This is a genomic window from Pelomonas lactea, assembly GCF_043555885.1.
In the GTDB taxonomy this organism is placed as follows: Bacteria; Pseudomonadota; Gammaproteobacteria; order Burkholderiales; family Burkholderiaceae_C; genus Pelomonas; species Pelomonas lactea.
The window spans coordinates 56797-172139 of sequence record NZ_JBIGHX010000004.1 but is presented as its reverse complement, the minus strand read 5'-3'; the positions used below and the strand labels follow the sequence as shown (position 1 = coordinate 172139).

The window sequence follows — 115343 nt, the reverse complement described above, 5'->3', positions numbered from 1 at the left end:
CCGGCGGCGAGGCCGACCTCATTGCCAAGGCCGCCGCGCTGACCGACACGCAGCGCCAGCAGGCGCCGATCTTCCTGCCCTACCTCAGCGGTGAGCGCACGCCGCACAACAACGCCAACGCACAGGGCGTGTTCTTCGGCCTCACGCATGAACACGGCGCCGCCGAGATGGGCTACGCCGTGCTGGAAGGCGTGGGCTTTGCACTGCTGGACGGCTGGCAGGCACTGCAAGCCGGCGGCGGCCATGCCGAGCAGCTGTGGCTGGTGGGCGGCGGTGCGCGCAGTGAATGGTGGGCCAGGCTGCTCGCGTCGCTGCTGAACGTGCGCCTGGTCAACGGCGTCGGCGCCGAGGCGGGTGGCGCGTTGGGCGCCGCTCGCCTGGCCTGGCTGGCAACAGGCGGCACGGTGGACGAGGTCTGCCGCACGCCCGACATCGCCCGTGTCGCCGAACCCGACCCCGCATTGGCCGCCGCGCTGCAGCCACGCCATGCCCGCTTCCAGCGCCTTTACACGGCGCTGCGCAGCGAGTTCAGCTAACCCCTTTGTTCCACCCACTGGCTTGTGCCGCCTGACCGCGGCAGGGCCGCGCTTTGCCCAAAAAATGAACAGCCTCGATCTCCTCCGCCAACACACCACCGTCGTCGCCGACACCGGCGACTTCGACCAGCTCGCACAGTTCCGCCCGCAGGACGCGACGACCAACCCCTCCCTCGTGCTGAAGGCCGTGCAGCAGCCGCGCTACCGCACGCTGCTGGAGCAGGCCGTGGCCGCCCACCCGGGCGCCGCTGCCGGCACGGTGGCCGAGCATCTGCTGGTGGCGTTCGGCGTCGAGATCCTCAAGGTCGTGCCCGGCCGCGTGTCCACCGAGATCGACCCGCGCCTGTCGCACGACACGGCGGCGTCCATCGCCACGGCCAAACGCATCATTGAGCTCTATGCCGCCGCCGGCGTGCCGCGCGAGCGCGTGCTCATCAAGCTGGCGTCCACCTGGGCCGGCATCCAGGCCGCCCGCGAGCTGGAGCAGCAGGGCATACGCACCAACCTGACGCTGCTGTTCTGCCTGGCCCAGGCCAGGGCCTGCGCCGATGCCGGCGTGCAGCTGATCTCGCCGTTCGTCGGCCGCATCTACGACTGGTTCAAGAAGACCGCGGGCGGCAGCTGGGACGAGGCCGCGATGGCCGGCCCCAACGACCCCGGCGTGCGCTCCGTCGTCGAGATCTACCGCCACTACAAGCGCCACGGCATCAAGACCGAGGTGATGGCCGCGAGCTTTCGCAACAGCGGCCAGATCCTGGCGCTGGCCGGCTGCGACCTGATGACCATCAGCCCCGCGCTGCTGGCCGAGCTGCAGCAGGCGAACACGCCCGTCGAGCGCCGCCTGACGCCGGCGGCCACGACCGAGCCCGCACCGGCCGCGATGACCGAGGCCGAGTTCAACGGCGCGCTCGCCGCCGATGCGATGGCCCGCGACAAGCTGACCGAAGGCATCGCGCAGTTCATCACCGACACCGAAACGCTGGAACAGCTGATCCGCTCCATCCAAGCCTGAACACCATGCAAGACCTCACCCTCGCCGCCAACGCGCTGCGCATGCTCGCCATCGACGCCGTGCAGCAGGCCAACTCCGGCCACCCCGGCATGCCCATGGGCATGGCCGACATCGCCGCCGTGCTGTGGAGCAAGCACCTGCGCCACAACCCGGCCGACCCGACCTGGCCCGGCCGCGACCGCTTCGTGCTGTCCAACGGCCACGGCTCCATGCTGCTGTACGGCTTGCTGCACCTGAGCGGCTACGACCTGCCCATGGATGAGCTGAAGGCCTTCCGCCAGATGCACAGCAAGACGCCCGGCCACCCCGAGGTGGGCCTGACGCCCGGCGTCGAGACGACCACCGGCCCGCTGGGCCAGGGCCTGGCCAACGCGGTGGGCATGGCGCTGGCCGAGCAGCTGCTGGCGGCGGAGTTCAACGCGCCGGGCCACACGCTCGTCGATCACCGCACCTTCGTCTTCGTCGGCGACGGCTGCCTGATGGAAGGCATCTCGCACGAGGCCTGCTCGCTGGCCGGCACCTGGGGTCTGGGCAAGCTGGTCGTCATCTACGACGACAACGGCATCTCCATCGACGGCGACGTGAAGGGCTGGTTCGGCGACGACACGCCGGCCCGCTTCGAGGCCTATGGCTGGCGCGTGCTGCGCAACGTCGACGGGCATGACTTCGGTTCAATAGACGCGGCGCTGGCCACGGCCACGCAGGACGATGGCCGCCCCACGCTGATCTGCGCAAAGACCACCATCGGCAAGGGCTCGCCCAACAAGGCCGGCGGCCACGACGTGCACGGCGCACCGCTGGGCGCCGCCGAAGTGGCGGCCGTGCGCGCGGCCTTGAACTGGCCGCACCCGCCCTTCGTCGTGCCCGACGAGGCCCGTGCGCCGCTGGACGCCCGCGACCGCGGCACCACCGCACAGCGCGAGTGGGAGGCGGTGCTCGCCGCCCATCCCCGCGCGGCCGAGTTCATGCGCCGCGTGAGGGGCGAGCTGCCCACCGGCTTCGACGAGCGGGCCGCCGCCCAGCTCGCCGCCGTCGTCGCCAAGGCAGAGACCATTGCATCGCGCAAGGCCTCGCAGAACAGCATCAACGCGCTGGCCCCCGGCCTGCCCGAACTGCTGGGCGGCTCGGCCGACCTGGCACCGTCCAACCTCACGCAGTGGAAGGGCTGCACGTCCATCGAGAAGGCCGCCGCCGGCGGCAACTACCTGCACTACGGCGTGCGCGAGTTCGCGATGGTGGCCATCCAGACCGGCATCGCGCTGCACGGCGGCTACCGCCCCTTCGGCGGCACCTTCCTGATGTTCTCGGAGTACGCCCGCAACGCCATCCGCATGGCCGCGCTGATGCGCACCAACCCCATCTACGTCTTCACGCACGACTCCATCGGCCTGGGCGAGGACGGCCCCACGCACCAGCCGGTCGAGCAGGTCGCCACGCTGCGCCTGGTGCCCAACCTGGACGTCTGGCGACCGGGCGATGCCGTGGAGACGCTGGTGGCCTGGCAGACCGCCGTGCGCCACCGCCACACGCCGACGGCGCTCATCCTGTCGCGCCAGAACCTGCCGCACCAGCACCGCGACGAGCCCACGCTGGCCGCCATCCAGCGCGGCGGCTACGTGCTGGTGCGCGAAGCGGCCGACACGCCGCTGCAGCTCGTGCTGATCGCCACCGGCTCCGAGCTGGACCTGGCCGTGCAGGCGCAAAAGCGGCTGGCCGAGCAAGGCGTGAACGCCCGCGTCGTGTCGCTGCCCTCCTGCTTCACGTTCGAGCAGCAGGACGCCGCCTGGCGCGCCAGCGTGCTGCCCGCCGGCGTGCCGCGCGTGGCCGTGGAGGCCGGCGTGACCGGGCCGTGGCGCCAGTACGTCGGGCTGGAGGGCGCCGTCGTCGGCATCGACACCTTCGGCGAATCGGCGCCGGCCGCGGCGCTGTACGCACACTTCGGCGTGACGGCACAGGCCGTCGTCGACGCGTCGCTGCGCTGCCTGGGCCGCTGAGCGTCAACCCGCGCGGGCGCGCGCTTCGGCGTTGCGCTTGCGCGTGGCAGCGGCCTTCTTCGCCGATGCCGAGCGCTGGGCCGCCGTGCGGCTGGCCGAGGCCGCGGCACCCCGTTGCCCGCCCTTGCGCGCCGGCGCGGTGCTGACCGGCCGGCCGCGCCCCGACCCCGACTTCTTGCCGCCACCGCTCATCTTGTTCACGGTGGCCCACGCGCGGACTTGCGCCTCCTGCTCCGGCACGCCGCGGGCCTCATAGCCCGCCTCGATGTGCGCGGCCTGGCGTATCTGCTTGTCCGTGTAAGACGACTTGTCACCGCGGGGCATGGCATTCGCTCCAGAGCTGCGAGGCCCTCACCTTGCGGCCGCTGGCCCCCGGCAGGTGTAGGACGGTGCGCCGATGACCCGTCGCCTGACGACCGGCGAGCCCATGCCGTGAGGGAGCACCCTCGATAATCGCGGCGCCCCCCGCATGTTCGAGACGCCCCTTCACGATGGACAAATTCCTGCTGCAGCAACAGGTGCTGGCACGCCTCGCCGACGACCTGCGGCAGACCGAGGAGGCCGCGCGCGTGGCGCATGAGACCGCGACGCACGAAGAGAACATCGCCGAGAACAAGTACGACACGCTGGGCCTCGAAGCCGCCTACCTGGCCACGGGCCAGGCGCGGCGTGCCGAAGCCATCCGCGAGGCGATCGCCCACTGGCGCCAGTTCCGCCCCCGCGACTACGACGAGAGCCTCGGCATCCAGGTCGGCGCGCTGGTCTGCCTGGTCGACGCCCACGACAGGCAGCAGCAGCTCTTCCTCGGCCCGGAGGGCGGCAGCATGAAGCTGGGCAGCGGCGCCGAGCTCGTGCAGGTCATCAGCAGCCAGGCGCCGTTGGGCCAGGCCCTGCTGGGCAAGCGCGAAGGTGACGAGGTGGCGCTGCACGTGGCGCCCGCCCGGCTGCAGTTCGAAGTGCTGCGCGTGCAGTGAGCCACGCCCCATCCGCCTGATCGCCCGCCCGCACCCGCCTGCCCGCATGGACGCATCGACGCCGGCCCCACACACGCCCGCCTCTCCCCCAAGCCCGCAGCTGCCGCGGCTCTACACGTTCCGCCGCTGCCCCTACGCGATGCGCGCACGCATGGCGCTGCTGCAGGCGGGGCGGGATTTCGAGGCGGTGGAGGTCGCCCTGCGCGACAAGCCGGCCAGCCTGCTGGCCCTGTCGCCCAAGGCGACGGTACCGGTGCTGCAGCTGCCCGATGGCCGCGTCATCGACGAGAGCTGGGACATCATGCGCTGGGCCTTGGCCGCGCCCGACGCCGACGACGCGCGGGGCTGGTGGGTGCGGGCGCAGTCGCCCGAGAACCTCGACCTGGTGCAGCGCAACGACGGCGACTTCAAGCACCACCTGGACCGCTGGAAGTACCCGCAGCGCTACGCGGGTGACCCGCTCACGCCGGAGGCCCACCGCGACGCCGCGGTGGCCGTGCTGCTGCAGCCGCTGGAGGCCCGGCTGCAGGCCGCACCCTTCCTGGGCGGCGCCACGCCCTGCGCCACCGACCTGGCCGTGATGCCCTTCGTGCGGCAGTTCGCCGCCGTGGACCCGGCATGGTTCGCAACGCTGGCGGTGCCGTCGGTGCGGTCATGGCTGGAGGGCTGGCTCGTCGACCCGCTGTTCGTCGCCTGCATGCACAAGCTGCCGGCGGACGGCGTGCATCGCTTTCCCGTGCCGTGACCCCGGCCGCTCAATACAGCCGTACCGCCGTGTCGACATGCCACGTCCGCCGGATCTCGACGACGTCGTAATCGCGCAGCAGCGCCGGCGGGAATGCGGGGTAGTTCTCCAGGCTGCGCACGATGCGCGTGATGGCTTCGTCGACGGCCGGCACGCCGCTGGAGCGCACCACGGTGACGGCTTCCACCGAGCCGTTGCTGCGCACGGCCACGGTGATGACGGCGTCGCCTGCGGGCTGGCGGGTCAGCTCGCGCAGCTGCTCGGGGCTGAGGTTGTTCTCGATCTTGCGCGCCCAGGCTTCGCCATAGGCGGCCAGCTCGGCATTGGCGTCGATGCGGCCGAACAGCCGGCCGCGGCGGGCCGGGGCCCAGTCGGGGCGCTGGCGTTCGGCATCGCGGCGGGCGGCCTCTTCGTCGAGCTGGCGGCCGATGGCGCGCTTGCGGGCTTCGCGCTGTTCTTCCTCGGCCCGGGCCAGCGCCTTCGCCGCGGCCAGCTGGTCGGCGGCCTGGCGTTCGGCGGCGAGGCGGGCCGCCTCGCGGCGCGCGGCGTCGGCGCGCAGGGCGTCCAGCCGGGCCGCCTCGGCGCGCGCGGCCTCCTGGCGGGCCGCTTCGGCGCGGTCGGCGGCCTGCTTCAGCGCGTCCAGCCGCGCGGCTTCCAGGCGCTGGGCGCCCTGCTGGGCCTGCTGGCGGGCGGTGTCCAGCTGGGCCAGCTCGCTGGCGCGCTCGCCATCGGCGCGGGGGCGCAGCCCATCGGCGGCGCGGCGCAGGCGTTCAAGGCCCGGCGCCGAGGCCGCGCCCAGCGTGGAAACGACGGCGGCCGGCAGCGCGGCAGCGTCGGGCCGGGCCGCGTCCAGCCACGCGCGCTCGCCGCTCAGTCGCAGCGCGTCGCCGCGGCGCAAGGTCTCCAGCGCGGGGGCGGAAGCCGCCGACAGCATGCCCACGGCGGCAACGGGGCGCGGCGGCTCCAGCGCGGCAAGCTCGGCCACCGGCTCGGTGCGCAGGCGCAGCGAGTCGCGGGCGCGCGCCAGCGTCTCGACGACCGGGCTGGATGCGGCGGCCAGCGACGCGACGGCGGCCGTCGGCACGGCGGACGCGGCGGGCACGGCGAAGGCGGCGTCGCGCCGCGGCACGGCCAGCAGCGCGCGGGCCACGGCGGCGGGCGGGTCGAGGTCGTCGGCCGACAGCAGGTGCACCTCGGCCGCGCCGGGCTCGGGCGACGTCTCGGCCGTTGCCGTGTCGGCCGGCACTGCGGCCGTGGCGTCGTCTCCGGCCGCATCGGGCGGTGCGGGCGCGACGGGCGGTGGTGCCGGTGGGGATGCCAGCTGCACGCGCAGTTCGGGCACTTCGACGCGGCGCGTCTGCCACGGCAGCTCCAGGCCCGGCAGGCCCACGCCGTCGCCGAAGCTGAGGCTGAGCAGCAGGCCGTGCACCAGCAGCGACGCCACCAGCGCCGGAGGCAGCCGCCAGCGGCGGCGCGGCCAGGCGGCAGCCATCACGCCCATGCCGCGCTGCCCTGACCCGAGTGGATGTCGCTGAACCTCATCGGCGCGATTGTCGGCGCGGGGCTGCGGTCGGGCGGGCGTGGCCGCCCCCTCAAAGCCGGGTCGGCGTCAGTCGTTGCGCGGGCCGTGGTCGTGGCCGTCCCAGCAGCCGTGGCCGTCCTCGGGCTGCCAGCCGACCCGGATCAGCGTCGCCGCGGCGCCGGCCGACGCAGCGGCGCGCGGGTCCAGCGCCTTGTCGATGACGTCCACCAACCCGCGCAGGTGGGCTTGGCGCGTGAAATCGCCCCGCGCGGCCGCAGCGGCGATGACGCCCTTGAGCGCGCGCATCTCGGCGCGCACGCCGGGCTCGCTGTCGTCCAGGCCCAGCGGGTTGCCGGCGGCCAGGCGGGCCGCCAGCGTCTCGACGTAGTGGCGCTGCAGGCCACGCCGCGGCGCGGCAATGGCGGCGGCGCCACCCAGCTCGGTGAAGACGCCGCGGCGCAGGTCGGCCAGCAGGTCGGCCAGCCGGTAGGCGCGCGCGCCGAGCTGGGCCTCCTGGGCCATCAGCCGCTGCGTGCGCTGCGGGGACAGCAGGTAGCGCAGCAGGCTGCGCTGGCTCATGCCCAGCGGCAGCGACGCCCCCGTGGCGCCCAGGCGTTGCACGATGGCCGGGTCCAGCATCCACGGCGGCGTGGCCAGCATCTGCTCGGCCAGGAACTGCATCGCCCGCACCTGGCGCTCGCGCGGCACGGGCTGGGCGATGGCGCCGGGCTGGTCGTTGTGCTTGTTCTGCACCTCGTAGCCGCCCACGACGGCCACCACGTGCGACAGCTCGCGGCCCCATTGCTGCCAGGTGGCGCGGTACAGCCGCTCCAGCAACTGGTCGTCGCGGCCGTCCTGCGGCACGGCGTCGGGCAGCATCTTGATGACGCGCTGCAGGTTGCGCAGGCCCAACCCGGTAGCGGCCACGGCGTCGGCATCGCCCACGGCCTCCAGGTTCTCGCCGACGTCGCCGCCCTCGCTGCGCGGTGCGTCGAAGCGCAGCCACGGCGTGGTGGCCTGCTCGCGGGCCCACAGGTTGAGCTGCTGGCGCTCATCGTCGGGCGTCTTGGCGCTCGGGATGGGCATGTAGCCCCAGCGGGTGGCGAAGACGTCGTAGGGGCCGATGCGCGGGATCAGCAGCGCGGGGTCGACGCCGTCCTGCGGCTGCACGACGTAGTTGAAGCGGCTGTAGTCCATGATGGACGGCGTGTGCCCCATGGTCTTGAGCCATTGCGGGTCGCGCAGCTTGTCCACGGGGTACAGCGAGCTGGCCTTCATGTTGTGCGGAAAGCCCAGCGAATGCCCCACCTCGTGCGTGACGACGAAGGCCACCAGCTCGCCCATCAGGTCGTCGGGCAGCGGCAGCTTGCGCGCGCGCGGGTCCAGCGGGCCCACCTGCGTGAGGTACCAGTCCTGCTGCAGCTGCAGGATGTTGTGGAACAGCACGACGTTGGCGTTCAGGATCTCGCCGCTGCGCGGGTCGGCCAGGTGCGGGCCGTAGGCGTTGGCGATGGGCGACGGCACCCAGCGGATGACGCTGTAGCGCACGTCCTCGGGGTCGAACTCGGGGTCTTCCTCGGCCGTGGGATAGGGGCGCGCCTGCACGGCGTTGCTGAAGCCGGCGGACTCGAAGGCGGCGTTCCAGGCCTCGACGCCCTTCTTCACGTAGGGCACCAGCGCGGTGGGCGTGGCCTTGTCGATGTACCAGACGATGGGCTTGACGGGGTCGCTGACGGCCGCCGCCGGGTCCTTCTTCTCCAGCCGCCAGCGCGTGATGAGGCGCTCGCGGCGGGCCTCCTGCAGGCCCTGGCCGAAGTCCATGCGGCTGACGCTGAGGAAGCCCACGCGGTCGTCGAACAGGCGCGGCATCATGGGCTGCTCGGGCAGCTGCACGATGTTGTAGGCCAGGTTCAACGACACGCTGCGCGCCGGCAGCATGGGCGGCGCCAGCATGGCCCCGGGCAGCGTGGGCGTGGGCAGCGGCGAGACGGTGTAGGTCTGCACGGCATCGACGCGGATGCTGCCAGGGAAGGCCTTGGTCTTCTCGACATAGCTGCGGCTGCTGTCCAGGTTGCCCCGCACCATCGCGCGGGCGCTGAAGTCGCCCACCTCGGCGCTGAACAGCCGCGACACCTCGATGACCGGCGCACCGCCCTTGCCGTAGGCCTCGACCGGGAACACGGCCAGGATGGCGTCGCGCTGCGACTGGCTGACGGCCTCGGCCAGCACGTTTCCCGGCGCGGTCACGGCGGCATGCGTGACGAGCTGCAGCAGCACGCGGTTCTGGTGCAGCACGAAGCGCAGCACGTCCTGGTTCAGCGTGCGGCCCACATGGTCCTGGCCCGCCGGCACGGCCGTGGCGTTGGCCACCATCAGCAGCGGCTGCTCCAGCAGCGCCTTGGGAATCTCGAAGTACAGCTTGTTCTTGACGCTGTGCACCGCAAACAGGCCTTGCTGCGTCTTGGCCTCGGCGGTGATGACCTTGTCGAACGGCTTGGGCTCGCTCGGGTCGGGCAGCGCCAGCGCGGGCCGGGCGGGCACCGTCGGCGCGGACGCCGCCGGTGCGGCGGGTGCAGGCGGCGTCTGCGCGAGGGCATGGCCGGTGGCCAGCGTGAGGGTCAGCAGCGCGAGCCGGGCCAGGCTGCAGGTGGTTCTTGTCATGTCATCCCTGAAGTTGCGCGCACCACGGTGCGCGGCGCCGATGTTAGGGATGCCTGCCGCCGCCAACGGCGCACGGCGATGAGATTTTTCCCCTCACCAGGCCTTGAACCGCCCCGTGGTGTGCAACAGGTTCATGAACTGCAGCAGGCCGTCGTAGTAGCGCCACTGGCCCCTGGGCGGGTCCAGTGCCCAGAGGGCGTTGACGAAGGGCGCGGCCTGCGCCGGCTCCACGAGCAGCGCGGCAACGGCATTGCACGAGATGAGCCCCTTGGATGGCTCGTCGTTCAGCGGCCTGCCGTCCACCGTGTAGAGATGGGTGTAGGGCTGCTTCTGCGCGGCGAAGAAGGTCAGCAGCCGCTGGCTCAGGCCCGCGGCGGCGGGGTTTCTGCCCCACCAGGCCTGATCCACGCTCCAGTTCACCGCGGTGCGGAAGGCGTCGTAGCGGAAGTCCTCATGGCCGTCCAGCACCTTGGGGCGGCCGTCGAAGTGCGCGTAGTCGGGCGTGAGGCCGGTGCGCGGATGGGCGGCCTTGGAGAAGTAGGCACGGCTGATGTCGGCGATCTCGCGCCAGCGCTGGCGGTCCTCGGCCTTGGCGGCGCGGCGGGCCCAGAGTTCGTAGAAGGCCGGCAGGTGGTAGGACGGGTCGCTGAACTCGGCCGCATCGCCCACCGGCACGAAGACGACCTGGCCGTGCTGGGGCGAGAAGATGGAGCGGGCCCCCTGCACGATGCCGCCGTTCATCGTCTCCTTGTGCAGCATGGCGGTCAGGAGTTCCTGGGCCTGGGCGTTGTAGTCGTAGATGCCGGAGCCGTTGCCGAAGCGCGAGGCCGCCATCAGCAGCGCAGTGGCGAAGTACTCCTCGCCGTCGGACGCCGGCACGGCGTCCTTGCCGAAACCGGCGCAGCCTTCGGGCTTGCACTGCCAGCGGAAGTAGCTCTGGCGCGGGCCCGAGCGGTAGCGCATGTGCGTCCACGTCCAGTTCCACAGCGCGTCGAACTCGGCCTTGCGGCCCATCTGCACGGCCACCATCATGCCGTAGGACATGCCCTCGCTGCGCACATCGTTGTTGCCGATGTCCATCACATAGGCCGCCGGGCCGTCGGGCGTGGCGGCGGCGGGGTAGAAGATGCGCTGGTCCTTGCCGCCCTCGAACAGCGATTGCCAGTAGCCGTCCAGCTTGGCGGTGATGTCGCCCTCGGTGATGTCCGGGCGCACCTCGCGCAGCAGGTTGCGGTACTGCCCGGTCAGCGCGGCGGCGGGGGGCGCGGGCGGCGCCACCGTCGTGGTGAGGATGACCGGGCCGAGCGCCACGCGCTGCAGCACGGCGTTGTCGTCCAGGCGCCAGATGCGGATGACGCGGCGCCCGGGGCTGACCCCGTTGAACCTGGCGGTCAGGCGGAATTCGTTGTCGATGACCGCGCGCGCCCAGTCCTTCTCGGCGCGGCTGTTCTCGGGGCCGGCGGTGGGCTGCAGGTTCAGCACCAGTTCCTGGGGCGGCAGGTCGTCAATGCCCACCGCGATGCGGATGCCGCCGCGCCGGTGCGTGTCCAGCGTCGGCACCATCGTCAGGCTGAGATCCATCGCACCGCCGCGCCGCACGTCCACGTCGTACTCGAGCCGGACGCCGTCGGCCACCGTCGTGGGCGCGCGCCCTTGCGGCAGCGCGGTGACGGCCCCCTGGTATTTGCCCAGGTTGGGGATGGCCGTCCACGCCAGGCCCTGGGCATTGACGGCGCGGCTGAACTGCGTCGCCTCCAGCGTGATGAAGTCCCGCAGGGCTTCGCCGGGCTTGAAGCGATCCAGCTGGGCCTGCACCGTGGTGTCGTCCGGCGCCACGCCGGGCAGACGCTTCACTTCGGGCATCACGTCCTGGGGCGGCTGCTGCCAGCTGGTGTAGCCGATGTGGGTCTGCAGCATCATGCCCGCCCACTTGCCGCCGGCCAGCGCGTGGTACTGGTCGGCGAGCGCCCGGTCACGCCGGAACGCGGCCTCGGCCCGGTCGGCAAAGACGTTGGCGCGGACATCGCCGGCCTTGGCCAGGCTGCGGTTCGTGGCCACGGCGCCGTAGAGGCGGTACAGGTTGGCCAGCGCCAGCACCGGGTGCTCGACGAGCTGGAAGAACGCGTCCCGCTGATCGGGCCGCAGCGCCTCGCGAACGCGGGCGACACGCGCCTCCAGCGCCGCCCATTCGGCGATGCGATCGCCGTAATCACCGCCATTGAGCGCATCGCCCACGGCACCGCCCACGGCAAACGTGCCAGCGTCCAGCAGCTCGGGCTTGCGGCGCGCGGCGTACTGGCTGTAGCGCGTGACGATGTCGCCGATCTCGGCCGCCTGCGCCGAGCCGAACGTGGCTGTTGCCCAGTCCTTCGGGTACGCCTTCAGCGCGTCCGGCGTCATGGCCTGGGGCGCCCAGGCCATGTCCAGGAAGAAGTGGATGGGGAACTCCATCGGCTTGATGTCGCCGACGTTGACGATCCACAGCGCGTCGGCGCCATGCTCGCGCGCCAGGTCCATCTGCTGCCAGGTCTTCTCGATCTGGTTGGTGTTGAGCCACTTGTAGTTGCGCGGCCCGCCGACGTAGTCGAAGTGGTAGTACACGCCGTAGCCGCCGGGGCGCTTCGCGTCGCGTGCGGGCAGGCGGCGGATCTGGCCCCAGTTGTCGTCGGCGAACAGCAGCAGCACGTCGTCGGGCACCTTCAGCCCCGCGTCGTAGTAGTCCTGCACTTCCTTGTAGAGCGCCCACATCTGCGGCGTCTTCTCGGCGGGCCGCTTCGTGACGTCGGCAATGATCTGGCGCTGGTCCTTGACGATGGTCTCCAGCAGCGCCGTCGCCGTGTGCTCGCTCATGGGTTCGTCGCCATCACCACGCATGCCCACGGTCACCAGCGTGTCGAACGCCGAGCCGTCGGGCCGCCCCATCATGCGCTGGATGCCGCCGCGCCAGAACTCGCGCAGCTGCGGCGCGTTCTTCGTGTAGTCCCACGCGCCGCCCTTGGCGCGCTGCCACTCGTCATGCGCCCGGCTCATCGGCTCGTGGTGGGAGGTGCCCATGACGATGCCCATCTCGTCGGCCAGCACCATGTTCCTCGGGTCGTCGGCGTTGAACGCGCGCGGCGGCCACATGGCCGGCCACAGGTAGTTGGCCTTCAGCCGCAGCAGCAGCTCGAACACGTGCGCATACATCTTCGCGTTGGCGCCGCCGAACTTCGCCTGCGCCCAGGTGCTGAGCGCGGGCGCCTCGTCGTTGATGAAGATGCCGCGGTACTTGACGCCCGGCTCGTCGCCGCGCTCGCCGGCAGTGACGAACAGCTGGGTCTGCGTGGCCACCGGCACGTCCGCCCACCACTGCCAGGGGCTGACGCCCATGCGGGCCGACACGTCGTAGGCGCCGAACACGGCGCCGCGGCGGTCCGAGCCGACGATGACCAGCGCACGCTCCACGCCCACGAAGGGCTTGTCGACGACCACCTGGCGGTAGGCCTCCCAGCGGCCCTGCAGGCCGTCGAGCCGCAGCTTGCCGCTCTTTTGCAGCGCGTCGATCAGCGGGCTGCGGCCCAGCTCGCCGATGACGACCACGTCGCGCGCCACGCGCGGCAGTTGCGCCAGCAACGGCGCGGGCCGGCCGGCCACGCGGCCCAGGTCGCCCGCGAAGCTGCGGCCCACGTGCTGCAGCGCCGGGTCGGCGCCGGCCTCGACGACGACGGCCGCCGGCTGGCCCGCGCGCACCAGCGCCAGGCTGCCCGCCGCGTCGCGGGCGCAGACGCTTGCCGGCGTGTCGCAGGCCCAGGCGCTGGTGCCGGCCAACGCCCACCCCAGCGCCAGCAATTTGAACCGGGGCCACCAGGCGCGGGCACCAGCGTGGAGAATGGAGATCATGGCTTCAAATGGTTGCGCAAACATTTGCAGTCTATAGAGATACAGTCCAGCACCATCCCCTGGGAAACCACTAAGTTTCGCCGTCGCACCAAACCATATGATAGCGATAACAATTTGAACATCTCTCCCCAGGCGCCGATATCGCCGCCACGCCCGCGCGCCGTGCAGGCGCTGGCCAAGGGCGTCGGCAGTGTCGCGCCGCGTTCCCGTTCCGCCTGCTGATGCCATGACGACTCCTCTCACCGACAGCTCCGCCGAGCAGGTCCGCGCCGCCTGCGCGGCGGCCGCCGCGGCCGCCCCCGCGTGGGGCCTCACCCCCATCCCGCAACGCGCCGCGCTGCTGCGCGCGCTGGCCGACGCCTTGCAGGCTGCCCGCGAGGCCCTCGTGCCACTGGCCGACGAGGAAACCCACCTGGGCCCCGTGCGCCTGAACGGCGAGCTGGACCGCACCGCCTTCCAGCTGCGCGGTTTTGCCGACCAGATCGAGGCCGGCCGCGCCCAGCCCGTGCAGGACGACGAGGCCGTGCCCGGCGCCCCGCCCGCAGGCCGCCCGCGCCTCACGCGCGTGGCCGTGCCGGTGGGCCCGGTCGCCAACTTCGCGGCCAGCAACTTCCCGTTCGCGTTCAGCGTGCTGGGCGGCGACACGGCCGCCGCGCTGGCCGCCGGCTGCCCGGTCGTCGTCAAGGCCCACCCGGGGCACCCGCGGCTGTCGCGCGCCGTGGCCGAGCTGGCCGCCGCCGTGCTGCCGGCCGGCGTGCTGCAGCTGGTGGAAGGCGCCGGCACCGCGGTGGGCGTGGCGCTGGTGCGCGACCCCGCCATCGCCGCCGCCGCGTTCACCGGCAGCGTGCGCGGCGGCGTGGCGCTGTGGAAGGAGGCCAACGCCCGCCCGCGGCCCATCCCGTTCTACGGCGAGCTCGGGTCCGTCAACCCGGTCGTCGCGCTGCCTTCGGCGCTGGCTGCCAACGGCGCCGCGCTGGCCACGCAGCTGGCCGGCAGCATCGTGCTGGGCTGCGGCCAGTTCTGCACCAGCCCCGGCCTCGTGCTGGTGCGCGATGACGAGCCGAGCCGCTCGTTCGTCAGGCAGCTGGCCGAGGCGCTGGCCGCCGCCAACCCGCATGCGATGCTGAACGCCGGCATCCGCGCCAACTTCAACGCGGGGGTGGCCCGCCTGCACGGCCGCACCGGCGTGAAGTCGCTGCTAGCGCTGCCCGCCCGCGAGGCGGCGCCGGGCGCGCACCTGTTCGCCACTGACGCCGCCACCTTCCTTGCCGACGAGGTGCTGCACGAGGAGGTCTTCGGCCCCAGTTGTGTCGTCGTCACCGTGCGCGACCTGGACGAGACGCTGCGCGTGCTGGCGGCCGTCGAAGGCACGCTGACGGTCACGCTGTGGGGCGCCGACGAAGACACGCCCGCCCACCGCCGCCTCGTGGCCGGCGCGCAGGCCATCGCCGGCCGCGTGCTGTTCGCCGGCGTGCCCACCGGCGTCGCCGTGACGGCCGCCCAGCAGCACGGCGGCCCGTGGCCGTCGTCGACGAACGGCTTCACCACCAGCGTGGGCTACGCGGCCATCGAGCGCTTCCTGCGCCCCGTCGCGCTGCAGGACGCGCCGGCCTGGCTGATCGCCGCGCGGGGCCAGGCATGAAGAACGTCGCAGACCTGCGCAGCGCCCGCTGGTTCGCCAAGGACGACTTCCGCTCCTTCGGCCACCGCAGCCGCGTGCTGCAGATGGGCTACGCCGCCGAGGACTTCATCGGCAAACCGGTCATCGCCATCATCAACACCTGGAGCGATGCCAACCAGTGCCACACCCATTTCAAGCAACGGGTGGAGGACGTCAAGCGCGGCATCCTGCAGGCCGGCGGCTGGCCGCTGGAGCTGCCGGCCATCTCGCTGAGCGAGAGCATGGTCAAGCCCACGTCCATGCTCTATCGCAACTTCCTCGCGATGGAGACCGAGGAGCTGCTGCGCAGCCACCCGGTGGACGGCGCCGTGCTGATGGGCGGCTGCGACAAGACCACGCCCGGCCTGCTGATGGGTGCCATCAGCATGGGCCTGCCGCTGATCTACCTGCCCGCCGGCCCAATGCTGCGCGGCAACTGGCGCGGCCAGGTACTGGGTTCCGGCAGCGACGCCTTCAAGTACTGGGACGAGCGCCGCGCCGGGCGGCTTTCTGACCAGGCCTGGGCCGAGATGGAAGCCGGCATCGCGCGCAGCCACGGCACCTGCATGACGATGGGCACCGCGGCCACGATGATGGGCATCGCCGAGGCACTGGGCGTCACGCTGCCTGGCGCCAGCAGCATCCCCGCGCCCGACGCCAACCACATCCGCATGTCCGCCGACTGCGGCCGCCGCATCGTGCAGATGGTGTGGGACGACCTCACGCCCGCGAAGCTGCTGTCCAAGGGCAGCTTTGCCAATGCCATCGCCGTGGCGATGGCCATGGGCTGCAGCACCAACGCCATCATCCACCTCGTTGCCATCAGCCGCCGCGCCGGGTTGCCCGTCACGCTGGACGACTTCGATGCGGCCAGCCGCCATGTCGGCGTCATCGCCAACATCCGGCCCAGCGGCGACCGCTACCTGATGGAAGACTTCTTCTACGCGGGCGGCCTGCCGGCGATGATGAACGTCATGCGAGACAAGCTGGACCTCACCGCGCTGACCGTCAACGGGAAAACGGTGGCCGACAACATTGCCGGCGCCGAGGTCTTCAACGACGACGTCATCCGCCCTCTTTCCAACCCCATCTACGCCGAAGGGGCCCTCGCCGTGCTGCGCGGCAACCTGGCGCCGGACGGTGTCGTCATCAAGCCCAGCGCCGTCGCCCCGCACCTGCTGCAGCACACCGGCCGCGCACTGGTGTTCGACGACTACCCCAGCCTGAAGGCAGCCGTCGACGACCCGGACCTGGACGTGACGGGCGACGACATCCTGGTTCTGCGCAACGCCGGCCCCAAGGGCGCCGGCATGCCCGAGTGGGGCATGCTGCCCATCCCCACCAAGCTGCTGAAACTTGGCGTGACCGACATGCTGCGCCTGTCCGACGCGCGCATGAGCGGCACCAGCTACGGCGGCTGCCTGCTGCACTGCTCACCCGAGGCCTTCGTCGGCGGCCCGCTGGCGCTGGTGAAGACGGGCGACCGCATCACCGTCGACGTGCCGGCGCGCACCATCCATCTCGAAGTCAGCGACGAGGAACTGGCCGCCCGCCGCGCGGCCTGGGCGCCGCCCCCCGCCCGCTACGAACGCGGCTACGGCTGGATGTTCGGCCGCCATATCCTGCAGGCCCACGAGGGCTGCGACTTCGACTTCCTCGAAACCCAGTTCGGCGCGCCGGTGCCCGAGCCGGTCATCTACTGAACACGACGACATGAATCCCGACACCCGCAAGAAGCTGATGGGCGTCAGCACCGCCACGCTGTGCACCGCGCTGTTCAAGCGCGGCCTGCACAAGCAGTTCATCCAGGACGTGCGGCCGCTGAACCCGGGCCTGCCCAACATGGTGGGCCCGGCCTACACACTGCGCTACATGCCGGCACGGGAGGACCTGAACGGCATCGCCGTGTTCAAGGACCGCGCGCACCCGCAGCGCGTCGCCGTCGAGGAATGCCCGCCGGGCGCCGTGCTCGTCATCGACAGCCGCAAGGACGCGCGCGCCGCCTCCGCGGGCGGCATCCTCGTCGCGCGGCTGATGGTGCGCGGCGTGGCCGGCATCGTCACCGACGGCGGCTTCCGCGACAGCCCCGACATCGCGAAGTACACGATGCCGGCCTACCACGCCCGCCCCAGCGCCCCCACCAACCTGACGCTGCACCAGGCCATCGCCCTCAACGAGCCCATCGGCTGCGGCGACGCGCCGGTCTTCCCGGGCGACGTCATCGTCGGCGATGCCGAGGGCGTCATCGTCATTCCGGCGCACCTGGCCGACGAGATCGCCGACGAGGCGGTCGAGATGACCGTGTTCGAGGACTTCGTGCAGCAGCAGGTGCTGGCCGGCCGCAGCGTGCTGGGCCTGTACCCGCCCACCGACCCGGACGTGGCCGAGCTGTTCGCCGCGTGGCGGGCGACGCAAGGCCGCTGATGCTGATGAAAGTCGAGAACGCCAGCGGCCAGGCCCTGCTCAAGCGCGGCAACCGCATGGCCATCGTGCGCCGGTTGCGCATGGAGCCGGGGCTGTCGCGCGTGGACCTCGCCAACGCGCTGGACCTGACCAAGTCCACCGTCAGCGCCCTCACCCGCGAGCTCATCGCCGAAGGCTGGCTGCTGGAGCGCGAGGTGCTCGTCACCGGCGACATCGGCCGCCGCCCGACGCCGCTGTTCGTCGACCCCGGCCGGCTGCTGCTGCTGGGCACGCAGGTGGGCATCGGCCATGTGCGCGTGGTGCTGACGTCGCTGACCGGCGAGGTGCTGGCCGCGAAGAGCGCCGCCTACGACACCACGCTGGACGTCGAGGCCTGCATCCTGGCGCTGACACGCACCATGCTGGCCGTGGCCGGCCGCTGCGGCGACGCCCAGCAGATCATCGGCATCGGCGTGGGCCTGCCCGGCGGCGTGGACCAGGCCCGGGACCAGCTCGTCTTCGCCCCGCACGTGCACTGGCACCAGGTGCCCTTCGGCGCGCTGCTGCGCGAGGCGCTGCAGGGCACGCCGCTGGCCGGCGCGCCGGTCTTCATGCAGAACGACGCCGACGTCGCCGCCCTGGGCGAGACCGAGTTCAACCCGTCGCCCCAGGCCGACCCGCTGCTGCTGGTGCTCGTCGGCGAAGGCGTGGGCGCCGGCATCGTCGTGGGCGGCCGGCTGCTGACCGGCGCGCGCGGCCTGGCCGGCGAGGTGGGCCACATGGTGCTGCAGATCGACGGCCCGCGCTGCTCCTGCGGCCGCCGCGGCTGCGCCGAGGCGCTGATCGCCAGCCGCGCGCTGCTGCGCCAGGACGCCCCGCCGCCGCCGGCCGACGTGGCGCAGGCCGGCCGCTACCTCGGCGTGCTGCTGCAGAACCTGGCCGCCGCCTACGACCCCGCCTGCATCGTGCTGGGCGGCCCGGCCATGGTGCTGGGCGATGCGCTGCTGGCGCCCGTGCAGGCCACGCTGGCGGAGTACGCCCAGGCCGCCGGCCTGCCCGAACCGGCGCTGCGCGTGGCCCGCTTCGGCGCGGATGCCATCGCCGTCGGCGCCGCCGCGCTGGCCGGCTACCGGCTCACGCAGCCGACGCTGGCGTAGCCGGCGTCGGCCCCCGGCTCAAAGCACCAGCTCTTCCGTCCAGACGCGAAAGCGCGCCGCATCCTGCGGCAGCGGCTCGGCCGCGGCGGTGTCCAGGCTCAGCAGCGCCGCCAACTGGCTGGGCAGCAGCGGTGCCGGGTCGGCCGCGAAGACCGGCGCCGCGTCGCGCCACGCGGCCACGGACAGCGCCGACATCGTCGGCACCGCCACGCTGGCCGCCAGCGTCGTGTCGCGCGACTCGGCCAGCGGCCGCAGCGCGTTCAGCCAGGCCCACGCATCCGCCGACGCGGCCGTGGGCTGCTGCGGCGAGGCCGCCTGGCTGGCCTGGCGCGACGGCGCGCCCAGCGCCACCAGCTGCTGGTAGAGCTGGCCGCCGTCGAGCAGGTTGAAGCCTGTGCGGCCGTCGCTGCCGCTGTCGCGCAGCACCACGCCGCTGGGCGCGTCCACGTCCAGCTTGCTGGCCTGCACGTCCAGCGCCGCCGGCACCTCCGACGCGCCGCCGGTCAGCGCCGGCCCGCGGCCGCGCAGCGTCAGCAGGTCGGCGAACACGTCGGCAGCGCCGTCGGCATTCGCCTCGCTGATCGTGCCGCCGGTGGACGCCAGCACCACGGCCGCCGTCGCACCGCCGGCCGTGGCGCGCGTGTCGATGCGGCCCACGCGCAGGTCGCCGCCGGCCTGCAGCAGCACGTCGCCGGCCTGCGTGGCCAGCTGGCCGGTGGCCGCCATCAGCAGCGCGCCACCCGCCGTCGCGTGAACGTCAGCGCCCGCGGTGGTCAGCGCCAGCGTGCCGGCCAGCGTCAGGTCTTGCCCGGCCGCCAGGTCCAGCAGCGTCACGGCCGCGTTGGGGCCCGTGCCGGCACCGTTCAGCGCCAGCGTGCCACCGGCCAGCGTCAGGTGCGGCGTCGCCAGCGTGGCCAGCGCATCCGCCGCGATGGCGGTCGTGCCCTGGTCAGTACGGCCCAGCTGCACGTGGCCGAAGCCCTGCACCGCCGCCAGCTGTGCGGCGCTCAGTGCCAGGCCCGTGCCGGTGACCGAGCCCACCGTCATGCCGCCGGACGCGCCGGCCAGCTCCACCTTGGCCGCGGCGCTGCCGCTGATGAGGCCCGACAGCGTCAGCGCGTCGACGCGGATGACCGCGTTGCCGCTGGCGATGACGACGTTGCCGATGACCAGCTCCGTCGCGCCGACGATGCTCAGCGAGCCGGCGCTCAGGTCCAGCCCGCCCTTGAACTCGACGCGGCCGGCCGCCTGCAGCGTCAGGTCGCCGGCCAGCTTCACGTCCTGGTTGAAGCTGACGTTGCGCGCGTCGTTGATGACCAGCCCGCCCAGCCGCTCGGTCGCGCCGATGGCGCCGCCGAAGACGACGTCGGCGCCGTCGCTGGTCACGACCAGCTTGTCGGCCGCGCCGCCCGCGGTGCCGTCGATGGCGCCGCTGACCGTGATGGGCCCGTCGCCCCGGCCGCCGCCCTGGCCGCCGGTGATGGCCACGGTGCCGTCGAACTTCAGGCCGCTGTCGATGACGACCGGCCCCTGCTGCTCGATGGTGCCGGCCGGTGCGTTGACGACCGACGTCGCGCCGCCGGCCTTCAGCGACACGGTGCCCGTGCCGTGCGCCGTCACGCTGCGGCCATCGGCCGGTGCCGTGCCGTCGGCGAACAGGATGTTGCCGTTGGTGGTGGCCAGCGCGATGCTGCCGTTGCCGCCGGTGGTGACGAGGTCGGACTGCGTCGCGTCGTCGACGGTGGCGGTGGTCGTCGCCAGCGTGCTGACGCGGCGCACGGAGACGGCCACGTCGGTGACGGTGATGGCGTCCGCTTCCTGCAGCCAGATGCCGCCGCCCGCCGCGCGCGCGCTGACGCGCTGCACGTTGGTGTCCAGCCGGTCGCCGCTGCTGCCCACGCCCACGGCTGCGTTCAGCCGCAGCGACGCCGCCGTGACCTCGGTACCTGCATGGCCCGCCGCGGCGGCGATGCTGCCGCCGGTGGAGATCAGCGACACCTGGCCCAGCCCGGCGGCGATGCCGCCCACCGTCAGGTCGCCGCCTGCCTGCACGCGGATGGCCGAGTCGACCACCGACAGGTTGGCCGTGGCGGCCATCGTCACCGCGCCGCCGGCCTGCAGGTCCAGCGTGCGGCCGGTGCGCGTGATGGCCACGTCGGCATTCAAGTTCATGCCGCCGGCGGCCAGCAGGCTGACCGCGCCGGACGTGCTGCGCAACGCCGCGGCCAGCGAAAGGTCGCCGCCCACGTCCAGCAGCACGTTGCCGGCGGACTGCAGCGCGACGCCGTCGGCATTGGCGCCGTCGGCCAGGCTCACGCTGCCACCGGCCGCCAGCACGACGTTGCCGCCCGACACCAGGTCGGCCAGCGCCGCGTCGGCCTGCGCGGCCTGTGAGCCGTCGGCCGCCACGCGCATGACGAACACGGCCACCGAGTCGACGGCCAGCGCATCCGCCTCGCGCGCAAAGAAGCCGCCCGCGCCGGTGCCGGCCACGCTGGCCGCCAGCGTGCCCACCTGCAGCTGCAGCGGCGCGGCGCCGGTGCCGAAGCCCTGCGTCGTGCCGGTGCCCGTGGTCACGACACGCAGCGCGCGCGCCGCCACGTCGTTCTCGGCACCGCCGGCGTCGGTGATGTTGCGGGCCAGCAGGCTGACGTCCCCGCCGGTCTGCAGCGCGCCGACGGCCAGGTTCAGCGCCGCCGCCAGCCGCATCGAGCCCGTACCGCTGGCGAACACGCTGCCGTCGGCCATGCTGATGGAGGCACCCGCCTCGGCATCCAGGCCGGCGGCGCCGGCCAGCGTCACGTCGCCGCTGCTGGTGAAGCTCAGGTCGCCGCCCGCGCGCAGGCTGGCATGGCCCGCGGCGGCAATGCCGGCCTTCGTGGCGATGCTGCCCGTCACCGCGCGCAGCAGCAGCGCGCCACCGGAGGTGACGGCCTGCTCGGTCGTCACGCTGCCGCCGTTGATCGTCAGGTCACCGCTGTTGACGGTCAGCAGCAGCGCGCCGCCGCTGGTGGTCAGGTCTTCCTGGGCGCCCAGGTCCACGCCGCCCGTGCTGCCGTCGCTGGCAACGCGCTGCAGGCTGGTGGCGACGCGGTCGACGACCAGCGCCTGGGTCTGCTGCGCCGACAGCGAACCCGCACTGACGCTCAGCGTGCCGACGGCCGTTTCCAGCGCATTGGCCGCGGTGCCCACCGCACCGCCGGCGCTCAGCCGCAGCGACGCAGCGGTGATGTCGGTCTCGGTGTCGCCTGCCGCATCACCGTCGACGATGGCGCCGCCGGCGATCAGCGCCGCACCGGCCGTGCCGGCGTTGAGGGTTTCGATCGTGATGTCGCGGCCGGCCTGCAGCGCGATGACGCCGTTGACCGTGGCGAGGCTGGCGCCCTGCGACTGCGTGATGTCGCGCACGGCGCGCAGGTCCAGGCTGCGGGTGCTGCCGGTGCTGGCCACGTTGGCGTTCAGCAGCAGGTCGCGCGTGGCGGCCAGCGACACGATCTGTCCCGCCAGCGCGCCGCCGACGACGAGGTCGCCCGAGCTGCTGATGAGCACGGCGCCGGTGGCCGACGTGGCGGCATTGAGGGCCACATCGGCCGCGCCCGTCAGCACCAGGCTGCCCGGGCTGCGCACGCCCGCCAAGGCTGCATCGGTGACGGCACCGGCGGCCAGCGTGCCGTCCAGCTGCACACAGGCCCCACTGAACGCGGCGAGGCTGCCGACCTGCAGCGCGCCGGACTGCTGCGCCAGGAACACGCCGCCCCCGGCCGCATCCACGGCCAGCTGCTGCACGGCGATGTCGATGAGATCGCTGCCGCTGCCAACGCCCGCGGTGGCCGCGGTACCGGTGGTGCGCAGCATCAGGCTGCCGGCGATGAGGTCGGCGGCCGTGTCGCTGTCGCCGGTCAGGTCCTTGACCTGGCTGGCCGTCACGCTCATCGCGCCGCTGCCGGCGTCCAGCTGCGCCAGCGCCAGCGCGCCGGTGGCGGCGACACGCAACGCGCCGCCGCCGCTGGACAGGCTGCTGCCCAGCGCCTGCGTCCAGGCGCCGCCGGTCTGCGCATCCAGCGCGCCGCCGCCGCTGCTCACGCTGCCGCCCGCCGCCTGCGTCACCGCGCCACCCGCCAGCAGGCTGATGGCGCCGCCATTGCTGGCCACGCTCGCGTTCAGCGCCAGCGCGCCACTGGCGTCCAGGCGGATCGTGCCGCCCTGCGTCTGCACGGCGGCATCCACCGTCAGCGCGCCACCCAGCAGGCGCAGCACCACCGGGGCGCTGCTGCCCACGTTCAGGCCCTGCACCTCGGTGGTCGTGACGGTGGCGACGCTGCCGTCGGCCGCGATGCGCTGCACCGGGCCAAAGTTGTTGCCCAGCGCGCCGGGAATGTTCAGCGCGTCGGTCTCGTCGATGAAGATGCCGGCGCCCGACGTCGCGCCCAGGTAGGCCGCCGAGGTCTCGAGGGCATTGCCCGCCTGGCCGATGCCGGCGTTGGCCAGCAGCACGAGCTTGCCGGCGTTGAGGTTGACGCTGCTGTCGCCCGCCGTGTCGGCGTCGGTCACGCTGCCGCCGGCGTTGATCGTCAGCGCCTTGGTGCTGCCGACATTGATGCTGGCCACACGGATGTCGCGCGTGGCCGCGAAGGCCGAGCTGGCCTGCGCCGTGGCACTGGTGCCGGGGTTCATCAGCAGGTCGCGGCCAGCTGAGAGATCCAGGCTGCCGGTGGCGCTCAGGTTGTCCTGGATGTGCAGGTCGCGCGTGGCGGACAGCGTGAGGACGCCGCCGCTGGTGAGCCCGCCGCTGAGCAGGCCCACGAACAGGTCGTTGCCCGCGGACAGGCGCATGCGCTGCGCGGTGATGGCGACGCCGGCGACGAGGTTGCCGCCTGCCGACAGCACCAGCCCAGCCGCGCTGCCGATGCCGCGCAGTTCCGCCTCGGGCGTCAACGCGGCCAGGCTGCCATCGGCCTGCACGCGGGTGAAGGTGGTGGCGGCGATGGCATCGACGATGACCGCGTCGGCCTCGCCAATGAACACCCCGCCGGCGCCGGCCGACTGGGCCGCCAGGCGCTGCACCTGCAGCGACAGCGCGTCGGCGCTGCTGCCGATGCCGTCCGATGCACCGGTGCCGGTGCTGATCAGGCGGGCGTCGGTGGCCACGAGGTCGATGCCGCTACCGGCCGCGCTGATGATGCTCGTGCCCTGCAGCCAGGCCTCGGCATTGCCGGCAGTCAGTTGGCCCAGCGTCAACGCGCCGGCGGCCTGCAGCCGCAGGCGGCCGCCCGCCGTGTTGACGGCCGTGCCGGCGGCCATCGTGATCGCGCCACCGGCCTGCTCGTCGATGACCTGGGCCGCCGTCGTGACACTGCCCGCGGCGGCGTGCGTGATCGCACCACCGGCCAGCAGCGAGACCAGGCCGCCGGTACTGGACACCGCGGCGTTGACGGCCAGCGTGGTGCCGGCGCTGACGCGCAGGTGCGAACCGGCGATGGCGGTCGCGTTGACCGCACTGTCGAGCGACACGGCGGCGCCGGTGTTCAGCACGATCTCGCCATTGCTGGTGAACAGCCCGGCCAGCGCGCCGGCGGGCGTCGTGGCGGTGGTCGTTCCCGTGCCGCCGACGCGGTTGACCGCGACTTCGGCGACGCTGCCCACGGCGACGCCGTCGAACTCGGCGAAGGCCAGGTTGCCGGCGCCGCTGGCGGCGAGGTTGGCGACCTTGGTCTGCAGCGGCGCAGCGCCCATGGCGATGCCGGCCCCGGCCTGCACGCGCAGGCTGGCGGCCGTGACCGTGGCGGTTTGCGAGACGGCCGTGACGGCCCCGCCCGCGATGACCGTGACGGTGCCGCTGCCGGCATCGACGCCGGCCAGCGCGATGGCCGTGCCGGCCTGCAGCCGCTGCGCCGCGTTGGCCGTGGCCAGCAGCGTCGTGCCGCCCTGTGTGAAGCTGGTGCCGGCGCGCAGGTCCAGCGTCTGGTTGACGCCCTGGGCGCGCACCGCGCTGCCAGTGGCGCTGAGCGCCGCGCCGGCCACCAGGCTGATGCTGCCGCCCTGGGCCAGCACGTCACTCTGCACGGCCAGGTTGCCGGTGATGGCTTCCAGCAGGATGTGGCCCGTGCCGTTGGCGCGCACGGCGCCGGTGGCCGTCAGGTCACCGCTCGCATTGCGCACGACGATGGCGCCGCTGCCCGCCGTCGTCAGGCCGCCGGAGGCGATGCTCAGCGCGGTGGACTCGCTGACGAAGATGCCGCCGCTGCTGCCATTCACCGTCGCCGTCAGGCTGCCGATGGTGGTCATCAGCGGCGCGGCGCCGGTGCCCACGCCGTTGGCGGCCGTCAGCGTCACGGCGGCGTTGTCGCCGACGAGGTTGGCGCCGTTGCCGGCCAGCGCGTCGAGGATGGCGCCACCGGTGGAGGTGAGCGCGATGCTGCTGGCGGCGCTGATGACACCCACCTTGAGGTCGCCCGCGGACGTCAGCGCGATGGCCCCGCCGGGGCCGGCGTCCAGCGTGACGCCGGTCAGGTCCAGCGCACCGCCGCTGCTCAGCGTCAGCGTGCCGCCCACCGTCGTCACGGCCGCGCCCAGCGTCAGCGCGCCGGCGCCCGACGTGATGCCGACGGCGGACGCACCGGTGGCGGTGATCGTGCCGGCGGCGCTGCTCGTGAACGCGTCGGCCGCGCTGAACGTGGCGGCGCCGCTGACCAGGCTGACCGGGGCCAGCAGGTTGATGTCGGAACCCGCACCCAGCGCCGTCAGCGACAGCGCGCCGGTGCCAGCCAGGCTGATGTGGTTGCCGCCGCCGGCCGCCAGCGTGATGCTGCCCGCCTGCGTCGTCAGTGCAATGCCATTGGCACCGCTGACGGCGGTCTGCTCCAGGCGCGTGACGGACAGGTCGCCGGTGATGTCGGTCAGGAAGGTGGTGTTGCTGCGCGCGGCGTTCTGGCCCAGCGTGACCTGACCCTGGCCCGAGTTGACGACGTCCAGCGTCTGCAGTTCGAGGTTGGGCAGCAGCACGCCGGTGGCGGCCTGCGCCGTCAGCGTGTAGCCGCGCAGCGCCTCGCCGATGCGGCCCGCGCCGTCGACGACGCTGTCCTGCTGGCGGATCTGGCCCGTGGCTGACGTGATGTTCAGCGTCTGCGCGTCGACCTCGTTGTAGATCGTCACGTGGCTGGTGGCGTCCAGCGTCAGCGCGCCGCCGGGGTCCAGCCGCAGCCAGGACAGCGAGTCGCTGAGGTCGTCCACCTGGATGGTGCTGCCGTAGACCTTGATGCTGTCCCACGGCAAGGCGTTGGCGTCGGTCGTGCCGCCCAGCCAGACGGCGCCGCTGTTGGCATCGGCATGGCCGCCGGTCTGGCGACCGAAACTGAAGCTCTGGAAGAACGCGCCGAACGTGCCCATCTCGGTGTTGTCCAGCGTCAGCGAGCTGGCATGCACGCCGGGCGCCGAGAACAGCGCCATGCCGTAGCCGGCGGTCGTGGGCATGATGGTGGCGTTGCCGGTGCCGCTGATGCGGCCGGACGGCGTCAGCAGCGTCAGTGTGTCGGCCTGCAGCAGCAGGTCGCCGGGCGTCACGCCGTTGGGGGTCGTCAGGTCCAGCCGCGACGTGGTGGCGAAATAGATCGCGCTGGCGCCGTAGATCTTCAGGCTGCCGCCCTCGGACAGCGTGACCGGCTTGTCGAAGGTGACCGTGCCGCTGGCATGGATCTCCACCGTGCCCTTGATGTTGACCGCTTCCTTGAAGCTGACGTTCTGCGCGGCCAGCACGGTGAGGCCGGACAGCAGGTCGGTGCTGCCACCGGCCGTGTTGACCTCGGCATTGATGGTGATGTTGCCGGTGGCGCTCAGCGTCAGCGTGTCGACGGTGGCGCTGCTGTTGCCGGACAGGAAGTCGTTGTGGCCCGCGGACCCGATCTTGATGTTGCCGGCGGTCGCCGTGATGCTGACGCTGCCGCTGACCTGCAACGAGTCGTTGTCCAGCGAGTAGGACGTATCGACGTATGGATTGGGGAAGGAGCCGCTGGGCGCCGTCACCGCCAGCGCGTGCATGGTGGGCCCGGCGGACTGCACCTGCGGGGCCGCCGAATAGGCATTCGCCAGCACATCGGCATCACCACCGTCCACCGGCATCAGCGCCAGATGCACGGCGCCCAGCACGGGGTCGGCCGACAGCAGCACGCGGGGCTCCAGCGCCTCCAGGCTCCAGGCGCGGGCGCTGGGCTTGATCGCCAGCGGAGTGGACGGCGCGGCTTCGCGCCAGCGTCGCGGCAGCAGGGAGCGGAGTTTCACGGGGGTGTTCCTATTTATGAGGCAGCCGCCCTCGTGACTCAGAGGGCCAGGCTTTCCTCCCAGACATCGAAGGCGGCGTCGGCGGCGGCGCGCAGGCCGCTGGCGGCCGGCTGCTCGGAGCCGCTGCCCAGCAGCCAGGCGCGCTCCAGGCTCTGCGCCAGGCCAAAGGCGGCGTCGGACAGCAGGTCCAACGCGGCGCCGTGGCCGGCAGCGGCGGGCAGGCCGTCGGGCGTGGTCGTCAGCGTGGCCAGGTAGACGCTGGCGGCGCTGTCGGCCGGCAGGTCGTCGCCCTCGGCGGCGGTCAGTGCCGACAGCGCATGACGCGTCGGGCCGTCCAGCGCCGAGCTCTGGCGCAGTTCGGCCAGCGGGCGCAGCGCCTGCAGCCAGGCGGCCATGTGGGCCGTCACGTCGGCGGCGCTGCCGCTGGCGCCCGGGGCGATGGGCGCGGTGGAGCCGCGCAGCGGGCTGCCGTCGGCCACGACCTGCTGGTACAGCACGCCGTTGTCCAGCAGGTTGAAGCGGGTGCGGCCGTCGGCGCCGGTGTCGCGCAGCATCAGGCCGCGCGTGTCGTCGGCGTCCAGGCGGTCCACGGCCACGTCGATGGCGGCGGCGGTGGTGGACGTGCCCGGCTGCAGCACCGCACCATGGCCCCGCAGCGACAGCCAGGCGGCCTCCACGTTGACGGCGTCGTCGTTGTCGGCATCGACGATGTTGCCGGCCTGCGCCTGCAGCAGCACGCCACCGCTGCCCGCCTCGACGCGGCCCAGCGTGATGCCATTGCCCGCCACGGCGCTGACGTCGCCGCCGTTGGTCTTGACCAGCGAGCCCGGGGCCATCGTCAATGCGCCGCCGGCGGAGATGCTGAAGTCGGCGCCAGCGGCGCTGAAGGCGGTGCGGCCGCTCATCGTCACGTCGCCGCTGGCGCGCAGCGCGAGGTGGTCGGTGAACTGCAGGCTGGCGCTGCCGCCGGCCAGGCTGATGCCGGCGCCGGTGATGTCCAGGCCGGTCGCGGCCAGCGCGCTGAGCGTGTCGGTGGCGACGACGACCTGGCCGGCAGTCTGCAGCTGCACGGCGCCGAAGCCGCGCAGCTTGGCCAGCGTCGCGGCGCTGAGCAGCAGGCCGTCGCCGCTCTCGGCCAGCGTGATGGCGCGGCCGGTGGCCGTGGGCTGGATGGTCAGCGCGCCGCCGGCCGACGTCAGCGGGCCGGTCAGCGTCAGCGCGTCGATGCCCAGCGCGACGTTGCCGTGGGCGACGCTGCTGGTGCCCAGCGTCAGGCTGGTGGCGCCGTCGATGACGAGGTCGCCCTGCGCGATGACGACGCCGTTCAGCACGACGCGCGTCGCGCCGACGATGTGCAGGCTGCCGCCGTCCAGCAGCAGGTCGCCGTGGAACTCGACGGTGCCGGTGGCGTGCACGGTGAGGTCGCCGGTCAGGTGCACGCTGGACGCGAAGCTGACGTCGGTGGCGCCGTCGACGACCAGGCCGCCCAGCGCCGTCGTGCCGCCCACGGCACCCAGCACGGTGACGGCGCCGCCGTCGGCGTGCAGGGTCAGCGTGTCGTTGGGGCCGCCCGGCTTGCCGTCGACGGCGCCGGTCAGCGTGATGCCGCCGGTGCCCGCGCCCTGGCCGGCGTTGATGATGAGGTCGCCCTGCAGCGCGAGGTTGCTGTCCAGCACGACGTCGCCGGCCTGGGCTATGGTCTGCGCCGGCACGTCCAGCACGGCGCCCGCGCCTTGCGCCTGCAGGCTGACCTGGCCGCTGCCGCCGGCCTGCACGGCCACGCCGTTGGCGGGCGCGCTGCCGTCGTTCAGCACGATGCCGCCGGCCAGCGTGCGCAGACCAATGCCGCCGTTGGCCGTGGTGATGAGGTCGCTCTGCGCGGCGTCGGCCACGCTGCTCAGCTGGCCGTTGGCGCCGACGCGGGTGACGCTGACGGCGACGTCGTCGATGGTGACGGCATCGCGCTCCAGCAGCCAGATGCCGCCGCTGCCGGCGCGGGCGGACACGGTGCCCACCTGCGTCTGCAGGCGGTCGGCCGCGTTGGCGGTGTTCAGGCCGATGCCGTTGCCGGCCTGCAGGCGCAGTGCCGGCGCGGTGATGTCGATGCGGTCGGCGGCGCTGCCGAGGATGCTGCCGCCGGCGATCAGCGACACGGCGGTGGCGCTGGTCAGCGTGCCCAGGCGGATGTCGCCGCCGGCCTGCAGGCGCAGTGCGGCGAGCGCGTCGGCGCTGGCGCTGCTGGCGAACACGATGTCGCGCTGGGCCTGGGCTTCCAGGCTGGACGCGCTGGAGAGCTGGCTGTTGACGGTCAGGTCGCGGCCTGCCGACAGGCTGGCCGGGCCGGCGCTGGTGGTGACGGCGCCGCCCAGCGTCAGGTCGGTGCCGGCGTTCAGGCTCAGGCCGCTGCCAGCGTTGACGGCGGCGCTGGTCGTCAGCGTGGTGCCGGCGCTGGCGAGCAGCAGGTTGCCGGCCTGCACGGTGGCCTGCACGGCGGTGGCGCCGGTACTGGTCAGCGTGACATTGGCGCCGTGCGTGGTGCCGCCCACGGTCAGGTCGCTGCCGCTGGCCAGCGTCAGGTCGCCGCCGGCCGTCAGTGCGGCGGTGCTCAGCGAGCCGCCGGCCGTGGCGGACAGCGAACCGGCGCTGGTGACCGTCGCCTGCAAGCTGGTCGCGCCGATGCTGGCCAGCGTGACGCTGCCGCCCTGGGCCGCTGCGGTGATCGACAGGTTGGCGCCGGCGCTGATGTCCAGGCCTGCCTGGGCCGTCAGCGCGGCGTTGACCGCGGTGTTGCCGGTACTGCCCAGGTCCAGCGTTTGGCCCGCGACGGCGGCCGTCACGGTCAGTGCGGCACCCGACTGCAGCGACACGGCACCGCTGGCGGTGACGGCCTGCTGCAGCGTCAGGTTGCCGCTGGCTTGCAGCGAGAAGTCGGTGACGGTCAGCGCAGCGCCGGCCAGCGTCAGATCGCCGCTGTTGGTGATGCCGACGGCGCCGGTGGCCGCCAGCTGCAGGCTGTCGACATCGGTGCTCAGGCCCGTGATGCTGCCGCCGGCCGCGATGCTGGCGGCGCCGCCGATCAGCTGCGTGGCCGGTGCACCGCTGGCCGCGGTGACGTTGCCGCCCGCCGTGACGGCGACCGAGCCGGTGCCCGCATCGGCCTGGCCCAGCACGACGTTGCCGGAGGCCGACAGCGTCAGCGTGCCCCCGTGGCTGGCCGCGGCGCTGCCGCCGGCCATGACCAGGCTGCCGCCGTTGACGGCCAGGCCCAGCGTGCCGCCTTGCGTGGTGGCGCTGGCGGCCAGCTGCAGGTCGCCGCCCGTGACCTGCAGCTGCAGGTTCTGGCCGCTGGCGATGCCGTTGCCCTGCACGGCCTGCGCAGCGGCGCCGTCGACGGACAGGTTGGCCGTCAGCGAGCCGACGATCAGCGCACCGGTCTGCGCCAGCGACACGCCCGCGCCGCCGGCGGCCAGCTGGCCCACGGCGATCTCGAGGGGGGCTGCGCCGGTGCCGGCCGTGCCACCGGCCTGCAGCAGCAGCGAGGCGGCGGTGACGTCGACGGCGGCGTCGCCATCCGTGATGTTGCCGCCGGCGACGACGGTGGCCGCACCCGGCGTACGCACGTCGCCCAGCGCGATGTTGCCGCCGGCCACCAGGGCCAGCGAGCCGCCGGCCGTGATGCGCTCGGCATCGGCCATGACGAGGTTCTGCGCGGCGCGCAGCTGCAGGTCGCCCGCGGCGGTGGCGCCCGCCAGCGTCGCATCGGACTGGGCGCCGGCCGCGACGCTGCCGTCGGCCTGCACGGTGCCGACGCTGACGGCGCCGCTGGCGGCAACGGTGAGGCTGCCGCTGCTGGCCAGGTTGAGGCTGGCGCCGGCCTGCGCGGCGAGGCCGCCGGCCAGCACGTCCAGCGCGTTGGTGGCGCTGCCGATGGCGTCGCCGGCCTGCAGGCGCACGGTGCCGGCGACGACGTCGCTGCCGCCGTTTGTGTCGGCGTCGAGGATCTTGCCGCCGCTGACCAGGCTGACGGCGCCGCTGCCGGCGTCGACCAGGCCCACGGTCATGTCGGTGCCGGACTGCACGCGCACGTTGCCGCCGCCGCTGCTGATCTGCGCACCGTCGGCCTGCGTGAAGCTGCCGCCCACGGCGCGCACGTCCACCGTGCCGCCGCGCGTGACCAGCAGGCCGCCGGCCGCCTGGGCGATGTTGCCCTGGGCGACGACGGTCAGCGCGCCGGTGCCGGCGTCAACGGTGGCGTTCAGCTGCAGCGTCGGCGGGTTCAGCGCGGCCGTGTTGACGGCGATGAGCACGTTGCCGCTGCCGGTGCTGACGACGTCCTGGTTGACGGTCAGGCGGCCTTCGTGCGTGTTGCCGCTGGTGATGACGATGTTGCCGCCGCCCTGCGCACCGGCCATCGCGCCGCTGGCACCGACGGCGGCGACGCTGCCGACTTCCAGGCCATTGCCTTCGGCGACGAACACGCCGCCGGCCACCGCGCGCACGGCCAGCGTGTTGATGGAGGTCTCGATGGCGTTGCCGACGCTGCCGATGCCGCCCGCGGCGCTGAGCTGCAGGCCGGCGGCGGCGATGTTGACGGTCTGTGCACCGCCGGCGGTGTCGGCATCGGTGATGCTGCCCGACGTGGTGATGGCCACGACGCCGTTGCCGGCCGCCACCTGGCCCAGCACGACGCCGGCCACGGCCGCCAGGCGCTGGGTGCCGCCGGCCGTGACGAAGCGGGCGTCGGCGGCCATCAGCAGGCTGCCGCCGGCCGCGACGTCCAGCGCCGCGGACGTGGACTTGCTCTGCACGCGGCCGGACGCGGTCAGCACGACGTTGGCCGCGGCCTGCAGCTGCACGGCGCCGGTGTCGGTGGAGACGATGGCCGAGACGGTCAGGTTGGCGCCGCCGGCCAGCGCGGACAGGCGGATGTCGCCGCCGGCCGCGACGGTGTGGTTGATGGACTGGTCGATCAGCAGGTCGCCGCTGGCCGTGGCCAGCTGCAGCCCGCCGCTGGCGCCGGCCAGGCTCAGGCCGCCGCTGCCCAGGCGCAGGCCGTTGGCCTCGATGACGTACAGGCCGTCGGTGCTGGCGGTGACGCTGGCGGCCAGCGTCGTCACGTCGGTGCGCAGCGGCAGCGCGGCCGAGCCGATGGCCGTGCCGGCGGTCAGGCGCAGCGCGTCGGTGCGCAGGTTGGCGGCGTCGCCGGTCAGGCCGTCGATGAGGGCGCCGCCGCTGCTGGCCAGCGCGATGGACGAGCCGGCCGAGATGATGGAGACACGCGCATCGCCGGCCACGTCGACGGCGACACGGCGGGCGTCGTTGGCGCTGCCGCCCAGCGAGCTGAGGACGACGCCGTCGCCCATGCGCAGGCCGGCCGCGCCGGTCAGCGTGACCAGGCCGCCCAGCGCCGTCACGTCGGTGTCGAGTTGCAGGTCGCCGCCGGCCGTCAGGTTGATGGCGGCGCCGCCGGTGGGCGCGATGCGGCCGGCGCCGCTGGTGGCCAGCAGGCCCGCGGCTTCCAGCGCGATGGTGCCGCCAATGGTCGTGACCAGTTGCTGCACGCGCAGCGCGGCGCCCGCACCGGCGGCCTTCAGGCTGATGCCGCCGGCACCCAGCGTGTACGCGCCGGCGCCGCTGGACAGCAGCGTCACGTCGCCGCCCTGGCTGGTGAAGTCGATGGCGCCGGATTCGGTCGTGGCCAGCTGCGCCAGGCGCTGGATGTTGACGCGGCCGTCCACCAGCGTCTGGCCGATGTTGAAGCTGTCGCGGGCGGCGTTGGTCGTCACGCTGATGGCGCCCGAGCCGTTGTTGACGATGTCCAGCGTGCTGACTTCCAGCGAGCCCAGCGACACGCCGCCGGTGGCGGTGACGCTCAGGTTGACGGCGCGCAGCGCCTCGTTCAGCAGGCCGTCGGCACCGGCGTCCACCTGGCGCACGCCGGACGAGCCGGACACCAGCGTGATGCTGTGCGCCTCGACCTCGTTGGAGATCGTGATGAGGCTGCTGGCGTCCAGCGTCAGCTGGCTGTTGCCGCCCAGGCGCAGCACGGTGCCGGCCTCGGCGAAGTCCGTCACGGAGATCGTGGAGCCGTAGACGGTGACGCTGTCGTTGAAGGTCAGGCTGTTCAGGTCGGCACGCGCGCCGAGGGTCACGGCGCCGGCGCTGGCCAGCGCGTGGCCGCCGGACTGGTGGCCGATGACGATGCCGGCGAAGCCGTCGGCCAGCGTGCGCAACTCGGCGACGTCGAGGTTCAGCACGTTGGCGCTGCCCACGCCGGCCGGCGACGCGATGGCGATGGCCTGCGACACGGTGGTGGTGCGCAGCGTCAGCACGCCGCTGCCGACGAACTGGGCCTCGCTCATGCGCAGGTCGATCTCGTCGCCTTCCAGCACGACGTCGCCGGCGTGGCCGGCGTTGACGCCGGACAGCACGACGCTGCCCTTCAGCACGATCTGGCTGGTGCCGAGGATCTTCAGGCTGCCGCCGTTCAGCAGCGTGATGGAACCCGAGAACGTGACGACGCCGGTGGCGCGGATGACGAGGTCGCCGTCGATGGTGACGTCCTGGTCGAACACGACGTCCTGCGCGTTCAGCACTTCCAGCTTGTTCAGCAGGTCGCTGTTCTCCTCACCGCCGCCGACGCGGCCGCTGATGTGCACGTTGCCGTTGCGGGCGTCCAGCGTCAGCGTGTCGGTGGTGGAGGCGCTGTCGCCGCCGAGGTAGTGCAGGTTGGTGCCGCCCAGCGAAATACCGCCGGCCTCGGCCGTCAGCACACGGTTCCCGGCGATGCGCACGGAGTCGTTGATGAAGATGTCACCGGTCGTTGCGGTGGCATTGCCGTACAGCGTGGTGGTGTCGCCGGACCCGAAGATGGTCAGCGACGGCGCCTGCAGGTTGCTCTGGATGTCGACATGCCCGCCGACGCCGTTGGTGTAGAGCACCAGGTCGTCCTTGACCTGCACACCGCTTGCGCCGCCGTTGATCTGGATGCCGTTGGAGCCGCCGTCCGTGCCCAGCACGATCTGGCGGAAGCCGTCCTTGAAGTTGCTCAGGTCGGTGTTGTCCAGCGACAGCGCGCCGTTGACGATGGAACCCAGCGAGATCGTGCGCGTCGGGTCGATGGTGCGGAAGCTCAGGTTGCCGCCGGCGCTGCGCACGGCGGCGCTGATGTCGACGTCGTTGGCCGCGATGTCGACGTTGTCGCCGTTGGCGTCCAGCGTGGACGACAGGTTGAGCTTGCTGTTCTTGTCGAGACTGACGACGCCGGTGCTGCCGGCGCGCGAGCCACTGCCGCTGCCCGTGCCCAGCGTGACGCCGCTGGCCGCCACGACGGCCACCGTCTCGCGGTTGCTGCTGGTGGCCACGACGTTGTCGGCGCTGATGTAGATGGCCAGCGGGCTGACGTCGAAGCCATCGACCTTCTCGCCGACCTGGTGCAGCGCGTTCAGCGTGACGAGGCCGTGGTTGGTCTTCAGGAAGGCGCCGCCGGCGCTGCGCAGCACCTCGTTGGCGGTGATGCCGCGCGTGGCCAGTTCGACTGCCGTGAGGCCCGAGGCCACCACCTCGCCGGTGGCCGCATTGGCCGTGAAGCGGCCGTTGGACAGCGCCCAGGCCAGCTCGGACTTGAACGCGCCGCCCGTGCGCTCCCAGCCGGAGGCGACGGCGTCGGTCAGCACGGAGCCCTGCACGGCGCGCAGCGTGATGTCGCCACCGCGCGGGCCGCTGCCGCTGGCGTCGATGCCGGCGCCCAGCACGAGGTTCTGCGCCTCGGCGATCAGCGTGACGGCGCCGCCGTTGGAGACGATGTTGGCGTTCAGCGCCAGGAAGCGGCCGTCCGCCGCGGCGACGGTGCCGGCCGCGGCACCGGCGTACAGCACGACGCGGCCGCCCGCCGTCGTGATGCCCTGGCCGGTGACGGTGATGCTGCCGTGCAGCGTGGTGAGCTGCACTTCGTTGAGGATGGCGGTGGCATCGCTGGCGACCTGCTGGATGCGCTCGATGACGATGTCATCGACTTCCTCGATGTTGATGGCGCCGCCCGTGCCGACGCCGCCGCCGTTGTTGACGGCGTCGAGTGCGCGCACCTGGATCTCGATCGCGTCGGCGGCCGAGCCGATGCCGCCGCTGGACGTGATGACGAGGCGGCCGTTGGCGGCCACGATGTCGGTGTCGCCCTCGCCGCCGTCCTGCACGGCTGCCTTGACAAGGCCGCCGGCGTGCACGACGAGGTCGCCGCTGGACGTGCTGCGCAGCTTGCCCAGCTGGATCTGGCCGCCGGCCGTCAGGCTCAGGCTGCCGCTGCCGCTGTTCAGGTAGGTCTCGGCGGTCAGGTCGATGGAGCCGCTGCCGCTGTTCAGCGTGATGTTGCCGCTGGTGCTGGTGAGGTCGGCCTGGGCGCCCAGCGTGATGGCGAAGTTGACCAGCGGCGCACTGCCGGTGTCGTGGTGCGCGCTCAGCGTGATGGCACCGGACGCCGTCGTGATGCCCTGCGTCAGCGTCAGCGTGCCGCCGGCGCCGGCCAGCGTGACGGCGTTGCTGCCGGTGGCCGTGATGGCTGCGTCGACGGCCAGCGAGCCGGTGGACTGAATATCGACGGCGTCACGGGCGACGCCGCCGACGACGCGGTGGCCGCTGGTGAGACTGGAGATCGTCAGGTCGCCACGGTCGCGGATCTTGATGTTGCCGGCCGACTGCACGTCCATCGAGCTGGCGTCCAGCACCACGTCGATGTCGCCGCCCTGCGAGATCAGCGTCACGTGGCCGGCCTTCATGGCCGTGGCCAGGTCGCCGCCGATGGTGATGCTGCCGCCGGCCGTGATGCTGATGTTGCCGTTGCCGCTCAGCGTGCCGACCAGCTGCGTGATGGTGACGTTGCCGCTGGCGACGATGGTGATGTCGCCGCCCTGCAGCGACAGGTTGTCGATGATGAGGTCGCCGGTCTGCTTGAGCGCGAAGTCGCTGCCGGCGCCGCTCAGCGTCACGTTCAGGTGGCCCACGCGCGTGACCAGCGTCAGGTCGTCGCCGGCCGTGGCGGTGAGCTTGGAGGCGACGATGCCGCCGCCGGTCTCGCTGCCCACCGTCAGCGACTTGCCGGCGCTGAGCGTCAGCTCGCCGGTGGTGCCGACGTCCAGCGCGGACACCACCACCAGCGAGCTGCTGCTGCCCGCGGCCAGCGTGATGCGCTCGCCGGAGAACACGGGCAGGTCGACGACGCTGAGGTTGCCGGTGGCGGTGTAGCTGGCCGTGCCGGTGGCGACACGGTCGGGCACGATGAGCACCCAGCCGTTGGGGTCGGTGTTGACCTGGGCCGAGCCGCCGCTGGCGGACTTGGTGGCCACCAGCCCCGTCTCGAAGGCGTCGTTGGCCTGACGCGCCGTCAGGCGCAGGCCGTCGGCGCCGGCCAGCACGACGTCGGCCTCGCGCGCGCTGTCGTTCATGACCGCGTCGCGCAGCGCCAGCAACACCGACGACAGTGACGCGGTGACACCGTTGCTGCCCACGGTGACGACATAGTCCTTGGTGCCCACGCGCAGCTTGAATTGCTGCTGCGCCTCGGGCGTGATGGTGGTGTGCAGCTCGCTGATCTGGGTGCGTGACTGGCCGGCGGCAGCGGTCTGGGCGGCTGCGCCCGCAGCATTGCCATCAACGACCTCGCTGGCATGCTCCAACTGCGCATTGGTCACGTCGAACGCGGTGTTGATCGTGCGAGCCGTCAGCTGCAGCGTGAAGGCCGTCGTATCGGCCACAGCGTTGACGACACGGCTGCTGTCGTTGTTGATCGCATCGGCCAGCTTGGTCAGCACCGAGGCCAGCGAAGCCGTCACCGTCGTGCCGTCGACGCTGACGCTGTAGCGCTTGCCATCAATCACCAGCGACAGGCGGTCGTGCAGGCCCAGCGTGCTGGCGTTCAGATCGAGCAGCGACACCTGTGTCGCATCGGTGCCGGCGCCCTGCACCAGCACCGCCGCGGCGGCACCACCGGATACGGTGACCTGGCTCACGGTGAAGACGACGCCCATGTCATCGCCGTTCAACATCAGCGTACGGGTGCCGGTGTTGATGTCGGCCGTCACCGGCTGCTGCACATCGTTGTTGATGGCCGTCTTGAGCTGGCCCAGCACATCGCCCCAGGTCGTCTGGCCGGACTGCACGGTGACCGTGTAGCCCTTGCCATTGATGCCCACCGACACGAGGTCGCCCGCGAACAGCGCGGTATTGCCGAACACGATGTGCGAGACCTGCGCGTGCGTCGCGTCGGCGGCCGTCTGCAGGCTGGCGCTGTAGGCCAGGCTGCTGACCACGGCGTCGCTGAAGCTGGCCGTGATGTGCGTGTTGACCGTCTTGGCGGTCAGCACCAGCTGGTTGCTGCTGATGGTGGCGTCGACGGTGGTGTCGGCGGCCAGCGCGTTCTGCGTCGCGGTCAACAGCTCGGCGCGCGTGGCATCGGCATCGGTGGTGACGCTGTAGTTCTGGCCGCCCACCGTGAAGGCATAGGTGGCGCCGGACAGCGGGTTGGCCGACAGCGTGACACGGATGACCTCCTTCACGTCGGCCACCGCGGTCTGCGAGTTGGACGACGAGAACGTCGTGACGCTGAAGGTGTCGCCGTTGACCTTGCCGGTCAGGCGCACGTTGTTGCCGTTGGCCTGCGCCGTGGCCTCGGAAGCGCCGAGGTTGTTGACCGCGTCGATGATGAGGTCGCGCAGTTCAGCCTGCGTGGCCGAGCCGTCGGTGGTGACGGAGTAGGACTGCGCGCCCACCGAGAAGTTGTAGGTCTGGCTGTTGCCGGGGGAGTTCGGCACGTTCAGCGTCGTGATCTGCGCCTGACCGGTGACGTAGGCCGTCGTCGCGGAGCTCAGGCTGTCGCTGACGGTGGTGACGCCCACGCTGAATGGCGTGTTGCTCGCCTCGCCCATCAGGCGCAACACGTTGGGCGTGTCGTCCACAGCCACGCCAACGGCGGCCGTCACAGCCGTGGCGCCGACGCCGGCGGTGCCTGCATTCAACGTGGTGGCGCCGCTGACACCGCCGGAGATCGCGATGACGGTGCCTTCCGCATGGGCCGCGTAGGTGGTGTCGGCGTTGATCAGCGCGGCCAGCGCGCGGGCCACGGAGATGCCGTCGTCGCCCGCCACGGCCTGGTAGTCGAACGCCGTGCTGCCGACGACGACGCGGTAGCTGGTGGTGGCCGACAGGCTGCCGATGCCGGAGAAGTTGACGGTGCGCTCGGCGATATCGATGGCCAGGTCGGCCTCGACGTGCGCGCCGAGCACCTGCATCAGCGAGGCGACGCTGGAGCCCACCGTCAGCCCGCCGAAGCTGTCACCCAGCTGCAGCGTGTAGGTCTGGCCGCCGACGTGGAAGGTGAACGACTTGCTCGCGTCGATGGTGGTGATGGACGGGTCCAGCGTCAGCGTGCTGAGCTGCGGCAGGCTCTGGCCCGGTGCCGTGCTGGGCGTGCTGCCGTCGTTGGCGATGGCGCCAGCATCGACGGCGTACTGCAGCTCGTGCACGGCGCCGGCGGCCGTGAACGCGCGGTTGTTCTGGATCGCCTCGACGGTCAGGCGGTCGTCGGCGCCGACACTGACGTTGTACTGCGACACGCCGCCCACCTGGTAGGCGCTGATGGCCGTGTCCAGCTGGTTGAGCATGGTGTTGAAGTCGGCGTCGGTGAGACCGGCCAGCGTGGCCTTGAACTCCACGCCGTCCAGCGTGACGACGTAGATCTGGCCTGCTGTGCGCATGCCGTCGAAACTGACGACGCTGCTCTGCTTGGCATCGGTGCCGGCGCTCTGGACGGCCGTGGGGTCGACGGCCGTGACCATGCCGCCCTGCTGGTCCGACGTGGCCTTGGAGACGCCCGTGGCGGCGAAGGCCTGCAGGCCGCCCGCACCGACGCGCACCTCAACGGTGTCGTTGCCGCCCTGGTCGCTCGGCGAATTGAGCTGCAGCACGTCCTGCGAACCACGCACGACGACCTTCCATGCGTACAGGTCGGCGGCGGTGTTGTCGAAGGCCGTGCCCGTGACGTTGCCGTTGCCGTCGCGCACCTGCGCGGCCCATTCGGCGATGCCGCTGGCGGCGTCGACGGTGATGGTGCCCCCGGTCTTCTGCGCGCCGACGCTGGAGCCTGCCTCGATGCTGTCGATGAGCAGGCGGCCGCCGGACTTGACGGTGATGTCGTCGCCATCGGCGAAGTTGACGATCTTGCGCACCGACACGTTGCCGCCGGCCTCAACGCTGATGGCACCGTCCTGTGCGCTGATGAGCTCGACGACGAGGGCGTTGGATTCCTTGATGTCGATGGCGCCGGCGCCAGTGCTGACGGCGCGCAGCGTGCCGATCAGCGTGTTGGCCTGGATCTGGCCGGCCACCTCGACGTCCAGCCGCTTGGCGATGAAGACGGAGGCCTTGTCGGTGATGAGGTTGCTGGCGCGCACGGTCAGCGTGCCGGTGAGGTCGTCGGCGCGCACCAGGCCGCCCTTGAGCGTCAGGTCGCCGGAGACGTCGAAGCGCACGTTCTTGGCCGGATCGAACCCCGAGATGCCGCCGACGAAGCCGGACAGCGTCAGCGACGACGCGCTCAGTGCGACGTGGACGTCGCGGGCCGCGCGCAGCTCGTACTCGGCGGCCGGCAGTGCGGCCAGGCGCACGACGATGTCGCCGGTCTGCTGCGCAGTGTTGCGCTCGTTGACGGTGTCGTTGAGGTCGCCGTCGCCGTTCCAGTCGACCTGCAGGTCGGACTCGTTGAGCGTCGTGTAGAGCCCGTCGCCGTTGATGTCCAGCACCTGGTTGACGGTGGTGGCCCCCTTGGCGGTGATGACCAGCTTGTCGATGAGCAGGTCGGCGTCGCTGCCGCCGCCGAAGTAGTTGCTCTTGATCGTGACGGTGCCGGTCAGGCGCACGTCCTGGCCGGAGACCAGCTCCAGCCGCTTGTTGGCGCTCAGGTTGCCCGTCAGGCTCAGCGTGCCGCCACTTTCCAGGATCAGCGTATCGGCCGACAGGTTGGACGGCAGCAGGCGCGTGACGCCCTCGGGGTTGTCGGCGGTGACGGGCTGGCGACCGAACAGGAAGTACTCGCCCGCTCGGTACTCCATCAGCTCCTGCGCCTCGAAGAACTTGTAGAGCTGCAGCGTCTTGGCGGCCACGAAGGACACGCCGCGGCTGTAGACCAGCGAGTCGGGGTTGCTGCTGCCCGGGTCGTCCACGACGATGCTGTCGGCGCGGCTGGCCAGGCGCAGCGTGGCCGCCTGCACCTTGCCGCCGGCGCCCACGTGCAGGCGGTTCTGCGCGGTGATGGCAACCTGGCTGGTGCCGCTGGTGGTCGTCACGGCCTGCACGATCTGCAGGCCCTGTGATTGCTCCAGCGCGCCGTCCAGGTCGGCCAGCACGATGTCGCCGGCGGTGGTCACGGCGTCGAGCTTGTTGGCGGCGATCTGGAAGCTGCCGATGCCGGTGGCGGCGCGCAACGTCAGCACGTTGGCCACCACGTCCACGGCGGCGTCGACGGCGTTCTGCGTGATGGCGCCGGCGGTGGACGTCAGCAGCACGTTGCCGGCCGACGTGACGGCGTTGGTGCGCGTGCCTTGGCTGTCGAACTGCATGTCCGCCGGCAGGTCCTCGGGGCGCTGCAGGAAGATGCCGGCCGACACGTCGCGCACGCGCAGATGGCTGGCGGCCGTGACGTCGATGCTGCGCGCATTGCCCGCGCTGGCGCCCACGTCGCCACTGCTGTCCAGGTGCACCTGGGCCAGGTCCACCTCGCCGGCACCGGTCAGCACGAAGTTGCCGTTGGAGACCAGCGTGTCCTGCACGACGAGGTTGCGCGTGCCCTGCACGACGCGCACGTTGCCGGCCGACGTGTTGCGCACGCTCAGCGTGTTGGCCTGCGTGGTGACGTCGACGGTCGTGGACAGCTGCGTGCCGGCGGCGTCGACGGCCTTGCCGGTCAGGATGGTGAGGTTGTCGGCCGTCAGCAGGCCGCCGCCCGCGATGTGGCCCACGCTGCCCTGCGCGCGCAGCAGGATGTCGCCGCGGAACAGGTTGGTCAGGTTGCCCACCAGCAGGTCGGCCGGCGCGCGCAGCGCCAACGTGCCCTGCCCGCCGCTGGTCTCCAGCTGGTAGGTCGTCAGCGTGATGTCGTTGCGGTCGGTGGAGCCCAGCGTGGCGATGCTGTCGGCACGCAGGCTGCCGAACACGCGCGCGGTGATGAAGCCATCGGCCGCCTGGGCAGAGCGGATGATGAGGTTGCCGGTGTTGACGAGCTCGATGTTGCCCGCGCCGGTGAGCTGCAGGTTGTCGATCTCGCTCACCTTGGTGGCCAGCACGATGCCGGCCTCGGCCACTGCCGTGAGCTTGTTGCCGATGACCTGGCCGTAGATCACGACGTTGTCGCCGCTGCCGGTGACGGTCATCTTGATCTGGCCGGCCGGCGCGGCGAAGTCCAGCGTGCCGGCGGCGGTGATGGAGGCGGCGTCGGCGCCGCCGCCGCTGGCATGCGGCGTGGTATCGAAGGTGATGCTGCCGGCGAACTCGCCGGCGCGCAGCACCAGGTCACCGGTGGTGGCGGTGAGGCGGGTGTCGGCATCGGCGCTGACGCTGCCGGCGCCGGTGCTGGTGCCGGGGATGGACTGGTGGCCGGCGGCGATGTCGATGGCGCCGGCGGTGATGGTGCCGCTGAGGAAGACGTCGCCGTCCGAGCGCAGCGTGACCTGAGACAGCGTGGCGCCGGTGGCGGCCTGGATGGCGCCGCCGACGAACATCGTGCCCTCGGTGCCCAGCGTGATGGTGGCGCCCGCGCCGCCGATGCCGCTGAGCAGCGCGGAGTCGTCCAGGCGCAGCGTGACGCCGGCATTCAGCGTCAGCGTGTGGCCGGCCAGCTCGGTGGACAGCTGCAGCGCCTGGCTGCCGTGAACGTTGCCGCGCAGTGCGAGCTCGTTGCCGGCCGTGACGTCCAGCGCGCCGGTGGCGGCGATCTTGCCGCTCAGGCGCACGCTGGCGCCGGCGTCGATGTCGACCGACGCACCGCTCAGCGAGGCGTCGGCCGCGCCGTACTGGCGCGCGCCCACGGTCTGCAGCTCGGTGACGGTGTGCAGCTGCGTCTGCGTCGTGTAGACCGGCACGTCCTTCCAGACCGTGACGGTCTTGGGCGTGACGATCTGGATCTGCGAGGTGGTGGTCTCGTAGACGGCGCGGTATTCGTTGATGTCGGTGCTCAACGTCGTCAGCGCGTAGCTGAGCTTGACACGCTGGTCGTAGATCTTGTGGTCCAGGCTGGTCCAGCTGACCGTGTAGTTGCGGAAGGTCTCGTTGACGTTGCCCCAGGCCTTGTAGGACGACACGGTGTCGTTGCCGACCGTCTCGTTGCCCAGCCAGGGCTGGTTGTAGTTCAGGATGGAACTGCGGCCACCGAAGTTGGTGTGCTCGAACAGCTGGACCTGGTAGGTCGGGTAGAAGATCTTGAACCCGCTGGCGACGTCGTGCGGCGCCGTGAAGGGCTCGGTGATGCGGTTGCCGTTGTACAGCGTGACCCGGATGTCAGCCAGCTGATTGGGCAGCGGGACGCCGGTCGGCGGGTTGGCGGTGGAGTAGGCCGAGCCGCCCGACGGGCTGGTGCCGTAGTTGCCGTCGCCGTACAGGTAGAACGAGTACGGGTTGCTCAGGGAGCCGCCCACCACCTGGCTGTAGTAGCCGCTCAGGCTGCGGCTCAGCGAGGCCGTGTCGCCCAGCGGGTCGCCATCGCCGTTGACACCGGTGCGCAGCGCATCGATGAAGTCCTGGCGCGCGGTGATGTTGGTGACGCTGGAACGGTTGTAATCGGCCTGGTTCTGGATGCCGCTGCGCGTCTCGGTGCCGCTGTTGATGGCCGAGCCCTTCGTCGCCCAGTCGGGCGCACGCGACAGCGGGTCGTAGGTGCGCGTGGCGGCGCCCGCCACCGTGCCGGCGGTGGCGATGCTGTAGGTACGCGTGCCGGAGTTCACCGAGTAGTCGGCGGTCCAGGAGGACTCCGAACCGTCGCCGATGTCCCAGGCGGTGTTGCTGGTGGAGCCTATCCACGACGAACCGACCTGGCGGTAGGCCACGCGGGCGAAGTCGGTGTAGTGGCCCACCAGTTCGCCGGTGGCACCCGTCGGGTTGAGCGTCCAGCTGCCGTCGCTGTTGCCGTTCTCGGTCGTGTCGCCCGTCAGGTACTGCGTCGGGTCGCTGGTCACGACGGACAGGATGTCCTTCTGCGCGCCGTCCTTCATCAGCACATACTTGTCGCGCCAGTTGGTGACGTCGATCGCGTAGATGTGCGATGTATTGGTCGGCGTATCCCAGTCCGGCTTGGTCTTGCTCGGGTCGATGGTCGACTGGCCGTTCTTGGTGATGTGGCGCTGGAAGTTCGTGTAGCCCAGCTGGTAGACCGGCTTGTACTGCGTGCTGTTGAGCACGGCCCAACGCTGGCCGTCGTTGAGTGCCGTGAACGGCACGAACCCGGCCTGCCCGTCGGACGCCGTGATGGCCGTGACGGTGCGGTGCTGGCCGGTGATCTTGGCCTGCTCGTCGTCGGTGTTGGTCCAGTCGATCTGGCTGTTGACGTAGTCGCGGCCCTCGATCAACACCTCGCGGAAGGAGTTGGTCTGGGCGTTGTAGTAGCCGATCTGGACCAGCTCCACCTTCATGGTGTCGTAGTACCGGCCCACCGTGACCAGTTCGGTCCCCACCTGCTCGGTGATGGTGGTGGTGTCGTAGCTGATCTCGTTGACGGTGATGGTGCCGGCGTCGACCTTGGTGTAGCCGGTCAGCACTTGCACGCTCTCCTCGACGGTGCGGGTGGTCTGCACCTGCAGCGTGCGCGTGCCGCCCACGGCGGGGTCGGCGTCCAGCGTGACGTCGCCGCCCACCAGCAGCGCCAGGCGGCCGGCGGCGTCCAGCTTGCCCTGGCCGGTGATGGAGACCTGGCCGCCCAGCACGTCGGCAGCCGTCATGCCGGCGGCTTCGAGCTGGCTGCGCGTCAGCGCCAGGTCCACGCCGGCGTGCAGGTCGATGTTGCCGCTGGACGTGATGGCGCCACCGGCGATGTCGATGAGGCGCGCGGCCGACAGCAGCACGCGGCCGCCCGGGCCCTGCGCTTCGACGAGGCCGTTGATCGTGATGTTGGGCGCCGCCAGGTGCACCAGCGCGCCGGCCTTGACGTAGCCCTGGTGGGCCGCGCCGGACTGGCCGTTGTCGGCCGACACGCGCAGGTTGTTGCGCGCCTGCATGAAGACCGTGGAGTTGGCCCCCAGCGCGAACACATGGCTGTCGGCCAGCACAGCCAGGTCGCCACCGGTGATGACGACGGCATTGCCGGCGTTGATCTCGCGCATCACCGTCACGTTGCCGGCGACGGACTGGATGTCCACCAGGCCCACCTTGCCGTGGCCGCCCAGGTCGCCGGCCTGCGCGGCCGTCTGCTCGCCCACGGTACCTTCGACGACGACGCTGCCGATCGCCGCGATGACGATGCTGCCCGCCTCGTCGGTGTCCAGCGAGCCGCCGGACAGGTAGTTGCCGCTGCCGTCGGTGACCTGCCGGTCGACGTAGACGGCGATGCCGCTCTCGTCGGTGCCAGCCACCAGTTCGACGCGGTCGTTGGCGCGCACCAGGCCGCCGGCGAACACCTGCGAGCGCGAGGCCACGGCCACGTCGGCGCCGGTGCCGCGCGCCAGCACGGCGCCGCGCAGGCGGATGTCGCCGTCGGACTGCAGCCGCACCAGCGCCTGGCCGGTTGCGGCGGCGCCGCTCCAGGTGACGACGCCGGAGACGTCGGACTTGCCGGTGATGTCGGCCACGATGCGGCTGGCGGCCGTCATCTCGAAGCCCACGCCGCTGCTGGCCACGCCGGACTGCAGCAGCACGCGGCCGGTGGCCGTCAGCTCGCCGCCGGCGCCTGTGCCGAGGTCGCCCAGCACGATGTCGCGGCGGGCCTGCAGGTCGATGTTGGCGGTGTGGCCCACGAACGGCGCGGTGGCGCTGGTGATGGACACGCGGTCGGTGCCGGCGCGCAGCGCGCCGGCCAGGCGCAGCGTGTCGGCCTGCAGCACGATGTTGCTGTTGTCAGCGCGGCTGTAGAGCTGCGCGTCGGCGCCCAGCGCGATGCGGCCCTGCGCCGAGATCTGCAGCAGCGCATCGGCCTCCAGGATGGCCGCGCGCGTCTGGCCGCCCACGCTGCCGATGTTGACGCCACCGCTGGCGGCCAGCACCAGGCGCTGGCCGCTGCCCAGCGCCGACAGCACCGTGTCGTAGATGTTCAGGTTGGTGCCGGCCGTGGCGCGCAGGGAGCCGGCCAGCGTGACCGTGCCGTGCAGGTTGATGCTGCGCGCGGCGGTGATGGTCAGTTCGTCGTCGTAGCTGGCCGGCGTGGCGACACGGTTGTTGATGACGCCGGCGATGTCGACGTCGCGGCCGCTCAGCGTGATGAGGCCGCCACTGTCGATGCGGCCCGACGTGGCGCCCAGCGTCAGCGTGCCCTGCGTGGCGGTGATCTGCACCGGGCCCAGCTGGCCGGCGCCGCCGCCCACGACGCTGTCGATCAGCACATCGTTCAGGCCGGTCAGCAGCAGGCGGCCGGTGGCGTCCAGCGTCACGAGCTTGCTGGTGCCCAGCGTGTGCAGACTGACCTCGCCGGCGCGCGCGGTGGTGCCGGCGTTGATGATGATGTCGCGCTGGGCCGTGAAGCTGCCGCCCAGCGTCAGCGTGTCGCGCGCGTCGACGGTGATGTCCGAGCCCGCGCCGCGCGCGATGAATTCGCCGCTGAGCAGCGCCGCGCCGGTGGGCGCGAAGCGCATGCTGCCTGACATCGTCTCGATGAGGCTGCTGGCCGTGAACGTGACGGCCGACGTGCCCGCCGCGCTGGTGCCGGCGTACAGCTCGATGGCGCTGTAGGCACGGATGGCGCCAGCGATGGTGATCTCGCCCGACGGCGCACCGGCACGGCCCAGCTTGACGACGGAGCCGGGGTTGGCGGCGTCGATGGCGTATGGGCGGGCCGACGTCACGGCGCCCGCGGTGGCGCTGGTGGACGCGATCTGCGTGAAGCCCAGGCGCTCGGCACCGCCACCGGTCACGGCGGCGATGCTGAACGGGTTGTTGCCGGCCAGCACCAGGCGGCCGTCGTCCAGCAGCACGGTGGGCAGCTTGTCCAGCACGTTCTGCGGCTGGCCCGCGAAGGCCGCGCGGATCGCGTTGATGAGGTCGGTGCGCAGGCTGTCGACGCCCTGGTTGCCGGCGGTGTCGGCCGCGCGCACGGTGACGACGGCCGAGACCAGGATGCCGCTGCCGTCGTTGCCCAGGTTGACGGTCAGCAGGAAGGCGCTGTCGGCCGTCAGGTGGGCGTCGTTGTACTGCGTGAAGCCGTCGGCCGTCAGCACCTCGCGCAGCTGCGTGACCACGGTGCTGCCGTCCGGCTGCTGCACGCTGCTGCCGAACACGTTGACCTTCAGGTTGCCGTCGGCGGACAGCGCGATGGTGCTGTCGTTCTGCCAGGTGTGCAGGCGCACGTTGCCGCCCAGCACCAAGCCGTAGCCGTTGAACGGGTCGGTGGAGTTGGGGTCGAAGCTGGCGGTGCCGCCGCGCACGTCGATCGTGCGGCCGGCCTGGATCTCACGGCCCAGGCGCACCTGGCCGCCGGCCTGGATGCTGACGCTGGAGTTGCCGCCGAAGTTGTGCAGCAGGCTGCCCAGCAGCGCGCCGTCGGGGTCGTAGTGGTCCACCAGCTCGGCGCCGGCCGCCAGCATGCCGTTGACCAGTGCGCCCTGGCGCGACGTGATGGCGATGCGGCCGTCGGCGTCGTTGACGGTGATGCGCGCCCCGCCCGGCATCGCGAAGCCAATACCGTCGCTGCTCATGCCGCCCGCCAGCGTGACGGCGCTGCCGGCGCGGATGGTGACGCCCTGCTCCACCAGCGCGCCGCTGACCGCCTTGACCATGCCGCCCAGCCACAGCTTGCCGTCGGTGCTGATGGACACGCCGAACGGGTCGTCGGACCAGACGTAGTTGTCGACCGGCTTGCCGTCGGCACCCGGCGTCGTCGTGACGACGGCGCCGGAGCGGATGTTGCCCATCAGCGAGACGCTGCCGACGCTGCGGATGTCGATGCCATTGACGCCGGCGGTGCTGGACGCCAGGCCGGCCACGTTCAGGCCCGCCACCGTCGTCATGACGACGGCCTGGCCGTTGTCGTCGGCGCCCGGCAGCCCGGTGGTCTGCAGCGTGACGGCCTTGGCCGCTGACAGCGCGGTGTCGACGAGGATCTGCTGGCCGGCGGTGACGGCGATGGTGGAGTCCGGCCCCAGCCATTCGATGCCGGCGCCGCCGACGATGCCGCCGGCTACCAGCGCGCCGTGCAGTTCCACGTCCTGCGCGCCGGCGATGGTGATGTGGCTGCCGGCCGCCAGCGAGTTCAGCGTGGCGCTGGCGTTGACGTAGACGCTGGTGCCGGCCTGGGCCTTGCCGGCCTCGGGCGCGCCGTGGCCGATCAGCGTGACGTCGCCGTTGATGCGGCCCTCGCCCTGCCAGTAGACCCAGCGGTCGGACTCCAGCACCAGGTCGGAGCCGGCACCCAGCAGGTTGATGTTGCCCTGGATGATGACGTCGCCTTCGGTGCGCATGACGAAGTCGGCGTTGGGCCGCAGCGTCGTCACGGTGCCGGTCAGCAGGAAGCCGGCGCCGCGCTGGCCGAACAGCGGGTGCGGGTCGAGGATGCGCACCTCGTCCACGGTGCCGTCGCCGTTGCCGTCGTAGGCATAGGCCAGGTAGCGCAGCGGCGAGCCGTCGGCGGCGGTGCTGCCGTCGGCGATGACCCAGCGCGTCGTGTTGGCGGTGCCGGCCGAGGCGCTGGTGTAGTCCACGCCCAGCGTGAAGCCGCTGCGCAGCTGCTGGCCGGCGGCGGCGGAGGCCTTGTAGTAGACGGCGCCCTCGTGCAGCTCGAAGCCGGTCTGGTCGCGCACCGCGAACTGCTGGGCGGCCGTCAGGTCGGCGTAGTCGGTGCCGGGCGCCGGGGCGGCCCAGAAGACGTCGTTGATGCGGAAGTCGCCGCCTTCGGTGAAGCTCAGCCGGTAATGGTCGGCCGGCGCGGCGTTGGCATTGACGTAGACGACGCCGCCCCAGCGCGCATAGCCCAGCGTGGTCAGCACGCGGTCCTGCTGCGCCAGCGTGAGCTGCTGGAAGGCCGTGCCCGGCGCGGCGGGCGCGACGCCGCCCCAGTCGAAGCTGGCGGTGTCGAAGTCCTTGCCGGCGCCTTCGGCGAAGTCCGCCACGATGCGCTTGGTGGCATCGGTGGCCGACGCATTGACGAACACCTGCTGGTGCAGCTGCACATAGCCCAGGCTGGCCACGACGACGTCGCGCTGCGCCGGCGTGAGCTGCTCGAACGACGTGCCGGCGGCGGGCTTGCTGGCGCCGCCCCAGTTGATGGTGGCGGTGTCGAAGTCGGCGCCGCCGGCCGTGAAGCCGTGCACCAGCTGCACCGCCGCCGCCGCACCGGCCTTGTAGAAGGTCGGGCCCTGCTCGACGTCGTAGCCCAGTGCATGGGCCACGACGGCCTTCTGCGCGGCCGTCAGGTCGGCGAAGCTGGCGTTGGCAGCCGGTGCGCCGGCGCTGCCCCAGTAGATGTCGGCGTTGCTGTAGTCGGTCAACGTGCCTTCGCTGAAGGTCGTGACCAGCTTCTTGCCGGGGTTGGCGGCGTAGTTGAAGAAGCGGACGGTGTCCTTGGTGGTGTCGAGGTAGCCGGTGACGACGGCGCGCTGCGCGGCCGTCAGGTCCTTGAACGGCACTTCCTCGCCCGGGTGGGTCAGGCGGTCGACGACGCTGCGCTGGTCGGCCGACAGGTCGGCGTAGGCGGTGCCCGCGCTGGGCGCGAACTCGATGATGCCGTCGACCACCGCACGCTGGTCGCTGGTCAGTGCCGCGTACTCGGTGCCCGGGGCCGGCACGCCGGCGGCGCCCCACTGGGCGGCCGTGATGAGCACCGAGAAGTTGCCCGAGAAGGCGGCGATCCAGGTCTCGCGCGGCACGGCCGCGTAGTCCACGGGCATCGCGGCCCACGCATCGCCGGAGATGGCGTTGTAGTCGAAACGGTAGCCCAGCGTGTTGGCAACCACCAGCTTCTGCGCGCCCGTGAGCTGCGCGAACGGCACGTGGCCGGCGGGTGCGGCCACGCCGGCAGCAGCCCAGTCGATCAGCGTGCTGTCGTAGTCGGGCGACACGCCCTGCAGGAAGCCGCTGCGAGGCGCGCTGCCGGCCTTGTAGTAGACCTCGCCGCCCAGCACCGTGTAGCCCAGCTGCGCGGCGACGGCGGCCTGCTGCGCGGGGGTCAGCTGCTCGAACGTCGCGTTGGCGGCCGGCGCGCCGGCGGCGCCCCAGTTGATGGCGGCGGCGTCGTAGCCGACGGCATGGCCTTCGATCAGCGTCAGCGTCGTCGTGTCGGTGCCCGCGTCGTAGCTGCCGGGGCGGAACACGCCGGTCTGCGCGTTGAAGAAGCCGCCGTGGGCATAGCTCAGGTAGCCCAGGCTCTGCGCGACCTGCGCCTTCTGCGCGTCGGACAGCTGCGCAAACGGCGTGTAGTCGGCCAGCGACGTGACCGCCGCGCCGGCGCCCAGCGTGATGCCGGCGCCGCTGATGGCGGCCAGCAGCGCGGGGCTCAGGCCGCCCTGCGCCAACTGGGCCAGCGCGGCCCGCACCAGCACCGGGTCGGAGATGGCAGCCAGCGTGCGGCCGGGCAAGGTGTCGAAGTAGTCGGCGTAGTCGGACGTGACCTCGCCCACATCCAGCGTGGCGGCGTCGGCGCTGACGACGATGCCGGCCATCTGGAGCTCGCCGGCGGAGCGCAGCGTCAGCGTGGAGCCGATGCCGGTCAGCAGCGGCGTCGTGCCGTCGGCGGCGAACGCGGCGCCCACGGCGACGGCCGAGCCGCTCAGCAGGCGGATGCTGCGCGTGGCCGTCAGCTCCACATGGCTGTTGGCGGCCGAGGCCATGACGGCGCCGCCCTCGCGCAGCGTCAACGTCGTGCCGGCGTCGAGGCTGATGCGCGAGCCGGCGCCCTGGCCTTCGATGAAGGTGGCGGCGACGATGGAGCCGCTGGTGTGCACGCTCAGCGTGGCGCCGGCGTCGGTGACGTAGAGGCTGGAGCCCTTGTCGGCCGTGAAGCCGTTGGGGCCGTCGCTGTAGCCGACGATGGCGCCGGTGCCGGTGCTGCCCGTCACGTTGATCGCCAGGCTGCGGTTGGCGATCAGCCAGCCTCCCAGCGCGACCTGCTCGGTCGCGTTGATGACGAGGTCGCGGGCGCGCACGCCGGAGTCCGGCACGCCCAGCGGCGCGTGCACGTTGCGGCTGCGCACGTCCACCGTGTAGGCCTGCAGCTCCAGCGAGGTGCTGGACTGCACGTCGCCGGCGATGACCATGCGGTCGGCCAGCAGCAGCGTGTCGTCCTCGAAGCGGGCCGAGAACGTCTTGTCGAACATCAGCGTGTTCTTGGCGTCGCCCACCGTCATGACGACGCCCGGCGCGCGGTGGCCGAGGGTGACGCGCGAGAAGCCGGTGCGCAGCGCCGACAGGTCGCGCATGCCCAGGTCCATCGTGCCGCTGCTGCCAGCGCCGATGGAGGTGTCGTTGGCAAAGGCCGTCTGGCCGGCGCCGCCGATGCGGTAGCCCTGAACGTCGGCCATCGCGCGGATCAGCAGCGTGCCGCTGCCGCGCACGGTGTCGGTGCCGGCGGCCAGGTCCATGTCGTCGGCGATCAGCGAGATGGACTTGCCCGCGCCGGCGCTGATGAGGCCGCTCTGGTGGGCGAACAGCGCCTCGCGGCCGGCCAGGCGCACGTCGATGGCACCGCCGGCCGTGGCCAGGCCGCCGCCGGCGCGGCCGTCGGCCACGATGGTGAGGTCGTCGGCCTCGCGCACGACGATGTCGGCCAGCGGGCCGGCCGTGGCGCGGTTGAGCACCGACAGCTGACCCAGCTGCGTGTTGAACACGCCGTCCACGCCGGCCGCGCTGACGCTGAACAGCGCCTGCGGCGCCACCAGCTGCGCCTGCGTGATGTCGACAATGCCGGCCGCGTCGATGGACAGCGACGTGGCGCCCCAGGACGCGCCGTTGGCCATGACCAGCGTCGTGCGGACAGCGTTCTGGTCGGTGATCTCGATGCGGTCGACGCTGTCGTTGAAGTCGATGTTGCGGCGGCCGCTGGCGGACGTCAGCACCAGCGCGTGGTCGTTCAGCTGGATGGGCTGCGTGCTGGCGATGGGTGAAATGACGACGCGGTCGAAGCCGGCGCCGCCGTCGACCTTCAGCGTGCCGCCACCGCTGACGAGGAAGGTGTCGTTGCCGGCGCCGCCGTCGATGGTGTTGGTGCCGGTGGTGATGGTGAAGGTGTCATCGCCGCCATTGCCCCAGATGCGGTTGTCGCCGCCACCCATGTCGACGAACTCGGCGCCGTCGCCGCCGATGAAGGTGTCGTTGCCGGAGCCGCCGTAGAAGTGGATGCCGTTGACGCTGCCGCCGACGAACTTGTTCTTGCCGTTGCCGCCGCGGATGACGCTGGACGGCGCGCCGCCCAGGATCATGAAGTTGTTGTTGCCGGCACCCAGGTCGATCTGCAGGTCAGCCTTGATGTCGGGGCCGATGTAGACGAAGTCGTTGCCCGAGCCGCCGTTGGCGACGATGCGCTTGACCTGGCTGGCCGCATAGGTGCGCGTCTGGCCCAGCGACTGCACGGTGATGGTCTGGCCGTCCTGGTCGACGTTGAACGACTCGTTGGTCGTGTCGTCGTACAGCTTGCCGCTGCCGTAGCGGCCGGACTGGTCGCCCATGTGCAGGTACAGCGTGCCGTCGGCGGCCAGGTGGGAGATGTCCGGCGGCGCGCCAAAGCTCCACAGGTAGCTGCCCGACACGGTGATGCCCATGACGGTGGCCTGCGCCGCGAGGTAGGCGCTGGCCGGCGTGATGTCGATCTCGCCGCGGAAGCCGGCGATCGTGAAGTCGATGCTGAACAGGCCGAAGTCCAGCTCGAAGTCCAGCGAGCCCCAGGCCGACGCGGCGAAGCGCGGGCGGCTGGACAGCAGCATGCTGATGCCGGCTTCCAGGTGCAGCGGGCCGAGGTGGATGTTCAGTGTCGACGTGCCGCGGATCTCGAACTGGCCGTCACTGCTGACGAAGCCGCCGACCTCGACGGTCAACGCGTTGAAGAAGTTCAGCCGGCCGTTGAACTCCAGCTTGAAGACGTCGTTGACGATGCTGACGCGGCCGCCGAAGTCGATGTCGAAGGCCAGCAGCTTGATGCGGCCGCTGAGGCCCAGGTCGAACAGCGTGTTGCCGGCGATGGTGTGGCCGGACAGCGTCGTGTAGGCGCTGCTGCTGGTGTTGATCTGCAGCAGCGCGTCGGCCTTGACGTTCAGCACCGAGATGCCGAACTCCAGGCGCGTCTGCACGCGCAGCGCGAAGAACGGGTTGTTGCCGGAATCGGTGCCGAAGGCCGCGTCCAGCGCGAAGGCCATCTCGCCGAAGTCGCCCAGGTCCAGCGTGACGTTGCCGCTGGCCTGCAGGCCGCGCTGGTCGATCAGCAGGTCCATGCCGCCTTCCAGCGAGATGGGGCCGACGTTGATGGACGCCGCGCCGCTCAACCGCAGCATCTGCGGCTGCAGCGTGACGATGACGGGCTGGCCCTGCGCGTTGTAGACGTTGCCGCTGGCGTCGCGGCCGCGCACCTGCTGGCTCTGCGTCGTCGTGTTGATCTGCAGCAGGAAGCGGCCGGTGACGTCGAAGACGCCGCCGCCGTCGATGATCTTGGACTCGGCGCCGCTGCCGCCCACTTCCAGGCTGCCGTAGATGCCGCCGGCGACGATGCCCAGCGTGCCGGTGACGGACAGCGGCTCCAGGATGGGCAGGTCCAGCACGGCGGACACGGCCAGCTCGACGCCGCTCGTCGAGATGATGACGCTGAAGTCGCCGCGCAGGTCCAGCAGCCCGCCCAGCAGCTCCAGCGAGCCGTTGCCCGTCAGCGCCATGTAGGGGCCGGTCCAGTTGGGCTTGCCCGGCGGCGTGGCGGCGATCGTGTAGACCGGGAAGTCGACCTTGTCGAGGAACTCGTCCGGCACCTCGTAGACGATCTCCTGGCCGAAGCTGTTCATCGTCAGCTCAAGCTCGGCATGGATCTTGGCCACGGGGCCCAGGTCCAGGTTGCTTTCGAGCTGCAGCCGCATCGCGATGCCGTTGCGGATGACCAGCAGGCCGGTCGCGTGCGTCGTGAACAGCGGCGCGCTGGACGGGCCCACGCGGGCCTGCACGTCGACGAACACCGAGATGCCCTGCGACGCGCTGGCGCGCACGTCGAACACGCCGGTCATGTTGACCAGGCCGAACACGTCCAGCTCGGCATGTCCTGCCAGGCGGAGGAACTGCTCGTTGTAGAGCAGCACGATGGGCTTGTCGGGGTTGCCGGTCTCGATGGCGTAGCCCGGCGAGATGACGCCCTGGCTGTTCTTCCAGCTGGCGCGCGAGAAGTCGATGACGGTGAAGTTGCCCGTCAGGCTGACGCCGCCGCCCAGCGTGACGGCGCCCGACGCGCTGTCCTGCGTGAACTGCGACGTGCCGATCTGGATGCGCACGCCGGTGTTCAGCTCCAGCTTCAGGTCCTGCGCACGGAAGGTCACGTCGGGCACGCCGACGAGGCCGATGCTGGTGACCTTGGCGTTGGCCGCCAGGTACACGCCCACCGACGCGCCTTGCGCCGTGATGACCAGTTCCTTGGCGACGATGAGGCCGACGTCCAAGTCTTGAATGGCGAAGCCCACGGCCGACGTGTCGGGGCTGTCGGCCTCGTTGATGCGGCCGTCGTGGTTGCTGTCGCGCCAGTAGCCGCCGACGCCGATGAAGCCGTAGCCGTCGTTGATGCCGATGGCCAGCGTCGTGACGGTGGTTTCCTCGCCGTTGTCCAGCGTCACGCGCTCGGAGCCGCGCTTGGTGAACGCCATCGACGCCGAGATCTGCACGAAGCCGGCCAGGTTGATGGCGGCGTAGCCGACCTTGGCCTGCACCAGGTCGCCGGTGAAGTCGATGAAGACCGTGTTGCCACCACCGGCCGGCAGCGCGAAGCCGTGCGCGTTGAGCTTGCCGTCGCGGTTGCTGTCTTCACCCGTGTCCAGCACGCCGTTGCCGTTCTTGTCCTCGGTGTAGTCCTTGAACGACGGGCTGAGCTGGTAGTTGATGGCCGGCGGACCGAACAGCTGGATGGCCGCCTGCACCGGCGCGGGCAGCGACGGCACGTAGAAGGTGTTGATGTTGACTTCGACGTCCTCGGCCCGCACGTCCAGCAGGTTGCGGTCGATGCCCACCAGGCCGGCGTAGCCCACGGCAGCCTTGGCCGTCACGAAGCGCGGCGAGTACTGCTCCAGGCCGGGGATGAACTTGCCGATGGCCGGCGTCATGATGGCCAGGCCGAAGTCGACGTCGTCCAGCACGAGGCCGACCGCGCCGTCGTTGATCTTGTCGGGCAGGCCGTCGTTGTTGGCGTCGGGGCCGTAGCGGTAGGGGCCGCCCACGCCGGCGAAGCCGGTCAGGTGCGAGCCGCCCAGCGTCATCGCCGAGACCTGCAGCGGCAGGCTGTCGCCGTTGACGCCCAGGCTCTCCAGCAGCGGGCGCAGGCCGCCCATGTCGACGGCGACGTTGAAGACGTCGCCCTGGCGGAAGGCCAGCGAGCCGCGCAGGAACAGGAAGTCGGCGACGGCGATCTCGGCCAGGCCGATGTCGATGCCGATGAGGTCGTTGCCGCGCAGCGTCAGGCGCACCGGCGTGCCGCCGGTCTTGATCTCGTAGCCGACGCGCGTCACGCCGCCGCTGTCGACGGTGCGGATGCTGGAGTAGTCCGCCGTCGAGCGCATGACACCGCCGAACAGCTTGCCGCCGTTCTGCACTTCCAGCGTCACGTTGGTGGCGCGGATGGTCAGCACGTCGCCGAAGCCGTAGGTGCCGATCTGGTCGGCATGCAGCTGCAGCGACAGGAAGTTCTGCGCGTTGAAGAAGCTCGGCAGGTCGGCCTTGTAGTAGCCCAGGCCCAGGTCGACGTTCTGCAGGCCGAAGCCGATCAGGCCGCTCTGGTCGGACAGCGGCCGGCTGAAGTCGGGGTCGCCGACGCCGATGAAGACGTCCACGTCCGCCGCGCCGAAGCTCAGCCCCTTGAAGGTGACGTTGGACAGCCTTGAATAGTCGCTGGACAGGCCGCCGATGGCCTTCAGGCCGTTCAGGATGGTGGTCGCGGTGCCGGCCGGCAGCAGCTTCTCGATCAGCGACAGCTCGGCCGGCAGGCCGGTGTACATGTCGGCGGTGAAGGTCTCGCCGAGGTTGAGCTTGAAGTCGCCGTGGATGTGGACGAAGTTGCCGATGTTCAGGCTCAGGTCCGGCAGCTCGATGGAGCCGAACAGCGTCAGGCCCAGGCTGGGATCGAAGCCGATGGACAGCTCCAGGTTCTTCAGGAACCCGAGCGCGCCGTCCAGGAAGTCGAAGCCCGGCAGCTTGTCCGGCAGGAAGCTGGTGAGCTTCTTCAGGCTGATGGTCGGGATCAGCAGGCCGGTGGACGGCAGCTCGAAGTCGAAGTCGAAGCTGGTGCTGATCGAGAACAGGTCGAACAGCCCCAGCGTCGCCGTCATCGCGATGCGCAGCGAGTTGCTGTCGAAGTCCAGCTTGAAGGCCTCGGCGTCGCTGCCGATGGGAATGGCCAGGCCGCCGCCGGGCAGCTTGCTGAAGTCCACGTACGCGCTGGGCACCGGGTACTTGCCCAGGAACGCGCCGTTGAAGCCCAGCTTGACGTCGGTGGCCTGCAGCGTCAGGTAGGGGTCGGTGCCCACCAGGCCCGCCAGACCGGCACTGGCCGTCAGCGCGTAGAACTTGCCCGGCAGCATGACGCCGGCGCCCGGCGTGGGCGTCAGCATCGCCAGCGCGAAGTCCAGGCTGTCGATGGCGAAGCCGATGGCGTCGTCGTTGGGCGTGTCGCTGGCGTCGATGACGCCGTCGCCATTGGTGTCGCGGCGGTAGGGGCCGTTGATGCCGGCGAAGGCGTTGACGTTCTTGCCCGCGACCACCAGCACCTCGGCCGGGATGTCGATGTTCAGGCCGACGGCGTTGAAGTTGACGTCGTCGACGGTCTGCTTCTGGAACGTGAAGCCGCCCGACAGGCTGACGATGCCGGCCACGCTGGCACGCGCCTGGCCCACCGTAGCGCTGACGACGCGGTTGGCGGCGTTCAGCGTGATGGGGCTGCCGCCGGTGGCGATGGCGTGGCCGCCGCCGGCCGCGAAGTCGACGATGTACAGCGGGTTGCTGCTGGTGTTGACATCGACCAGCGCGTCGTTCAGCGAAAACTCGATGAACTGGTCGAAGCCGACGAAGGCTATCTGCGCGGCCGACGCCTTCAGCGCCGTGAACTTGGTGCCGGCGACGACGTTGGTCGCCGGGTTCAGCACATCGGGCAGCGCCTTGTACAGGCCCAGCGCGAAGTCGAAGTCGTTGATGACCAGGCCGATGGCGTTCGGGTCGGTGCCGTTGCCACCGCCCACGCCGACGAAGGCATGCACATCGCTGGCGCCGATCTCGATGGCGCGCATCTTCACGTCGGGGATGCTGACGCCCAGCGGGCCCTTGACGGTCAAGCGGGTGTCGTCGGCCTTGCGGAACGCGAAGTTGCCGTCGATGTGGACGAACTGGCTGATGGTCAGCCGCGCATCGGTCAGGCTGGCGGCGATGACGTTGCCGGACATGTCCAGCACGACCGGTGCGCCGCCGGTGGGCACGTTGAAGCCGGTGCTGCCGCCAGCGGTGAAATTGATCGGCCGCGCGACGCCGCTGGCCGTGTTGACCTCGATGTCCACGCCGCCCGCGGACAGCTCGAAGTCCTTGGCATCGAAGCCGTAGACGCCGATGGCATCGGCATGGGCCTTCAGCGCGGTGTACTTGATGCCGCCGGCGTTGGCCATCAGCAGGCCCAGGTCCACGCCCTGCACGCCCAGGCCGTAGAGCTGGCCGGCCTGGTCCTGGAAGCGCTTCGTGCGGTCCAGGCCGCCGTCGGCGTAGCCGACGAAGATGTCCACGTTGCTGGCGCCGACCGTGAAGCCGCGGGCGTTCAGGATGGGCAGGCCCAGCGTGTTGCGCAGGCCCGTGAAGCTGGCCTTCTGGAACGCGAAGCTGCCCTGGATGAGGACGAAGTCGGAGATCGCCAGCGTGGCCTGCGCGGCCGACAGCATCAGCCGCTCGCCGGAGAAGTTCAGCGTGACCGGGTCAGCGCCGGTGGGCAGGTCCAGCGCGCGGCTGCCGGCGAAGTTCAGCGGCGTGATGACGCCACCGGCGCCCGGCGTCGCGCTGTTGTATTCGATGTGGACGTCGCTGGCGCTCAGCGTGAAGTCGTTGGCGTCGATGCCGTAGACGGCCACGTTGCTCGCGTCGGCGCGCAGCGCGCGGTAGGTCTTGCCGGCCTGGTCGCGGACATTCAGGAAGCCGAAGCTCAGGCCCTGCACGCCGAAGCCGTACAGGCTGCCGGACTGGTCGGCGAAGGACTTGCTCGGGTCGATGCCGCCGTCCGCGTAGCCGACGAAGGCGTCGATGCCGCTGCCGGCGATGCTGAAGCCCTTGGCGCCCAGCACCGGCACGAGGCCGTTGCCGGCGCGCAGCGTGTTGCCGAAGTCCGCCTTCTGGAAGCCGATGGCGCCGCGGAAGTACAGGAAGTCCGAGACCTTGAGCACCGCCTCGCGGGCGAACACGCCGATGCGGTCGCCGCCACGGAAGTCCAGCGCGATGGCGCCCGTGGAACCCAGCGCCAGGCCGCCGGCGCCGAAGCTGCGCACGAAGTCGATGCTGCGGCCCTGCGCGTCGGCGCGGTTGATCTCCAGCTGCAGGTCGCTGGCGCTGAGCTCGAAGTCGTTGGGGTCGAAGCCGTACAGCGCCACGCGCGCCAGGTTGGCCTTGGCGGCCGTGTACGACTGGCCGCCTGCCTTGGCGATGAGGAGGCCGAAGTCGGCGCTGCTGACGCCGAAGCCGTAGAGGTTGCTGGCCTGCTGGTCGGGCGTCTTGCTGGTGTCGAAGCCGCCGTCCGCGTAGCCGACGAAGACGCTGACGCCCTGCCCCGTGATGGCCAGCATGGACGTGGCCGTGACCTGCTGCGGCACGCCCGTGGCGGTGGCCAGCGTGAGGGGCGCCGTCGGGCTGTACTTCTCGAAGCCGATGCGGCCCGACAGGTAGGCGAAGTCGAACAGCTGCAGCGTGATGTCGCCTTCGACGCGCACCAGCTCGCCGGCGGCGCCGTCGATGGCTATGTCCACCGTCTGGCCGGGACCGATCAGCACGGTCAGCGGCGCGGCGGAGAAGTCGATGACGCGGTCGTTGGCGCGGCTGGCCTGGTTCAGCTCGACGGTCAGGTTGCGGATCGTCGGCAGCAGGTCCGACAGGCCCACGAAGCCGGCCGACGTCGCGTTGGCCTGCAGCGCCGTCCACTTGCGGCCCGGCTCCGCCTGCGAGCTGACCAGCGCCAGCGCGAGGTCGATGCCGGCGATCTGCAGGCCGGCCGCATCGCCCGTGCCGCCGTTGACGCCGGCGAACACGGTGACGTTGTCCATGCCGAAGGTCAGCACGTCGACGGCCAGGCTCTGCGCCGGCAGCGTGCGCGTGGCGGCCAGCGTCACGGTGGTGCTGCGCTTCTCGACGGCGAAGCCGCCGCTGACCTGCACGAAGCCGAAGGCGTCCAGCGTCAGGTTGCCGGTGGCCGTCAGCATCGGGCCGTTGGCGCCCGGCATGTCGAACGTGATGCCGCTGGCCGGGCCGGTGGCGACGGTCATGGCCGTGGCGCCCGAAGCGTAGTCGATGACAGCCGGCTTGGCGCCGGCGGGCACGACCTGACCGGCGCGGTTGATCTGCACCTTGAGGTCGTTGGCCTGGATGGTCAGGCCGTCGGGCATGCCGACCAGCGCAACCTGCTGGGCCGTGGCTTCCAGCGACGTCCACTTGCGCGCCGCGCCGCCGACCTCGGTGACCAGCGCCACGCCGAAGTTGGCGCCCGTCATCTCCAGGCCGATCTGGTCGGCCGTGCCGCCGTTGACGCCGGCGAAGGCGCGCACGTTGCTGGCGCCGATGGTCAGCAGCCGCGCGTTGACGGTGGCGGGAGCGGCGGTCTGCACGCCCTGCGCGTTCGTGGCGGCGGACAGCGTGACGGCCTGGTCGCGCTGTTCGATGGCGAAGCCGCCGCTGACCTGGAAGAAGCCGAACGCGTCCAGCGTCAGCGTGCCGCTGGCCTTCAGCACCTTGCCTTCGCTGCCCGCCATGTCCAGCGTCAGCGTATTGCCGGGGCCGGTGGCGACGACGAGGTTCTGTGCCGCGTAATCGACGACCTTGTCGTTGAGGGTCTTGGCCTGGTTGATGCGCAGCACCAGGTCGTTGCCGGTCAGCGTGAAGCCGTCGATGCCCACCAGCGCGACGCTGCCGGCCGTGGCCTGCAGGCTGGTCCAGCTGCGCGCCGGCGTGGCCTTGCTGCTCTGCAGCGCCAGCGCGAATTCGAGGTTGGTCAGCTGCAGGCCCGTGCCACCCGACGCGCCGGCGAAGCCGTTGATGCCGGCGCCGCCGATGGTCATCAGCCGCGTCTGCACCGTGGAGCCGTCGGCCAGCACCACCGACGAGTCCTTGCTCTCGATGGCAAAGCCGCCGCTGACCTGCACGAAGCCGAACGCGTCGAGCTGCAGGTTGCCGCTGGCCTTCAGCACCTTGCCTTCGCTGCCGGCCAGCGTCAGCGTCAACGTGTCGCTGGTGCCGGTGGCGACGGTCAGGTTCTGCGCCGCGTAGTCGGCGACGCTGTCGTTGAGCTGCTTGGCCTGGTTGACCTGGATGGCCAGGTTGTTGCCCGCCAGCGTCAGACCGTCGATGCCCACCAGCGCCACGCTGCCGACGCTGGCCTGCAGCGTCGTCCAGCCCCGTGCGGGCGCGGCCTTGCTGGACTGCAGCGCCAGTGCGAACTCGGCACCGGTCAATTCCAGGCCCACGCGATCGGCCGAGGCGCCGTTGTTGCCGGCGAAGCCGGCGATGTTGCTGCCGCCCACCGTCAGCAGGCGGGTCTGCACGGTCGTGCCGTCCGCCAGCACGACGGACGAATCCTTGCTCTCGATGGCGAAGCTGCCCGACAGCTGCACGAAGCCGAACGCGTCCAGCGCCAGCGTGCCGCTGGCCTTGAGCATGCGGCCGTCGGCGCCGGCCATGTCCAGCGTCAGCGTGTCGGCCGGGCCGGTCGCCACGACGAGGTTCTGCGCCGCGTAGTCGGCCACCGGGTCGGCAAGCAGCGCGGCCTGGTTGAGCTTGATGGACAGGTTGCTGCCCGCCAGCGTCAGCCCGTCGATGCCCACCAGCGCAACGCTGGCGACGTTGGCCTGCAGGCTGGTCCAGCTCTTGGCCGGCGTGGCCTTGCTGCTCTGCATCGCCAGGCCGAACTCGGCGCCGGTCAGCGTCAGGCCCAGGCGGTCGGCAGAGTTGCCGTTGTTGCCGGCGAAGCCGTTGATGTTGCTGCCGCCCACCGTCAGCAGGCGGGTCTGCACCGTCGTGCCATCGGCCAGCACCAGCGACGAATCCTTGCTCTCGATGGCGAACCCGCCGGACAGCTGCACGAAGCCGAAGGCATCGAGTTGCAGGTTGCCGCTGGCCTTGAGGATCTTGCCGTCTGAGCCGGCCATGTCCAGCGTCAGCGTGTTGCCGGGGCCGGTCGTGACGACGAGGTTTTGGGCCGCGTAGTCCGCGACCGCGTCGTTGAGCTGCTTGGCCTGGTTGACCTGGATGCTGAGGTTGGTGCCGGCCAGCGTCAGGCCATTGATACCGACGAGTGCCACGCTGCCGACCGATGCCTGCAGGCTGGTCCAGCTGCGGGCCGGCGCGGCCTTGCTGGACTGCAGTGCGAGCGCGAACTCGGCGTTGGTCAGCTCCAGGCCGAGCCGGTCGGCCGAGTTGCCGTTGTTGCCCGCGAAGCCGTTGATGCCCGAGCCGCCAACGGTCAGCAAGCGCGTCTGCACGACCTCGCCGCCCGCCAGCGTGACCGAGGCGTCTTTGCTCTCGATGGCAAAGCCGCCCGACAGCTGCACGAAGCCGAAGGCGTCGAGCGCCAGGTTGCCGCTGGCCTTGAGGATCCTGCCCTCGCTGCCCGCCATGTCCAGCGTCAGCGTATTGCCAGGGCCCGTCGCGACGACAAGGTTCTGCGCCGCGTAGTCGGCGACGGCGTCGTTGAGCTGCTTGGCCTGGTTGACCTGAATACTCAGGTTCGTGCCCGCCAGCGTCAGCCCGTTGATGCCGACGAGTGCCACGCTGCCGACCGACGCCTGCAGGCTGGTCCAGCTGCGGGCCGGCGCGGCCTTGCTGGACTGCAGCGCGAGCGCGAACTCGGCGTTGGTCAGCTCCAGGCCCAGGCGGTCGGCCGAGTTGCCGTTGTTGCCGGCAAAGCCGTTGATGCCGGCGCCGCCCACGGTCAGCAGGCGGGTCTGAACAACCTCACCGCCGGCCAGCGTGACCGAGGCATCCTTGCTCTCGATGGCGAACGCGCCACTGAGCTGCACGAAGCCGAAGGCATCCAGCGCCAGGTTGCCACTGGCCTTGAGGATCTGGCCTTCGGCGCCGGACAGGTCCAGCGTACGGCTGCCGGACGGGCCGGTGGCGATGACGAGGTTCTGCGCCGCGTAGTCGACGACCTTGTCGCCCACCTGCCTGGCCTGGTTCAGCTGCAGGCTCAGGTTGGTGCCGGACAGCGTCAGGCCGCTGATGCCCACCAGGCCCACGCTGGCGACGTTGGCCTGCAGCGTCGTCCAGCTGCGCGCCGGCGTGGCGGTGGACGACTGCAGCGCCAGCGCGAAGTCGGCGCCGGTCAGTTCCAGGCCCAGGCGGTCGGCCGAGTTGCCGTTGTTGCCGGCGAAGCCATTGATGCCGCTGCCGCCGATGGCCAGCAGACGCGTCGTGACGGCGCTGCCGTCAGCCAGCACGACGGACGAATCCTTGCTCTCCAGCGCGAAGCTGCCGCCCAGCTGCACGAAGCCGAAGGCGTCCAGCGACAGCACACCGCTGGCCTTCAGCACGCGACCGTCGGCGCCGCTCATGTCCAGCGTCAGCGTGTTGCCGGGCGCCGTCGCGACGACGAGGTTCTGCGCCGCGTAGTCGGCCACGCGGTCGCCAGCCTGGCGGGCCTGGTTGAGCTTGAGCGCGAGGTTGCTGCCGGCCAGCGTCAAGCCGTTGATGCCCGCCAGCGCGACGCTGTCGACGCTGGCCTGCAGGCTGGTCCAGCTGCGCGCAGCGTTGGCCTTGTCGCTCTGCAACGCCAGCGCGAATTCGGCGCCGGTCAGCGTCAGGCCGACGCGATCGGCCGAGTTGCCGTTGTTGCCGGCAAAGCCGCTGATGCCGGCGCCGCCGACGGTCAGCAGCCGGGTGTTGACGGTGGAGCCGTCGGCCAGCTTGAGCGTGGCGTCCTGGCTCTCCAGCGTGAAGCCGCCGCCGAGCTGCACGAAGCCGAAGGCGTCCAGCGCCAGCGTGCCGCTGGCGCGCAACGTCTCGCCGGCGCTGCCGGCCAGGGCCAGCGTGCGCGACGTTCCGCTGCCGGTGGCAACGGCGAGGCTGCGGGCCGCATAGTCGACGACCTTGTCGCCCGCCTGGCTGGCCTGGTTGATGGCCACCGACAGGTTGCTGCCCGACAGCGTCAGCCCGCTGACGCCCACCAGCGCGACGCTGGCGACGTTGGCATCCAGGCTGGTCCAGCTGCGGGTCGGGCTGGCCTTGCTGCTCTGCAGCGCGAGGCCGAAGTCGAGGTTGGTGAGCGTCAAGCCGATGCGGTCGGCCGACGCGCCGTTGTTGCCGGCAAAGCCGCCGAGACCGGTGCCGCCGATGGCCAGCAGGCGCGTCGCCACGGTGCTGCCGTCGGCCAGTTGGACGCTGTCGTCGCGGCGCTCGATGGCCAGGCTGCCGCTGGCACTGAAGAAGTCGAACACGCCCAGCGACAGCGTGCCGCTGGCGCGCAGCAGCTCACCGGCGCTGCCCGGCATGTTGAGCGTGATGCTGGTGCTGCTGCCGGTGGCCACGGCCAGCGCGGTGGCGCCGTAGTCGACGACCTTGTCGCTGAGCACGGTGGCCTGGTTCAGACTGACGGCCAGGTTGCTGCCGGTCAGCGTCACGCCATCCACGCCGATGAGGCCCACCGAGCCAGCCGTGGCCTGAAGGCTGGTCCAGCTGCGCGCGGCGTTGTTACGGTCGGCGAACATCGCCAGCGCGACATCCAGGCCGGTCAGGTTCAGGCCCATCGCGCTGGCCTGGCCGGCGTTCATGCCGGCGAAGCCCGTGATGCCGGCGGCGCCCACGGTCAGCATGCGGGTCTGCACGACCTCGCCGCCATCCAGCGTGACGGTCTGGTCGCTGCGCGTGACGGCCAGGCTGCCGGTCAGCCGCACGAATTCGTAGAGGTCGAAGGTCAGCGTGCCGGCGGCCTGCATCAGGCGGCCACGCGCGCCGTCCATGTTCAGCGTGATCGGCGTGGCGCCGGTGGGCACGCTGAGCGCGGTGCGACCGGCGGCGTAGTCCACCACCGCATCGGCCGCGTTGCGGGCGGTGTTGATGCTGACCGACAGGTTGCTGCCGCTCAGCGTGACGCCGGGCAGGCCGTTCAGGCCGACTGACGTGGCGCTGGCCTGCAGGCTGGTCCAGCTGCGCGTGGCGTCGTTGCGCACGCTCATCAGTGCCAGTGCAAAGTCCACACCGACCAGCGCGAGGCCCGGGCCGCCGGGGATGCCGGCGTTGGCCGTCAACCCGTGGGCGCCCAGCAGCAGGCGGTCGACGGTGACGCCGGCAGTCGCCTCGTTGACGCCGGCAGTCGTCACGTTGTCGGCGGCCAGCAGCACGGTGGCGCTGCTGCGCTCGAAGGCCAGGTTGCCGGTGGCGTTGAAGAACTCGCCGATGGTCAGGTTCGCGCCGGTCAGGCTGACCTGCTGCAGGCCCGCGCCGAAGTCGCTGCCGAAGGTGTAGCTGGCGTTGCCCACCGACAGCGCGCGGCCGCTGGCGTCGGCGCCGCTGGCATTCCAGCGCAGCGCGACCGCACTGGCGCTGGCCGACACGTCGCTGCCCAGCTGCAGGAACGGCGACCCGCTGGACTCCACCAGCTCCACGCCGCCGCCTGCCGCGCTCATCGCGATGGCGACGTTGGCGCCGGTGACGCCGGCCTTGAAGCTGCCCGCCACCAGCTGCACGCTGGCATTGGCCGCAATGATGGCCATGCCGCCGGTGTTGGCGTCGCGGCCGAACGCGTAGTCGCCGCTGAGGCTGAAGGTGTCGGCGATGGTGGCGCTCAGGCCGCGGATGTCGACGGCCGGCGTGCTGCTGGTCGGCATCGTGCCGAAGGTGTGGCTGACGGCACCGGCCGTCAGCACGCGGCCGGTCTGGTCGGCGCCGGTCAGGTTCAGGCGCAGCAGCGCAGACGTGGCCGACACGTTGGCGAAGCCGCCCCCCGACAGATAGAAGCCGCCACTGGCTTCCAGCGCAAGGCCACTGCCGGCCGTCATGACGGCGCCGAAGCCGGCGTCGGTGACGCCGGCCGCGAAGCTGCCGGTCGTCAGCCGCGCCTCGATGTGCTCGCCCACGGCCGTCAGCGAGCCGGCCGACACGGCCAGCCCGACGGTGCCGCTCAGCGTCACGGGGCCGTAGCTGAACACGCCGCCGCCGCTCATGGACGCGAAGTCCCCGAGCGCGCCGTCGCCGTCGAACGTGAACGTGGTGCCGTCCACCAGCAGGCTCTGCGCCTGCGCGGACAGGTTGATGCCGGCGTGGTTGGCCTGGCCGTTCAGCTGACCCAGGCCCAGGCTGAATTCCAGCGACAGGCTGCTGGCCGCCAGCGTCAGGCCGCCCGCGCCCTGCAGCGCGATGTTGCCCGCCGTGCCCTCGGCCAGCAGCCAGCCGGCGGCGTTGGCACCCTGGCCGTCCAGGATGACGACGGCTGCGTCGATGGCGCCGAACGTCAGGCCGGGCTTGCTGGAGTCGTTGGCATCCAGGCCCAGGTAGCCGCCGCCGTTGGCCAGACCGATCTTCCAGACGTCGTAGGCGTGCGTGCCGCTGCCGTCGCTGAATGTCAGGCCCTGCGTGTAGCTGGCCGCCAGCGAGCCGGACAGCTTGACGCCCTGGCCCAGGTCCAGCGACGCATTGGCAATCGTGAAGCCGACGTTGCGCGCGAAATAACTCGCGTTGAACCACTCGCCTGCCTGGTCGGCCAGCGCCTGGCCCTGCGCGCCAGCGGCGCCGTACAGCAGGTTGACGGCGAAGGCGCTGGGCGCGTCCAGCCGGTGGGCCACGAGCTTGAGCTCGTGCGCCGCCGTGTCGTGCTGGATCTCGAAGAACAGCCCGTTGCCGACGCTGACCAGGCCCTCACCCTCGGCAAACCTGCCGGTCAGCGTCGTGCCGTAGGACAGGAAGGTGTAGATCTGACCGTCAGCGGGCGTGGCGCCATTGATGAGGCTGACCTTCAGCGTCCCGTCCAGCGACACGGCGCCGGACACGTTGAGGCGATCCGATCCCGTGCTGTCGATCTCGACCTCGAAGACGTCGCTGGACGCGAGCGTCAGGTCGCTGGCGGGTGTCGTCGTGACCGCCTGCGAGCCGCCCGGGGCGATGACGGCCAGCGCATGCATCGTCGGGCCGCTGCTGCTGACGCTGAACTCGGCCGGGTCGTTGGCGGCCTGGTCCAGCATGACCGTGCCGGCCATGAAGCCGCTGGCCGTCTGCGCATGCCCGATGTCGAAGGCGCGCGCATCGACGGCGAAGGTCTGATTGCCCTCAGGCGACGGTTCGGATGGAGGCGTCCACTGCTGCCAGCCGTCCGGCAGGCTGGCATGCGGCACCTGGCCCGGATGCTGGGCGAGCGCGTCGGCCGGGTCGTAGGCACCGTCGACGGACGTCGCGTAGGGGTCTGCCGGCTGCATGACGACGGCATGCGCTGCACCGAGCACCGGATCGGCCGACAGCAGCACGCGCGGCTCCAGCACCTCCAGCTTGTAGGCATCTCGCATCGCGCGCGCCAGGCGCGCCAGACCGCTCACGCCCGCACCTCAGCCACGCGGCCGGCCGAGGCGCGGGCGGGGTGGGCGACGAGGTAGGCAGACATGCGCGGCAGCATAACGTCCGGGTGTTGGCAATCCCATGAGAGTTTTCAGCTAAGCCATTCGTCGACCCGCGTTCGGGTGGGTCGGGCGAAGGCCGTCCTGTTCTAGACGCCGTTGCCCTGGCCGATGCGACAGCGGACGGCCTAGGACTTTCCTGTGTCCGCCCTTCGGCCCCATCGTCGATACTGAAAAGCGCCTGCGCGCAGGGCCGCTGCATGGCCCACCTCGCCTCGTTTGATACCCCGCCAGAAGGATTCGTGATGTTCGAGAAAGTCGTCCCCGTCAACCGTGAGCGCCACGCCCGCACCCGCATCAAGGAGATCACGGGTTTCGGTTTCGCGAAGGACTTTCACATCGCCTACCTGACGATGCACGAATTCGCCCGCGCCGCGGCCGTCTACCCCATCGTGTTCGTCGAGGACAAGGAGAAGGACGCGTTCCGCCCCGTGACGCTGCTGGGCCTGGACGCCGGCGAGAACCTGTTCGTGTCGGACGCCGGCAAGTGGGAGGCGAGCTACATCCCCGCCATCATCCGCCGCTACCCCTTCGCGCTGGCCGGCAGCAGCACCGAGGGTCACTTCACGATCTGCCTCGATGAAGGCAGCAGCCTGGTCAGCGTGGACGGCAAGGACGGCGAGGGCAGCCCGCTGTTCGACGACAAGGGCGAGCCCACGCAGGTCATCGAGAACGTCAAGCGCTACTTGGCCGAGCTGCAGCAAATGGACCAGATCACGCTGGAGTTCTCCAAGACGCTGGCCGAGCTGAACATGTTCACGCCGCTGCAGATGCGGGTGCGCGAAGGCGACCGCGAGAAGAACATCGCCGGTTGCTGGGTCGTCAACGAGGAGCGGCTGAACAACCTCTCCAACGACAAGTTCCTGGAGCTGCGCGCCAAGCGCTTCCTGCCGGCCATCTACGCGCAGCTGATGTCGCTGGCGCAGATCGAGCGGCTGATGCAGCTCAAGGACAAGCGCCTCGCGCCCGCAAAGGCAGCCTGATGCCTGCTCGCACCGCGGCCTGGCGCCATGCCCTCGGCGCGGCGGCCGCGGCGGCGGCCTGCACCGGCGCGGCGTTCGCGGGCGCTGACCGCAGCGACGCCCAGCAGACGGGCGAGTTCGGCCCCGCCCCCGTCCGCTACGAGCCCTATGTTCCGCCGCCCAAGCCGGCCGCGCAGCGCCCGGTGCGGCTGGACGCCAAGACGCTGGCCCAGCTCGCGCTGGAGCAGAACGCCGAGGTGCTGTACGCGCGGCTGCAGTCGCGCGTGTCCGAGCAGGCGGCCGAGGCCGAGACGGGCCTGTACATGCCCATCGCCTACGCCAACCTGCGCCGCGAGGGCCGCAACCGCCAGCGCACCGTCGAGGAACGCCTGACGGCCGCCCTGGGCGGCATCACGCGCCTCAACGAGCATGTGCTGGCCGGCGAGGCGGGCGTACGCGTGAAGGCGCCCAGCGGCGCCGAGGTGGCGCTGGCCTGGCGCAGCAACCAGCGCCGCAGCAACGTCATCGCGTCGGCCAGCTTCGCCACCGGCGACTCCGAGGCCACCGGCGCACTGGTGCTGTCGCTGCGCCAGCCGCTGCTGCGCGGCGCCGGGCGCGACGTCGTCGAGACCGACCTGCGCGTCGCCCGCTACGAGCGCGACATCGGCAGCTGGCAGTTCCGCCAGCAGGTGCTGCGCATCGGCAGCGAGGCGCTGTCGGCCTACTGGCAGCTGTGGCGCGCACGCTCGACGCAGGCGCTGCGCCGCGCCGCGCTGGACAACGCGCAGGAGACCGCCGAGGACGTGAAGAGCCGCGTGGACGGCGGCCGCCTGCCGCCCGCCGCGCTGGACGAGGCGACCGCCGTGCTGTCGGCCCGCCGCGCCGAGCTCGCGCGCGGCCAGCAGGCGCTGTTCGACGCCGAGGCCAAGGTGCGCGTGCTGCTGGACCTGCCGCCCGACGACGCCGGCTGGACGCTAGCTGACCCCGAGCTGGACGCACCAGCCCCGGCCCGCGAGCTGGCCGCACTGGCCGAGCGCCTGCCCGACGTCGAGGCCGCCTGGCCGCCGCTGCGCATGGCGCTGCTCAAGCGCGAGCAGGCCGATGCGCGCATGCGCCTGGCCTACAGCAAGAAGCTGCCGGCGCTGGACGTGCAGGCCAGCTACAGCAGCAACAGCCTCACCTACGGGCCGCTGGATGCCGCCATCAAGGCCACGCAGGGCCGCAACCCCGACTGGACCATCGGCGTCGCGATGGAAGTGCCCCTCGGCGGCGACCGCCGCGCGCAGGCCGAGTACCGCGCGCAGCAGCTGCGCGTGGAGCAGTCGGCGCTGGAGGTGCACTCGGTGCGCCAGGCGCTGGCCAGCGACTACTTCAACCGCGCCGCGCAGTTCGGCGAGCTGGGCCGCGAGCTGGCGCAGCTGCGCGAGGAACTGACCGCCCGCGAGCAGCTGGAAGCCGGCGTGCGCGACCAGTTCGCGCTGGGCGCCACGCCGCGCAACCGGCTGCTGCGACTGCAGGCCGACGTGCTGGACGCGCGGCTGCGCTACATCGACGGCGCCAGCCGCTGGGCGCTGGCCCGCGTGGCGCTGCAACTGGTGGACGGCAGCCTGCTGGCCGCCCACGACGTGCAACTCATCGAATGAAAGCCTCTGCCCTCTTCCTCCTCGCCGCTGCCGCAGGCCCCGCGCTGGCGGCCGACTATGTCGGCATCGTCCATGCCCGCCACAAGCTGGCGCTCAGCCTGCCGGTCACCGGCGTCGTCGCCAAGGTGGCGGTGGAGCCGGGCCAGAAGGTGGGCGCCGGCCAGGCGCTGATCCAGCTGGATGACCGCCCGCAGGCGCTGGAGGAGGCGCGCCGCCGCACGCAGGTGGAGGACCAGAGCGAGCTGCGCGCCACCGAAGAGCGCCTGAAGGTCGTGCAGCCGCTGGCCGAGGACGCGCGCAAGCTGGCCGCCAGCCGCGGCGCCCTGAGCCGCGAGGACGCGGCCCGCAACGAGCTGGACTTCATCGCCACGCGCGGCCGGCTGGCGCAGCTGCAGGTGCAGAAGGCGCGCGAGAAGCTGGAGCTGCAGCTGGCCGAGGCCGACCGCCAGCAACGCCGCCTGACCGCGCCGGTGGCCGGCGTCGTGACCAAGGTGGGCATCGATGTCGGCGAATGGGCCAAGCCCGGCGACACGCTGGTGGAGCTGGTGGACGCATCGGTGCTGCACCTGCGCGTCAACCTGCCCGCCGCCGTCGCGCGCAAGCTGAAGGACGGCCAGGCGCTGCCCGTCAGCATCGACGGTGGCGACACGGTGAACGGCAACGTCAGCCTGATCTCGCCGGTGACCGATGCGGCCAGCGGCCTCGTCGAGGTGCGCGTGCGCTTCACCAACACGGGCGGGCGCATCGCGGCGGGCAGCAAGGGCATCGTCAAGCTGGACGGAGGAGCCGCCAAGTGAGCGCCCCCGGTGTCGTGACCGCCCTGCCCGCCTACAGCGCCCGCGAGCTGGTGCTGGCGCTGCACGCGCTGCGCGGCGCCGCCGGCCAGGCCGACTACGCACCGCAGGTCATCGCCGCGCTCGCGCGGCTGATGCGCGCCCAGCAGGGCTGGTGGCTCGCCGAGGCCGCCGGCGCCTGGCGGCTGCTGGCCCAGGCGCACGACGATGCGGCCGCCAGCGACCCGTCGCCCGACCCGCTGCGAGTCGACTTCGGCACCGACCTGGCCGCGCTGGCCCAGCGCGCGCGCACGCAGGGCTTCGCCAGCCTGCCGCAGCGCTCGGCGCAGGGCGCCACGCAGTGGCTGGTGGCCGTGCAGCCCGAGCGCGCGGCCAGCGACCTGTGGCTGCTGTGCCTGCCCGACCGCGAACGGCCGCACCTGAACGAGCTGGTGCTGCGCGCGCAGCTGGTGGCCGACCTGCCCGCGCCGGGCGAAGCGCCCGCCGCGTCGGCCACGCCCGCGGCCGGCGACACGCCGCTGGTGACCTGGGCGCCGCTGCTGGACGCCGTGCTGTTCGCGCAGGCCCACGACGGTTTCGAGCCGGCCACGCTGGCGCTGGTCAACGCGCTGGCCAGCACGCTGGGCGCGCAGCAGGTGGCCTTGGGCTGGCGCGCCGAGGCCGGCGCGGCGCTGCGCCTGGTGGCGCTCAGCCACCGCGACAAGCTGGACCGCTTCGCCCATGCCGTCGTGCTGACCGAGGGCGCGCTGGACGAAGCGCTGGACCATGACGAAGGCCTGCGCGTCGACGCCGTGCAGACCACCGACACACCGGGCACCGAGCTGGCCGGCGTCGAGCGCACCGCGCCGCAGGCGCTGCCCGCGCACCGGCTGCTGCAGCAGTCGCTGGGCAACGTCAGCCTGGCCTCGCTGCCGCTGGCCAGCGGCCACAGCGCACCGCGCGCGGCCCTGCTGATGGTGTTCGACGGCGAACCGCTGCCGGCCGACCAGTTGGCGCGCCTGCGGCTGGCGCTGCGGGCGGCGCTGCCCTGGCTGGAAAGCCTCTACTTCCGCGAACGCGCGCTGACGCTGCGCGCCAGTGACGAGTTGCGCCGCCGCGCGCGGCTGTGGCTGGGGCCGCAGCACCTGGGCCTGAAGCTGGGCGCCGGCGTGGGCGCGCTGGCGCTGCTGGTGGCGCTGTTCGTGGACTGGGACTACCGCGTCGGCGCCAGCGCGCAGTTGGCCACCGACAGCACGCGCATCCTGTCGGCGCAGTTCGATGGCCGCGTGGAGGAAGCGCTGGTCAGCGCCGGCCAGGCCGTCAAGGAAGGCGAGCTGCTGGCGCAGCTGGACGTGCGCGACCTGCAGAACCAGGCCGCCGACGCCCGCGCCGAGGTGCAGCGCTACACCGCCGAGGCCGACAAGGCGCGCGCTTCAGGCGCGCTGGCCGAGGCCGAGGTGGGCAACGCCCGCACGGCGCAGGCGCAGGCCCGGCTGGCGCGCACGGTGGAGCTCATCGAGCTGGCCGCCAACCGCGCGCCGTTCGACGGCGTCGTCGTCGAGGGCGAGAAGCGCGAGCTGCAGGGCGCCCCGGTGCGCAAGGGCGACAAGCTCTACCGCCTGGCCCGCGTCGAGAAGCTGTACGCGACGCTGCAGGTGCCGGAGCGCGACGCCGCGCAGCTGAAGGCCGGCGCTTTAGGCGAGCTGAGCCTGATGACGCGGCCCGACGAGAAGATCCCGCTGCGCGTGGCGGCGGTCATCCCGGTCGCGCAGATCAAGGGCCAGGAAGGCAACCAGTTCATGGTGCGCGCCGAGCTGCTGTCCAAGCCGGCGGACTGGTGGCGGCCCGGCATGAGCGGCAACGCCCGCATCGAGGCCGGCCCGCGCCGCATCATCTGGGTGCTGACGCATCGGCTCGTCGACCAGCTGCGGCTGTGGCTGTGGTGGTGACGGCATGGCGACTCCACGCCCGTCCACTGCCCAGCGCGACCGCCGTTCGCAGCGAGGTATTGTTCTTCCCCCCTCTGAGCTCGCCGAGGAACGGAAGGTCTTGAGGGCGTGCGCGCAGCGCACTTCAAGAACTGACTCCGTGCGGCTGTCTGACCGGAGCGTAGCGGAGGGAGTTCCGCACGGGCCCTCAAGGCCTGAGTACCGCAGGGCACCCCGAGCAACGCGAGGGGCGGGCGGATCGGGGGCGCTTTCTTTGCCTACTTTCTTGTGCGCACAAGAAAGTAGGTCGCCCGCCGGGGCGAACTCCCGGCATGGGCCTTGCCACTCACCCGACGGCGGAGTTGCAGGATGACCCAGGGCACCCTCTCCGACAGCTGGTACCAGGTCGCCCAGTCGCGCGTCGCGCTGCTGCCCACCGTGGAAGCCCAGGCCCAGCGCTACCGCGGCCAGCCCTGGGTGCTGCTGGAAGACGGCTACTCACACCGCTTCTACCGCGTCACGCCGCAGGCCTACGAATTCCTGCGCGCCCTCGACGGGGACAGAACCGTCGACGAGGTCTGGCAGGACCTGGCCCGCCGCCACCCCGAGGGCACGCCCGGCCAGGAGGAGGTCGTGCGGCTGCTGTCGCAGCTGCACCTGTCCAGCCTGCTGTTCTTCCGCGAGCAGCCGCATGCCGACGCCATCTCCGAGCGGCTGCAGAAACAGCGCTCGCGCGAGTTCATCGGCAAGTTGCTGTCGTTCATGTTCTGGCGCTTCCCGCTGTTCGGGCTGGACAAATACCTGGACCGCATGCTGCCGTTCATCCGTGCCTGCACGGGCCGCGTCGCGGGGGCCGTCTGGCTGGCCGTCGTGGCCTGGGGCGCGGCGACGGCGTTCGAGCACACGGGTGCCATCGGCAACGGCAGCGAGGGGCTGCTGTCGCTGTCCAACCTGCCGTGGCTGTACCTCGCGACAACGATGGTCAAGGTGGTGCACGAACTGGCACACGCCTTCGTCTGCAAGCGCTACGGCGGGCAGGTGCCCACCTTCGGCGTCATGGTGCTGGTGCTGGCGCCGCTGCCCTACGTGGACGCGTCGGCGAGCTGGGGCCTGCGCAACAAATGGCAGCGCGCCTACGTGGGCGCGGCCGGCATGCTGGCCGAGCTGTTCCTGGCCGCCATCGCCTGCGTCGTGTGGGCGTCCACCGCTGACGGCACCGTGCACAGCATGGCCTTCAACGTGATGATCGTCGGCTCGCTGTCCAGCCTGATCTTCAACGGCAACCCGCTGCTGCGCTACGACGCGTACTACATCCTGTCCGACCTGGTGGAGATGCCCAACCTCTACCAGAAGGCCCAGGCGCAGTGGCTGCATTACGGCTCGAAGTACCTGTTCGGCCAGCGCGAGCACCCCGAGCCCGCGCAGGACCGCCACGAGCGCGTCTGGTTCACCGTCTACGGCGCGCTGGCGTTCGGCTACCGCTGGGTCGTCACGCTGGGCGTGCTGGCCTACGTGACGGACCAATGGTTCGGCGTCGGCGTCGTCATGGCCGTCACCACCGTCATCACCATGCTGCTGATGCCGGCCGCCAAGCTCTGGGCCTGGCTGCGCATGGCCTCGGGCACGCTGCGCACGCGTGCCTTCGCGGCCATGGGCGCGATGGTGCTGGGGCTGTGGCTGCTGCTGTTCGTGCTGCCGCTGCCGCATGCGCTGCGCCTGCCAGGCGTGCTGGAAGCGCGCCAGAGCAGCCCGCTGTACCTGCCCATCGCCGCGCGGCTGCAGGAGATGCCGGTGCGCCACGGCCAGCGCGTCAGCAAGGGCGAGCTGCTGGCCCGCTTCGACAGCCCCGAGCTGGCGCTGCAGCTGGACCTCATCCAGGGCCAGATCGCCGAGACCCGCGCCCAGCTGGGCCTGGCGCTCAGCGGCGTGCCGGCCGAGGTGGGCCCCATGCAGGCCCGGCTGGACGCGTTGAACGCCCGCCTCGTCGAGACCGAGAAGCTGCTCGCATCGCTGGTGCTGCGCGCGCCGCAGGACGGCGAGTGGGTGGCGCCGCAGCTGCACGAGCGCCTGGGCGCCTGGGTGGACCGCGCGCAGCCCGTCGGCGAGGTGGTGGACCGCAGCGCGCTGCGCTTTGCCGCCGTGCTGCCGCAGGCCGACGCCGCCGAGCTGAGCGCGCTGCCGCCGGCGGCGCAGTCCGAGCTGCGGCTGGCCGGCCGCCGCGGCGAGGCGCTGCACCTGGCCAGCCTGCGCATGGTGCCCTACCAGCGCCAGCGGCTGATGTCGCCGTCGCTGGGCTTCGGCGGTGGCGGCGACGTGGCCATCCGCCCCGACGACAGCACCGGCACGACGGCGGCCGAGGCCTTCTTCGAGATCCAGGCCGAGTTCGCGCCGCAGGGCTTGCCGGCCGACCTGGCGATGCACGGCATGAGCGGCGTGCTGCGCGTTCCGGTCACCGCCAAGCCACTGGGCAGCCGGCTGTGGGCCGGCTTCCAGCAACTGCTGCAGCACCGCTATGGCCTCTGACCTGACGCTGGCCCCGCCCTGGTGTCCGCCGCGGGAGCGGCAGCCGGCGCCGCGCGGCCTGGCGCCTCGGCCGGCCGAGCGCGCAGCCGAGGTGGCCGCGCTGCGCACCGCCGTGGACGCTGCGCTGCCCCACGTGTTCGACCCCGCCGCCAGCCTGCGCGATGCCGGCCACGCGCTGCGCCGCGCGCTGAACCGCGAGGACACCGCCGCCGAACACGCCGCGCTGGCCCAGGGCCTGGCCGCGGCGCAGGCCGCCTGGCAGCTGCCGCCCGCCCTCGTCGATGCCGCCTGCCACCTCGTGCTGCAAGGCGCCGTGCCACTGCCGCGCGCGGCGGAACGCCACCCGGCGCTGGCGCTGGCCGCCGCCGCCTGGGCCGCGTCGGGCCGCCCCTGCATGCTGGTGACGGCCGACGACGAGGCCGCCGCGCAGGCCAGCCGCGCGCTGCTGCCACGGTTCACCGCGCTGGGGCTGAACGCGGCGCCCGCCGGCTCCGACGCCAACGGCGCCGCGCTGCGCCGCGCCTACGCGACCGACGTCGTCATCGTGCCGGCGCGCCGCCTGGCCGCCGACCTGGCCCGCGACCGCCGCGAGCGCGGCAGCGGCGACGCGCAGCGCCTGGAGGCCCGGCTGCAGGGCGAGGCCGGCGCGGGCCTGCTCGTCACGCGCGGCGTGTTCGCCGTGCTCATCGACGAGCTGGACCGCGTGCTGTTCGACGACGCCGTGAACCCCGTGCTGCTGTCCGTGCCCGACGACAGCACCGCGCTGGGCGAGGCCCTACTGCAGGCGCGCCACGCCGTGGACGCGCTGCAGGCCGCACAGCACTACACGCTCAGCGCCGAACAAGGGCTGTGGTGGACGCCGGCCGGCGCCACGCTGGCCACCGAGCTCATCGCGCAGCTGCCGCCGCTGTGGCGCCAGACCGAGCGCGGCGAGTGGCTGCTGCGCCAGGCACTGGCGGTGCGCGACCTGCTGCAGCCCGGGCGCGACTACACCGTCGCCGGCCCGCAGGTGCACCTGGACGACAGCATCGGCCGCACGCTGCCCGACCGCACGCTGATGCCCCACCTCACGCAGGCCGTGCAGGCCCGTGCTGGCCTCGCGCTCAGCCCCGTCACGCGCGCCACCGATCGCACCAGCGTGTTGGGCCTGGCCGCCAGCGCCCACCGGCTGGGTGGCGCCGCCGTCGATCTCCAGGGCCTCGCAGCGCCGCTGTGGCGCCAGCACGGCCTGCTGGCTGCACCGGCCAAGGCCGAAGCGCCGTTGCGGACCCGTTCAGAGGCCTGCGCTGACGATGCCGCCTGGCAGGCCCGCATCCAGGCCGCCTTCGGTGCGCCGGCCGGCGTGCACCGGCTGTTCGTATTGCGCCAGCTCGCGTCGGCCGCGCGCTTTGCCGACCTGCCCGGCGCCAAGGCCGAGGCCTGGGTGCTGGCCGGGCTGGGCCCGCAGCGCGTGCTCGCGCAGCGGCGCGAGGCCGACGAGGCCGAAGGCCGGGCGCCGGCCACGCGGATCGAGGTGCTGTTCATCGAGCCGCTGGAAGGCCCGCGCGCGGAAGCCCAGTTCCTCGCCCGTGTGCGGGACGCCGCGCCCGACGCCGCCATCGACGCCTGTGTGCTGCTGCACCCTCAGGCCCGCTGGGTCGAGCAGGCGCTGGGCCCGCTGGCCGGCGCGCTGCGCGCGGCCTGCCGCGGGTGGCCCGCACGCGCGGCCCGGCTGCTGGATGTCACGCTGGCGCTGCTACGCTGGCAGACGACCCGGCAGCAGGCCCGATCCCTGCATGCCCAGGCGCAGCGCGAGCACCAGCTCAAGCTGCAGCTCTCCTTTGCCGGCGCCTCGGCCGCGCCGCCCCCACCGACGCCAGAACCCTCCAGGAGGACGCCATGACCCTGTCCCACCGCCCGGCCCCGCGCCCGCTCGCCGCCCCGCCCGCCCCCGCCGGCCGTGCAGCCCGAAGCCTGTCGCCCGTCGCCCTCGCCGGCCTGCTTGGCGCCGCCGCGCTGCTGGGCGGCTGCGGCGGCGGCGGTGGCGGTGGTGGCAGCACGCCGCCCCCGCCCCCGCCGCCCAAGGGCCCGCTGACGGTGACCGTGGACCCGGCACTGGCCGGCTCGCCGCTGAACCTCAAGATCACGCTGGCCGCCGGCGCCACCGGCCCGGCCGACGTCCTCTACTCCACCGCCGCCGTCACCGCCACCACCGGCGACGCCACCGGCGGCGACCGCTGCAACAGCGTCGGCGTGGACTACATCAGCGCCACCCGCGCCACCGCCACCGTGCCGGCCGGCGCCAGCAGCGTGACCGTGCCCATCACGACCTGCGCCAACACCACGTTCGAGCCCAACGAGCGGCTGGACATCACGACCGAGTTCGAAGGCCGCACGACGACCAACCGCGCGAGCATCGTCAACACCTTCGCCGGCGGCCTGAACGACACGGGCATCACGCAGTGCCTGAACAAGGCCAACGCGCTGGGCGCCTGCTCGGCCACCGACATCGCCGGCCAGGACGCCGCGACCGGCCGCGACGCCAGCACGCTGACCAACGACGGCGCCGACGGCCGCGTCGGCTTCTCGTTCACCGCCACCAGCGGCGGCGCCTGCGTGCAGGACCAGGTCACCGGCCTGCTGTGGGACGCCACCTCCGCCACCGCCAACACGCTGGCCGCCGCGCAGGTGCAGGCCGATGCCGCCAACGCCGCCAACCGCTGCGGCCGCACCGACTGGCGCCTGCCCACGCCAGCCGAACTGGCCAGCCTGGTGGACGCCGGCGTGACGACCGGCGCGCGCATCGATGCCAAGCTGGGCACCACGGCCGCCGTGCCGTCGTGGACCGGCACCGCCTACGCCGGCGACACGCGCGCCAACTGGGTGGTGGACTTCGGCTCCGGCGCCGTCGCGTTCGAGCCCGGCACCAACCCGCTGGGCAAGACCTTCGCGGCCCGCCTGGTGGCCGGCACCGCCGCGGCCGACGCCGACTGCGACAACACCACCACGCCGCGCTACACCGACCACGGCAACGGCACCGTCACCGACACCCGCACGGGGCTGATGTGGATGCAGTGCGTGGACGGCCTGTCCGGCGCCAGCTGCGGCACCGGCACGGCGACGACGCACGCCAGCTTCTCGGCCGCGCTGGCCCGCGCCACCGCCGTCAACGCCGACGCGGCCGGCGCCGGCAAGACCTACAACGACTGGCGCGTGCCCAACCGCAACGAGCTGGCCTCGCTGGTGAACTGGCGCTGCAGCAGCCCGGCCATCCAGCGCACGCGCTTCCCCGGCACGCCGAGCAGCAGCGTGTGGACGTCATCCGCCGCCACCGTGGCCGGCTTCGTCTGGTACGTGGACTTCACGGACGGCAACGTGGGCCTGTCCGGCAGCACGGGCAACCGCGTGTTGAGGCTGGTGCGCGCGGGCCAGTAACGCGGCCCTCCAGGCGCCGCCGCTGCGGCGGCGCTCAGTCCGTCGCGTCCAGCACCTGGCGCACGCGCGTGCCCAGCTCCTCCAGCGTGAACGGCTTGCCGATCAGGTGGACGCCGGGGTCGAGGACGCCGTTGTGCACCACGGCATTGCGCGTGTAGCCGGTCGTGAACAACACCTTCAGCGCGGGCCGGCGGCGGCGCGCCTCATCGCCCAGCTTGCGGCCGTTCAGGCCCGGCATGACGACGTCGGTGAACAGCAGCGCGATGTCCGGATGGCTGTCCAGCAGCTTCAGCGCGGCCTCGGCGCCGTCGGCCTCCAGCACGCCGTAGCCCAGTTCCTGCAGCGCCTCGACGGACATCTGCCGCACCACCGCCTCGTCCTCCACGACCAGCACCAGCTCGCGGCCATCGCCCTGCGGGATGACGGCCTCCGCCGCGCCGCCCGCGCGGTCGTCGTACGCGCCCAGCAACCGCGGCATGTACAGCTTGACCGTGGTGCCCTGGCCCAGCTCGGAGTAGATGCGCACGTGGCCGCCGGACTGCTTGACGAACCCGTAGACCTGGCTCAGCCCCAGCCCCGTGCCGCGGCCGACCTCCTTGGTCGTGAAGAAGGGATCGAACGCCTTGGCGACGACCTCCGGCGGCATGCCGGTGCCGGTGTCGGTCACGGCGATCATCACGTACTGGCCCGGCTGCAGCCCGGGGTGCTCGGCGACGTAGCGCTCGTCGAGGTGGCAGTTGGCGGTCTCGATGGTCAGCCGCGCATCCCCGGCCACGTCGTCCATCGCATCACGGCCGTTGACGGCCAGGTTGAGGATGGCGCTTTCGAGCTGGTTGGGATCGGCATGCGTGCGCCACAGGCCACCGGCCTGCACGGTCTCCAGCCGGATGGCGCCGCCCAGCGAGTGGCGCAGCAGGTCGGACATGCCGGCGACGAGCTGGTTGACGTCCAGCGGCTCGGGCTGCAGCGGCTGCTGGCGCGAGAAGGCCAGCAGCCGCTGCGTGAGCTGGGCGGCACGGCGAGCGCCGTTGCGGGCGGCGTCGACGTAGCGCATGGCCTGCGGATCGGCGCGCAGGAACTTGCGGTCCAGCAGGTCCAGCGAGCTGATGACGACGGCCAGCATGTTGTTGAAGTCGTGGGCGATGCCGCCGGTCAGCTGCCCGACGGCCTCCATCTTCTGCGACTGCCGCAGCGCCTCCTCCGCCTTCAAGCGGTCGGCCACCTCGGCCTGGACGCGGCGCTCCAGCGTGTCATTGAGCTCGCGCAGCGCGATCTCGGCGCGGTGCCGGGCGGTCACGTCCTGGAACAGCACGGCCACCTGCCGCTTGCTCGGCGGCTCGATGCGGAAGGCGGCCAGCTCCAGGTAGCGCCCCGTGGCCACCAGCTCGCGCTCGAAGCGCACCGGCTCGCCGGTCACCAGCACGCGGCGGTAGATCTCCACCCAGCCCTCGGCCTCGTTGGGCACCATCTCGCGCACCTTCTGGCCCACCACATCGGGAATGCCCGCATTGGCCAGGTAGGCCGGGTTGGCGGACACATGCACGTAGTCGCTCATGGGGCCGTGCGGGCCGTCCAGGAACTCGATGACGCAGAAGCCCTCGTCGATGCGCTCGAACAGCGCCTGGTACTGCTGCTCGCGCTCGCGCAGCGCTGCCTCGGCCGCCTTGCGCTCGGACAGGTCGAGCATCGCGCCGATCATGCGCACCGCCACGCCGCTGGCGTCGCGCAGCACGGAGCCGCGGTCAAAGATGTGGGCGTAGCTGCCGTCCGCGCGCAGGAAGCGGTACTCGCCGGTCCAGGCCGTCCCGGTGCCGTCGATGATGGCGTGGATGTCGGCGTCGACGCGCGCCCGGTCGTCAGGGTGGATGTGATCCAGCCACCACTGGGCTGTAGTCTGCAGCTGCGGGTGACCGAACAGCTCGGTCAGCGCCGGGCTCCAGACGACGTGGCCATCGGCCAGGCGCCAGTCCCAGATCGCGTCGTTGGTGGCCAGCATGGCCAGCCGGTAGCGGTCGGCGATCGACGCACTGCTGCCCTCGGGAACGTCGGTGTAGGGCATGCTCGATGAGCCTCAGCTGAGTTCCGGCCAGTATCACACGCGGCCTTCGCGATGGCCCGGCGATCAGGCGTCCTTGCGTTTCCTGACGCGCTCCAGCCCGGCCCGGGCCAGGTCCACCGACCGCTTGGCCACGTCCTGCACCTGGCCGGCGGCGACGGGCAGCGTCTGCTGCGCCCACGACACCGCCTTGCGGGCCGACTGCTCCACCTGGGCCGCGGCCTCGCCGGCCGCGGCCTGGAGTTCCTGCTGGGACGGCAGGCGCTCGCGCGTCCAGCCGGCGGCCTCGCGGGCCGTCTGCCCGAGCTGCCCGAGCTGTTCGGCGGCCTTGCCGGCGCCCGCCCGCGCGCTGTCCCAGGCCTTGGTCAACGCCGTGTCCGGCGTCTGCTGCAGCCGCCCGACGGCGGCCGCCAGCGCCTGCGCCTCGGCCTCGGTCAGCGGCCCGCCGGCCTCCAGCAAGCGGCGCAGGAACTCGCCCACATCGGCCGCGATGGCAGCCTGGTTGCAGTCCGGGTTGGCATGCAGGAAGGTGGCCAGTTCCGCCGCCATGTCCTCCACGCTGCCCTGCAACACGCCGGGCTCGATCTGCTCGATGGCGCGCGCCACGAAGGCAGCGTCCAGGCCCCACTCGTCGACCAGGTGGGACGTGAGCGCCGCCCGCTCGGCCGGCTCGACCTGGCCGTCCACCGCCGCCATCCGCAGCGCCAGCGGCGCGATGAGGTCGAACAGCGCCAGGCCCAGCGTGTCCAGCGGCGTGTTCAGGAACCGGGGGATCTCGATGACGCGCTCGCCCTTGGTGTTCCCCAGCCAGCGGTACAGGCCGTAGCAGGCGCCGCCCGAGGCCAGCGCGGCGATCGCCACCCAGCCCACCGGCGTGGCCGCCGCGCCGAGCCCCAGCGCCGCCGCCTTGGCCAGCGCCGCGCCACCGCCAGCGGCGCCCAGCACGTCCCAGATCTCGCGGGTGCGGTTGATCATGCGCAGCGACGCGTAGGCGTTCTCGCCGATGGCCAGCTTGGCCTTGAAGCGCAGCGGCTCGGCGACGACTTGCGTGACGCCTTCGAGCGCGGTCCCGGATTCGGTGGGGATCACTGACAGCTCCTTACTAGGGGTCGCCGAGCATAGTGCGGGGCCCGTGTCGATACGTCAGCAGCAAAGACAATCGGCCCCCCCACTCCAGCACACTACGCCATGAGCATCATTGCCTACTACGTCCATGTTGATGGAGCACAGCTTCAAGCGGTGCGTGAACAGCCGGCGCTGGTCTGGAACATCAACAGCGACCCGAAATTTGCCAAAGCCGCCCTTTTCGACATCGACAAGGATTACGACGTGCTGGCATGGCTTCTTTCTGAGAAGAAGAGGAAGGAGCAGGTTCGACAAGTCGCGAACTATCAAGCCATCCGGCGTGACATCGCATCCGGCAAGAGCTTGGACAAAGCTGAGTTTGATCGCGTCGAAGCGGAGGAACTTGAAAGGCTCGGGGCCAAGCCGGAAGACACCGATGCGCTCCCCACAGACGCCGCCCTTGAAGCCATCGAAGGGCGTGGTACGCCTTCGCAGCGCGATCCGAAGCTGAACCTCGGCATGGGCGCCGCACGTTTGTTCAAGCCAGAGGAGGTCAAGAAGCTTTCAGCGGCCTTGAACAGAGTTCGCGACGCCGACCTTCGCAGAACCTTCGACCGCAAAACGATGGCGAAGCTGGACGTCGGCGGCATCGGCTGGCTGCAGGAGCCTGACTCTGTGCTGGACGAGTTCCTCATCCCGGCATTCCATAGGCTTCGCGCGTTCTATGCCGACGCGGCCAAGCGGGGCCATTACGTTTTTGTCGTCTACCAATAGCCTCGGGAAGTTCACGTCACCGGCGCCGGATTGAACAGCACCAGCGCGTTGTGCAGCTTCCAGTGCTCGGCCCAGGTCTTCTTGCGGCCCGAGGCCACATCGAGCAGGAACTGGAACATGGCCCAGCCGGTCTCCTCGATGGTCGCCTCGCCGTCGGCGATGCGGCCGGCGTTGATGTCCATCAGGTCGTGCCAGCGACGTGCCAGGTCGGTGCGCGTGGCGACCTTCACCACCGGGCATTCGGCCAGGCCGTAGGGCGTGCCGCGGCCGGTGGTGAAGATGTGCAGGTTCATGCCGGCGGCCAGCTGCAGCGTGCCGCAGATGAAGTCACTGGCCGGCGTGGCGGCATAGACGAGGCCGCGCTGGTCGCGCCGCAGCTTGTCGCCCGGCGACAGCACATGGCTGATGGCCGAGCTGCCGCTCTTGATGATGGAGCCCATCGCCTTCTCGGCGATGTTGGACAGGCCGCCAGCCTTGTTGCCGGGCGTGGTGTTGGCGGCGCGGTCGACGCGGCCGCGGTCCAGGTAGCGGTCGTACCAGCCCAGCTCGCGGATGATGGCCTCGGCCACATCCGCGCTGGCGGCGCGGCCGGTGAGCTGCTCGACGGCGTCGCGCACCTCGGTGTTCTCGCTGAACATGATGGTGGCGCCGGCGCGCACCAGCAGGTCGGCGCAGAAACCCACGGCCGGGTTGGCCGTCACGCCGGAGAAGGCGTCGCTGCCGCCGCACTGCACGCCGACGACCAGCTCACTCGCGGGTACGGTCTCGCGGCGGCGAGCGTTCAGGCGCTCCAGATGCGGCTTCGCGGTCTGCAGGATGTCGTCCAGCATGGACATGAAGCCCACGTGCGCGTCGTCCTGCAGGCAGACCGTCTCGGGGCCGGCGTCGGCGCCGCGCTCGTCCACGATGGGGAAGCTACCGGGCGGCAGCAGGCGGCTGGGCTGCAGCTTCTCGCAGCCCAGGCTCACCACCATGACCTCACCGCCGAAGTTGGGGTTCAGCGAGATGTTCTTCAGCGTGCGGATGGGGATGACGGCGTCCGGCGCGTCGATGGCCACGCCGCAGCCGTAGCTGTGCTCCAGGCCGATGACGTCGTCGACGTGGGGGTACAGCGGCAGCAGCTCGGCCTTGATGCGCGCCACGGCCTGCGCGACGACGCCGGCCACGCATTGCACGGTGGTCGTGATGGCCAGGATGTTGCGCGTGCCCACCGAGCCGTCGGCATTGCGGTAGCCCTCGAAGGTGTAGCCGTCCAGCGGCGCGTGCACCGGCGGCTTCACGGTGGCGATGGGCAGGCCTTCCAGCGCGCGGGCCGACGGCATCTGCAGCAGCCGCTCATGCACCCAGCTGCCGGCGGGGATGGCTGTCAGCGCATAGCCGATGGGCACGCCGTAGCGCAGCACGGCGTCGCCCTCGGTCAGGTCGCTCAGCGCTAGCTTGTGTCCTTGCGGCACCTTGTCCCGCAACACCAGACCGGCGCCAGGCACGCCGGCCGGCAGCACGGTGCCCGCCGGCAACCCGCCGTCATTGGCGACGATGGCGACGTTGTCCACGTCACGCATGCGGATGGTCAGCGGGGAGCGTTGGGGGGAATGGGCATTCATGTCCGGCAGCGGAGTGGCTAAAGTGCGTGGCGCCGTACGTCTTCGAGTTGTCGTACAACTGCATCACTGTAGACGCCTTGCCTGCGTCAAAACCCCGGGAAAACCCGCAATTGCACGCTCCTATCCCTCGCCGCCGGCCGCGCACGCTGGCCCTCGAACTGGTCGAACGCTTCAGTGACCGCATCCGTGCCGGGGAACTGCAGGCCGGCGACAAGCTGCCTACCGAAGCGGCCATCATGGAGGAGTTCGAGGTCAGCCGCACCGTCGTGCGCGAGGCGATCTCCAAGCTGCAGGCGGCCGGGCTCGTCGAGACGCGCCACGGCATCGGCACCTTCGTGCTGGGCCCGGGCGACGGCCCGTCGTTCAAGATCACGCCGGAGCAGTTCAGCACGCTGCAGGACGTCATCGCGGTGCTGGAGCTGCGCATCGGCCTGGAGACCGAGGCCGCCGGCCTGGCCGCGTTGCGCCGCACGGATGCCAACCTGGCGTCGCTGCGCCGCGCGCTGGATGCGGTGATCGCCGCCGTTGAGGCCGGGCAGGACTCGGTGGCCGCGGACTTCCAGTTCCACCTGGAAATCGCCCGCGCGACGCAGAACACGCATTTCGCAGAGCTCATGGCGACACTGGGCGCCCAGATCATCCCGCGGGCCCGGCTGGAGCCGGCCGCCGAGATGAGCGCCGAACGCCAGGCCTACATGCGGCGCGTGAACCAGGAGCACGAAAACATCCTGGACGCCATCGCCGGCCAGGACGCCGAATCGGCCCGCGCCGCCATGCGCACCCACCTGAGCAACAGCCGCGAGCGCCGCCGCCGCGCGCAAACCGCGCTCGCGTAAGACACCGCAATCCGCGGGTTTCCACCAGGAAGCTCAGATTCCATTCAAGTTGTACGATGACCTACAACTGATGCGATGACACTCGCCGCGCCGATGCTGCGCCCCATCACCCCGACACCCACGGAGACCCGCCCATGTCACCCCAAGAGCTCAAAGCCGTTCTCGAAGCCGGCCTGCTGTCCTTCCCGCTGACCGACTTCGACAAGGATCTGAACTTCGCGCCCACCGCCTATGCCGATCGGCTGGAGTGGCTGCAGCCCTATGGTGCGTCGGCACTGTTCGCGGCCGGCGGCACGGGTGAGTTCTTCTCGCTGGAGCCGGGCGAGTACAGCGAGGTCATCAAGGTGGCGCTGGACACCTGCCGCGGCCGCACGCCCATCCTGGCCGGCGCCGGCGGCGGCACGCGCGTCGCCATCCAGTACGCGCAGGAGGCCGAGCGGCTGGGCGCGCAAGGCATCCTGCTGCTGCCGCACTACCTGACCGAAGCCAGCCAGCAAGGCCTCATCGCCCACGTCGAAGCCGTCTGCAAGAGCGTGAAGTTCGGCGTCGTTGTCTACAACCGCGGCGCCTGCAAGCTGACGCCGCAATCGCTGCAGATCCTGGCCGACCGCTGCCCCAACCTGATCGGCTTCAAGGACGGTCTGGGCGACATCGAGAAGTTCGTCTCCATCCGCCAGACGCTGGGCAACCGCTTCGCGTATCTCGGCGGCCTGCCCACGGCCGAGGTGTTCGCCGGTGCCTACAAGGCCATGGGCTGCCCGGTGTACTCGTCCGCCGTCTTCAACTTCATCCCGAAGACCGCGATGGCGTTCTACAACGCGCACGCGGCGGGCGACACGGACACGACCGACCGCCTGATCCGCGATTTCTTCCTGCCCTACATCGCCATCCGCAACAAAGCCGAGGGCTACGCCGTGTCCATCGTGAAGGCCGGTGCCACGCTGGTGGGCCACAGCGCCGGCCCGGTGCGCCCGCCGCTGTCGGACCTGCTGCCGGCCGAGGTCGACGCCCTCGGCGCGCTGATCGCCAAGCTGGGCCCGCAATAACTTCACGCCGTCCAGAACAACACCCCAGGAGACAAGACGATGAAGCGACTGCTGACCTCCGTGCTGCTGAGCCTCGCTGCCACCGGCGCCGTGCTGGCCCAGGCCTGGCCGGCCAAACCCGTGACGCTGCTGGTGCCCTTCCCGCCCGGCGGCTCCACCGATGCCATCGCCCGCACGCTGAGCGTGAAGCTGCAGGACAAGCTCGGCGGCAGCTTCGTCGTCGACAACCGCGGGGGTGCCGGCGGCACCATCGGCACCGTCGCGGTCAAGCGTGCGGCGCCGGACGGCTACACGGTGCTCGTCACGTCGCTGGGCCCGCTGGTCATCGGCCCGCACCTGATGAAGAACATCGGCTACGACCCGACCCGGGACCTGGACTACATCAGCGTCGCCGTGCAGGCGCCCAACGTGCTCGTCGTGCCGGCCGCGTCGCCGCACAGGACGATGGCCGACGTGCTGGCCTTCATGAAGGCCCACCCCGACAAGATGAGCTTCGGCACCTCGGGCAATGGCTCCAGCGACCACATCACCGCCGAACTCTTCTGGCAGCAGACCGGCACCTCGGGCCTGCACATTCCCTACAAGGGCGGCGGCCCCGTGATGACCGACCTGCTGGGCAACCAGGTGGACGCCAGCTTCATGAACATCAACACCGCGCTGCCGCAGATCAAGGCCGGCAAGCTGCGCGCGCTGGGCATCACCGCCGCCCGCCGCTCGCCGGTGCAGCCCGACGTGCCGACGCTGGACGAACTGGGCATCAAGGGCGTGCAGGTCTATTCCTGGCAGGCCGTGGCGGCGCCCAAGGGCATTCCCGCCGACATCAAGGCCAGGCTGCACGGCGCCGTCGTCGCCGCACTGAATGCGCCGGACGTGAAGCCGAAGCTGCTGGAGCAAGGCTTCGAGATCGTCGCCAACACGCCCGAGCAGTTCACCGCGTTCCAGGCCGCCGAGTTCGAGCGCTGGAAGAAGGTGATCACGGACCGCAAGATCACCGCAGACTGAATCTCTCCATGAGCAGTTCGACACCCATCATCAAATCGCTGCGTGTCATCCCGGTCGCCGGGCGTGACGGCATGCTGCTCAACCTCAGCGGCGCGCATGCGCCCTTCTTCACACGCAACTTGGCTGTCCTGACCGACAGCGCCGGCAACACCGGCGTCGGCGAGGTGCCCGGCGGCGAGAAGATCCGCCAGACGCTGGAAGACGCGCGCAGCCTGGTCGTGGGCCAGCCCATCGGCGCTCACCAGGGCCTGCTGCAGAAGATCCAGCAGACCTTCGCCGACCGCGACGCCGGCGGCCGCGGCCTGCAGACCTTCGACCTGCGCACCACCATCCACGCCGTCACGGCCATCGAGTCGGCCATGCTGGACCTGCTGGGCCAGCACCTGGGCGTGCCGGTGGCGGCGCTGCTCGGCGAAGGTCAGCAGCGCGAGTCGGTGGAGATGCTGGGCTATCTGTTCTTTGTTGCCGACCGCAGGAAAACCGACCTGCCCTACCACGCCGAGCCCGATGCGGACAACGCCTGGTTCCGCCTGCGCCACGAGCCCGCGCTGACGCCCGAGGCCGTCGTCAAGCTGGCCGAGGCCGCGCGCGAGCGCTACGGCTTCAACGACTTCAAGCTGAAGGGCGGCGTGCTGCGCGGTGACGAGGAGGTCGAGGCCGTGCGCGCGCTGCACGAGCGATTCCCCGACGCCCGCGTGACGCTGGACCCCAACGGCGGCTGGCTGCTGAAGGACGCGATCCGCCTGGGCCAGCAGATGCGCGGCGTCGTCGCCTACGCCGAAGACCCCTGCGGCGCCGAGGACGGCTTCTCGGGCCGCGAGGTCATGGCCGAGTTCCGCCGCGCCACCGGCCTGCCGACGGCCACCAACATGGTCGCCACCGACTGGCGCCAGCTGCAGCACGCGCTGTCGCTGCAGAGCGTGGACATTCCGCTGGCCGACCCGCATTTCTGGACCATGGCCGGCTCCGTGCGCGTCGCGCAGACCTGCCGCGACTGGGGCCTGACCTGGGGCAGCCACTCCAACAACCACTTCGACGTGTCGCTGGCCATGTTCACGCACGTCGGCGCCGCCGCGCCGGGCAAGGTCACGGCCATCGACACGCACTGGATCTGGCAGGACGGCCAGCGGCTGACGAAGGAGCCGCTGCAGATCGTCGATGGCCATGTGCAGGTGCCGACCAGGCCGGGCCTCGGGATTGAGCTCGACATGGTGGAAGTCGAGAAGGCCCACGCCCTGTACAGCCAACACGGCCTGGGCGCACGCGACGACGCCATCGCGATGCAATATCTCATTCCTGGCTGGACCTTCAACCCCAAGCGCCCTGCGCTTGACCGATGAGAGCAGTGCCCCAATGTTCAAGAACCTGATTGCTGGCGAATGGCTGGACGGCGCGTCCGGCTCGCGCAACATCAACCCGTCCGACACGCGTGACGTCGTCGGCGAGTACGCGCAGGCCGACGCCGCGCAGACGGACCTCGCCATCACCGCCGCCACGGCCGCCTTCCCGGCCTGGAGCCTGAGCACGCCGCAGCAGCGCTTCGACATCCTCGACGCCGTCGGCACCGAGATCCTGGCCCGCCGCGCCGAGCTGGGCGACCTGCTGGCGCGCGAGGAAGGCAAGACGCTGCCAGAAGCCATCGGCGAGGTCCAGCGCGCCGGCAACATCTTCAAGTTCTTCGCCGGCGAGGCGCTGCGCCCGGGTGGCGAGACCATGCCCTCGGTGCGCCCCGGCGTCGGCGTCGAGATCACGCGGGAAGCGGTCGGCGTCGTCGGCCTCATCACACCGTGGAACTTTCCCATCGCCATCCCGGCCTGGAAGATCGCGCCGGCCCTGGCCTGGGGCAACTGCGTCGTCTTCAAGCCGGCCGATCTCGTGCCGGGCTCGGCCTGGGCGCTGGCGGAGATCCTGTCGCGCGCGGGCTTGCCGGCGGGCGTGTTCAACCTCGTCATGGGCCGTGGCTCGGTGGTCGGCGAGCGCCTGCTGCACGACCCACGCGTGGCGGCCATCAGCTTCACCGGCTCGGTCGCCACCGGCCAGAAGGTCGCCGCCGCCTGCGTGTCCCGCATGGCCAAGTTCCAGCTGGAGATGGGTGGCAAGAACCCCATGATCGTGCTGGACGACGCCGACCTGGGCGTCGCGGTGAATGCCGCCGTCAACAGCGGCTTCTTCTCCACCGGCCAGCGCTGCACGGCGTCCAGCCGCCTCATCGTCACCGACGGCATCCACGACCGGTTCATCGCCGCGATGGTCGAGAAGATGAAGACGCTGAAGGTCGACGACGCCCGCAAGGCCGGCACCGACATCGGCCCCGTCGTCGATGCCAGCCAGCTGGGCCAGGACGTCGACTACATCGGCATCGCGAGGGGTGAAGGCGGCACGCTGGCGCAAGGCGGCGAGCGCATCGAGACGAACGCCGACGGCGCGCCGGGCTTCTACCTGACGCCGGCCCTCATCACCGACACGACGCCGGAGATGCGCATCAACCGCGAGGAAGTGTTCGGCCCGGTCGTCAGCGTGCTGCGCGCCCGCGACTACGAGCACGCGCTGCAGCTTGCCAACGACACGCCGTTCGGCCTGGCCGCCGGCATCGCGACGACATCGCTGAAGCACGCCACCCACTTCAAGCGCCACTCGCAGGCCGGCATGGTGATGGTCAACCTGCCGACGGCGGGGGTGGACTATCACGTGCCCTTCGGCGGCCGCAAAGGCAGCAGCTACGGCCCGCGCGAGCAGGGCCGCCATGCCGCCGAGTTCTACACGACCGTGAAGACGGCCTACACCCAGGCCTGATCGATGCGCCCCGGGGCCTGCTGCCCGGCAACGGGCCGGGCCGTCAGGGCGTCTTCACCCACTTCGCGGCCCAGGCGTCGTAGGCCGCCAGCGCCTTCGCCGGCCCCGTGCCCCACCAGTTGTAGCCGTTGCGGCGCTCCAGGCTGATGTCGTTGACGTCGTCATGCAGGCTCTTGTCGCGGTCGCCGAAGACGGGCCTGAGCGTCTTCATGTCGTAGTAGCGCGCCCACAGCGGACCGGCGCCGGGCCGCTCGACCAGGCGGCGGCCCTGGGCCTCGTCGACCTTGACCCAGGCCCGGTCCCGCACGGGCAGCGCCCTCAGCGTCGCAACGCCGCCCTGCACCGCCTCGACGACGGCCGGCGACGGCCCGGGCAGGCTCATCAGATAGATCAGCGCGCGGGCGCTCTCGCTGCTGCTCAGCGCCGGCGGCTCGTAGTTGCGGGCCGACGCCGGCAGCAGCGTCAGCGGGTCGTGCTGCTGGCCCCACAGCGTCGGCCTGCCTTCGATGCGGATCTGCATCGTCAGCAGCAGCTGCAGCGCCCTGGCCTCGGCCGCGCCGGCGGCGCTCCGCATCGACGCGGGCAGAAAACCCAGGTCCGCATCGCCGCGCGCCACCACGCCCATCAGCTCCATCACCTCGACGACGGCGTCGTCGTTCATCGTGATCGCGTCGTGATAGCCGCCCTGCAGCGGCCACACCTGCGGCCAGCCGCCGTTGGGGAACTGCGCCGCCAGCAGATAGGCCACGCCGCGCTGCGCGCCCTGGCGGTACGGCTCGCCGGCCTCGCCCGGCAGCTGCGCGGCGACGCGGGCCAGGAAGCGGATCTCCGTGATCGTCGCGTCGTTGTCGATGGTGCCGACATAGCTCCACAGCGGGTTCTGGGCGAGGTCGTAGTCGCCGGGCGTGGCGCGCTTGGAGTTGTTGTCGGCGACAAACGCCTGGCCACGCAGGCGCGGCGGCTGGTCGCGCGGCTGGTTCTTGCCCCAGCCACCGGCCGGGGTCTGGAAGCTCAGGATGTTGCCCGCCACCCGCAGCGCGGCGTCGCTGCCGTACCAGGCGGCGGGCTTGTCCAGCGGCATGCTCGCCTCGCCGTGACCGCCGGCAGGTGGCGGCGGCAGCGTGGCCAGCCCGTCACGCTCCGCGGCCAGCGCGGCGCGGTCGGCAGCGCGCTGGGCGTCGGAGCGGGCGACATAGTCCGCCCAGGCCGGGCGGCTGCCGGCGGGCAGCGCAGCCACGCGGGTGGCCGTCAGCGACTCCGCGGGCGGGATGGTGCCGATCTGGGCGGCGAACACCGACGAGGACAGGGCCAGGACGAGCGGGACGAGACGGCGGACGGCAGGCATGGCGGACGGCAAAGTTGGCATCGGCCGGCAATCTACCGGCGCCGCGGCGGCGCCAGGGCGCTAACCTTGCGCCGCTCACACAGTTGATCGACACATGATTCATCGCGCGCGTTTCACGCTGGCGGCATCGCTGCTGGCCATCGCCGGCTGCGCCGCACCGCCGCAGCCGCCTGCAGCGCCGCCCGTGCGTGCCGCGCAGCCCGTGGGTCTGCAGCAGGCCTGGGTGCAGGCGGTTGCGGGCCCCGGCTGGGCCGTGCGCGCGCTGACGGGCGAGACCTGCCCCACGCTGAGCTGGGCCGGCGGCAGCGCTCCGATGGCGCAGCGCAGCGCCCCCGGCGACGAGCCGCCACCACCCGGCAACAAGCAGCCGCAGGCCAAGCCCACGAGCTTCACGCTGCGCGCCTGCGAAGCGCCCTGGCCGGATGGCGCCGCCAGCGTGCAGGTGGGTGGCATCACGCTGCGTGCACCCGCAGCCGAGCTGCGCCGCATCGTCGTCATGGGCGACACCGGATGCCGGCTGAAGGCGTCCGCGCGCGACTTCCAGGCCTGCAACGACGCCGCCCGCTGGCCCTTCCCGCGCGTGCTGGCGCGGGCGCTGGCGCTGCAGCCCGACCTCGTCATCCACGTCGGCGACTACCACTACCGCGAAAGCCCCTGCCCGTCCGGCATGGCCGGCTGCGCCAACAGCCCCTGGGGCTATGGCGACGACGCCTGGCAGGCCGACTTCTTCGCGCCCGCGCAGGCGCTGCTGGCCGCGGCGCCCTGGGTGTTCGTGCGCGGCAACCACGAAGCCTGCGCGCGCGCCGGTCAGGGCTGGCTGCGCTATCTGGACGCCGAGCCCGGGCCGGCGCGCGCCTGCGAGGCCGACGCCGCCGGCACCGTCAACGCGGGGGACTTCACGGCGCCGTTCGCCGTGCCGCTGTCGCCGCGCAGCCAGCTCATCGTGTTCGATTCCGCCGAGGTCGGCAGCAGCGCACCACCGCCCGGCTCGCCCGCCTGGACGCGCTGGCGCCAGCAGCTGGACCGGGTCGCCGGCATCGCCACACAACGCGCGCAGAGCCTGTTCCTCAGCCACCACCCCAGCCTGGCCTTCAACCCCAGCCCGACGGGCCGCCCGGGCTTCGTGCGCTCCGGCCTCACGCCGCTGCTGCAGGACGCCTTCGGTCCGCGGCTGCTGCCACCGGGTGTGCAGGCCACGCTGCATGGCCATCTGCACATCCACCAGGCGATGGGCTTCATGTCCAACCAGCCGGCCAGCCTCGTCATCGGCAATGGCGGATCGGCCGCCTCCGGCCGCATCGACGCCGCCGCGGCGCTGGCGATGGAGCCGCTGCCGGGCGCGCGGCCGGAGACCTTCCACGCCCACACCGACTTCGGCCTCTCGCTGCTCAGCGCCACGCCACAGGGCTGGCGCCTGGAGGCCTATGACACGCTGGGGCAGCCGCTGTCCAGCTGCGCGCTCGCGGGCCAGAAGCTGCGCTGCTGGTGAGCCCGTGGCGCGCTGACTTTCGGCACCTTCGGATGCACTCGTAACGCCCGCGCAATCCGTCACTGCGACCTTGAATTGAAGGGTTTCTGTCGGGTAAATCGCCGATCGATTGCAACCCCCAGGGCTACACTCGGCCCCACCTGTCAAGCTGTTTCGACAGGATCACGTTGATAGAGGACTCGGCTTCATGAGCTCCAAATTGAAAGTCGCGGGTTGGGTTGCCCTCGGCGCCGTCGCAGGCGCCCTCACCACGATGCAGCTGCAGGCCAACGCGCGCAGCAGCCTGTCCCCGCTACCACTGGACGAAATGCAGCAGCTCGCGGCGGTCTTCGGCCTCGTGAAGGCGGAGTACGTCGAGCAGGTCGACGAGAAGAAGCTCATCAACGACGCCATCAGCGGCATGGTCGCCGGGCTGGACCCGCACTCCCAGTTCTTCGACAAGAAGAGCTTCAAGGAATTCCGCGAAGGCACGTCCGGCAAGTTCGTCGGCGTGGGCATCGAGATCGGCATGGAAGATGGCCTGGTCAAGATCGTCTCGCCCATCGAAGGCTCGCCCGCCTTCCGCGCCGGCCTGAAGAGCGGCGACCTGATCAGCCGCATCGACGACACCGCTGTGCGCGGCCTGGGCATCGACCAGGCCGTCAAGAAGATGCGCGGCGACCCGGCCACCAAGGTCAGCCTGACGATCTACCGCAAGTCCGAGAACCGCACCTTCCCGGTGACCATCGTCCGCGAGGAGATCAAGGTCCAGAGCGTGCGCGCCAAGGTCGTGGAGCCTGGCTATGCCTGGCTGCGTGTCAGCCAGTTCCAGGACCGCACCGTCGACGACTTCGCCAAGAAGCTCGAGGAGATCTACAAGCAGGAACCCAACCTCAAGGGCCTGGTGCTGGACCTGCGCAACGACCCCGGTGGCCTGCTGGACGGCGCCGTCGCCATCTCGGCGGCCTTCCTGCCCAAGGGCGTGGAAGTGGTGTCCACCAACGGCCAGATCCCTGAATCCAAGGCCACCTACAAGGCCGACCCCGAGGACTACCGCCGCCGCGGTGGCGACGACCCGATCAAGCGCCTGCCTGCCGCGCTGAAGAATGTGCCGCTGGTGGTGCTGGTGAACGAAGGTTCGGCCAGCGCCAGCGAGATCGTGGCTGGCGCGCTGCAGGATCACAAGCGCGCCACCATCATGGGTGCACAGACCTTCGGCAAGGGCTCGGTGCAGACCATCCGCCAGCTGAGCCCGGAGACGGCCCTCAAGATCACGACCGCCCGCTACTACACGCCCAGCGGCCGCTCCATCCAGGCCAAGGGCATCGTGCCGGACGTGCAACTGGACGAGACCGCCGAGGGCAACGTCTTCGCGGCGCTGCGCATGCGCGAGGCCGACCTGGAGAAGCACCTGAACAACGGCCCCGAGGACAACGAGGCGCGCCAGAAGGCCCGCGAGGAAGCCCGCCAGAAGCTGGAAGCCGAGTACGCCAAGCGCGCCGAGCCGCCCAAGCCACTGCCCGAGTTCGGCTCGGCCGAAGACTTCCCGCTGATGCAGGCGCTCAACAAGCTCAAGGGCCAGCCGGTCATCGCCTCCAAGGCACCGCTGGAGCGCAAGGCGGAAGCCAAGACGACCGAGTAAGCTTCGGCGACCCGCCGCAAAGACAACGGGCCTCTTCACGAGGCCCGTTTTTCTTTGGCAAGGCGCCCGGCCCTCAGCGCTGGCCCTCAGCGCTGGCCCTCAGCGCCGGCGCGCCACCGCCAGAGCGCCCAGCGCCGCCACCGCGCCCAGCAACGGCACGGCTCGCCACCCGAGCTGGGCCAGCAGCATCGCCGCGAGCGCCGCGCCGCCGGCCATGCCCAGGAACATCACGCTGACCAGCACCGCATTGAGCCGGCTGCGCGAGGCGGGGTCCAGCCCGTAGACCACGCTCTGGTGCGACACCAGCGCGGCCTGCACGCCCAGGTCGAACACCACGGCCACCGCCACCAGCAGCCACAGCGACGCCGGCGCCACGGCCTGCACCGCGAACGCAACGAACACCAGCAGCGCGCCCGCGCGGATGACGGCCTGCGGCCCGCGCCGGTCAGCCAGGCCGCCGGCCAGCGGCGCGGCCAGCGCGCCCGCCGCACCGGCCAGCCCGAATGCGCCGGCCACGGCGCTGCCCTGGCCGAACTCCGGACCGGCCAGCACGAGCGCCAGCGTCGACCAGAACGCGCTGAACGCGACCGACAGCAACCCCTGCGCCAGCGCCGCGCGCCGCAGCGGCGGGTACTTCGCCCACAGTCCGGCCATCGACGCGATCAGCGAGCCGTACCCCGCCTGCGTGGCCGGCACGAAGCGTGGCAGGCTGTGCCACAGCAGCGGGATCAGCAGCGCCACCGCCAGTGCCGCCGCGCCATAGACCGCGCGCCAGCCGGCCAGCGCCGCCACGGAGCCGGCCGCCACACGGGACAGCAGGATGCCCAGCAGCAGCCCCGTCATGACCTGCCCCACCCGCTTGCCGCGCTCCGCTTCGGGCGCGAGCGTCGCCGCGGCGGGCACCAGGTCCTGCGCCAGCGTGGCCATGAGCCCGATGGCGATGCTGGCAACGCACAGCGTCGCAAAGCCCGGCGCCGCGGCCGCGAAGCCCAGCGCCACCACCAGCCCCATGGCCTTGATGACGATGATGCGCCGCCGGTCGTAGCGGTCGCCCAGCGGCGACAGCAGCAGGATGGCGACGCCGTAGCCCAGCTGCGTCAACGTGGGCAACAGGCCGACGGCGGCGCTGCCCACGCCGAACTGGCCGGCCAGCAAGCCCAGCAACGGTTGGACGTAGTAGATGGAGGCGACCGCCAGGCCGGTGGCCGTGGCAAGCAGCAGCGTCAGCGCGGGGCTGAGCGGGGTGACGGTGGGAACGGACTTCATGGGCGGCAGTGTGGCGGCGGGCCAATGCCCCCGGTAGACGCAGAGCCCGACTGACTGCCATACGCTGTGCGCATGAGCAGCCCCTCCGACCGCCTGCAATTGATGCAGACCTTCATCCGTATCGTCGAGGCCGGCAGCCTGTCGGCCGCCGCCCGCCAGCTGGGCACCACGCAGCCCACCGTCAGCCGGCGCCTGCAGGCGCTGGAGCAGCAGTTCGGCCAGCCGCTGATCCAGCGCTCCACGCATGCACTGCGGCTCACCGACACCGGCGAGCGTGCGCTGGCGCGGGCCAAGTCGCTGGCGGCCGAGTGGGAGGACTTCGAGCACTCGCTGCGCGCCGAGCCGGCGCGGCCCGAGGGCCTGCTGCGCGTTCAGGTGCCGCATGCCTTCGGCCAGGAGCACCTCGTCGGCCCGCTGGTGCGCGCGCTGAAGGACGCGCCGGGCCTGCGCGTGGACTGGCTGCTGAACGACGCCGCCCCCAACTTCATCGAGCAGGGGCTGGACTGCGCGATTCGCGTCGGCGGCACGGCCGAGGGCGCCGTCGTCGCCATCCCGCTGGCGCGCGTGCCGCGCGTGCTGGTGGCCGCGCCGGAACTCGTGGCCGGCCGGCGCATCGACGAACCCGACGCGCTGGCCAGCCTGCCCTGGATCGCGATCTCCACGTTCTACCGCCACGAACTGCAGCTGGAGCGCGACGACGGCGTGCGCCAGCGCCTGGCCATCCGCCCCGTGCTGGCGACCGACAGCCTCTACGCCACGCGCGAGGCGGCACGGCAGGGGCTGGGCGCGGCGCTGCTGTCGGGCTGGTCGGTGCAGCAGGACATCGCCGAGGGCCGCCTCGTGCAGCTGCTGCCGCGCTGGCGTGGCACGCCGCTGCCGGTGCAGCTGCTCTATCCCAACCCGCCGTCGCCGCCCGCGCGGCTGCGCTATTTCATCGAGGCCATGCGCGCCAGCATGGCCGAGCCGCTGTGGCCCGACGCGGCTATCCTGCCCGCATGAACGACGACGACCTGCTGCGCTACTCGCGCCACCTGCTGCTCGACGAGATCGGCATCGAAGGCCAGCAGCGGCTGCTGGACGCCCGCGCGCTGGTCATCGGCGCCGGCGGGCTGGGCTCGCCGGCCGCGCTGTACCTCGCGTCGGCCGGCGTCGGCCGCATCACGCTGGTGGACCATGACACCGTGTCGCTGACCAACCTGCAGCGCCAGATCGCGCACGACATGGGCAGCCTGGACCGGCTCAAGGTCGAGTCCGCCGCGGCGCGCATGGCGGCGCTGAACCCGGCCGTGCAGGTGCGCGCGCTCAGCGCGAAGGCCGACGCCACGCTGCTGGACGCCGAAGTGCCCGGCGTGGACGTCGTCATCGACTGCACCGACAACTTCGCCACGCGCCACCTCGTCAACGCGGCCTGCGTGCGGCACGGCCGGCCGCTGGTCTCCGGCGCGGCCATCGGGTTCGACGGCCAGATCAGCGTCTACGACAGCCGCTGCGGCAAGCTGCCCTGCTACGCCTGCCTGTTCCCGCCCGAGTCCGGCTTCGAGGACATGGCCTGCTCGACGATGGGCGTGTTCGCGCCGCTGGTGGGCATCGTCGGCAGCATGCAGGCGGCCGAGGCGCTCAAGCTCCTGGCCGGCATCGGCGAGCCGCTGAGCGGGCGGCTCTTGATGCTGGACGGCCGGCGCATGCAGTGGAGCGAGATCGCGATGCAGCGCGACCCGCAGTGCTCCGTCTGCGGCGCCGGATGAAATCCCGCGGCAACGTCGTTTTGGGGCACAAAATCCAGCGCTGAGCTGCCCACAATCCTCACGCCCATGAAGCCCACCGACGTCCCGACGCGCAACTTCCCGACCGCCAGGGAAGAGTGCCGCACGCTGCAGCCCCACCCCGACTACGACGGCCCGGGCAGCGCCTATGAACTGGCCTTCAAGGACGACAGCTTCCTGCTGCGCCAGGACATGCGCGCCGTGCGCATGCAGCTGGAGCTGATGAAGCCCGAGCTGCTGCAGAACGAGCAGGGGGTGAAATCCACGGTCGTCATCTTCGGCAGCGCACGCATCCTGTCGGCCGACGCCGCACAGGCGCTGGTCAGCGTCGCCGAGGCCAGCGGCGACGAGGCGCAGCTGCGCATCGCCCGCAGCAAGCTGGCCATGAGCCGCTACTACGAAGAGGCGCGCCGCTTCGCGCAGATCGTGACGACCGAATGCGCCCGGCGCGGCCGGCCCGTCGTCGTGGCCACCGGCGGGGGACCCGGCATCATGGAAGCCGGCAACCGCGGCGCCTACGAGGTAGGCGGCAAGAGCGTTGGGCTGAACATCGTGCTGCCGCACGAGCAATACCCCAACCCGTACATCACGCCGGAGCTGTGCTTCCGCTTCCACTACTTTGGGCTGCGCAAGATGCACTTCCTGATGCGCTCCGTCGCGCTGGTGTGCTTCCCCGGCGGCTTCGGCACGCTGGACGAGCTGTTCGAGACGTTGACGCTGATCCAGACCGGCAAGAGCCGGCGCCGCCCCATTCTGCTGTTCGGGCGCGACTTCTGGAGCAAGCTGCTCAACATCGAGCTGCTGCTGGAGACCGGCATGATCAGCCCCGGCGACGAGAAGCTTTTCCACTACGTCGAGACGGCCGAGGAAGCCTGGAGCCTGCTCGAAACCGAACCCGAACTCTCCAGCATCAACTCTCCCTGAAGCCATGACCAAACTGCGCAACGTCTCCCTCATCGGCGCCCCCACCGACATCGGCGCCGGCGCGCGCGGCGCCAGCATGGGCCCCGAGGCCATGCGCGTGGCCGGCCTGGCCGAGGCGCTGCGCGCGCGCGGCGTGGACGTCGTCGACCGCGGCAACCTGACCGGCCCGTCCAACCCCTGGCAGCCGCCCGTCGCGGGCTACCGCCACCTCGACGAGGTCGTCGCCTGGAACACCGCCGTCCACGACGCGGTCTACAGCGAGCTCAAGACCGGCCGCATGCCCATCCTGCTGGGCGGCGACCACTGCCTGGGCCTGGGCTCCATCGCCGCCGTGGCGCACCACTGCCGCGACGTCGGCAAGAAGCTGCGCGTGCTGTGGCTGGACGCCCACGCCGACTTCAACACCAGCGCGCTGACGCCCAGCGGCAACATCCACGGCATGCCGGTGGCGTGCCTGTGCGGCTTCGGCCCGCAGCAGCTCATCGAGATCGGCGGCCACGTGCCGGCCATCAGCCCGAAATGGGTGCGCCAGATCGGCATCCGCAGCGTCGATGAAGGCGAGCGCCGCTTCGTGCACGAGCAGGACCTCGAAGTCTTCGACATGCGCTTCATCGACGAGATGGGCATGCGCCACACGATGGAGCTGGCGCTGGCGACGCTGGACGACAACACCCATCTGCACGTGAGCTTCGACGTCGACTTCCTCGACCCGGTCATGGCCCCGGGCGTGGGCACCACCGTGGGCGGTGGCCCGACCTACCGCGAGGCCCACCTGTGCATGGAGATGATCCATGACACCGGCCGGCTCGCATCGCTGGACCTGATGGAGCTGAACCCCGCGCTGGACGTGCGCAACCAGACCGCCGAAGTGGCGCTGGACCTCATCGAGTCGCTGTTCGGCAAGAGCACATTGATGAGGAAGTGAGCCCTGGCCGGGCCGGACGGGAAAATGCACATGATTGGCCCGCTAGAGTCCGGGCCATGGACGCGACGCCCTACCTGCTGGTCCAGCTCAGCGACACCCACATCACCCACCCCGGCCGGCTGATCTCCGGCCGCGTCGACACGGCTGCCGCGCTGCGCCATGCCGTGCAGCGCGTGCTGAAGATCCAGCCCCGGCCCGTGGCCGTGCTGATCAGCGGCGACCTCGTCGACGCCGGCCACCCGGCCGAGTACGCGCAGCTGCGCGAGCTGCTGCAGCCACTGATCGACGCCCGCCTGCCGCTGGCACTGGCACCCGGCAACCACGACGCACGCGCACCGCTGCAAGCCGCCTTCGCCGACGCGCCCGGGGTGCACTGCGGCGAACATGGCGCCGCCGCCCTCCAATACGCGCTGGACCTGCCGGGCCCGCTGCGCCTCGTCGTGCTGGACAGCCTGCAGGACGGCCGCCCCGACGGTGGCTTCGACGATGCCAAGCTGGCCCAGGCCGACGCGCTGCTGGCCGCCCGCGCCGACGTGCCCACGCTGGTCGCGCTGCACCACCCGCCGCACGCGACCGGCCTGGCCGTCATGGACACCATGTCGCTGCGCCAAGGCCTGAGCAGCTTCGAGGCGCTGATCGCCCGCCACCCGCAGGTGCAGCGCGTCGTCTGCGGCCACCTGCACCGGCTGACGCTGGGCCAGGTGGCGCACGTGGCGGCGCTGAGTGCGCCGTCAACGGCGCATCAGCTCGCGCTGGACCTGCGCACCGACGCGCCGCTGGCCATCACGCAGGAGCCGGCCGGCTGGCTCATCCATGCGTGGGGACCGGGGCTGCCGCTGGTGAGCCACCTGGCGCAGGCGGGTGAGCATGAGGTCATTCCTGACCTTTGAGCGCATGACGTCGCGGCCCTGGCGCCGCGCAGCGTCGCACGCATGGCGGGGCGCTGCCCTGGTGTCGTCAATGCTGCTGCTCTCACCCGTCGCCTCGGCCAGGGAAGACTGCGCCGCACTGGCCAAACGGATCGACGCCAACGTCATCGGCCTGCATCCACCGCTGGAGGGGCGATCTGCCAAGGACCGCAACACGCCACGGTACAGCGCACCCGCCGCGCATTGCCGTGTCACGCAGCGCCCCGTCCAGGCGGACGTCTACCTGACCATCCACGCCACGTACAACGGCTGGCTGCAGGTCGGCTTCGTGGACAGCGCGGGCGAAGATCACATCGTCTGGGTCAAGGAGGCCGATGTGCGCATCGGCCCGCCACTGGGGCCCAAGTAACGCGATCTTCAGAACCGGTATGTCGCCCCCACCGTCAGGTAGCGCCCCACGGCGCCTTCCTGATGCAGCGACGGGTTGTAGTGCGCGCCGCCCGACGACACGCCGCCGCCCGTGGAGCCCGACGCGAACGCGTCGATGGGCGCCGCGCGGTTGAACAGGTTGGTGACCGACGCGCGCAGGCTGAGGCCCGGCGTGACCTGCCAGCTGGCGTTCAGGTTGAACGTCGTGAACGACGGCACCCGGCACAGCGGCGAGCCGCCCACGGGCAGGCCGTTTGGGAACACCGTGGACAGCGCGGACGCGCAGTCCGGCAGGTTGTAGCTGCTGTCCTCCACCTTCATGCCGCTGATGTAGTTGACCGTGCCGGTCAGCTCCACCGGGCCGCGCGCCCAGGCCAGGCTCAGCGACGCGCGGTCCCTGGGCGTGCCGGTGTTGGTGGACACGAAGCTGGGCCCGTGCGTGCCGGCCATCTCGTAGACCTGGCCGGGGCCACGGTCGATGGTGTAGCGGATCATGTGCGACCACTGCAGCTGCGGCGTGAACAGGCCCCAGGCGCCGGCGTCGACGCGCAGGCGCCAGTCCAGGTCCACGCCGCTGGTGCGCGCGCTGCCCAGGTTGATGAACGGGTAGGTGCCGTACAGGATGGTGTCGTCGGCGCTCGTCGGCGCGGCGTTGGCCGTCGTCGGGCTGTTCACGCGGTAGAGCTTGGTGCCGTAGGCATCCGGGCTGTCGATCTGGCCCTGGCCGAACAGGCCCACCGACACGATCTGGTTGCGGATCTTGATGTCGTAGTAGTCCACCGACACGTTCATCGTCGGCAGCGGCTCGAACACGAAGCCCAGCGTCATGGAGCGCGACTTCTCGGGCTTCAGGTCCTTGCCCGGCAGCTGCAGCTGCGTGCCGCCGACACCGATGTCGCAGGCCTCGCCGGGCTTGACCAGCGCGCACAGCGCCGTGTCCACCAGCGGCGGCAGGTAGCCGGCGCTGGACCCGCTGGTGCCGATCTCCACCGGGTTGGGCGCACGGAAGCCGCCGGCATACGTGCCGCGCAGCGTCAGCTGCTTGAGAGGCACGTACTTCACGCCGACCTTGGGCGTGACGGACGAGCCGTAGGTGTCGTAGTGGTCGATGCGCGCCGCGGCGTCGATCTCCAGCTGCTTCGTGATCGGCGCGGCCAGCTCGACGTACGCGGCCGAAATGGTCTGCTTGCCGACGCCGAACGCGTAGATGTTGCTGGCCTGCGCGCCGCCGGAAAAACCGTCGGGGAAATGCTCGTCCAGCGAGCGCTTCGAGAACTCGACGCCGGTGCCCAGCGCGAGGTTGCCGCCGCCCAGCTTCATCAGGTCGCGGTTGGCGCGCAGCGACACGAAGTTCAGCGTGTTGGTGGACGTGGAGCGGCCCTCGGGCGTCAGGCTGGCCAGCGCGGCCGCCGTGTTGTTGCCGCCGATGACGTACTTGCCGCTGGTGAGCGCCGCCTGCAGCGCGGGCAGGCTGACGAAGTTCTTCAGCGTCAGCTGTGTGGCCACGCGCGTCAGGCCCAGCGTGGCCTGCAGGTCCCAGCCCGCAAAGCCGCCCTGCAGCTCGGCGACGACGCGCTGCGACTGCGTGGACGTGCGCGAGCGCTGCGCCGGCAGATCGGTGAACTCGTAGTCCACCGGGCTGCCGGTGGCGGGGTCGATGACGTTGGTGCCGTTCAGCGCCGTGGGCTGCGGCTGCGGGTGTGCGGGGCCGAAGTTGAAGGTGATGATGCCGCCGTCGGGCGACACCCAGTTCAGCAGCCCCACCTGAGTCGCGCGGCTGCCCAGCACGGAGGCCGAGACCGACAGCGTCCAGTCCTGCGGCAGCAGCGCCGTGACCTTGCCGAGCAGGCTGTAGGTGCGCGTCTCGGGCGCGATCTGCAGCTCGGGGTTGGCCACCAGCCCCAGGTCCTCGCCGCCGTAGCGCGTCCAGTCCGACCCGCCCAGCGCCGGGCGGTCGCTCAGCAGCACCGCGCCCTGGCGGCGGAATCCGGCCGCGAGATAACCCGCGACGCCGTCGCGGTCCAGGTCGCCAAAGCCGCGGATGCCCGAGACCTTGGCCATGCGGCCGCCACCCTTGGACGCGCCGCCCAGCTCGGCCTGCAGCGTCGTGCCCGCGTGGCTGCGCTTGAGGATGACGTTGACGACGCCGGCCATCGCATCCGACCCGTAGATGGCCGAGGCGCCGTCCTTCAGCACCTCGACGCGCTCCACCGCCTCGACCGGGATGGAGGCGATGTCGACGAAGTCGCGCTGGCCGTCGTCGGGCAGCGGGTAGGAGGCCATGCGGTGGCCGTCGATGAGCACCAGCGTGGCGCCCACGGTGAGGCCGCGCAGCGAGATGCCGCTGCCGCCGGCGCCGAACGCGCCGGGCGTGGACTGGCCCAGCGAGCCCATGTTGTTGGCCGACAGGTGCTGCAGCACCTCGCCCAGCGTGCTGTAGCCGGTGCGGGCGATGTCGGCGGCCGACAGCTTCTGCACCGGGCTGGGCGTCTCGGCGTCGGCCCGGCGGATGTTGGAGCCGGTGACCGTGACGCGCGCCAGCGCCGCCTTCCCCTCGCCCGCCGCGCCGTCGCCGGTGGCCGCCTGCGCCCACAACGCGGGCGCGAAACAGCACAGCAGGGCCGCGGCAAGCGGCAGCAGGGGCGAGCGGACGGGGGTGTTCACAGTGAGGTCACCTCGGAAGGGCTGGTTGAGAAAGGCGCGATTCTCGACGCAGCAAAAAGCGCGCCGCACGCCGGCGCTGCACGCGTCGCGACGGTGTCAGCATGGGACAACACCGCCCCCTGGCCGCGGTCACGGCGGCGATGATGCGGCGCCCGCCACCGCCGCGTCCCCCAAGGAGCCCTCATGCGACCTGCGCCCCACCGATGCCTGGCCTCCCTGCGACTGAGCCTGGGCGTGCTGCTGTGCCTGTGGGGCAGCCTGGCCTGGGCGGTGTCGTCCCAGGAGGTGTCGTACGACACCGAGCCCGGCGTGCGCATCGCCGCCACGCTGGAACTGCCGGAGGCGGGCGGCGCGGCGGCCGCGCGAGCACCGGTCGTCGTGCTCGCCGTCGGCGCCGGGCCGTGGGGACGGGGCGGCTACGGCGCGCTGCGCCAGCGGCTTCACGCGGCAGGCATCGCGACGCTGAGCTACGACAAGCGAGGCTTCGGAGCCTCCACCGGGGCCTTCGACGAGTCGCTGCCCGTCGTGTCGCGTGACATCGTGGCCGCGGTGGCCTACCTGAGGTCCCGCGCGGACATCGACGGCCAACGCATCGCGCTGCTGGGCCACAGCCAGGGCGGCGGGGCGCTGCCGCTGGCCGCTGCCACGTCCGGCGGCATCGCGGGTGTGGTCGTGCTCGCCGCGCCGATCGGGGCGCGCGGCGAAGTCTTTGGCGCCAGCATGCGCCAGCAACTGGTCAGCGCCGGCATGCCGGCCGAAACCGGGGGCCGCATCGTGGCGGCCACCTCGCGCTGGATGGACGGACGTGCCCGCCAGGTACCGGCTTCGGCACTCGCCACGCTGCGCGAGGCCGCCGTGGCGGCTTTCCGCGACGCGGGCTGGAGCGCGGAACAGGCGCAGGGCGCCGTCGCCGCGCTGGACAACCCGATGCTGCTGTCCATGTACGACGCGCCGCTGGACCAGGACCTGCTGCGCTCGGGCGCGCCGGTGCTGGCGGTCTACGGCGGGGCGGACACGATCGTGTCGCCGGACGTCTGCGTGCCCGCGGCCAACCGCGCGCTGGCCGGCCACCGCGATGCGCTCGTGCTGCTGGTGCCGGGCATGCCCCACGGCCTGGACCGCACCGGCCCGGTGCCGCCGCCCCGCGCCGGTGCGCCGGCCGAGGACGGCATGTCGCCCGTGCTGGTCAGCGCCGTCCAGCACTGGCTGGTGCAGCACCTGCGCTGAGCCGGCGCGTCACGCCCCGGCGATCCAGCCTTCCAGCGGGTCCACGCCCTCCGGCCAGCCGTAGCGCGGCTGCTCGGCGGCCCAGCCCGCCTGCAGCAGCGCCAGCACGGCGTCCAGGCTGTCGCCGCTGGCGTCGGCCACCAGTTCGTCGCGCTGCGCATGGCTGAGCTTCAGGCGCAGGCCCAGCCGGGTGCGGCCCTGCTCCAGCGCGTCGACGATGTCCTTGCGGGCGATCAGCCGCTCGGGCGTCTGCGCGGCCTTGGTATCGCTCTTGTACGAGCGCCGGCCGATGAGCTCACGGGCCAGCAGGCCGGGGTAGGCCTCCAGCGCCACGCGCGTCTCGTCACCGGCCAGATGGCCGGCTAGGGTCACGCCGGCTTCGATGAGCCGTGGCACGCCGGCATGCAGCATCCAGGCCACCGGCGGGTTCACCCACTTCATGCTGGGGCTGGCGCCGGCCGGGCCGTCGCAGGCGCGGTGCGCGAACTTGGCGCCCGCCGGCCGGGCGTCGCAGAAGGCGGCGAAGCGGTCGCGGATGGCGGCGCGGTCATGCGCCGCGTAATGAGCCATCAGCGCGGCGTAGTCGGTGGGCCAGCCGAGGTGTTCCACCAGTTCGCGCGGCAGGCCGAACGGCAGGTCGAAACCGGCCACCCACGGCCCCGGGCGGGCCAGCCAGGTGGAGAAGGCGTCCAGGCTGTCCAGCGCTGTCAGGCCGTCCAGCCGCATGACGGCGCCATGACGGCGGCCCGCGGCGACGCGGATGGGCTTGGCGCGGCGAGGCGCACTCGTGAAGTCGATCCCGAAAACGGTGCGGTCGTGCATGGCCGGCATTCTGGGGCTGGGCAGAATCGCCGCCGCACATGTCCGACCTGCTCGATCTTCCCTGCCTGCCCGCCGATGGCTTCGATGCCGCCGCCTTCGACGCCGCCGTGGCCGCCCAGCGCCAGCTGGGCTGCGCGGGCTGCTACCAGGCCTCCACCGATGCGCTGGAGCAGCTGCTGGCCACCTGCCCGCCCGCCGAGCAGCACCGCCGTGGTGCGGTGCTGACGCTGCTGGCCCAGCAGTACCCGCGCCTCGGTCAGCTGACCGCCAGCGCTCGCTGCGCCACGGAGGCGCTGGCGCTGGCCGAGCGCCTGGGCGACGACCGGCTGCGCGCCGATGCACTGACGACACAGGCCTTCGTCTACAGCCAGTTGCTGATGGGCCGCGAGGCGCTCTCCACCGGCATGAAGGCGCTGGCCGCCGCACGCCGCGCCGGCGACGCGGTGCGCGAGGCCTGGGCGCTGTGTCGTATCGGCATCGCCTACGCCAGCTTGGACAACCCGCAACAGGCCCAGGCGTCCGTCGGCCAGGCGCTGGAGATCGCCGAGGCCCAAGGCGCCGCCGAGGTGCGCTTCGCATGCCTGAACAACCTCGCCTACTTCTGGCTGCGCTGCGTGGAGGAGGCCCGCGTCGCCGGCGACGCCGCCACGCTGGCCGAGGCCGTGTGCCAGGCCCGCCGCACGGCCGAGCAGGCGACCGCGCTGGCGCGCGAGGCCTCCGGCAGCCCCTACCAGGTGGCGGTGGCCGCGTCCAACCTCATCAACGCGTTGCTGGCCGGCGGCCTGCTGGACGAGGCGCTGCCGCTGCTCAATGAGTTCGGGCACCTGGCGCACGACCATGGCTATCGCATGCTGGCCATCGAGGCCGACGCGCAGCGCGCCGTCTTCCTGGGCCTGAAAGGCGAGCCCGTGCAGGCCGCGCGCATGCTGGAGGCGCTGCTGAACGCGACCCCCGAGCCGCCGCCCAAGCTGCGCCGGCTGCTGGTGCGCTCGCTGTACGACACGCACAAGGCCAGCGGCCGGTACCGCGAGGCGCTCGCCTGGCTGGAGGCGCTGGTGAGCCTGGACCGGCAGATCACGCGCGACAACCTGGTGCTGCAGACCGAGGTCATCCTGATCCGCGAGCAGGTGGAACAGGCGCAGGCCCGCGCCGAAAGCGCCGCCGCCGATGCCCGCCGCGAGCGCGCTCGCGCCGCTCATCTCGAGAGCGAGCAGCAGCGCCTGCGCGAGCACGCCAACGCGCTGGACCGCGCCGCCCACGAGGACGTGCTGACCGGCCTGCACAACCGTCGCCATGCCGAGTTCGCACTGCCGCTGCTGGTGGAGGGCGCGCGCGTGGCGGGCCAGGTCATCAGCGTCGCGACGCTGGACGTGGACTGGTTCAAGCGCATCAACGACACGCATGGCCACGCCGTCGGCGACGCCGTGCTGCAGCAGCTCGCGCAGCTGCTGCGCCACCGGCTGCGCAGCGCCGACCTGATGGCACGCATCGGCGGCGAGGAGTTCCTGGCCGTGCTGGTGGGCATCTCGCCGCCGCAGGCCGCCGAGATCTGCGAGCGGCTGCGCCTGGCCGTCGCCGAGCACGACTGGGCCGCCACCGCGCCGGGGCTGGTGGTGCGCGTCAGCGTGGGCATCGCCGGCGGACTGCCGCCGCTGCAGGCCGACCAGCTGCTGCAGCGCGCCGACCAGGCGCTCTATGCCGCCAAGCGCGGTGGCCGCAACCGCGTGCACGTGGACTGAGCGTCGCCGCGGCGGCCCCGGCGGCCGACGCCCCCAACCATTCGCCCCCCCCCGCGTTCCGCCCGTTGACAGGGCGGCAGTGCGTCTCCGATACTGGATTGGAACCGGTTCCAATTCAACAACGGAGACAAGACGTGTTTCAACCAGGGTTCTTGAAAAACGCTGCCGGCCGCCTGGGCCGCGCAGCATCGGGCGCTTCGCTGGCCGGGCTCATCGGCGCCGCAGCGCTGGCGGGCTGCGGCGGTTCGGGCGGCGGCGACACGGGCACGACGCCCCCGCCCCCACCGCCGCCACCGGCAGGCCTCTCGCTGCTGAAGACCGCCGGCACGCAGTGGGTGGATGCCGACGGCAAGCAGGTGCTGCTGAAGGGCACCAACCTCGGCAACTGGCTGGTCCAGGAGTTCTGGATGATGGGCCAGGGCGGCAACGGCGTGACCGACCAGTGCACGCTGGAGGCCAAGCTGACCGAGCGCTTCGGCTACAGCGAGAAGGAACGCCTCATCCAGCTGTTCCGCGACAGCTGGATCACCGCCCGCGACTGGGACCAGCTCAAGGCCTTCGGCTTCAACGTCGTGCGCCTGCCCATCCTGTGGAGCGTCATCGAGGACGAGAAGAAGCCGCGCACGCTGCGGGCCGACGCGTGGAAATACCTGGACGCCAGCATCGCCGAGGCCAAGAAGCGCGGCATGTACGTGATCCTGGACCTGCACGGCGCGCACGGCGGCCAGACGCCCAACGACCACACCGGCTGCGCCGGCCATAACAAGTACTGGACCGACACCGACGCGCAGGACCGCACGCGCTGGGTGTGGCAGCAGATCGCCACCAAGTACAAGGACGAGCCGGCGGTGGCCGCTTATGACCCGCTGAACGAGCCCTGGGGCTCCACGCCCGAGGCGATGGTGACCCGCGTGGAGGACCTCTACAAGACCATCCGCGCCATCGACGCCAAGCACATCGTGCTGCTGCCCAGCCACTACGGCAGCATCGACGCCTACGGCAACCCGACGGCCAAGGGCATGACCAACGTGGCCTTCCAGATCCACCCCTACCCGGGCCTGTTCGGCGACCGCCCCGGCGACACGCCCTACGCGGTGCACCGCGACTGGCTGCGCTGCGGCCCCACGGGCACGACCGGCGTGTGCGCCTACAACAAGCAGATCAGCGAGCTGAAGGTGCCGCTGCTGGTCGGCGAATTCCAGCCTTGGCAGGGCGCGGGGCTGGACCTGGGCGGCCAGATCGGCCGTGCCACCTACGACACCTATGCCAAGTACGGCTGGGCGTCCACGTCGTGGGCCTACAAGATCGTCAGCCCCGCCGGCGGCTCGGGCAAGGGCACCTGGGGCCTGGTGACGAACGCGCCCAACACCAACATCGACACCGGTGTCGGCATGGTCGCCAAGGCCAGCACCTGGGACTGCGCCGGCTGGAACGCCAGCTTCGCCAACGCCTGCGCCGTGAAGGCGCCGACGATCAAGGTGGGCGGCACGGGCGCCAAGACCTACTACTTCGTCATCAAGACCGGTGCGGTCAGCGGCAGCAACCCGGACGTCACGTTCGACAAGATCAGCATCGTCGACACGGCCAGCAACACGGAGGTCATCGCCAACGGCGGCTTCGGCAGCAACACCGGCTGGACGACGCTGGCCATCAGCGGCACGCTGGCGCTGGACTTCAACGACACCACCGCCGGCAAGGCGCCCACGGGCGCTGACGGCGCCGTGCTGCGCGTGACGCGCCCGGCCGGCGTGACCGGCGAGATCAACGGCGGCGTCTACCAGGCCATCACGCTGCAGGGCGGCAGGAGCTACACGCTCAGCGGCCTGTTCAAGGACAACGGCAGCGCCAACACCTGGGCCGAGATGTACCTGCTGGACAAGCCGCCCGTGCCCGGCAAGGACGTCATCGACATGAACGGCAAGGTGGACTTCACGACCGCCACCGTCGCCGAGATCGAGGCCTTGTTCAAGAGCTACGCGACGCAGGCCAACGAGCCGCACTCGGGCCTGGCCCAGTGGCTGGTCAGCGCGACGGCGCCGGAGGTGTTCCAGCTGCCCGAGCGCCCCGCCGGCCTCAAGCTGACCGAGGCGGCCAACGGCAACACGCTGAGCTGGACGGCCAGCACCGACGCGAAGGTGACCGGCTACAACGTCTACCGCGCCAGCAGCGCGGCCGGCGACTACGCCAGGCTGGCCGACAAGGTGACCGCCGCGACGTACGCCGACACCAGCGCCGTCGCCGGAACGACGTACTACTACGTCGTCACGGCCGTGACCGCGGCCAACGAGAGCTACTACAGCGACGCCGCCAGCACCACGCTACAGGCCGTGGCCGTGCCGGCGACGATCCAGGCCGAGGCCTTCACCGCGATGAGCGGCGTGCAGCTGGAGAACTGCAGCGACACCGGCGGCGGCCAGGACGTGGGCCACTTCGACCCGGACGACTGGATCGAGTTCAAGATCAGCGTCGCCACGGCCGGCAACTTCACGATCGACTACCGCCTGGCCACCGCCAACGGCAGCACCGGCTTCGAGGTGTGGGTGGACGGCGTCAAGGCGGTCAACGTGATGGCCGTGCCCAACACCGGCGGCTGGCAGACCTGGATCACGCAGACCAGCGCGCCGTTTGCGATGACGGCCGGCAACCACACGCTGCGGCTGAAGTCCGTCGGCAAGGAGTGGAACCTGAACTGGCTGAAGGTGAACGCGCAGTAGCACCCGGGGGAAAGTGCGGCCGGCCTAGACTGGCCGCATGAACCCCGTCCTCATCGAAGTCCTGCGCGGCAGCGCCGTCGAGTCCTGCCACGCCGGCGCGCTGGCCATCGTCGACGCGTCCGGCGCCGTGCACACGGCGCTGGGCGATGTCGACCGCCCCGTCTTCCCGCGCTCGGCCGTCAAGCTGCTGCAGGCCCTGCCGCTGGTGGCCAGCGGCGCCGCCGACACCTTCCAGCTGACCGACGAGGAACTGTCGCTGGCCTGCGCGTCGCACAGCGGCGAGCCCGCCCACGTGGCCACCGCGGCCGGCGTGCTGGCCAGGCTGGGGCTGGACGCGAGCGCGCTGGAATGCGGCACGCAGTGGCCCGGCCGCGAGCCGGTGCTGCGCGCGATGGTGGCCCGCGGCGAGGTGGCCACGCCGCTGCACAACAACTGCTCGGGCAAGCACAGCGGCTTCGTCTGCGTGGCCTGTGCGATGGCGCGTAACGCCGGCGCGGAGCCTGCGGCGTTCGCACGCGGCTACGTCGCCGCCGACCACCCCGTCATGCGCGAGGTGTCGGCGGCGCTGTCGGCCACCACGGGCGTGGACGTCGAGCGCGCGCCGCGCGGCATCGACGGCTGCTCCATCCCCACGTTCGCGCTGCCGCTGCGCGCGCTGGCGCTGGCGTTCGCCCGCGCGGGCACGGGCCAGGGCCTGTCCGATGCGAATGCGCGCGCCGCGCGCCGGCTGCGCCAGGCCGCCGCCCGTGCGCCGTTCATGGTGGGCGGCACGGACCGCTTCGACACCCGCGTCATGCAGGCCTTCGGCGAGCGGCTGTTCTGCAAGATCGGCGCCGAGGGCGTCTACTGCGCCGCGCTGCCTGAACTGGGCCTAGGCGTGGCGCTGAAGATCGACGACGGCGCCGCCCGCGCGGCCGAAGCGGCGATGGCCGCCGTCGCGCAGGAGCTGCTGCGCGACGAGGGCGCGCTGCTGCGCGGCTACAGCCACCTCCCGCTGCGCAACTGGAACGGGCTGGACGTCGGCTCGCTGCGGCCGACGGCGGCACTGCAGGCGCTGGGCCACGCCCGCCCCTAGGAGCGCCGGCCCGCCCGCCGACAGGGCAGACGTGAATAAAAACGATACAAAACGAGACCAAGCAAGCGCTTGATTGGCTTTACAGTCGGCAACATGTCTGCTGCAAAGCCCCCCTCACCCGACGCCCAGCCGCCCCGCGAGCGGCTGCTGGCCGAAGCCATGCGCCTGTTCGGCGAGCGCGGCTTCGACGCGGTGACCACCCGCGAAATCTGCGCCGCCGCCGGCGTGAACCCCGGCGCCATCCACTACCACTTCGGCGACAAGGACGGCCTGTACCGCGAGGTGCTGCGGCTGCCGGTCACCGAGCTGACCCAGCTGCTGGAAGGCTTTGACGCGCGGGAGCTGAGCCTGCACGAGTCCATCCGCCGGTTCCTCCAGCCCTTCCTGTTCGACGACGGCGCCTGCAGCGCGCAGCTGTTCTTCCGCGAGATGCAGGCGCCCAGCCCCATCTTCATGGACACCGTGGCGCGCGACGTGGGCCCGCTGTTCGACCGCTTTGCCCGGCTGCTGGCGCGGCACGCCGGCATGGCCGAACCCAACGCCGCCATCCACCAGCTCGCCATGGGGCTGCAGGCCATGGCGCACGACTACGCCATGAGCCGCCCGATGCTGGACAGCTTCCATCCCGAGCTGCTGGCCGACGACCCGCTGCTGGAGCAGACCTGCCACCGCCTGGCCGACTGGGGCTGCGCCCTGGTGGCCTACGAAAGCAACCGCCACAAGCCCACATGACCCGACGCCCCCTCTTCCTCGCCGCGCCGCTGCTGGCGCTGCTGGCCGCCTGCACGGCGGTGCCGCCCGCCGCGCCGCCCGCCTCGGCCGCCATTCCCGCCACCTGGCGCTCGCCGCTGCCGCACGGCGGCAGCACCACGGCCCTGGCCGCCTGGTGGCAGGCCTTCAGCGACCCCGCGCTGGCCCGTCTCGTCGAGCGTGCGCAGGCACAGAGTCCCACGCTGGCCCAGGCCGCCGCGCGCCGCCGCCAGGCCGAGGCCGGCGCCGCCCAGGCGCGCGCGGCGCTGCTGCCGGCGCTGACGGCCAACGCGCAGGCCCAGCGCGGCCGCAACCTCAGCGGCATGGCCGGTACGGCCACGACGGCCAGCGGCACGCTGAACGCGAGCTGGGAGATCGACCTGTTCGGCGGCCAGCGTGCCGCCGCCGAGGCCGGCGCCGCGGAGGCCAATGCGGCAACGGCCGACTGGCATGCGGCGCGCGTCAGCCTCGCCGCCGACGTGGCGCAGGCCTATGTGCAGCTGCGGCTGGCGCAGGCGCGCGAGGAAAGCGCCGAGCTGGACACGCGCTTTGCCGAGCAGATCGCCGCCTGGGGCCGCGAACAGCAGAAGGCCGGGCTGATGAGCACCAGCGACGCCGCCATCCTGAACACCGAGCGCGCCGTCGCCGCGGCCAACCGCAGCCAGTGGCGTGCCGAGGCACAGATCGCGCTGCAGACGCTGGCGTTGCTGTGCGGCGAGCGCGCCGAGGCGCTGGCCGCCGAGCTGGCGCCGCCGGCGGTGGCCCCGCAGGGCTTCGACCTGCGCCGCAGCCAGCCGCGCGCGCCGGCCTTCGACGTGACCGCGCTGCCGGCGCAGCTGCTGGCCCAGCGCCCCGACCTGAGCGCCGCGCACCAGCGCTGGATCGCCGCGGTGCAGACGCAGCGCAGCGTGGAGGCGCAGCGCTGGCCGCAGCTCAGCCTGGCCGCGCTGGCCGGCGAGACGCGGCTGCGCGCCGGCGGTGCGACGAGCAACGCGTCGACCTGGTCGTTCGGCCCGAGCCTGAGCCTGCCGATCTTCGACGCCGGCCTGCGCAAGGCCCGCGCCGAGGGCGCCGAGGCCGCCGCCGACGAAGCCGCCGCCGGGCTGCAGGCCCGCTGGCAGCAGGCCGTGGCCGAGGTCGAGCAGCAGCTGCAGCGCGTGACCGCCGGCGCCGAGCGCGAGCGCGAGGTGGACGCCGTCAAGCGCGAGTGGGAAGGCATCGCACTGCGCACCGCCGCCCAGGCCCAGGCCGGGCTGCAGAGCGGCGCGCAACGCAACGCGACCTACCGCAACGCCCTGGCCGCCTACGACGCCGTGCTGGGCGTGCGCGCCGAGCAGGCACTCGCCTGGATCGGCCTGTACCGCAGCCTCGGCGGCGGCTGGAAGGAATGACGCCCCTCGCCCAGTCCGGCCGCGCTGAACGCAGGCCGGCCCGGTCGGTCCCCCGAAGGGACGGCGATGCAAGCGGCCTCGAGCCGCATGCACATCGCCTCAGGCGGGCCGGCTTGGGAGCGGCCCGGCGCTCGGCCCGCAAGAACGCATGACGTGAGCCCACAAATTGCCCTGGACAACTGACATGAAGACCCGCATCCCCACCCTCCTCACCGCCACCCTGACGCTCGCGCTGGCCGCGGCCTTCGTCATCGCGTTGTCCGGCCCCGCCGAGGCGCAGCAGGCCGCCGCCAGCGCGGCGCCCAAGCCGGCGCTGACCGTCAAGCGCGTGCTGGCGCAGTCGGCCACGTGGCCGCAGACACTGTCGGGCACCGGCTCCATCGCCGCGTGGCAGGACGTCGTCATCGGTGCCGAGATCGGCGGCCAGCGACTGGCCCAGCTCCACGTCGACGTCGGCGACCGCGTGAAGAAGGGCCAGTTGCTGGCCCGCCTGAGCCCCGGCACGCTGGAAGCCGACCTGGCCGCGTCGAAGGCCGCGCTGCTGGAGGCCGAGGCCTCGGCGCGCGACGCCCACCTGACCGCCGAGCGCGTGAAGACGCTGCAGGGCAGCGACGCGCTGTCACCGCAGGCCATCGACCAGGCGCTCGCCGCCGACGCCGCCGCGCAGGCCCGCGTCGCCGCCGCCAAGGCCCGGCTGCAGGCCGACCAGCTGCGCCTGTCGTACACGCAGATCACGGCGCCGGACGACGGCGTCATCAGCGCCCGCATCGCCACGCCCGGCGCGCTGGTGCAGCCGGGGCAGGAGCTGTTCCGCCTGCAGCGCCAGGGCCGCCTGGAGTGGCGCGCCGAGGTGCCGGGCGCCGAGATCGCACAACTGAAGATCGGTCAGAAGGTGCGCGTGCAGCCCAGCGGCGCGCCCGCGCTGGAAGGCCGGGTGCGCCGCGTCGCGCCGCAGGTGGACGCGCAGACGCGCAACGGCCTGGTCTACGTGGACCTGAAGGGCGGCGACGAACTGCGCGCCGGGCTGTTCGCCCGCGGCGACTTCGTGCTGGGCGAGAGCGCCGCGCTGACGCTGCCGCAGAGCGCCGTGCTGCTGCGCGACGGCTTCAGCTACGTTTTCCGCATCGACGGCACCAAGGTGCGCCAGCAGAAGGTGCAGATCGGCCGCCGCGAGGCCGACCGCGTCGAGGTGCGCTCGGGCCTGGCCGCGGGTGCCGCGGTCGTCGAGTCCGGCGTCGGCTTCCTGGCCGACGGCGACACGGTGCGCGTGGCGCAGTAAGGAGACATCGAGATGTTCAACGTCTCCCGCTGGAGCATCGCCAACCCGGTGCCCGCCATCATGCTGTTCATCATGCTGACGGTGGCCGGCCTGTACGGCTTCAAGCAGATGAAGGTGCAGCAGTTCCCCGACATCGAGCTGCCCACCATCGTCGTCAGCGCGTCGCTGCCGGGCGCCGCGCCCGCGCAGATGGAAACCGAGGTGGCCCGCAAGATCGAGAACTCGATCGCCACCGTGCAGGGCGTCAAGCACATCTACACCAAGGTGCAGGACGGCATGGCCACGGTCACCGTCGAATACCGCCTGGAAAAGCCATTGCAGGAGGCGCAGGACGACACGCGCAACGCGGTGTCGCAGATCCGCGCCGACCTGCCGGCCGACCTCCGCGACCCGGTCATCACGAAGATGAACCTGTCGGGCATGCCCATCCTGACCTACACGGTCTCGTCCAGCGCGATGGACGACGAGGCGCTGTCCTGGTTCGTCGACAACCAGGTCGCCAAGCGGCTGCTGGCGGTGCGCGGCGTGGGCTCGGTGTCGCGCGTGGGCGGCGTCAGCCGCGAGCTGCGTGTGGAGCTGGACCCGCCGCGCATGCTGGCGCTGGGCGTCACGGCGGCCGAGGTGTCGCGCCAGCTGAAGAACGTGCAGCAGGAAGCGCCCGGCGGCCGCGCCCAGCTGGGCGGCGCCGAGCAGTCGCTGCGCACCATCGCCACCGTGCAGAGCGCGGCCGAGCTGGCGGCGATGGACATCCCGCTGGCCGACGGCCGACGCGTGCGGCTGGACCAGGTGGCCGCCGTCAGCGACACGCTGGCCGAGCGCCGCTCAGGCGCCTTCCTGAACGGCAAGCCGGTGGTGGGCTTCGAGATCGTGCGCGCCAAGGGCGCCGGCGAGGTGGACGTGGCCGAGCGGCTGCGCGCCGCGCTGGAGGAGCTGAAGGCCGCGCACCCCGACATCACCGTCACCGAGGCCTTCAACTTCGTCGACCCCGTCATCGAGAACTACGACGGCAGCGTCTCGCTGCTGCTGGAGGGCGCCTTCCTGGCGGTGGTGGTGGTGTGGTTCTTCCTGCGCGACTGGCGCGCCACGCTGGTCAGCGCCGTCGCGCTGCCGCTGTCGGCGATTCCCACCTTCCTCGTCATGCACTGGATGGGCTTCACGCTCAACGTCATCACGCTGCTGTCGCTGTCGCTGGTCATCGGCGTGCTGGTGGACGATGCCATCGTCGAGATCGAGAACATCATGCGCCACCTGACGATGGGCAAGACGCCGCTGGAGGCGGCCCGCGAGGCGGCGGACGAGATCGGCATGGCCGTCATCGCGACGACCTTCACGCTGATCGCCGTGTTCCTTCCCACCGCGTTCATGAGCGGGGTGGTGGGCAAGTTCTTCGTCCAGTTCGGCTGGACGGCGGCCATCGCGGTGTTCTTCTCGCTGGTGGTGGCCCGCATGCTGACGCCCATGATGGCCGCCTACGTGCTCAAGGCGCCCAAGCGCCAGCACAAGGAGCCGTTCTGGATGCCCGCCTACCTGCGCGCCGCGCGCTGGGCGTTCACGCACAAGGGCAAGACGCTGGCGCTCACGGCCGCATTCAGCGTGGCGGCCTGCGCGCCGCTGTTCATGGGCAAGATTCCCGGCGCCTTCATCCCGCCGGATGACCTGAGCCAGACGCAGATCAGCATCGAGCTGCCGCCCGGCAGCACGTACGAGGAGACGCGCGCCGTGGCCGAGCAGGCCCGTGCCGCGGCGGCTGCACATGCGCATGTGAAGCTCATCTACACGGCCGTGGGCGGCGGCAACGCCGGCGGTGACCCGTTCGCCATGGGTGGCTCGGCGGAATCGCGCAAGGCCACGCTGACGGTGAACCTGACACCTCGCCACGAGCGCCGCGGCACCAGCAAGCAGCAGATCGAGCGCGAGCTGCGCGAGCGGCTGGAGCCCATCGCCGGCGCGCGCATCAAGGTCACCTTCGGCGGCTCCAACGAGAAGTACCAGCTCGTGCTGGCCGGCGAGGACGGCGACGCGCTCGCCGCGCACGCCGCCAAGGTGGAGCAGGAGCTGCGCGGCCTGCCCGGCATCGGCCAGGTGACCAGCAGCTCCAGCCTGCAGCGCCCCGAGCTCATCGTGCGGCCCGACACGGCCCGCGCGGCCGACCTGGGCGTCAGCACCGCGGCCATCGCCGACACGCTGCGCATCGCCACCGCGGGTGACTACGACCAGCTGCTGCCCAAGCTCAACCTCAGCCAGCGCCAGGTGCCCATCGTCGTGCGCCTGCCCGACTCGGCCCGCACCGACCTGGCCCTGCTGGGCGAGCTGACCGTGCCCGGCGCGCGCGGCCCGGTGCCGGTTCGCCAGGTGGCGGAGCTGCAGCTGACCAGCGGCCCGGCGCAGATCGACCGCTTCGACCGGCTGCGCAACGTCAACTTCGAGATCGAGCTGAACGGCCAGCCGCTGTCGGAGGTGCAGGCCGCCGCGAACGGGCTGCCCAGCATCGCCACGCTGCCGCCGGGCATCACGAAGGCCGAGGTGGGCGACGCCGAGGCCTTCGCCGAACTGGGCCAGGGCTTCGCGCTGGCCATGGGCACGGGCGTGGCGTGCATCTACATCGTGCTGGTGCTGCTGTTCCACGCATGGGTGCAGCCGGTCACCATCCTGGG

Annotated in this window: 51 protein-coding genes (2 of these 51 only partly in view); 38 read left to right on the top strand and 13 right to left on the bottom strand. The window is 71.7% G+C overall.

Going from position 1 to position 115343, the window contains the following annotated elements; all coding sequences use genetic code 11:
* From xylB to tkt, 3 genes are all read left to right on the top strand, one after another.
* On the top strand, window positions 1–536 hold the 3' portion of the coding sequence (xylB, locus tag ACG04Q_RS13465; RefSeq protein ID WP_394511449.1) for a xylulokinase. It extends 931 nt beyond the left edge of the window; 536 of the gene's 1467 nt are visible here — the last part of the coding sequence; its start codon lies beyond the left edge, outside the window; its stop codon occupies window positions 534–536.
* 64 nt (window positions 537–600) lie between these two features.
* Window positions 601–1548: a transaldolase gene (gene tal / locus ACG04Q_RS13460; protein WP_394511448.1), complete on the top strand. Its 948-nt coding sequence runs from the start codon at window positions 601–603 to the stop codon at window positions 1546–1548.
* 5 nt (window positions 1549–1553) lie between these two features.
* The gene (gene tkt, locus ACG04Q_RS13455; RefSeq protein WP_394511447.1) at window positions 1554–3542 is read left to right on the top strand and encodes a transketolase; all 1989 of its coding nucleotides are present in this window, start codon (window positions 1554–1556) and stop codon (window positions 3540–3542) included.
* Between the two features lie 3 nt (window positions 3543–3545).
* Here tkt and ACG04Q_RS13450 read toward each other — a convergent pair whose 3' ends face one another.
* A complete protein-coding gene (locus ACG04Q_RS13450; protein WP_394511446.1) occupies window positions 3546–3866 on the bottom strand; it encodes a plasmid stabilization protein in 321 nt (106 codons plus the stop codon).
* A gap of 167 nt (window positions 3867–4033) precedes the next feature.
* Here ACG04Q_RS13450 and ACG04Q_RS13445 point away from each other — a divergent pair, with 167 nt between their 5' ends.
* Together ACG04Q_RS13445 and ACG04Q_RS13440 are read left to right on the top strand one after the other, a co-directional pair.
* A complete protein-coding gene (locus ACG04Q_RS13445) occupies window positions 4034–4516 on the top strand; it encodes a GreA/GreB family elongation factor (RefSeq protein ID WP_394511445.1) in 483 nt (160 codons plus the stop codon).
* A gap of 46 nt (window positions 4517–4562) precedes the next feature.
* The gene (locus ACG04Q_RS13440; protein ID WP_394511444.1) at window positions 4563–5261 is read left to right on the top strand and encodes a glutathione S-transferase; all 699 of its coding nucleotides are present in this window, start codon (window positions 4563–4565) and stop codon (window positions 5259–5261) included.
* A gap of 10 nt (window positions 5262–5271) precedes the next feature.
* Here the strand turns inward: ACG04Q_RS13440 and ACG04Q_RS13435 are convergent, their stop codons facing one another.
* The 3 genes from ACG04Q_RS13435 to ACG04Q_RS13425 all read right to left on the bottom strand — a co-directional run bounded on the left by ACG04Q_RS13435 (window position 5272) and on the right by ACG04Q_RS13425 (window position 13323).
* Window positions 5272–6753, bottom strand: a complete 1482-nt coding sequence (locus tag ACG04Q_RS13435) for a TonB family protein (RefSeq protein ID WP_394511443.1) — start codon at window positions 6751–6753, stop codon at window positions 5272–5274.
* A gap of 117 nt (window positions 6754–6870) precedes the next feature.
* Window positions 6871–9444, bottom strand: coding sequence for a zinc-dependent metalloprotease (locus ACG04Q_RS13430; RefSeq protein WP_394511442.1), 2574 nt, complete (start codon window positions 9442–9444; stop codon window positions 6871–6873).
* A gap of 93 nt (window positions 9445–9537) precedes the next feature.
* Window positions 9538–13323 carry a glycosyl hydrolase family 8 gene (locus ACG04Q_RS13425; RefSeq protein WP_394511441.1) on the bottom strand — a complete coding sequence of 1262 codons (3786 nt, stop codon included), beginning with the start codon at window positions 13321–13323 and terminating at the stop codon, window positions 9538–9540.
* A gap of 226 nt (window positions 13324–13549) precedes the next feature.
* Between ACG04Q_RS13425 and ACG04Q_RS13420 the strand changes: the two genes are divergently transcribed.
* From ACG04Q_RS13420 to ACG04Q_RS13405, 4 genes are read left to right on the top strand one after another with little or no spacing between them, the layout of a single operon-like run.
* Window positions 13550–14965, top strand: coding sequence for an aldehyde dehydrogenase (NADP(+)) (locus ACG04Q_RS13420; RefSeq protein WP_394511440.1), 1416 nt, complete (start codon window positions 13550–13552; stop codon window positions 14963–14965).
* On the top strand, window positions 14962–16686 hold the full coding sequence (gene araD, locus ACG04Q_RS13415) for an L-arabinonate dehydratase (protein ID WP_394511439.1): 1725 nt from the start codon (window positions 14962–14964) through the stop codon (window positions 16684–16686). Before ACG04Q_RS13420 ends, araD begins: the two co-directional genes overlap by 4 nt.
* Before the next feature lie 10 nt (window positions 16687–16696).
* The gene (locus ACG04Q_RS13410; protein WP_394511438.1) at window positions 16697–17407 is read left to right on the top strand and encodes a ribonuclease activity regulator RraA; all 711 of its coding nucleotides are present in this window, start codon (window positions 16697–16699) and stop codon (window positions 17405–17407) included.
* Complete coding sequence (locus ACG04Q_RS13405) at window positions 17407–18543, top strand: ROK family protein (protein WP_394511437.1); 1137 nt, start codon at window positions 17407–17409, stop codon at window positions 18541–18543. Before ACG04Q_RS13410 ends, ACG04Q_RS13405 begins: the two co-directional genes overlap by 1 nt.
* Window positions 18544–18561: 18 nt before the next feature.
* Here the strand turns inward: ACG04Q_RS13405 and ACG04Q_RS13400 are convergent, their stop codons facing one another.
* Window positions 18562–26817 carry an LEPR-XLL domain-containing protein gene (locus ACG04Q_RS13400; protein ID WP_394511436.1) on the bottom strand — a complete coding sequence of 2752 codons (8256 nt, stop codon included), beginning with the start codon at window positions 26815–26817 and terminating at the stop codon, window positions 18562–18564.
* A 38-nt stretch (window positions 26818–26855) separates the two neighbouring features.
* The gene (locus ACG04Q_RS13395) at window positions 26856–65900 is read right to left on the bottom strand and encodes an LEPR-XLL domain-containing protein (RefSeq protein WP_394511435.1); all 39045 of its coding nucleotides are present in this window, start codon (window positions 65898–65900) and stop codon (window positions 26856–26858) included.
* A gap of 323 nt (window positions 65901–66223) precedes the next feature.
* Here ACG04Q_RS13395 and ACG04Q_RS13390 point away from each other — a divergent pair, with 323 nt between their 5' ends.
* From ACG04Q_RS13390 to ACG04Q_RS13360, 7 genes are all read left to right on the top strand, one after another.
* The gene (locus ACG04Q_RS13390) at window positions 66224–66961 is read left to right on the top strand and encodes a SapC family protein (protein WP_394511434.1); all 738 of its coding nucleotides are present in this window, start codon (window positions 66224–66226) and stop codon (window positions 66959–66961) included.
* A complete protein-coding gene (locus tag ACG04Q_RS13385; RefSeq protein WP_394511433.1) occupies window positions 66961–68583 on the top strand; it encodes a TolC family protein in 1623 nt (540 codons plus the stop codon). Before ACG04Q_RS13390 ends, ACG04Q_RS13385 begins: the two co-directional genes overlap by 1 nt.
* On the top strand, window positions 68580–69380 hold the full coding sequence (locus ACG04Q_RS13380; protein WP_394511432.1) for an efflux RND transporter periplasmic adaptor subunit: 801 nt from the start codon (window positions 68580–68582) through the stop codon (window positions 69378–69380). The genes ACG04Q_RS13385 and ACG04Q_RS13380 overlap by 4 nt, the downstream gene beginning before the upstream one ends.
* Entirely contained in the window at window positions 69377–71305 is a 1929-nt protein-coding gene (locus ACG04Q_RS13375; RefSeq protein WP_394511431.1) for an efflux RND transporter periplasmic adaptor subunit, read from the top strand. Before ACG04Q_RS13380 ends, ACG04Q_RS13375 begins: the two co-directional genes overlap by 4 nt.
* Window positions 71306–71653: 348 nt before the next feature.
* Window positions 71654–73807 carry a PqqD family peptide modification chaperone gene (locus ACG04Q_RS13370; RefSeq protein ID WP_394511430.1) on the top strand — a complete coding sequence of 718 codons (2154 nt, stop codon included), beginning with the start codon at window positions 71654–71656 and terminating at the stop codon, window positions 73805–73807.
* Window positions 73797–75689, top strand: a complete 1893-nt coding sequence (locus tag ACG04Q_RS13365) for a preprotein translocase subunit SecA (protein WP_394511429.1) — start codon at window positions 73797–73799, stop codon at window positions 75687–75689. Before ACG04Q_RS13370 ends, ACG04Q_RS13365 begins: the two co-directional genes overlap by 11 nt.
* Window positions 75686–77221 (top strand): Lcl C-terminal domain-containing protein, encoded by a 1536-nt coding sequence (locus ACG04Q_RS13360; protein ID WP_394511428.1) that lies wholly within the window; start codon window positions 75686–75688, stop codon window positions 77219–77221. Before ACG04Q_RS13365 ends, ACG04Q_RS13360 begins: the two co-directional genes overlap by 4 nt.
* A gap of 34 nt (window positions 77222–77255) precedes the next feature.
* On the opposite strand, the gene ACG04Q_RS13355 is transcribed toward ACG04Q_RS13360, so the two are convergent.
* The gene (locus ACG04Q_RS13355; RefSeq protein WP_394511427.1) at window positions 77256–79280 is read right to left on the bottom strand and encodes a PAS domain-containing protein; all 2025 of its coding nucleotides are present in this window, start codon (window positions 79278–79280) and stop codon (window positions 77256–77258) included.
* A gap of 63 nt (window positions 79281–79343) precedes the next feature.
* Entirely contained in the window at window positions 79344–80366 is a 1023-nt protein-coding gene (locus tag ACG04Q_RS13350; protein ID WP_394511426.1) for a hypothetical protein, read from the bottom strand.
* A 99-nt stretch (window positions 80367–80465) separates the two neighbouring features.
* Between ACG04Q_RS13350 and ACG04Q_RS13345 the strand changes: the two genes are divergently transcribed.
* Window positions 80466–81116, top strand: coding sequence for a DUF1877 family protein (locus tag ACG04Q_RS13345; RefSeq protein ID WP_394511425.1), 651 nt, complete (start codon window positions 80466–80468; stop codon window positions 81114–81116).
* An 11-nt stretch (window positions 81117–81127) separates the two neighbouring features.
* Here ACG04Q_RS13345 and garD read toward each other — a convergent pair whose 3' ends face one another.
* Window positions 81128–82720, bottom strand: a complete 1593-nt coding sequence (gene garD / locus ACG04Q_RS13340) for a galactarate dehydratase (RefSeq protein ID WP_394511424.1) — start codon at window positions 82718–82720, stop codon at window positions 81128–81130.
* 110 nt (window positions 82721–82830) lie between these two features.
* Here garD and ACG04Q_RS13335 point away from each other — a divergent pair, with 110 nt between their 5' ends.
* From ACG04Q_RS13335 to ACG04Q_RS13315, 5 genes are all read left to right on the top strand, one after another.
* Window positions 82831–83556 carry a FadR/GntR family transcriptional regulator gene (locus tag ACG04Q_RS13335; RefSeq protein ID WP_394511423.1) on the top strand — a complete coding sequence of 242 codons (726 nt, stop codon included), beginning with the start codon at window positions 82831–82833 and terminating at the stop codon, window positions 83554–83556.
* Between the two features lie 134 nt (window positions 83557–83690).
* Complete coding sequence (gene kdgD, locus ACG04Q_RS13330) at window positions 83691–84602, top strand: 5-dehydro-4-deoxyglucarate dehydratase (RefSeq protein ID WP_394511422.1); 912 nt, start codon at window positions 83691–83693, stop codon at window positions 84600–84602.
* Between the two features lie 39 nt (window positions 84603–84641).
* Window positions 84642–85604, top strand: coding sequence for a Bug family tripartite tricarboxylate transporter substrate binding protein (locus ACG04Q_RS13325; protein ID WP_394511421.1), 963 nt, complete (start codon window positions 84642–84644; stop codon window positions 85602–85604).
* Between the two features lie 8 nt (window positions 85605–85612).
* Window positions 85613–86944, top strand: coding sequence for a glucarate dehydratase (gudD, locus tag ACG04Q_RS13320; RefSeq protein ID WP_394511420.1), 1332 nt, complete (start codon window positions 85613–85615; stop codon window positions 86942–86944).
* Between the two features lie 13 nt (window positions 86945–86957).
* A complete protein-coding gene (locus ACG04Q_RS13315; protein WP_394511419.1) occupies window positions 86958–88397 on the top strand; it encodes an aldehyde dehydrogenase family protein in 1440 nt (479 codons plus the stop codon).
* 43 nt (window positions 88398–88440) lie between these two features.
* Here ACG04Q_RS13315 and pelA read toward each other — a convergent pair whose 3' ends face one another.
* Window positions 88441–89742: a pectate lyase gene (gene pelA / locus ACG04Q_RS13310; protein ID WP_394511418.1), complete on the bottom strand. Its 1302-nt coding sequence runs from the start codon at window positions 89740–89742 to the stop codon at window positions 88441–88443.
* Between the two features lie 94 nt (window positions 89743–89836).
* On the opposite strand from pelA, the gene ACG04Q_RS13305 reads away from it, so the two are divergent.
* On the top strand, window positions 89837–91231 hold the full coding sequence (locus ACG04Q_RS13305; RefSeq protein WP_394511417.1) for a metallophosphoesterase: 1395 nt from the start codon (window positions 89837–89839) through the stop codon (window positions 91229–91231).
* Between the two features lie 187 nt (window positions 91232–91418).
* Window positions 91419–92852, top strand: a complete 1434-nt coding sequence (locus ACG04Q_RS13300; RefSeq protein WP_394511416.1) for a S41 family peptidase — start codon at window positions 91419–91421, stop codon at window positions 92850–92852.
* Window positions 92853–92951: 99 nt separating this feature from the next.
* Here ACG04Q_RS13300 and ACG04Q_RS13295 read toward each other — a convergent pair whose 3' ends face one another.
* Window positions 92952–94118, bottom strand: a complete 1167-nt coding sequence (locus tag ACG04Q_RS13295) for an MFS transporter (RefSeq protein ID WP_394511415.1) — start codon at window positions 94116–94118, stop codon at window positions 92952–92954.
* 72 nt (window positions 94119–94190) lie between these two features.
* Between ACG04Q_RS13295 and ACG04Q_RS13290 the strand changes: the two genes are divergently transcribed.
* From ACG04Q_RS13290 to ACG04Q_RS13265, 6 genes are all read left to right on the top strand, one after another.
* Window positions 94191–95117, top strand: a complete 927-nt coding sequence (locus ACG04Q_RS13290) for a LysR family transcriptional regulator (RefSeq protein ID WP_394511414.1) — start codon at window positions 94191–94193, stop codon at window positions 95115–95117.
* Entirely contained in the window at window positions 95114–95863 is a 750-nt protein-coding gene (locus ACG04Q_RS13285; protein WP_394511413.1) for a HesA/MoeB/ThiF family protein, read from the top strand. Before ACG04Q_RS13290 ends, ACG04Q_RS13285 begins: the two co-directional genes overlap by 4 nt.
* Window positions 95864–95929: 66 nt before the next feature.
* Entirely contained in the window at window positions 95930–96805 is an 876-nt protein-coding gene (locus ACG04Q_RS13280; protein WP_394511412.1) for an LOG family protein, read from the top strand.
* 4 nt (window positions 96806–96809) lie between these two features.
* A complete protein-coding gene (gene rocF, locus ACG04Q_RS13275) occupies window positions 96810–97730 on the top strand; it encodes an arginase (protein WP_394511411.1) in 921 nt (306 codons plus the stop codon).
* 56 nt (window positions 97731–97786) lie between these two features.
* Window positions 97787–98620, top strand: coding sequence for a metallophosphoesterase (locus ACG04Q_RS13270; RefSeq protein ID WP_394511410.1), 834 nt, complete (start codon window positions 97787–97789; stop codon window positions 98618–98620).
* Between the two features lie 70 nt (window positions 98621–98690).
* Window positions 98691–99008: a hypothetical protein gene (locus ACG04Q_RS13265; protein ID WP_394511409.1), complete on the top strand. Its 318-nt coding sequence runs from the start codon at window positions 98691–98693 to the stop codon at window positions 99006–99008.
* 8 nt (window positions 99009–99016) lie between these two features.
* On the opposite strand, the gene ACG04Q_RS13260 is transcribed toward ACG04Q_RS13265, so the two are convergent.
* The gene (locus ACG04Q_RS13260; protein ID WP_394511408.1) at window positions 99017–101692 is read right to left on the bottom strand and encodes a TonB-dependent receptor; all 2676 of its coding nucleotides are present in this window, start codon (window positions 101690–101692) and stop codon (window positions 99017–99019) included.
* A 183-nt stretch (window positions 101693–101875) separates the two neighbouring features.
* Between ACG04Q_RS13260 and ACG04Q_RS13255 the strand changes: the two genes are divergently transcribed.
* Window positions 101876–102919 carry an alpha/beta hydrolase family protein gene (locus ACG04Q_RS13255; RefSeq protein ID WP_394511407.1) on the top strand — a complete coding sequence of 348 codons (1044 nt, stop codon included), beginning with the start codon at window positions 101876–101878 and terminating at the stop codon, window positions 102917–102919.
* Window positions 102920–102928: 9 nt separating this feature from the next.
* Here the strand turns inward: ACG04Q_RS13255 and ACG04Q_RS13250 are convergent, their stop codons facing one another.
* The gene (locus ACG04Q_RS13250; RefSeq protein WP_394511406.1) at window positions 102929–103741 is read right to left on the bottom strand and encodes a DUF429 domain-containing protein; all 813 of its coding nucleotides are present in this window, start codon (window positions 103739–103741) and stop codon (window positions 102929–102931) included.
* 38 nt (window positions 103742–103779) lie between these two features.
* On the opposite strand from ACG04Q_RS13250, the gene ACG04Q_RS13245 reads away from it, so the two are divergent.
* From ACG04Q_RS13245 to ACG04Q_RS13215, 7 genes are all read left to right on the top strand, one after another.
* Window positions 103780–105480, top strand: coding sequence for a GGDEF domain-containing protein (locus ACG04Q_RS13245; protein ID WP_394511405.1), 1701 nt, complete (start codon window positions 103780–103782; stop codon window positions 105478–105480).
* A 152-nt stretch (window positions 105481–105632) separates the two neighbouring features.
* On the top strand, window positions 105633–108194 hold the full coding sequence (locus ACG04Q_RS13240; RefSeq protein ID WP_394511404.1) for a cellulase family glycosylhydrolase: 2562 nt from the start codon (window positions 105633–105635) through the stop codon (window positions 108192–108194).
* 37 nt (window positions 108195–108231) lie between these two features.
* Complete coding sequence (locus tag ACG04Q_RS13235; protein ID WP_394511403.1) at window positions 108232–109269, top strand: asparaginase; 1038 nt, start codon at window positions 108232–108234, stop codon at window positions 109267–109269.
* Window positions 109270–109362: 93 nt separating this feature from the next.
* Entirely contained in the window at window positions 109363–110001 is a 639-nt protein-coding gene (locus ACG04Q_RS13230; protein WP_394511402.1) for a TetR/AcrR family transcriptional regulator, read from the top strand.
* Window positions 109998–111410 (top strand): efflux transporter outer membrane subunit, encoded by a 1413-nt coding sequence (locus tag ACG04Q_RS13225; RefSeq protein WP_394511401.1) that lies wholly within the window; start codon window positions 109998–110000, stop codon window positions 111408–111410. The genes ACG04Q_RS13230 and ACG04Q_RS13225 overlap by 4 nt, the downstream gene beginning before the upstream one ends.
* A 184-nt stretch (window positions 111411–111594) precedes the next feature.
* On the top strand, window positions 111595–112689 hold the full coding sequence (locus ACG04Q_RS13220; protein ID WP_394511400.1) for an efflux RND transporter periplasmic adaptor subunit: 1095 nt from the start codon (window positions 111595–111597) through the stop codon (window positions 112687–112689).
* A 12-nt stretch (window positions 112690–112701) separates the two neighbouring features.
* Window positions 112702–115343 carry the 5' portion of an efflux RND transporter permease subunit gene (locus ACG04Q_RS13215; RefSeq protein WP_394511399.1) on the top strand. Its footprint extends 445 nt past the window's final position, so the window shows 2642 of its 3087 coding nt (coding positions 1–2642); its start codon is at window positions 112702–112704; the stop codon falls past the right edge of the window.

Bases quoted from the DNA above. Each gene is read 5' to 3' on its own strand.
- tal (WP_394511448.1), top strand. From the start codon at position 601: ATGAACAGCCTCGATCTCCTCCGCCAACACACCACCGTCGTCGCCGAC.
- tkt (WP_394511447.1), top strand. From the start codon at position 1,554: ATGCAAGACCTCACCCTCGCCGCCAACGCGCTGCGCATGCTCGCCATC.
- ACG04Q_RS13450 (WP_394511446.1), bottom strand. From the start codon at position 3,866: ATGCCCCGCGGTGACAAGTCGTCTTACACGGACAAGCAGATACGCCAG.
- ACG04Q_RS13445 (WP_394511445.1), top strand. From the start codon at position 4,034: ATGGACAAATTCCTGCTGCAGCAACAGGTGCTGGCACGCCTCGCCGAC.
- ACG04Q_RS13440 (WP_394511444.1), top strand. From the start codon at position 4,563: ATGGACGCATCGACGCCGGCCCCACACACGCCCGCCTCTCCCCCAAGC.
- ACG04Q_RS13435 (WP_394511443.1), bottom strand. From the start codon at position 6,753: ATGGCTGCCGCCTGGCCGCGCCGCCGCTGGCGGCTGCCTCCGGCGCTG.
- ACG04Q_RS13430 (WP_394511442.1), bottom strand. From the start codon at position 9,444: ATGACAAGAACCACCTGCAGCCTGGCCCGGCTCGCGCTGCTGACCCTC.
- ACG04Q_RS13425 (WP_394511441.1), bottom strand. From the start codon at position 13,323: ATGATCTCCATTCTCCACGCTGGTGCCCGCGCCTGGTGGCCCCGGTTC.
- ACG04Q_RS13420 (WP_394511440.1), top strand. From the start codon at position 13,550: ATGACGACTCCTCTCACCGACAGCTCCGCCGAGCAGGTCCGCGCCGCC.
- araD (WP_394511439.1), top strand. From the start codon at position 14,962: ATGAAGAACGTCGCAGACCTGCGCAGCGCCCGCTGGTTCGCCAAGGAC.
- ACG04Q_RS13410 (WP_394511438.1), top strand. From the start codon at position 16,697: ATGAATCCCGACACCCGCAAGAAGCTGATGGGCGTCAGCACCGCCACG.
- ACG04Q_RS13405 (WP_394511437.1), top strand. From the start codon at position 17,407: ATGCTGATGAAAGTCGAGAACGCCAGCGGCCAGGCCCTGCTCAAGCGC.
- ACG04Q_RS13390 (WP_394511434.1), top strand. From the start codon at position 66,224: ATGTTCGAGAAAGTCGTCCCCGTCAACCGTGAGCGCCACGCCCGCACC.
- ACG04Q_RS13385 (WP_394511433.1), top strand. From the start codon at position 66,961: ATGCCTGCTCGCACCGCGGCCTGGCGCCATGCCCTCGGCGCGGCGGCC.
- ACG04Q_RS13380 (WP_394511432.1), top strand. From the start codon at position 68,580: ATGAAAGCCTCTGCCCTCTTCCTCCTCGCCGCTGCCGCAGGCCCCGCG.
- ACG04Q_RS13370 (WP_394511430.1), top strand. From the start codon at position 71,654: ATGACCCAGGGCACCCTCTCCGACAGCTGGTACCAGGTCGCCCAGTCG.
- ACG04Q_RS13365 (WP_394511429.1), top strand. From the start codon at position 73,797: ATGGCCTCTGACCTGACGCTGGCCCCGCCCTGGTGTCCGCCGCGGGAG.
- ACG04Q_RS13360 (WP_394511428.1), top strand. From the start codon at position 75,686: ATGACCCTGTCCCACCGCCCGGCCCCGCGCCCGCTCGCCGCCCCGCCC.
- ACG04Q_RS13355 (WP_394511427.1), bottom strand. From the start codon at position 79,280: ATGCCCTACACCGACGTTCCCGAGGGCAGCAGTGCGTCGATCGCCGAC.
- ACG04Q_RS13345 (WP_394511425.1), top strand. From the start codon at position 80,466: ATGAGCATCATTGCCTACTACGTCCATGTTGATGGAGCACAGCTTCAA.
- garD (WP_394511424.1), bottom strand. From the start codon at position 82,720: ATGAATGCCCATTCCCCCCAACGCTCCCCGCTGACCATCCGCATGCGT.
- kdgD (WP_394511422.1), top strand. From the start codon at position 83,691: ATGTCACCCCAAGAGCTCAAAGCCGTTCTCGAAGCCGGCCTGCTGTCC.
- ACG04Q_RS13325 (WP_394511421.1), top strand. From the start codon at position 84,642: ATGAAGCGACTGCTGACCTCCGTGCTGCTGAGCCTCGCTGCCACCGGC.
- gudD (WP_394511420.1), top strand. From the start codon at position 85,613: ATGAGCAGTTCGACACCCATCATCAAATCGCTGCGTGTCATCCCGGTC.
- ACG04Q_RS13315 (WP_394511419.1), top strand. From the start codon at position 86,958: ATGTTCAAGAACCTGATTGCTGGCGAATGGCTGGACGGCGCGTCCGGC.
- pelA (WP_394511418.1), bottom strand. From the start codon at position 89,742: ATGCCTGCCGTCCGCCGTCTCGTCCCGCTCGTCCTGGCCCTGTCCTCG.
- ACG04Q_RS13305 (WP_394511417.1), top strand. From the start codon at position 89,837: ATGATTCATCGCGCGCGTTTCACGCTGGCGGCATCGCTGCTGGCCATC.
- ACG04Q_RS13300 (WP_394511416.1), top strand. From the start codon at position 91,419: ATGAGCTCCAAATTGAAAGTCGCGGGTTGGGTTGCCCTCGGCGCCGTC.
- ACG04Q_RS13295 (WP_394511415.1), bottom strand. From the start codon at position 94,118: ATGAAGTCCGTTCCCACCGTCACCCCGCTCAGCCCCGCGCTGACGCTG.
- ACG04Q_RS13290 (WP_394511414.1), top strand. From the start codon at position 94,191: ATGAGCAGCCCCTCCGACCGCCTGCAATTGATGCAGACCTTCATCCGT.
- ACG04Q_RS13285 (WP_394511413.1), top strand. From the start codon at position 95,114: ATGAACGACGACGACCTGCTGCGCTACTCGCGCCACCTGCTGCTCGAC.
- ACG04Q_RS13280 (WP_394511412.1), top strand. From the start codon at position 95,930: ATGAAGCCCACCGACGTCCCGACGCGCAACTTCCCGACCGCCAGGGAA.
- rocF (WP_394511411.1), top strand. From the start codon at position 96,810: ATGACCAAACTGCGCAACGTCTCCCTCATCGGCGCCCCCACCGACATC.
- ACG04Q_RS13270 (WP_394511410.1), top strand. From the start codon at position 97,787: ATGGACGCGACGCCCTACCTGCTGGTCCAGCTCAGCGACACCCACATC.
- ACG04Q_RS13265 (WP_394511409.1), top strand. From the start codon at position 98,691: ATGCTGCTGCTCTCACCCGTCGCCTCGGCCAGGGAAGACTGCGCCGCA.
- ACG04Q_RS13255 (WP_394511407.1), top strand. From the start codon at position 101,876: ATGCGACCTGCGCCCCACCGATGCCTGGCCTCCCTGCGACTGAGCCTG.
- ACG04Q_RS13250 (WP_394511406.1), bottom strand. From the start codon at position 103,741: ATGCACGACCGCACCGTTTTCGGGATCGACTTCACGAGTGCGCCTCGC.
- ACG04Q_RS13245 (WP_394511405.1), top strand. From the start codon at position 103,780: ATGTCCGACCTGCTCGATCTTCCCTGCCTGCCCGCCGATGGCTTCGAT.
- ACG04Q_RS13235 (WP_394511403.1), top strand. From the start codon at position 108,232: ATGAACCCCGTCCTCATCGAAGTCCTGCGCGGCAGCGCCGTCGAGTCC.
- ACG04Q_RS13230 (WP_394511402.1), top strand. From the start codon at position 109,363: ATGTCTGCTGCAAAGCCCCCCTCACCCGACGCCCAGCCGCCCCGCGAG.
- ACG04Q_RS13225 (WP_394511401.1), top strand. From the start codon at position 109,998: ATGACCCGACGCCCCCTCTTCCTCGCCGCGCCGCTGCTGGCGCTGCTG.
- ACG04Q_RS13220 (WP_394511400.1), top strand. From the start codon at position 111,595: ATGAAGACCCGCATCCCCACCCTCCTCACCGCCACCCTGACGCTCGCG.